The organism is Photobacterium damselae subsp. damselae, from assembly GCF_038086725.1.
Taxonomy (GTDB): Bacteria; Pseudomonadota; Gammaproteobacteria; order Enterobacterales; family Vibrionaceae; genus Photobacterium; species Photobacterium damselae.
This window is the reverse complement of record NZ_CP146971.1, coordinates 57,672-173,014: the sequence shown is the minus strand read 5'-3', so window position 1 is coordinate 173,014 and position 115,343 is coordinate 57,672. Positions and strand designations below refer to the sequence as shown.

Sequence of the window (115,343 nt, the reverse complement as noted above, 5' to 3'; positions counted from 1 at the left end):
TACCGTTCACAAGGGATCTGGACTGTAAAAATAGAACCGCCCCCCTCTCTAGATGCTACCGATATCGTTCCTTTGTGTGCTGACACGATTAATTTACAGATAGCTAATCCTAACCCTGTACCTTTCACTTTTACATGCTCTGAACGATAAAAACGCTCAAATATACGTTGAGAATCTTCAGGAGCGACTCCACAGCCCCGATCGGCGATTGAAAAAACAAAAGCACCATCTAAATAACATGTTGATATATCTATAGGACTATTATCAGAACTGTATTTTGCTGCGTTTTCAATAAGATTGGCGATAACTTGTTCAATTAACGTGTAATCTAATGAGACTAACATCGTATCGCCTACTAAGCTAATAGGATGCTGCTTTAAGAGTAATTCGACCCGTTTTATTGCACTGCCAATAACCTCTTCAGGCTCAACCCAATCACATTTTGGCACAAGAGTCTTAATGCTATAGCGACTGATATCCAGTAACTTAGTTAAGCTTCGATTTAAGCTATACCCTTCTTCAGCAATTGATTGCAATAATTCTTGTTTTGTCTGTGGTGGCAAATGGATATTGGGATCATTAAGCGTTGTAGCTGACCCGATGATTGAACCTAAAAGCGTTTTCAAATCATGAGATACTGCAGCTAATAAGGTGTTACGCATCTGCTCCATTTGGTTAGCTTCTTTAACCATCGCCAAGGCATGATTGGCTTCTGAACGAGCCAGCGACAAACTGATTAAAGTACTTAAGATAGGATTAAACGTTGTAGGTTGATAAAACTCGACAACCAGTACACCAAACACACCGTTTTGACTATATAGCGGATGTAATTCCACATGGGCTGAAACGGACTGGATATCGTCACATCCCTTTTGATAGTACGTTTCAACCTGCTCAATAAAACGGGCCGGTTCTAAATTCTCATGAGAAGCTAAGCAATATAAATTAGGTTGAAACAACCAGAGTTGAGCTTTAATTTGTCGACAGCTTGCTAAATGCAGAATTGAAGCTTCGGCAATTTCTACGCTCTCATTCAGTGAAGCAAGGACAGAAGCAAGACCATAATTGCTTTTTAGCTCAGAACGAAGCGCAATATTTTTATGCAGCTCTCTTTGTTGCGATTGGGTGATCTTAACCGCAAATACCCCACTAAAAGCCATTACTGCAAACGTAATGATGTGCTGATAATTCTGAAATTTAAATGAATTGTGTTCAGGTAGTACAAAAAAATGAAACGCTACAATACTCATTGCCGTAATGACATATGCCATGCGTTTTCTTAACCAAAAACCACTTACAATATTAAGAAGTAACAATAACATTGCCGTATCGGTTTCAATGATAACATCACGAAAACGAACTCCGACATAAGTAACCAAAGCGTATAAGGCAAACAAACAGAGTATTTTCTTTCCATCAGCCCAAGTAAATTGATTGTTCATCAAACGTTCTATTCATCTAATAATCAAAGGAAAAGGCGCAATACTACGCCTTTATATATCAACACAGTAACTGACAGAATATACCTCAATAATGCTGGTAAACCTGAGAGTATCTGCCATGTTATATCTCTAAGTGAACTCCAATTTCAATTAATCTATCCTGAGGCACACTAAGCCGTTCTGACGTTCGCAGCGCATTTCGACTCAATAAAATAAATAATCGAGCTTTTAAATCGTGCCACCAGCTGACATGTTTTACCTTCATTCGCTCTGAAGACATAAAAAATATGGTTTCTGCTGGGTGCAAAGTCAGTTCTTTAGTACAGCACCCATGATAAATCTGTTCAATATCCAATGTTTCCTGATAGCCCACATACGCAATCATCTGCCAAAACGACGGAGATAATTGACGAACTTCTAATCGCTTTAATGGATGGACCCAAGGTTGATCAACATATTTATACGTCAGCAGAACATTACGCTCATGAAGGATTTCGTTGTATTTTAAATTATTCACTAACGATGACGGTACCTGATTTTCGTTACTAGATAAATAAACCGCAGTACCTGATGCTCTAGACCATTGTTTTTGCTCAAGCTCTTTGACCATTGCATCAATGGAAAGAGATGGCTTGAACATGGTAGTAATTCTCTCTCTTTCTTGATACCAAATGATCATAAGCAGGAAGACTAGTGAACCAATCGTCAGTGGTAACCATCCCCCATCAGCAAACTTTAATGATGTTGAGATAAATAACAATAGATCATAGCTCACCATTAATACCGCGTAAGTCATCACTGTTTTTCTTGACCAATTCCACAAATATCTTGAAACCACCAAAATAAATAGTGATGAAATTAACATCGTAGCCGTCACAGCAATGCCATAAGCCGCAGCTAACCGAGTTGATGAGCCGAACGTTACGACAACGGTAATAACTAAAATGAACAGCAGAAAGTTCGCCATAGGCACGTAGATCTGCCCTTGCTCATGATGAGATGTATGGTGAATACGGACAGGGGGCAAGAACCCTAAGTTAATCGCCTGACGAGTCAGTGAAAAAATCCCGGATATAACAGCTTGAGAAGCGATCACCGTTGCAAAGGTAGCCAAAATAACAAGAGGCAGGCGTAATACATTAGGGGCTAACATAAAAAATGGATTTTCAATCGCTTTAGCATGACTTAATACCAACGCACCTTGTCCGAAATAATTCAAAACCAGGCAAGGCATTACAACAAAAAACCAAGCTAAGCGTATTGGTTTAATCCCAAAGTGACCCATATCTGCATAGAGCGCTTCAACACCTGTCACCGCAAGAACCACAACACCCAAAGTGAACAGAGTGGCAACTCCATGATGAAAAATAAACTCTACAGCATAATGTGGAGACAACGCTTTGATCACAATAGGGTTATCAATAATGGCATTGGCTCCTAATATCCCAATGCAGACAAACCAAATAAGCATGACAGGAGCAAATAATTGACCAATTTTACCCGAGCCAAACTTTTGAATAGCAAATAATGCACAAATAATCGTTATTGAAATAGGCAGAATCATAGGTTGTAAATCAGGGTTGATTACGCTGATACCTTCAACCGCAGATAAAACCGACATGGCAGGAGTTATGATTGCTTCACCAAAGAAGAAACCTGCAGCCAACATACCCAAAAATAGTATTGAGATTTTTAACTGCTTTGGCGCTACACCATGAGCTAATGAAGCAAGGGTTAAAATCCCTCCCTCACCTTTGTTTGAAGCCTGAGTGACCAGAGATAGGTACTTAATACAAACAGTAAGAATAAACGTCCAGAAAACCAGCGAAAGGATGCCAAAAACGTTCGCTTGGTTTATCGCGATTGAGTGTTCACCATCAAACATTGCTTTGAATGCGTATAAAGGGCTCGTACCAATATCGCCATACACAATCCCAATAGATAGGCATGTTAATACCAATAAAGACTGTTTTTGATTTTGCATTTTGTTGTTATGGGCCGCCTAATTGTTTAGGACACGACACAATACCTTAAGTCATTTAAGAAGCAGGAAGAGTAACAAGCGGCATGTAAAGTTGCGGTATATATTCGACAGGGAGATATAAAAAAGATATAAAGTTTGTTTAATTAACAAGCTAAATGATATGTTTATCAACACTGTTTATTTGACGTTTTTAGCATCTAGCAGATACAAAAATACCGATACCCAAAGGCATCGGCATTTTTAATAAATTGATCGGTTATAGATTTTCGATATTCTTACCCGACGTTTCAAAACGATACTTATGAGTAACCCAAGCACCCAACAAAGAAGTAACAACGAGAGTCAGTAACAGTGAAAAGACACCAATCACATGTAAGAGTATAGGGAACATAAATGCAGTAAGAATCGCCCCTAACTTAGCAATGGATGCAGCAAATCCCGCACCTTTAGCTCGGATTTTTACTGGAAATACTTCTCCTGAAATCAAATATGTTTGTGCATTTGGGCCTAAATTATTCATAAAGTTGAACAGCATGAAACCCAAAAATAGTACATAAATCTGATAATCACTATGTACTTTTACCGATACTGCCGCTAACAAAAGTCCTACTGCGCAGCCAACAAAGCCATAGATCTGCAGCTTCATACGACCAATAGATTCTGAAAAAATAATTGCACAGATAACACCAACAATTAATAGCGAATCAATTAGCGCCGTGCCTTTAGCGGAATAAATAATATTGGCAATAGTGTTATGTAACTCATCAGCCCCTGCTATGGTTTGATGCTCTAGAACCGAGGCCAAAATTACCGGGGTAAAAATACCAATACCATAAGTCCCCAGATCCTGAATAAACCAAGGAGCAGAGGCCAATATTGTTTTTGCTCGATATTTTTCTTTAAACAGCTTTTTATAACCGTGTAACCATGACTGGACTTCTACTTCATCTTGTACTGGCTCACTGCGAAGTGCCATATCACATGCTTGGTCACGGTTTAGTAAACGTTTTAGACAGCGCTCTGCATCTTGCTTTCGATTTTTAGATAGTAACCAGTGAGCACTCTCCGGTATAAAAAATCGGGCAATAGTAATCGCTAACGATGGCACTAAAGCTAAAACATACATTACTCGCCATGCATTAACATCTTCCACGTAAGAGAGCACTACAATACCAGTTAAAATGCCCATCAAGACGCCAACGGACTGGAAAGCAAACGCCCCAAGAACCAATTTACCACGATTCTTAGTTGGGATACTCTCGGAAATCATTAGGTGCGCAGTCGGATAATCACAGCCTAGTGCTAAACCAATACCAAAGTTAAATAGCAATACACACCAATAGGATTGACTAAATGCCATACCGACCAAGCACACAGATAGCAAGGCCATCTCTATAATGAACATTTTCTTACGTCCATAGAGATCAGACAGTCCACCAAGTGCGCTAGCGCCAATTAAAATACCAAATAATATAGAAGAACTAATTGTACCTTTTTGAAACTCAGTTAATTGAAATTGAAGTGTAATCAATGGCAGCGTTAGCCCCATCATAAATACGATCATACCTTCAAAAAACTTTCCAAATGTCGCCAACAACCAAATACGCCATTGCACCTTGGTCATTGACATATAAGAAATCTTTGACTCTTCATGCCAACTTGATATGTCATCAATATAGGTCTGAATTGTCTTTTGTGATTGAATCTCAATTTCTTGATTCATGTTATACGTCAACAGTGTTTATAGCCAACACGGCTAATACGAGTATTAAACATGCGGGTATTCAAACATAGATACCAATCAGAAATAAAATATATTTTATTATGCTAATTCACCAAGCTATGTACTTTGCCTTGATGAATAGTGTTATAATACTGAGTTAGCTGATGTTAAACCAAAAAAGATATTTATAAATCAATAACTTAGACATATAACATCTAAACCCCTCAATATTATTTGTTTGTATTTTGAGCAAAAATGGGTTGTATAAGATCATATTTAAAATCTTATATATTAAAATCGATATGATATGACATACTGTTTAAAACAGCGTTTTGAGCCTAATTTGAAATTTCTGTTTAAAAAATCACAACTATATGAATTCTAGAAATAAAACAACCTAAACTAACTATTTTTCATCTTTACAAAAATTTTATATCTAAGACTGAATTTTTACTGTTTTTTTACCTATTTGAAGTTGCCGCTCTATCTTTCATATTAGGAGTATTGAAAAATAAAGCGGCTTAAATATTAATTATTTACTTTACAATAAATACCATACAAATAATCGATATACTTATCGTCAGCATCACGAAAATCTAGATGCTCTGCAAAATTTATATTCGAATCGTACGGGTAAAATATTTCTGTATGATTATGATATGGCATTTCATTAATTAACTCTTCGACAGTTTCAATAAATTCATCTCTCGTTAATATCTCTCTACAACCATCAGTTACTTTATAAATGGCTCCTTCCTTATCATCAATGTGATATTGAGAAAAAACAAAAAGAAAACGACGAAGGGATTCAATTGCGCGATCACCCCAAATACGATAGCGCATATATTCAGCTTCATATCTTTTTGCTACCGCAGAAACGAATGTATCTAGTGTCATTAGAAAATGCTGAGAACCATAATTAAAATCCGTATCGTAGCAAAGGTCTGTGTTATAGATCCATTCACGGCCAAACAATAAATTTAACACCAGCTTCTTACTTACCGCCCATGAACTTCCCCTAAGCATCATGTCATTAGCGCTACAATGATAATATTGAGATATAGCAAGTTCTGTAACTTGAGAAACAATATAAGTCGATATTAATTTTTTTACTCTTTCAAGATGTGCTTCATCATAGATGGGCTGATAAGGTACAGGTATATTATCTGAATAAACGACACACCCTGAGTATAGTAAATGATTTTTATAACTCTTTTCTCCCGAATAAATAAAAGATTTGATTTCTTCTATATTCAACAATCCATGTAATTTCAAATTAATTTCATTTATCTCCGGAATAAATTCATTAACCATAATGTCTTTATAACTTTGTTGTATTTCCGTTAAATCCATAATAGCCTCTTAATATATAAATAAATTGAACAAACAATCACTGACGATTGAATGCCAAAACTTATATCTAATCTGGCAATTACTTTCATTATCGTTTTGACAGAAACTCAAGTCATTTAAATTACTCGACCTCTCAGTAAAAAGATAAAACACAAAAAATTAACGTTTTATAACCAATAAATCATAAGTTGTACTGTTTAACCATGAGTAAAATTATAGTCAAATAGTTTTACTCTATACCCCAGTAGCTTCAATGGGCGAGGTTCAGCGAGAATAATTTGGTTTATCGGCAAGGCAACAATATCGAAGCTCTCTCGCTCTAAATTAAGTTAATAAGACCCAAATCTTAGTATCATAAAGACCCTTTACAATGTAGTCTTAAAATTAAATCGATAAAAATCACTTCGACAAATGGCTGTACCATATTCTAAGACGACACCCTTTTGATCTTTACTTGATAGCTCAACCCTCATTAATGGCGATCCTTTAGGGATATCAAGCAAGAGCGCTTCATCCGCGGTTGGAACATAAATGCTCAACGAATAATCTTGTTGCTTAGGCACGATACCCATAGTTTCCCAATACTCATACAAGGATCCATCCAGTAAATCAGGACGAGGCATAAAACACTGTGGAATATAGGTCGTTTCGATTGAGACGGGTACATTATCGATCAAGCGAACTCGTTTAATATGAGAAATCACGTCACCGACAATGACGCCCAGCTTTCTAGCTAAAAAATCATCTGCACAAACAGGAGTTCGAATGATCCAACGGTTAGTGACCTTCCCTTTTGATTTCAATTGCGATGAAAAGCCACCACCAGCAAGATCATACTGGACTGGCAACTGGATCACCGTTCCTTTACCGTGTTGTTTAACTACAGTACCTTCATTTTGTAATTCAGCTAATGCTTTTACAATTGTCACTCGTGACACGGCCAATTCTTGAGCGAGCTTCCTTTCCGAGAGTAAAACGCTACCATGAACTAACATCTTGTTATGTATAGCCATTTCAATCGAATCTTTTAACTGAACATAGAGAGGCTTACTCAATTCAGCATTAAGATTATTTTTTATAAATCTGATTAAAGACAGTTCCATTGCATGAGCCTTTATAATTATTATCAATGATATGCTGGCAACTATAGTAACAAATAATGTGGCGATAATCACAATGGAATCATAAAACAATTTAACTGGACTTAAACTGGATTTATCATGCACGAAGTTTAATTCATAGGACAGACTTAGATGACTCATGCTGATATCGTCACACTTATTCATACTCAAGATCGTATTTTAGGCTGCCTGTATGGTCAGGCATTGGGTGATACCATGGGGATGCCTTCTGAACTTTGGCCAAAAAGCCGAGTTGAACAACATTTTGGATGGATTAACACTCTACTTGATGGTCCAGCAGAAAATATTGCCGCCAACGAGTTTAAAGCAGGCGAATATACCGACGATACAGCCCAATGTGTTGCTCTTATGGATGCGATTATTGAAGCTAAAGGTGATATCGAACCCTATCTTATCGCTTCACATATTATGGCTTGGGCTAAACGTATTAATGCATTTGAGAAGAACATCTTAGGTCCAACATCAAAAGCCGCTTTAAATGCTCTTGATCAAGGTATTTCTTTTGAAAAGATTGAAGCAAACGGCGTCACTAACGGCTCAGCAATGCGAGTTTCACCCATTGGTTGCCTACTGCCGACCTATGATAGAGCCACTTTTATTAATGGGGTTCGTCTTTCTTGCCTACCAACCCATAAATCCGATATTGCGATTGCTGGGGCCAGCGTTATTGCTTGGGCGATCAGTCGAGCCATTGAAGGTACAAGCTGGAACATCATAAAACAAGAAATTATCCCCCTAGCAAACGAAACTCAACAAACGTTTGAGTCTACATTCAGCCCTCTGCTTGGCGAACGTATCCAATATGCGTTAAATGTTGTCGCCTCTGAACATAATGAACAACAAGGCCTAACCAATTTATACCAAAAAGTAGGCGCGGGAATGGACATTATTGAATCAATTCCAACCGCTATTGCTTTGGTTGAACTGTCCAACACTGATCCACATTTGTGTGCTGAGCTAGCCGCTAATCTAGGCGGAGATACCGATACCATTGGCGCAATGGCAACTGCAATCTGTGGTGCTATCCATGGAATAAATCGTATTTCAAACGATACCGTGAACCAAATTAACCGAGCTAACCGCATCGATTTTACCCCTTATGCAGCGGCATTATGCCAATTCCGCGAAGCTAACTTGTCAAAATAAAGGACTACTTATATGACAATGCACAATTCAACCGATAATCAATTTGATGTCGACAGTTCTATTGATGAGTTAGGTATTGGTTTAATCCCCCCTAGCCATCAAACCAAAAAGCCAAGCGAACTGTTTTTTGTTTGGTGTGCCGCCAATATTGGTATTTTAGGTGTGGTATATGGTGCAATTATTGTTTCTTTTGGCTTATCATTTTTTCAATCAGTATTAGCCGCTATAGTAGGGGTAGCTTCATTCTCTTTAGTTGGCATCTCAAGCATTGCTGGTAAAATTGGTCGCACTACTACCCTCACGCTATCTCGCTCTAGTTTTGGTAAGAAAGGTAATATTGCTCCTACTGCGTTTTGTTGGCTCAACCTTATGGGCTGGGAAGCTGTTAACATCATCACTGGCACATTGACATTGGTTGCTCTGTTTGTTGCCGTTGGTTTTGAAGAAAATACGTTCTTAACCACATTCTCATTAATTCTATTTGGCGGCTTAACCGTTGCGGTTAGTATTCTCGGTCAAGATACCGTATTAACCATGCAAAAATGGATCACCCGAACTTTTGGTGCAATGACATTTGTTGTTGCTGTCTATCTGATGTTTACCGCTAACTGGCATACAATTTTAGCGCTGCCTTCTGGTGACTGGCTAACAGGTTTTCTTCCAGCAGTTTCAATTATTGCCGCAGGTACGGGTATAAGCTGGGCCATAGCGGGAGCTGATTACAGCCGAGATCAAAGCCCTCACTCAAGTCAAGGTTCTATTTTTCAGTCGGTTGTTGGCGGTGCTGCTCTGCCTTTAATTATGCTGATGCTAACCGGTATTCTACTGACCAGCCAAATCCCGGACTTAGCCTCAAATGAAAATCCAATTTCAGCTATTGGTAAATTGCTACCAAACTGGATGGCTATTCCATATTTAGCCGCAGCAGTTGCAGGTATTATCACTATTGCAGTACTGAGCCTTTATTCAGCAAGTTTGAACCTTCTTAGTATGGGAGTGAAATTAAAACAGCGCACGGCAATTACTCTCGATGCAATCATTGTATTAACCATTGCAGTCTATGTGTTGTTTATCTCTGGTGACTTCTTAGGGCCTTTTATCTCATTTCTGGTTTTCTGTGGTATTTTCTTAGCGTCTTGGGCTGCGATTTTCGTTACTGACTTCTATCACAACCACGTCAAACAAGGTTACACAGAACAAGAACTTTACGGTGATACTGGGGTTAATAAACCAACTCTTGCATGCTGGCTTATCGGCTCTCTATCTGGCTTAATGGTATCTAAAACAGGCTTTATTGATGGTCCATTTGCTATAGGTGTCTTCGCCGATTCGAGCTTAGGCTTATTTATCTCTTTTGCTGTCGCTATGGTTTTGTATCGTGTTGTTCTCATATCGAAAAAGGCGTGCTAATGATCGATATTTTACATTTACACCCCACTCGTCCTGTTATTGTAATTGGGGCTGCATTTGGCGATCTGATGCTAGAAGTAGATCAACTACCAACCAGCGGTGCTGATATTGAAGCCAACGAAATGGGACAACACATTGGTGGATGTGCCTTTAACGTGGCCAGAGCTCTCAGTCGCCTTTCCATTCCTGTGATAAATGGCATATCAATTGGTAACGGCAAATGGGGACAAGCTATTGAGCAGGAAATGGAAAAAGAACATCTGTCCCCTTTGCTCTTCCATCCAACAAGAGATAATGGGTGGTGTATTGCTTTAGTTGATAAGACAAAAGAACGTACATTTATTACGGTTAACGGTTGTGAGCAAGAGTGGAGCCCTGAACTATTGGCTAAAATCCCTACCCCAGATAATGCCATTATTTATGTGTCTGGGTATGAATTAGTCGGTACGCATGCACAACCACTACAGCAGTGGCTACTGTCACAAACAAATGATAAGACGTTATACCTTGATTTAGGTCCACGAATTAATGAACTCAGTAGTGAGTTTTTAATTCAGCTAATAGAAAAACAGCCTATTTTAACGTTAAATCGTGATGAATTGGCCATGTTGATGAATCGTATAGATCAACAAGAAGGCGATAATGTCGTTGCGGCTCATTTTTTTGCCAATCAACATAATTGTCAGCTTATTTGCCGTTTTGATTGTGAAGGGGCAACAGTGTGCGAACCGGATAATATTCCCATGACAGAGCCCGCATTTCAGGTTGAAGTTGCCGATACAATTGCAGCTGGTGATAGTCATTGTGCGGGGGTTATTGCAGGATTAGCATCAGGTTTATCTCTGGTTGAATCGACTCGGTTAGGTAATATGGTTGCAGCCATTGTTGTGAGCAAAGTTGGCTCAGATGGTGCACCAACACGAGATGAACTGGCTATTTTTGCACAGAATCAATGATATGATACAAATCAGCCGCAGATCTCACTCTGCGGCTGATGATTATGCTGACTGAGCTTTATTGATTTTGAGCCAGAAAGACTCCTGACAACGATTGATAAAATGCTTTTTATTCGGAGATATATTTATTGATTCTGGTGAGAATAGCACTTCATAAGAAATCCAACATTCAGGGCATATCCCCTCTTCTTGAAAATGAACCTGCTCAAATTCTTCTTCGAGTTGGACCACTACACCATCTTCAAATTTCACAGTCTTAATGAGCGTTTCAACCAATACACCATCATCATTTACTACATGTTTTTCAATTTCTGTTGATGCTATGCGTTGTTCTAAGCTATGCCCTTTGATGGCTGCAATATAGTTATAAAGTGGAATCATAGTCGCTTCTAGCAAATACTGAGTGTAATGAAAATAACCGGCCCAAACTCATAAGCTGGTTGATGGTATTATTTACAAGGTACGATGGTAAGAACCGGTCGAGGTTTATCTTTGGATGGTCTTGAATAATCGATATAACAACTAGCGCCTGGTTTTAAAACAACCAGGTTTGAGCTTAATCTTTCAACATTATTTTTAAACGTGATAGCTAAATCGTATGAAGTTTTTCCTTTTCTTACAGCAACAAAATCATCCGACGGAGCATGTTCATTAGCTGAGATTCCATTAACAAGGACAGCTAAGGTTGGACCGTAATCACTTGGGTAACCATACTCAAAAACACAGCTACTGTCTTTATTGCATCCAAATGAACTTAAATCGGCAACTATATCTTTCGGATCGAGTAATAAAGACTTCTTATTCACAACATAAGCTGCATTTTCTAAGCCTAATGTTGCAAGTTTAGCGTAAGTTACATCTAACGTTGATTCTATGCTACCTTTTAAACCTTTCAGCGAAGCATCTCTTGCGTCTTGTTGTAAATTTAAAAACTTAGGTGCTGCAACAACCGCTAAAATACCCAAAATAACAATCACAACAACCAATTCAATTAAAGTAAATCCATTCCGCTTCATTAAGAGACACCCATACGTCAATCAACTGTCAATTCATTGACCTATACTATATGTTTACATAGCATGCATTCAATAGATAAACATAGATTTATCGATAGGTTACAACACGTTTTAGGTATTCAGGGAATAATTAGCTTTAATGAAATAAATGATAGGTACAAAAAAAGCCCATACCTAAGTATGAGCTTTTCTTTAAAATTCTTGGAGCGGGCAGCGGGAATCGAACCCGCATCATCAGCTTGGAAGGCTGAGGTAATAGCCATTATACGATGCCCGCTTGGATACTTGTTGAAGTAAATCAGAAAGTTACTTCGCATCGCTTGATTTGTAATATGCTCTTTCTAATTGAGTTTGAAAACCCCATAAAACAAAAAGTGAGAACCAGATCACAATTTATCATCATCTTTGATCAATTAAAGATCAATAAGTTCAATTAGTTAGCTAACACAAAAGCCTTACCTTGAAATAACAAGAGTAAGGCTTAAATAATTAAGGTGACTTAAAACGAGATACGCAAGTTACCGTTAGATCAACTGCCAAGGACCATTAGGATTTCCTGGTTGATCGCCTTTAGTCCACCATTTCGCTTTATAGGTATTACCTTCAAATGTTGCTTGGTCGCCGCCATTGTAAACTTTATCGGCAGACCACTCTTTTAGAGAACCATCATCAAATGCTTGCCATACATCACTAGCTCCTGGCTTATCCCCTTGAGTCCACCACTTCGCAGTATAAGTTACACCATCATATATAACCGTATCACCTGTATTATAAACAGCGTTAGGATCCCAAGTGTTGCCAGATGCCGCTTCAGCTTTTACAGTAATAACGACAGATTGCGAGACTTCAGCTTGACCATCAGAAACCGTAACGACAAGGTTTACTGTCGTATCAGCATCAACGACTGGTGCTGTGAAACTGATATCGGCACCAGAAGCAGTAGATGTTACGGTTCCTTGCGATGCGGTATAAGTCAAACTATCACCTTCAGCATCGGTCGCTGATACAGAAATGACAAGAGTTTCACCACTTTTCACTTCAGCAGTCGCAGGTGCTGTTAATGTTGGTGGTGTATTTTCAACAACACCAGTTCCTTTTACATTAATGACAACATCTTTACTGACACTCTTACGACCATCAGATACCGTTACTTTGACTACTTCTTGCTTATCAATGCCGGTATTAGGGGCAATATAGGTAACCGTTGCACTACCATCGCCATTATTGACAATGTCAGCACCTGTTGCACTAAAGGTTAGCTTATCGCCATCGGCATCTGTTGCAGACACAACAAAACTGATACTTTGAGTCGCATCGACATTTTGCGCATCAGGAACTGTAAGCACCGGCGCAGCATTTGGCGTTGTATTAGCACTAAAGACCGAATCAATGGCTTCAGCTAATGGTGAGCTAAGATCGGTACACTCTTTGAGTTTTGAACCGTGATTGATGAAAGTACCTTTACACTCAATATCACCATGAACCTGCCATATGATCACGCCACCAAGTTCATTATCAACAATATACTGTGCTTTTTTCTTAATAGACGGTACATCATCATAACTTAAGAAATACTTACCCTTGATGGCATATGGAACTTGAGCGTTATCATCCCATTTATGCTCCCATCCAGCCACTTTCTTAAGGTAATTGTAGTTTGGCTGCCCTTCAAACTCTTTCCAGTTATCAAGATCGACTGACGACATTAATGGACCATCAACACTCATATTGACCATACGTTTATCGGTTGGAGCGCCTAAGTATGCTGTTGATTCCGTCGTTTGCACTCCACGGCCATAGAATGCAGCACCGAAGTTAATTTTGTCAGAAGGAATACCTTTTTCTGCCATCCAAATACGTAATGTATCAAGATCCAGACCTGCATACTCTTCTTCTGGATATGGGTACAACGGCGCATTATGACCAGTTACATTTGACCAACCACCATTAAGGTCATAGGTCATCATGTTAAAGTAGTCCATTGAAGCAACAAGACGAGGCCAATTAAATCCTTCTAATTTAGCGGTTGATGCAGCAAAGGCTGCAGTAAGCAGTTTATCTGGACCAATACGCTTACGAATATCTTCCATTAACTGTTCAAAGTTTGCAAAATCATCAGGACTACCTTGGAAGTTCATACCGCCATGGCCTGGATATTCCCAGTCGATATCAATACCATCAAATCCTAATGCCATTAATTTATCGACATCAGCTAAGAAACGAGCTTTTTTCGCTTCATCACGCGCCATCTCAGGGAAGTGTTTAGACATACTCCAACCACCTAGAGATGCCATAACTTTAACGCCTTTTTCATGCGCTAGATCGATAAGACCTGGAGCACCACCGGCTTTCTTCAAAGGGATCGGATATTGACCTGTGATGCCCGTAGGCTCATGTTTCCAACCATTACCATGTTTCACAAAACCTTGTTCTTGTACTTTTTTCAGGTTCTCAGCATCCCACGGCTCATCATTTGGATATTGGTGAATATATTCAAGCTCACCCCATAAAATATGAAAATCCCAACTTGAATACACATCTGGGTGAAGAAGTGGTCCAGGCTCTTGTACTGCTCCCGGCTGATAGATAGATTTATTACGAAGATCGCCACTGTGTAATGAGCCATCTTTCGCCACACCAAAGAAAGAGAAGTTCAAAATTGAGTAAATATCCATATCAACGTTTAGGTGAGTTGCTTCACCTTTTACGCTAAAGCCTGCATTAGTTCCTTTCCATGCTTCCCATTGAGTGATGTAACCAATAACATTTTTATCATGACTTGGCGCAGCTTGAACCGATGTAATTCCACCAGCCATCATAATACTTGCTACAACACCTGCAATTTTCGTCAGGCAATGTCCCTTTTTCATTCCTTGTACTCCACGTTTTAATTAACAAATTAACAACATTTTCCTTTTGTTATTCAGTCCTAGAACTGCAAATAACAGTTCCAGCCATGTCATTTAACGTTAACTGCTTTTGCATTGTTTTATGCTCTTTTTAGGTCACTGAATATTGCTTTTATTCTTAGCTAAGTTTTTTTATTACGCGAAAAAGTTTTGTGAAAACTGAAGCAAAGTACAAAAATCATGCAAAATAAATGCTATTGGTAAGTCAAATTAGTCAGGTTAGTTCCGTTTTTTGCTAACAAACATGTTACATAACTCAACTAGATTACTTGTTAAAAATAAGTTTTTATCTATCTAGTCGTCAAAAAATGATTCATTTTGATGATTGATATTCTCACCAATTCACGTAGCCTACCGCACAGCAATGAAACCGTTTGCTTTTTTGCAGTTAGAAACAACGATGAGGATGTTATGAAGTACCAATGGATCCTATTTGATGCTGATGAAACCCTATTTCATTTTGATGCATTCAAAGGGCTACAGCTGATGTTTTCTCGCCATGATATTGTATTCACAGAAGATGATTTTCTAGAATATCAGCAACTTAACAAACCACTATGGATTAATTATCAAGAAGGTAAAATCACAGCATCAGAGTTAAAAAACCAACGTTTTCAACTATGGTCAGCCAAGTCTGGACTTTCTACAGAGCAACTCAATCGAGATTTTCTCAATGCCATGGCTGATATTTGTACGCTACTTCCCCATGCCAAAGAGCTGATTGATAGCTTAAAAGGCCGCGCTAAATTAGGCATCATTACCAATGGCTTTACTGATTTACAACAAATTCGGTTAGAAAAAACCGGACTGGATGATGCATTCGATCTATTAGTGATCTCAGAACAAGTAGGTTATCCAAAACCAGCTAAAGAGATTTTCGATTATGCTCTAAAGCATATGGGGCAAGCAGAACCAAACCATGTCTTAATGGTAGGAGATAATATTGATACTGATATTTTAGGAGGTATCAATGCAGGAATGGAGACATGCTGGTTAAATGTAGATGGAAAAATTCAACCAAATCATATTAAGCCATCAGTATGTATTCAGAATTTATTAGAGCTTGAACAGTATCTTCTTAACTGATTTTTAAGCATTAACAGAGATAAACAAAATTAATACAAACTTTTTCTTTACAAAAGAGATGAATCCATTTAATTTCTGGTTATCCAATATCACTGAAGAGTTAGTTATATGTCTATTACGTCATACAATCTGAATTCACGTTCTGCATATGCAGCGTTAATCTCTAACTCTTCTGTCTCTGTCGTCGTCGTCAAAATCTGACGCTGACGGTATGTGTTTATTCGTCGGCTAAGCTGGCGGGTAAACAGATAAATATCAAATCTCCTTTACTATCCGCAAGTTAGCCGACATAACTTAGAAGGTATGTTGTGTGAAAAGAACGGAACTTGCAGCGATAGGATTTATGACCTTTGCCCTTTTTCTTGGGGCCGGTAACCTTATATTCCCACCATTAATGGCTCAACAAGCTGGCGAAAACTGGTTGATTGCAATCGGTGGCTTCTTACTAACTGCGGTTGGTTTACCTGCTCTAACTTTATTAGTTTTAGGCCGTTTATCTTCTGCTGATAAACTCACCGCACGTTTACCTAAATGGCTAGATCGTACCTTTTGGTTTCTTGTTTTAACCACTTTAGGGCCTGCTTTTGTATTACCTCGTGCGGTAACAGTTGCTTATGAGATGGGTATAAAGCCTTTTGTTGGCAGCAACGATGGTCTTATGATCTTCTCCATTATCTTCTGTGCTTTAACGCTACTTCTTGCGGTAAAACCAGGGAAATTAGTTGATTACATCGGAAAAGTAATGACACCAGCACTGATTTTAATGCTGGCTGTATTAGTTATTGCCGCGTTGGTTAACCCTTTAGGTGGAACTCTTCCAGCAACAGAAACCTATCAAAAGGCCCCTGTTGTGAATGGTTTAATTCAAGGGTATATGACCCTAGATGCGATTGCTGCTGTGGCCTTTGGTTGGGTAATTATTCAAACCATTCGTAGCAAAGGTGTTGAATGTAATAAAGCCCTATCCGGTTATATCTTCAAAGTCGTTGCTATCTACGCAACATTGATGTCTCTATGTTACTTAGCGATGGGTTATCTAGGCGCAACCTCTTCAACAATTGCAGCCAATGCAACCAATGGTGGTGAAATTCTAACACGTTATGCTGCGGGTGAATTTGGGGCGTTAGGCCAATTTTTACTTGCTGCGATTACCCTAATGGCGTGTTTAACCACAACTATCGGTTTAACCAATGCAAATGCCGAGTATTACCAAAATACATATGGCATCAAATTTCGTCATAGCGCAATGGTGATTACTCTACTGACCGCTCTTGTATCTAATGTCGGCCTTGAAACAATTATTGAAGTAAGCTTACCTGCGATTCTTATTTTGTGTCCGATCGCAATTGCGCTAATCATCGCAACTATTGCATTAGGCAACAACCAAGCAAAGTCTGTATCACTAGAACAAACAGCTATTGTGATCGTTGCTGCTTTGTTTGGTTCTCTTGATGCCTTAAATATTTTAGGTAAGCTTTCTGAAGAGACTAAAGAAGTGTGCCAACAATGGATCCCTCTATTTAATTCGCATGTGAGTTGGTTAGCACCTGTGTTTATTGTCATTATTGCAGTAAAAGCTGTAACGCTCGTCAAACGTCGAACAGAAGTTGCACCTGCCCAATAAGAACTAAGCGACTTATTTCCTTTTCACTTACATACGTTAACCAAAGAGTCAGAAATTTCTGGCTCTTTTTTTATATCAAAAATAGCCACATAAACTCTCATAACAAAATGCGCTAATACACTGAATATAAATAATAAAAAACAATTAATGCATAATAATCATATAAAAAATGAAAAGCATTCATTTTACTCATATTGATATTGTCCCTATAGTGAAAACAATTAAGAGTAGTTGTGACTACAACATTCAATTTTTTGATTTATCAATAAATTAGGGATCTATCGATGACAATTCCAACAACAGATATGTTAGATGCGTGGACTGGTTTTTCTGCTGGCGAATGGCAAAAAAGTGTTAATACCCGAGACTTTATTCAAACCAACTACACACCATATGAAGGCGATGAATCTTTCTTAGCAGATGTCAGTGACTCAACTACTGCTCTATGGAACCAAGTTTTAGAAGGTATAAAAGAAGAAAGTCGTACTCATGCTCCAATTGATTTCGATACCGATCTTCCATCAACCATTATTTCTCATGATGCCGGTTACATTAATAAAGATCTGGAAAAAATTGTTGGCTTACAAACAGATAAACCATTAAAACGCTCTATTATTGCCAACGGTGGTATCCGTATGGTGAAAAACTCTTGTGAGGTTTACGGTCGTCAACTAGATCCTAGCGTAGAGAAAATCTTTACCGAATATCGCAAAACACATAATAAAGCGTGTTTTGACCTTTATACCAAAGAAATTCTTGCTTGCCGTAAATCCGGTATTATTACGGGCTTACCAGATGCATATGGCCGAGGCCGAATTATTGGTGATTACCGCCGTTTAGCTTTATATGGTATTGATTATTTAAAAGCAGATAAAAAAGAACAATTTGATTCAACACAAGCTTTCTTAGAACAAGGTCAAGATCTTGAAAAAACACTGCGTCTACGTGAAGAGTTAGCAGACCAATTCCAAGCACTAGAAGATATCCGTCAAATGGGTCTTAAGTATGGTATTGATATGTCGCTACCTGCACGCACAGCTCAAGAAGCCATCCAATTTACTTACTTTGGTTATCTTGCTGCAGTTAAGTCACAAAATGGTGCGGCGATGTCTTTAGGTCGTACATCGACATTCCTTGATGTCTATATTCAGCGCGATCTGGAAAATGGATTGATCAATGAGCAACAAGCTCAAGAGATGATTGACCACTTTATAATGAAACTTCGAATGGTTCGTTTCCTTCGTACCCCTGAATACGATTCATTGTTCTCAGGTGATCCGATTTGGGCAACAGAAGCAATGGCGGGTATGGGTGTTGATGGTCGTACTCTAGTAACCAAAACAACATTCCGCTATCTGCATACATTGCACACAATGGGTCCTGCGCCAGAGCCAAACATGACAATTCTATGGTCAGAACAATTACCATTGTCGTTCAAAAAATATGCAGCAAAAGTGTCGATTGATACCTCTTCAGTTCAATATGAAAATGACGACTTAATGCGTCCTGATTTCAATAATGATGATTACGCAATTGCGTGTTGTGTAAGCCCTCAAATTGTAGGGAAACATATGCAGTTCTTTGGAGCTCGAGCTAATTTAGCAAAAGCTTTACTGTATACAATCAATGGTGGTATTGACGAGAAATCTAAAGCTCAAGTCGGCCCAAAAACAGATAAAGTCGTTGATGATATCTTAGATTTTGATGCCTTAATGCCTCGCTTTGATAGCATGTTGGATTGGCTTGCAACTCAGTATGTAACTGCATTAAATATTATTCACTACTCACACGATCGTTATAGCTACGAAGCATCATTAATGGCACTTATGGATAAAGATGTTTATCGTACAATGGCATGTGGTATTGCAGGTTTATCTGTTGTTGCCGATTCATTAGCAGCGATAAAATACGCGACAGTAAAACCGATTCGTGATGAAGATGGTGTTGCGATTGATTTTGAAATCAGCGGTGATTATCCAAAATTCGGTAATAACGATGCTCGTGTTGATGATATAGCCTGTGATCTGGTAGAACGCTTTATGAAGAAAATTCAAAAAATGCACACCTACCGAGAAGCGACACCAACTCAATCAATTTTAACCATCACATCAAATGTAGTATATGGTAAAAAAACGGGTAATACCCCAGATGGTCGTCGTGCAGGCATGCCATTTGGCCCAGGAGCTAACCCTATGCATGGCCGTGATGAAAAAGGTGCCGTAGCATCGCTAACTTCAGTATCTAAACTGCCTTTTGCTTATGCAAAAGACGGTATCTCTTACACTTTCTCTATTGTACCAAACGCATTAGGTAAAGATGAAGAAACGCAAAAGCAGAATCTGGCAGCGCTGATGGATGGCTATTTCCACCACGAAGCACACGGAAATCATGAAACGATCGAAGGTGGTCAGCACTTAAATGTTAATGTGTTAAATCGAGATATGTTACTTGATGCGGTCGAACATCCTGATAAATACCCTCAATTAACAATTCGAGTTTCAGGTTATGCAGTTCGTTTCAATTCATTGACTCGAGAGCAACAGCAAGATGTAATCAGTCGAACATTTACTGATAAATTGTAATTTCTCACTATTAATTATACCTCTAAGTAATAGATAAAAATCAGTTGGTTAGTTAATTTAAATTCGTACTAATAGTATAAGAAACTGTTGGTACGAATTTTTTTCATTATAAAATTTTGAAATTTCCCTTTACTTCACAGATTTTTATTTATATTTTAGTTCCGTTGTTTCGTTTTTATTTGGAAGTCATTAGTCATGATGTCAGCAAAGCTTGCACATTTTACCGCCAAGGTACCGACTAGCCATCGAGGTTCGATGGTGACGACTACGTTACAGATGTTGACACGAACAACACGAATTATTACCGCTATTATTCTAGTGATTATTCGCTAGGCTGGCGGTGACATACTTCCGTCAGCCGAGCTGACGGGAGATTGCATCTCATTATTTGCCTTTCTTTCTCAGCTCCTGCCGGAACAAATACTTAAGCAATCCCAATACGTATAACACTCTACTTAAAAGTGTTGGTAATGCGATAAAAAAACAGCAGGAAGTACATAGTGAAAACACAAGACTTACTCGCCATTGGCTTAATGACCTTTGCCCTCTTTCTTGGGGCTGGTAACTTAATTTTCCCGCCATCACTCGGATTGGATGCAGGTACCTCTCTTTTCACCGCAATGAGTGCATTTTTAGTCACTGCGGTTGGTCTTCCTGCTTTTACTATTATTGTACTAGGTCGAATTAGCTGTACTCAATATTTGACAAATGCATTACCAAAATGGCTCGCAACCACTTTCTGGGTACTTCTGTTCACAGCGATTGGCCCTGCATTTGGCATGCCGCGAGCAGTAACCGTTGCTTATGAAATGGGCATCAAACCATTTATGACCCAGGATCATCTAATGGTTTTCTCTATCATTTTCTCTGCCTTAACTCTTCTACTCGCATTTAAGCCAGGTAAGCTTGTCGACTATATTGGTAAGTTTATGACTCCAGCCCTGATCCTAATGCTGCTTGCACTTGGTTTATCTGCATTTATTTCACCACTTGGCGTTCCTGGCCACCCTGTAGGTGATTATCAACATAAGGCTATCACTAGCGGTTTAATCCAAGGTTATATGACAATGGATGCGATTGCTGCTGTAGGTTTTGGTTGGGTTATTATTCAAGCCATTCGAGCAAAAGGAATCACAGAGCCAAAAATGATCTCTAGTGTGACGTTTAAAGTAGCATTGATCTATGCGGTTCTAATGGGCGGTTGCTATATTGCAATGGGTTATGTAGGCGCAACAGCCTCAACCATCGCCGAACATGGCGTGAATGGTAGTGTTATTTTAACTCGCTATGTTGCGGGAGAATTTGGTCCTTATGGGCAATACTTACTGGCCGCTATAATCATCATGGCTTGTTTAACTACAACGGTTGGCCTAACTAATGCGTGTGCTGAATACTACAAAGAAACCTTTAATGCCTCTTTCGGTTTAACCGCAACCTGTGTTGTTGTTCTAACCGGAATCATTGCTAACTTTGGCCTAGAACAAATTCTAAAAGTCAGTCTGCCAGCTATTTTAGTTCTTTGCCCGGTCGCTATTGCCTTAGTTCTTGCATCATTTACTGCATCAACCGTCAGTGTTTCGGCTTATACTCATACCGCTGTTTTATTTACTGCTGCAGTGTTTGGTAGCGTCGATGCTATCAGTATTTTGGGTAAAATGCCTAAAGAACTTAATGATCTATTCCAACATGCTTTGCCGCTATATAACGCACACGCAAGTTGGTTATTACCGTGCTTGGTTATTTTAGTTTTAACATCAGCTTTAGGGACGTCAAAGTTAGGTGGTGAGCGCATTGGTCGTATTGATTATCGTCTTAAAACACAAGCCACTAACTCACTAAACTAAATAAAAACAGATCACAAAACACAACATCGAATTAAGCACACCATGGTATTTATTCCTATAGTTTAAGGAAAAATAACATGGTGTGCTTTTTTATGTCTGTATTTCAACGCGTTGCTAAGGCTTTCGAACCTTTTATGCTGCTGATGGGTATCGTGGGACCACTTGCAACCTTGCCTCAACTTTATAAGCTGTTCTTTTCTCATAGTGAACACGCTGTTGGTTTATCGCTTATTACTTGGGTACTCTATGCCCTACTGGCGCTACTTTGGGCTATCTATGGATTTGTCCATAAGAACCCACCGATCTGGGTCGGTAACAGCTTAGGTTTTCTGATGGATGCTGCTATGGTATTTGGGATCTTTATTCATACTGGTGGTACATTCTAAAAGCAATAAAAAACCGCAGCTTAACGATAAGCTGCGGTCTGTTTTATCTAAATGATTTAATACTAACTAACAGTAATCATTAATAGTACTGGAACATCTTCTGTACATCTTTGTAATCTTTGGTTTGAGTCAAAGACAACATTAGTAGAATACGAGCTTTCTGCGGGTTCAATGTACCTGATGCAACAAAACCATATTTTGCATCATCAATTTCAGCATCTAATGTCGTTGAACCAGTTGGAGTACGAGAACTACGTACGACCATGATGCCATCTTTGCTGGCTTTCTCTAGCTGATCAAATACTGTGTGATAAAGGTTACCATTACCTACACCCGCACTCACAATACCATCAAATTTTGCGTCAATGAGCGCCTTAACAGGAAGATCAGAAGCATTAGCATAGTTATAAACAATGCCAACTTTTGGTAGCGAAGTCAGTTTAGAAACATCAAAAACAGTTTCTGTTGTATGTTTGCGCTCAGGGCTACGCTGATATTTCGCATCGCTGTTGTGAATATAGCCCAAAGGACCAAAGTTTGGTGACTGGAAAGTATTTACAGAAGTGGTATTTGTTTTTGTTACATCGCGTGCATCAAAAATAGTATCATTCATTGTCACTAATACACCACGACCTTTTGAATCTTCATCCGTAGCCGCAACCACAGCATTGTAAAGATTAACTGGACCATCAGCACTCATTGCAGTTGATGGACGCATCGCACCAACCAACACAACAGGCTTTTTACTTTTTACTGTTAAATCAAGAAAATAGGCTGTTTCTTCCATGGTATCCGTACCATGAGTGATCACAATGCCATCAACATCATCTTGAGCTAATAATTCATTTACACGCTTTGCTAATTTAAGCCAAACTTCATCGTTCATGTCTTGTGAACCGATACTGACCACTTGTTCGCCTGAAATATCAGCAATTTTTGTCATATCAGGAACAGCAGCGATAAGTGCATCAACACCAACTTTACCCGCAGTATAATTAGATTCAGTCGCAGATTGACCAGCACCTGCAATTGTACCGCCAGTGGCTAGAATTTTAATATTAGGAAGATCAGTTGCAGCAAAAGAGAAAGAGCTGAAGCACAGGCCAGCAGCCAGCATACCTAGGCGAATAGGATTTTTTTTCATTGGGAATCACCAGTAATGTGAATGAAATATGAAAATATGTTTTGGGAATCGAATAAATCCTAAAACGATAGGCTGGAGATTTTTGAGGTCAAGGTCACTAATTTATAAATAAAAAATGTGATCTATCAAACAGTAAGTGAGATCTAGAGCGAGCAATTAACGGTGTTCACATATTAATTTAGCAAAATAAACTTTGTGATAAATGCATTAACATTTATTCAAATTCTATTAATATAATTTTATTATGCACTGTGATTATATTCAATAGATTGCTCTAATTGGGTCTATTTCAAAATATCGACATTTGGCAGAACTGTTCGCTGCAGGCTCAATATATTGGCGTAATGATTCTATTGAATCGACTTCCCAAATACAGCGACAATGCCCACTAATAGGATCGAGCATTTGAGCGTGTAATTGAATCCCTGAAGGTAAGTCACTAGACAAGTTATCCGCATAACTTTCAAGTGAAGTGTGCTCAGCCATTTGTAGCTCTGTTGCGATAAACATAACGATCTCCTTCAACGTCATTGATTAAGTATATACCCAGTTTCCAAAGTTGTTTTGACAGACCGGAAATCGTAATTAAAAGCATATTTTTATCATGTTTATTTATACAGTGTTCAATGACTGTGTAGTGTTTATACAGTAATGAAAGCTATGTGTAAAAATCCAGCGAGAGATTGGCTGAATCAATGATTTATAAGGGATTTGGTCACAAATTAATGTATCCTATTGCAACATATTCTAATTCCTATATTTATTGCTTAAAAAAGTAGCAAATAGAGCACGGCTCATATATCTAGATTTAATCATTATGCTTTATAACGAAAAACAACCAATGCGATACCCTAAGGGGATGTTTGCAATGTGGACGGTATACAGTTTTACTGGCGCCTCTATTCTTGCCTCAATCGTATTCTCACTATTACTTTTTTTATCCATCGACGATGACCCATTAATGAAGGTTCTATTTGGTGGACTGGCTGTTATCTTCGAACTAGGCAAATTTTTCGCTTGGTATGAAGTTGGTGAACGTCGAGCTCGAAAAAATTATGGTGGCGCACTGTCAGCCCTATTGTTTTATGCCGTCTTAGCCGCGATTTCTATTGGTGGTTCCATTGGTGGTATTAACAGTGCAACTAACCAAGCACAAAGTCATGTCAATGTACAAAAAAGCAAAATCAATGCATATAACATGCAGATTGCTGCAATTGAAAAGCAGATTGAGCTTAATAACCAAGCGGCTGAAAAATACATTCAAATGGAACGTATTGCCTCTGGTGTAAGTCGAATCCAACGTGCTAACGAAAAATTACGAGAAGATCAGCAAAAGCTTGCGATAGAGCGAGACAGTCTACCTGTTGTAAGTCAAGGTTCGGTACTTGGTCTAATTGATAGCTTAGCAAACTCTTTGAATATATCACCGCAAAAAGCTCAGCTTGGTTTAGTCGTCTTTTTATCAGTATTATTAGACTTCTTCGCGGCATTTTTTGTTGGTTTAATTGGTGAGGAAAATCGCTTCCGTCAACAATATCGTCAACTTCACGCCCTTTCTCTTGCTGGCATTAACGGCCAAGCAAAAGAGATCAAGCTACTTGAGCATTTCAATCCATCAGAAGTTGGTACCTCAGAAATATCAGATGAAGAAATTGAAGTGACTATCATTCCTGAGCCAGAGCCTGAACCCGAAGAGCCTAAAACGCCTTATGAACAGACAATTGATGCGTTAAGTACAAATAAAGTCAATTGTACTAAACGAGCGGTTAGTAACTTCTTAAAACTGCCAACAGATGAAGTGGACGCTATTTTCAAACAATTACTTGAAGAAGGCATTGTGACGAAAAAGCCCAACAACCACTACCAATGGATTGGGGTTAAAGACGCCGCATAATTCAATTATACCGCAATGACATATAAAGCCTGAACATCTGTTTCAGGCTTTTTATTCGATAAAATCATCGCTAAAAAAACAGCCTTCATCACAGTTTTACATTCCCTTACACAAACCCTAAATAAATTGCGGAAATTAAGTGCCTAACTCATTACAATGCCGCCACTTATTTGATTGTTTCTGTTATCCAATGACTCTTATATCTTTTTTTAAACGCCATGGCCTAGTTCGCGCATCTCAAATGTTAGCGGCAGGTGTTGTGGCGACATTAACAGGCTGTGCTCAAACACTACCTCAAAATGATAAAGCGACCAGTTACTCATACGTAGATAACCATGATACTGCGTTGTATCAGTATGCAAAGCCTTACACTCAAGCTCATCCTGGTAAAACAGGTTTTTATCCGTTAGCTGATGGCCGCAGTGCGTTTCTGGCTCGCCTTGCGACTATTGAAGGCGCACAAAAAAGTTTAGATGTTCAGTACTACATCTATCGTGATGATGAGACCAGTAAATTAATGACGTGGTATTTGCATCAAGCGGCAGAACGCGGTGTTCGTGTTCGTTTGCTACTTGATGATATGCAGTCTCGTGATGATGATGCTCTTGCAAGTCTTTCAGCGCATCCAAATGTCGAAGTTCGTCTATTTAATCCATTTGCAAATCGCAGTATTAAACAAGTTGGTTTCTTACATGATTTTGGTCGTCTTAACCGTCGTATGCATAATAAAGCCATTATTGCTGATGGCACATTTGCGATTACGGGAGGACGTAACATTGGTGATGAATACTTCTCTGCAAATAACAGTGTAGAGTTTGGCGACTTTGATCTGTTACTTGTTGGTAAAGTAGTACCAGAAGTTGCTAAACAATTCGATACCTATTGGAACAGTACTCCAGCCATTCCAATTGAAAGTTTAGTGGATGATATTCATCTACCAACCCAAGATCAGCTAAACCAATGGCGTACAGCTCAGATGAAATATCTACAAGAGTCTGAGTATGCTCAATCACTAAAATCGCATCCAATGGTACAAAAATTAATGGCAAATAGCTTACCATTCTATTGGGCCGATGCGACATTAAACTACGATTCGCCGTATAAAGTATTGGATAAAACCAATGACTTATTAATGCACGACCTTGCTTTAGCTATCAAAGAAGCAAAAACAGACTTTGTTCTTGTTTCACCCTATTTTGTGCCAACCAAACAAGGTGCTGAACTTCTTGCTAATAGTGCAAAGAAAGGCCTTAACGTCACCGTTGTCACAAACTCGTTAGCATCTAATGATGTCTTTGCTGTACATGGCTGGTACGCCAAATATCGTGACATTATGCTAAAAGGTGGGGTAAAGCTTTACGAAACTAAGGTTGATCCAAAACATAAAGCAAAACGTTCATTAGTCGGCAGTTCTCGCACTAGTTTGCACGCTAAATCATTTGTTATCGATAACCGTAAAGTGTTTGTTGGATCGTTTAATTTTGACCCTCGTTCAGCGTACCTAAATACAGAAATGGGTATTTTTGTTGATTCCCCTGAATTTGCTGAAGTCGTCAATAAAGATTTAAACAAGCTACTGACTAAAACAGCATATCGCCTTACTTTAGATGATGATGGTGATATTGTTTGGCATGATGATGAAACAGGAGAAACTTTCACGTCAGAGCCAGATAGCAGTGTATGGTTAAAAATGGGGGCATGGTTTGCAGGTGCCCTACCAATCGAAAGCCAACTCTAATCAATCATTGTTGATGTAAGAAAACAAAAAGCGGAGCCGTTATAAGCTCCGCTTTTTATTTGAACATAAGCTTCCTTATACCCTTATAATAAACGCGCAATCTCTGCCTCTATCGATTCAGGTGTCTTTGTCGGAGCAAATCGCTTGATCGGCTTTCCATCTCTATTTATTAAGAACTTTGTAAAATTCCACTTTATATTACGACCAAAGGTTCCTGGTAGTTGAGATATTAGATAGTTAAATAGTGGGTGAGCTTGTGCGCCTTTCACATCAATTTTACTAAAAACAGGAAAAGTGACACCGTAATTTTTCTGACAAAAGGCTCCAATAGCTTCAGCGTCTCCAGGCTCTTGTCCACCAAATTGATTGCAAGGGAACGCCAAGATGGTTAAACCTTGCTGATGATATTTATCATATAACGTTTGGAGTCCTTGATATTGGTGGGTAAATCCGCATTCACTTGCTGTATTTACAATAAGTAAAACATCCCCTGCATATTGAGACAACTCAACTTGCTCGCCTGATAATAAAGGGGCTGAAAAATCATATATTGTTGTCATCTGATATCCTTATGTTTGTACAAGACCTACCGACTGCTACCATCTTCACCTTACTTTAGTATACTGTTCAGTAATTATATTAGCTGGTTTATTTACCATGACTTTAGAGCAACACTTTCTCGCCATATACCAAGATAATTGGCCTTTTTCAGCAAAAGAACAAGAATTTATTCAAAGTTTTATCGAAAATCAGCAATCACGCTTTCAAGATATATGTCAGAGAAAAGATAAAGATAGTTTTCAGTTATTACTGGGATTAATGACCCATCTTTGGCAACAAGCACAGGATAGCTTGGAACACCATAAAGATGCTCACAACACCATGGATGAAGTGTTAACACATACAATTGGGAAGTTACATAAGCAGAAGTTTACCAATCAAGATAGGCTCCATTTTGAGCTACTTAGCCAACTGTATCTGGCTGTTCAAGGCGCAACGGGGATTGATATCAGCTATGCAAATGAACAAGCTGAAATCGCAGCAGAGACATTCAATTCAGAGCATCCACATCAGAGCCGAAGTTCATTACTAAAACATTATTATATTGGCCGAGAATTCTATCAGAGCCAAAGGCCATCTTGGTGGCAACGCTTACTTAATCGTTTAACTCATTAATATATATACCCAAGTAACCTCAAGATGCGAGGTTCAGCGAGAATAATTTAAGTATGAGGGAGGGAGTAATGCCCCCTCTACTTCCCTTTTAGGTAAAAATAGAGAGGTCATAACTTAATAATTAAAATCGTTGGAATCGGCCTTTTATCATCATTGCGCCAACTAAGGACATGATTAGACCTGTTAATAAGACGATAAAATTCTTATGACGAGCTGCGGCTAAACTCTGCTCCATACTCTTGCTAATTAATTGACTATCACTAAATTGTACAAAATGAGACATATCTGCAAACACTTGCTCTTGCCCCACCATGCCACTTAAAGAAATACAGCCCCAAATTAATGAAAGCATCCCAATTGCAATAGAAGCAAAGCCCCAACTTTTTTTTACATCCATTTAAAACAGCCTACAGCTAAAGAGTACAATACGTGCTTAATATAACGCTTTTTTCTCATTTGAAAATAAGCGATATTATAAAAACGTTGACCTATTTCACTTAATTAACATATGAATCATATAAAACACCGAACAATTACTCAAAAATCAATATTGCTTATTTCTTAACCAAAAGAATAGCCCTGCAACTATCATGATAAAAGCAGAGGTAAACAATAGACTCAACGATAAATGATTAACATAGGCGGTAATATTTAATCCTAAACCTAACATTAAATAATAAAATAAACCAAATATTGCTCCTGCACTACCAATGCTGGTTTTGTAGTTATTTAGCGCAACACTTAATATATTCGGTATTGCCAAGCCAAAACTGCAAACTATCACTAAAACCGCAGCAAGTAACCACAAAGAGTTGCTTAGCTGATAAGCGCAAAGGCCACCAAGAAAACTTATAACACCAGCAATCGCTATGACAAAATAAGAGGTGTAGCCCATTGATAACAGACGGCGATTCAGTATACCGCCACCGAAGGTTCCAAGAGCTAACACAATTCCAGAGTAACCAAATTGCTGTGATGAATAGCCTAAACTCTCAAAGAAAAAAGCGCCTTGCTGATAATAAACAAAAATAAGTAAATTAAACCCTGCTACCAAGCATGCGCTTAGCCAGATTTTAGTATCCATTACCATTTTCTTAGCAACAGAAAAAAAAGAGTCGGTTACATTTAATTCACTTTGAGTTTCATTAAGTCTTAAATAACAAATTATAAATATGAACAAAGCTAATACAGCAAGCATAATAAATACGATGCGATAGCCACCTAATATATTTAATCCTGTGCCAGCTAATAAACCAATTATAGGACTGATTGAGATGGCTAATCCCATAATATTGAAAGTCTGAGCGAGCTCTTTACCACTATAGCCATCCCGCAGGATAGTTTGTGATATAACAGACCCAACAGCCAACCCAAAGGCACTCATCGCTCGTGCTGCAAGTAAAATAGAAAAACTGTTTGTCAGTGCAGCAACAATACATGCCAAGGCATAACACAGTAATCCTAAGAGCATACTGTTCCTTCTCCCGATAATATCGGCCATGCGTCCCCAAAATACCACTCCAACAGCAAAGGCAATAAAATAAATCGACAATGTTTGCCCTGCATCCACCACGCTGACATAAAACGCTTGCGAAATACTCGGTAATATTGGGCTGTATATGGTCTCTGCTATCTGGGGTAACATCATTAAGCAAACCAATAACCAAATCGGGGGTAATTTCTTCATCCGAACCTCTCGTCTCAACACCGATTATTCAACTTAGACGGCTAGTATATAAAGCGCTATAATGTCCATATAACGACATTAAGACTAAAAACATCAAAAAGAAGACAAATGGCACTGATTGATCATCAAACCACATTTGATTTGAACTTAATTGATAATCAAATCGTGGGTATTGCTGCACAAGTAGGAAGACACGATTCAGGATTGCATAAACACGACAAAGACCAGTTGTTATATGCTCCTTTTGGTTGCATGAATATCACCTTAGACAGGCAGAAATTGCTCTTACCCCCAACAAGGGCTGCGTGGATTCCTGCTAATACGATTCACTGTGCAAAAATGACGAATGTTGTTGAGTATCGTTCAATTTATTTTGATACAGCACTCACTCAGGATTTAAAACTGTCCTTAAAAACGGTTGAAGTAAACCCACTGCTTCAGGCCCTGATTGAACGAATGGCATTTTGGTCATGGGAGAAACCTTTTGTTGAGATGACCAATACTTATAGATTGTTTTTGGATGAATTGGTCGAAGCAAAAGAGCAAACTTTAGCGCTTCCACTCCCTCAAGATCGTCGATTACAACTCTGGCTCGAAAAACTTAATCAACACGATCAACCTATTGATAACCTTGCTCAATTGAGCTTAAAAATAGGTGCCAGCAGCAAAACAATCTCTCGGATATTCAGCAATGAAACAGGAATGAGTTTTCAGGAATGGCGGCAACAATGGCGTTTAATTCAAGCTATAGAAAAGCTAACCGCAGGATATCAGGTGAATGATGTGGCCTATCAACTTGGCTTTTCTAGTGATAGTGCCTTTATTGCCTTTTTTAAACAGCAAACAGGCACTACGCCACTTAAATATCTAGATTAACTTCATCATTTATTGAGCAACAGTGTTAAGCATCAGGCCAATACCAATTAGGTGTTGAAAGCCAATCCATACCAGGAATAACCGTTTGCCCATACTCTTTTTCAAGACAGATAGTATGACAATCTGGATGTTCCTTTAACGCAGAAATAAGTCTTGGCGCATGTGATATCACCCATACTTGAGTCTGTTTAGCAGCATGTCGAATCAGCCGAGCTAAAGCAGGCAAAAGATCTGGATGTAAGCTAGTTTCAGGCTCATTAAGTACCATTAAACTTGGAGGTCGTGGCGTTAAAAGAGCTGCTACCCAAAGAAGATAACGTAAAGTACCATCAGACAGTTCAGCCCCACTGAGCGGACGTAATAACCCATATTGAGATAACTCTAATGAGAAGCGGCCATCAGCTTGGTTAATAATTTTAATACTGGCACCAGGAAATGCATAATCGATGGCTTTGTTAAGCACCTCTTCATCACCAATTTCAATAATAGTCTGTAATGCTGCGGCAAGGTCTCGGCCATCATGATGCAACACAGGCGTACGAGTACCTAACTGAGGCTGACGAGCTGGAGCATCTTTATCCGTTCTAAAATGGTCATAAAAACGCCATCCTCGAATGGTTTCTCGCAGCATAAAAGCTTCAGGAGTTGCCACAGGATCTGCAATTTGATCAAACAAACTATGATAAGTAGCAATATGTTGCGATACAATTTGCCATTGTCTACCATTTCGCGCTTTTATCACGCTGCTATTTCTATCAATCAAAGCACTTGATGGACGATATGTAGGTCCATTCCAAATACATTCACGCTTGATTTCAGGATCATAACCAAACATCGACAATGATGGCGACGGAAGTCCTAAAGAGATGGAATAACTAAATTCATCTGTCGCAAACCCCAATTTTAACCGTTTTACTTTCTGCCTTACTGTTGATTCAATTTCGTGTTCACCACGTTTCATTGTATTGGTGATAGTCTCTGGCCCAGCCCAAAATGTAGAGTCAAGTCCACCTTCTGTCGCCAGTGCAGAGACAACGCCACCTTGTGCGGTATCAGCCAGCAGACGTAATGCCTTGTAAAGATTTGATTTACCGGTTGCATTTGCACCAGTGATCACATTTAGTTTACCTAATGGCACCACTAAATTAAGAATAGAACGATAGTTATTGATAGCTAATGTCGTAATCATATTCATCCTTTATGAGGCAACGTTAGTTACTAAATCAAACCCAGAGCACTAATCAAGTACAATTAAATAGCATTAATAACGGGAATGGTTTCGCTTGAAGTCTTCAATCTGCTGTTTTGCCTTTGCGTATTCCAATTGGAGATGGTCAATATTGGATTGATTATCTTGAAACTGTTCAAGCTGTTGCAAAATAGCTTGACGCTTTCTTGGTGTCAACTCATCATAAATCAGCTTATTTTTAAGACGTTTAATCTCACTTTGCTGATAGTTATTATCAAATTCAGCTTGATCCAGCTGGTCCTTTATCTCACTAGCTTGTTGACGTAGTTGATTTAATTTGCGGCCTTGTTGGTAACCTTTTAAGAATTGATTCTCTAAATTCTTTGGGCAGATCCCACGATAGTTATATCCATTACTTGCCACATAATAACCATTAGATTCAGTACAAAATGCCACAACACCTTGCTCATAGCCTGATTTATATTGATTAAAATTCACAGCAACATTGTATTCAGCACAAGCAGAACTACGATTAGAGAGACTATTTGCCATATCACTGCCATTCATACCATCGGTATAACCTAAACTATACCAATTAGCAGTACGACACTCATTTTCATTCATCGCAGAACACCCTGATAAAATAATCACAGTGGAAAGTGAAAACATCAATAACTTAGCGCGTAAAAACACATTTAATACTCATGAAACATAAATTCTTTGAGTATTATCCATATATCACCAATCAACCTCAAGATAACAGGCTCACTACCAATATTTCAAACTGTCCATATTTATAGGTTTTTAAGCTGAAGACTCAAAGATCTGTCACTGATTAAAAAGCATATAGGGCAAATAAAGATAGCGTAAGATTTTTCTTAGCCATAAAAAGAAGGGATAAAATAAAGAATGGAAGAAGATCAAAAAAGGCGCAATATATTATACGCGCCTTATCTATCGAATCGTTTTAATAATCAAAAATGCTGAACTGTCCTTAGCTTAGCGTTGATTAATATTCATCGTAGTCAAAATTACTGAACTCTGGACTGTCATAACGCTGACGAGTAACCCGACGCTTCTTCTTGCGTGATGCATTACCAAAATCTTGGAAATCATCATCATAATCCGTTTTGAACTTAGACTTACTGCCCTTAGAAAATTTTTGGTCTAACTTAGCCATTTTTGTATCCTGAAATAGATCCAGAGAAAGTAATTAGATAGAAAACCGCATTGGCATAGTGATTTTCTAATATCAATTATAGACTAAGGTTTATGACAGTCTGATGAAAAGTCCTAGTATTCAACCAGATTAATAGTCTTAACCCGTCTTGGGCTAAGACTAATTCAGTTTCTGACTGACTGTACAACAAGATTTTTTTATGATGTTAAGCAGTTATTCTGATGTACTGATTTCGATCACAGAATTAAACGGAACCTCAACAATAGCGTCGATAAGTTCACGCTTTTCATTATCGTCACACCAAACTAAATACAAACTTTGCTCCATAACTGGGGCATCTTCGACCAAGAATAATTGTTGATTAGCCACAGCGTCAGCAACGATAAGGGAAGGTAAATACCCCACACCACCAGAGCCAATCAGGTAATCTAGCGCCATTTTACTTGAGTGAGTATGAAGCACTGGTGTTCTTTGCAATTCAGCAATACGACTGTGTTCAACTGAAAAACGTGTACCCCAATCTAGATATACTAACGGCAATTGACGAACTTGTTCTAATTCACAGTTTTCGCAACTTGAAACCAATTGCAATTGGTAGTCGCGCACTTTTGCAACCTTTAATTGTTCAATTTTAGGTGGCTCACTGGTTAAAAACACATCAATATTTCGATTAAACAGCTTTTTCGCCATCCCCTCACGAGCAACTGACTCCAACCGTAAAGCTAAACCAGGTACAGCACCGTATACGCGATTAATCCAATCTGAAATGCCATCAAATTCCCACAATAACGGCGATGCACCTATTGCGATTTGGCTATTTAAATTTTCAGATAGCGCAACATCTTGCTTGGCTCGTCCCCATGTTTGCAAAATCGCCTCAGCATAGGGACGTAATCGTTCTCCTGCCGCAGTTAAATGAACATTACCACGTTGGCGCGAGAATAATGGGTTACCCAACTGTGACTCTAACTGACGGATACGAAAGCTTACTGCCGACTGAGTCAGATACAAATTATCCGCCGCACGCCCAAAATGACGAGTTTTTGTGACTTCTAAGAAAGTTTTAAGTAATTCTGTATCCACAAAGCGATTCTCAAGGTATATAAAGACAATTGATATATTAAGCGTTTTGCCTAACTTTCTGTTAAGTGATAGTACATCCTAATCACATCGACTTTAATAAGAATTTTATATCAAAACAACAAAAATAATTTGATTTACATAGTTTCCACTCTGGATAAATATCAGCGCAAATTACATCAAGGACTTTATGAATGAGAAGTGAAGGTAAATTTTACGACGATAAAAATTTCCCACGCGGCTTTAATCGATCTGGCGTATTTACAATTAGTGAAGCCACTGTACTGGAAAATTATGGTCGCACTATGAGGGGATTGTTCGAGGGGACACTCTTGCCTGTCGATGAGTCGGAGCTTCAATTTGTTGCCGAAGTAAAAGGTCAACAAGAAGCTATCTCTGATTTTGGTAAATGTTGGCTTAAATACCTAAATCAGACTAACCATAAAGTTCGCAGCTACACTCTTTGCGTATCACAGCGCTCTAAAGGGTCGTACGGCGAAGATGACGATGACGGAAGCGATGTTGATAACGATATCGACTACTAATCGCTAAAGGGACTCAGTCCTGTCATCACAAATGAATTAAACGATAAGCCATCCACCTTTGTGCGATGGCTTGTTTCTTATTATGTGCCCGACTTTTGGGCCGATATTTTGGTATTGCTATGAAAATTTGTTTTGTTATGTATCCGTGGGACCAAGTTGAACCAGAAACTGATTCAACACTTCGTCTGATTCACGAAGCAGCAAGTCGCGGTCATACGGTTGCAATTACAACACCTAATAATTTAACAATGCGCGACAGTATGGCTATTGCATTCTGTCACGTGTTGAAAAAAGGTGATGTATCTAACAACATTCCAAGTTTTTACCGTAAAGCGGAATTTAATCAAGCTCAGCTACCTCTAGCAGGTTTTGATACTATTTTCATGCGAGCTAACCCACCGCTAGATACAATGGCGCTTAACTTCTTGGATTCAGTTCGTGACGATACTTTCATCATGAACGATATTGATGGTCTACGTGTAGCAAACAACAAGCTATATACAGCATCACTACCAGATCCAAACAATGAATTTATTCCAGTCACTCACGTATCAAAAAATCGTGATTACTTAGAGCGTGTATTGGATGAATCACCAAATGATCGCATGATCCTAAAACCTCTAAACGGTTACGGCGGCAAGGGCGTGATCTTAGTAGAGAAAAGTGCAAAATCAAGTGTGAAGTCTCTACTGGATTTCTACATTGGTGATAATAAAAACTACGTTATTCTTCAAGATTACATTGAAGGTGCCGAGCAAGGCGATGTGCGTATCATGATGCTAAATGGTGAGCCTATTGGTGCTATGCGTCGTGTTCCAGCTCAAGGCGATGTTCGTTCGAATATCCATGCTGGCGGCCGCGAAGTAAAACATACGCTAACTAAGCAAGAAATTCGTCTATGTAAGCATATCGGTCCAAAACTGGTTCGTGACGGTCTGTACTTTGTTGGTCTTGATGTGATCAACGGTAAATTGGTTGAAGTTAACGTACTAAGCCCTGGCGGTATTACACGTATCAACCGTCTAAACCGCGCTCGTCTACAAGCTGATGTTTTAGACTTTGTTGAAAGTGTTGTTCGTGCAAAAGAAGTAAGTATCGCGCGTAAGACTGCATTCCGTAAGGTAATTGAAGATGCTTCAACTTTCTGAGTCTCAAGTGCTGGAGAAGATCCAGCACCTTGTTCCTTTTGAAGCTCAACTTGATGACGGTAGTTTAACTATTCGCATTAGTGAGTATCAGCCTTATATTGCAACGGCGATTCACCACGGTCATAACCTACGTGAAGAGCTACTTGCAAAATGTGCGCTATCAGAAGAAGAACGTTATTTTGAAGAAGATCCGTTTACTGGGGACTTTATTACTTCCCTACCGATCATTCTTCAAGGCGAAGATTCGCGTTACGAGTATGACTTAAACCGTGCTCCAGATAACTGTATCTATGAAGATGCTTGGGGCAAAGAGGTTTGGACTGAAAGCTTAACTGAGCAAGAACGCCAAACAACTCTTGAAAAACACGCTCGTTACTACCGAATTCTTAAATGCTTGATTGAAACGCTAGAGAATAAGTTTGGCTTATGTTTGTTATATGACATTCACTCATATAACTACCAACGTATTGAGCGAGAAGTACCGACCTTCAATTTAGGTACGGCACAAGTTAATTGCCGACGTTGGCGCAAAGAGTTAGATGTACTGCTTGAGCACTTAAATGCAATCGAGCTCCCTAATATTGACGTAGTCGCGAATGAAAACGACGTGTTTAAAGGAATGGGTTATCAAGCAACGTTTGTAAAAGAAAACTTTAGCAATACGTTAATCATGCCTCTTGAAGTAAAAAAAGTTTTCATGAATGAGCAAGCAGGTGATGCTTACCCACTTGTGATCGATAAACTGAAAGAGTCGATGAAAACAGCCATTACTGAGCACGCTGCGTTTACGATTAATAAGCGCACCAAAGTAAAAGGGTTAACCAGTAGCGATCTTTTGGCATCTAGTCTGTCAAAAGATGCTATCAAACTGGATCGCCAACTGTATAAAATTGCTCGCGGCTTAAATACATTAAGCTATATCAACCCAACAAACTTAAAGCAGGAAAAACGTCGCTTTCTAAGTAAACCTCACACTTATGTGCCGCAGTTTACTTATCGTCAGCTAGACTTGGATCCTTATAAGTTTCGTGAGCAACTATACCGTTTGCCTGTAGAAGATATCCGTGATGCAGACGTACAAAAAATGTACCGTCGTGTTATTGATCAGCTAGCAGTTCGTATCGACCTTTTGTGCACTATTGGTACTGATGAGTTTCTTTACAACTCGCTTCGCTACTATGGCCAGCCAGATGAGCGTGATATTGCGAATGCTAAGTTTATTCTTCACGCTTGCGAATATGCACAGCAAGAAGAAGCAACGATCAATGCAGCAGGGGCGATACAAGCATTTAAGGAAGCTGCTGCAGATTATGGTCTACCTTGTAAGATCGTGATGTCTAAGCAGCTAATTGCTCGTGCGTTAGTGAGTGGTAAAACGGTTAAAGTTAATCCAAACAGTACTTTTAGCCAACCAGATTTAGAAGCTCTGATACATCACGAATTAGGGGTTCACTTGGTGACATCGGTTAATGCTGAACGTCAACCATTACGCGTACTGCAATTAGGTTTACCAGGTAACACGCACACACAAGAAGGTCTAGCAATCTTATGTGAGCATTTATCAGGTAACTTCCCATTACATCGCTTGAAAACACTAGCACTGCGTGTGGTAGCTGTTGATATGATGGTAAATGGCGAAAGCTTTAACGATACCTTTAATACGCTAAAGCACGATTATGATGTTAGTGATGATGAGGCCTTTACGGTAACAGCTCGTGCCTATCGTGGCGGTGGTTTTACTAAAGACTATTTATATCTTCGTGGTTTGAAAGACGCAATCAAAGCGTATCAAGAAGAAGATTTAACATCATTGTTTATTGGTAAAACTGGGTTTGAATTTAAACCTGTGCTTGATGAATTAATTGAGCGTGGAATTTTAAAACAACCTGAGTTTTTGCCTAAAGCATTATCAATGAATGCAGAGCTTGATCCTGTTATGGAGTTTATGCTCAGCTCTATTCGATAAAAACTCTTACAAAAGCGACTTTCGAGTCGCTTTTTGTTTGCCTGCCCTTTCGTTATACTAAGCAACTCACTTATGTTTGATTCTCCACTTATTGAGAATGAAACTTATCACCATGGACACGGTCTCAATAGACTCATCTATTATTTTTCACTAAACGGTTCTTTATGCAACGACCATTAAATAAACACAATTCCGCCTACTTCATGTTATGCATGGTGGTATTTGTCGTTGCATTCTGTTTCAGTCAACAAGCTGGTTGGCGTTTATCTTGCTCTAACTCTATATCTCAAAAAACAACCGAGCAACGAATCCAAACTAACGAGCAGTCCTCTTCGCCCATTACTGAGAAAAAATGCAGCTTAAGTGATCATCTTCTGCAATTATCTCAACATATGTTAGAAGGATTACTCTTTGTTATCAGTTTCATCTTGACCCTACAAATCATGGTGTTAGCTTGGTACTACTCAGTTCCAATTTTAACTGAGCCAATACCTCGAACTCGACGGCTTCATTTAACCTTGTGTGTATTTAGAGAATAAATAACACCGATAACAAACAACAAATCGTTATTTATTTTTTGGAGATTTAAATTGAAAACATTACGCTTTACTAAGCCCTATTTTGGTTTAGTGATTATGGCTATTTGGGCACTAATGATGTCCTTATCAGTACACGCAAGTACACTCACGACAGGATGGGTTCATAATCCTCAACACCCTCCAGTTGCCGTTCGTTTAATGCTAACTGGTGAGAAAAATGAAGCAAATAAAACCGTAGAAGGCTTACTCGAAGTTAAGCTAGATAAAGATTGGAAAACCTATTGGCGTTCTCCTGGCGAAGGCGGTACCGCGCCATCTATCAATTGGGAGCTATCGAGTAACCTCAATAGTGTGGATTGGCATTGGCCATTACCTAAACGTTATGAATTCTTAGGTGTGGAAACATTAGGCTACAAGCACGATGTAATTTTCCCAATGACATTCCATCTTGATGACATGAATAAGCCCGTATTTCTCTCTGGCAAACTAACTATGTCATCATGTACTAGCATTTGTGTTCTTACTGATTACGAGTTATCGCTTGATTTTAATCCAGAGAAACTTGTCCCATCTGTCGATGCAATGGTGCTATATAACAAAGGTAACAGCCTAGTTCCTAAGCCATCGACTGCAGTAGAACTCACACAAGTATCTTATGATGAAGCTAAAAAGATCGTATCTATTGTTGCAACCAATAAAGCAGGATGGACGAATCCCGATGTTTTTGTTGATGGACAGTCTAAACCCGTAAAACAAACATCCTTTTTAACACCAAAGATTGATGTTTCTGGCGAACAGCTTATCGCTCAAGTTCCTGTAAGCAGCTGGTTTGGTACACCAAAATTAGTTGGTGAGCCACTATCGGTCACTATCACTGATAAAGATATAGCTGTTGAATTAAGTAAAGTCGCAGACAACAAACCTGTTATTGCTTTACAAAATGATAGTTTACTTAAAGTTATCGGTTTGGCACTGCTTGGCGGACTCATTTTGAACATCATGCCTTGTGTATTGCCTGTATTAGGAATGAAACTAAGCAGTGTAATTTCAGCCAAAGGACTTGAACGTCGCCAAATACGAGCTCAGTTTATCGCTTCGGCTCTTGGTATTTTAGTTTCATTTTGGTTATTGGCAGGCTTTTTGGCTCTGCTTAAAGTATCAGGGCAAGCCCTTGGATGGGGTGTTCAATTCCAAAGCCCATGGTTTATTGGTGCCATGATGCTCATCACCGGACTATTTGCAGCCAATATGTTGGGCCTATTTGAGATTCGCCTCTCAAGCAATACCAATACCTGGTTAGCAACTCGTGGTGGTAACTCCTATGGTGGTCATTTTGTTCAAGGTATGTTTGCTACCTTGTTGGCGACGCCATGTAGTGCGCCATTTCTTGGTACTGCAGTAGCTTTTGCATTAGGAGCTAACTACCTCACCTTATTTGCTATTTTTACAGCACTTGCGGTTGGTATGGCTGCGCCTTGGTTACTCATAGCCCTATTCCCTCAGCTGGCTAATGCACTACCAAAACCAGGAATGTGGATGAACACAGTTAAAACGATTTTTGGCCTGATGATGCTGGTTACCTCTCTTTGGTTACTGAGCTTAATGGCTAACTTCTTCAGCTTAAAAATCGTTATCGTAATTGGTGTAATTGCTCTTGCCCTACTGCTATCGCAACTGTGGCGTATTAAAGGTAAAAGAGCCACTCTGCTTACGGTCGGCTTCTTAATCATTGTAACGGCGATAGGTTTGATTATTGGCAGTTTAACCGCAGACAAATGGGCCAAACCGCTACCACAGGACCATCATTGGACACCTCTAAATGTTGAGCAAATCAAACAAGATGTGGCACAAGGCAAAACGGTTTTTGTTGATGTGACAGCTGATTGGTGTATTACCTGTAAAGCCAATAAGGTTGGCGTGATCTTACAAGAGCCTGTCTATTCAGCACTTGACCAAGAAAATATTGTGCTAATGCGAGGTGATTGGACAAAACCATCCGATTACGTCACTAATTTCTTACAGTCTCATGGCCGTTTTGGCGTACCATTTAATATTGTTTATGGTCCTGCAGCACCGAACGGTATTGAATTACCTGTGATCTTAACATCTGAACAAGTATTAGATGCATTAAAACAAGCTTCATCTAAGGAGTAACTTTTGCCCAAACCGTCAACAAACAAGAATCGTTTGTGGCGCTGGGGTAAAGAACTGATATTGATGATTGTCTTACTGACGATCATCAGTATTGGCTTAGATCTTTGGCGATCACAACAAATACCAAAGGGCCAAGAGCCTATACTCAATGTAATAGACATCAATGGTGAGCAAATTAATTTAGCCAAGTTAAGTGCAGATAAGCCTATTATTGTTTATTTTTGGGCAACGTGGTGCTCTGCTTGCAAAATAACGTCACCCAGTGTGAATTGGCTAGCTCAAGATTATCCAACGATATCTATTGCCATTCGCTCAAAAGATAATGAAACACTCAAAGCATACATGAAATATCATGATTATGACTTTAAAGTTATCAATGACTTAAACGGTTCGATATCAAAGCAATGGGGAATCAGTGCGACACCAACTATTATGGTGATTAAACAAGGTAAGATAGTCTCAATAACGACTGGTGTTACCTCCCCGATAGGGATTTGGCTTCGTTATCATCTTGCTTAAAAGAGTTCTTAGCTTATAAACAACAAAGCCGCTAGATAGAAATCTCTACTAGCGGCTTTTTCATGCTTTGAAGTATACCCAAGTGACTTCAAGATGCGAGGTTACTTGGGTATATATATTATTTAGGCATACGGCGAATTTGCCAAAATGTTCTGCGCCAATACGGATTATCTAAACTAGAGATAATAACGCCTTTAGAACGTGACGCATGTAAAAACTCAGAATTACCTAAATAAATACCAACGTGTCGAGAGTTTCTTCCTGTTCGGAAAAAGACTAAGTCCCCTTCTCTTGCGTTAGCTCTTGATACTTTCTTTCCCTTTTTAACCTGTTCTGCCGTTGTTCTCGGTAACGCCAAATCGTAAACATTTGAGTATCCAACTTGAACAAAAGCAGAGCAATCAATGCCCCGACGAGTAGTACCACCATAGCGATAAGGCGTACCTTTCCAACTACGATATACACTACTAAAGCCACCCGATGCTTGAGGCTTGGTTTTATTTCCTTGATTTAAACTGGCAATCAAATCACCAATTTGATCAGGTTGGTTTTCTGTATAATTTGCAGAAGCTTGTTTATTCGACTCTGATTGAACGCCTTCTGTTGAAGAACACCCTGTTACTAACGATACTAACAAGCCCACAAAAAGAAATGTTTTATTCCTATTAGTCTTAATCACAACTAACCCTGTTTTTTCTTTTTCATTCTTTGTGACAACGTATTATGGACTAATGATAGCAAGAAATCTTGGTGACACTCCGCAAAATGGCGAGATTTTAACAAAAACCATAAAGAGTTTAATAAAGAACAGAGTTCAAAATAGAAATTAAAAAAAAGGCTTGTTGATACAAGCCCAAAGATCCACACAACAAAATGAAATTCACATCATACTTACATAAGAGCAACACCAAGAACACAATCACATCTAGCCCAATTAATGTCACTTTAGAATAAATTTATTTAGAGTCACTTCTCACTCAAATAACTGCTTTTAACAACAAAGGTCAAACTTGACCCAAAATTTCAACAATACAGACTCACATCACTAACCTTTGTGATCCATTAAATATTATTTTTAAATCGGTTATGTTAATAATAAATATATGGATATTGTTCATAAAAGGAGTTTATGTGCTTGGTTTTATCCGTCTTGTGATTGTCACAATCTATATAATCGTCATGGCTATCGTCGGCTTTATCTATTGCCTTATTAATCACCCTCGCGACCCGAAGCATGTCTATACTTTTTGTCGCTGGTTTAACCAAATACAAAAGATTATTGGGGTAGAAGTGGAACAAAGGGGGCTTGATAACGTACAAAATATAACAAATGCTGTTTATATTTCGAATCACCAAAGTGTGTATGACTTTGTCACCTCTCCAGGAATGCTTCGCCCAAGAACAGTTTCCATTGGCAAAAAAAGCCTATTATGGATTCCCTTTTTTGGCCAACTGTATTGGATAACAGGTAATATTCTGATCGATCGTGAAAATAAAACCAAAGCACGTAATACGATAAAACAAGTTGTTGAAGCAATTCACCAGCGAAATCTTTCAGTTTGGGTCTACCCAGAAGGGACTCGTAGTAAAGGACGAGGATTATTACCATTTAAGACTGGAGCATTTAGGATGGCGATGGAAGCCAATGTTCCTATTATTCCTATGTGCGTCAGTACAACCCACAATCAATTTGATCTAAATAGAAAAGATAACGGTCGTGTAATTTCTGAAATGATGGAACCGATTGATATGGCTCTATACCAAACGATGTCGGCACGAGAGTTAGCTGACTATTGTCATGGCTTAATGGAGCAAAAAATCGCACAGTTAGATGATGAGTTGAAACAAGAAACCATAGCAAGAGAAAGCGTTAACTCTTTGAACTGATTCTTTGTCTAAAAAAATCCAGAGCTACACAGGCTCTGGATTCAAATCAATATCTAAAATAATAAATTATAGGTAAAGCTTAGCAACATCAGCAGGCTCGGCTTCAACGCCTTCTAGCTGAGCATTCCAGTTTAGACCAACAAGAACACCATCTTCTGCTAGTGTAATCATCCAGTCTTCAAGGAAGATATCTAGTGGTAATTCACTTGGGAAAAACTCTGCCCACTCATCAGAACACTGTGCTTTAGCATCCGCTTCATTTGACCAGAAAGGCATCACTTCTGAATCTTCAAACTCAGAAGATTCAACAGATAGCCACTCACCTTCTTCATTACGCAGAGTCCATACTAGACGTGTTTCTTGTGACTCAGTAACAAATAGCTCTTTGTTTGCTTGGATATCTGATGTTAATTTAGACATGGTTTTAAACCTTTAGTAATCACATTCGTGCTTGTCGAATATTCTACCAGACAAACCCGATAATCCCCAATATTCTTCACTCTTACTTTTTCAAATAGCAGAGCCACAACATTCTATCTAGATCGGTATATTGAAGCTATTCGGGTATGAAAAATCGAATCTCTAGCAAATATTTCTCTTATTGATAGATAACAACAAATACACTTGGGGAAGTAATTAATTAAGGGTAGAATACGCACTTCATCAACACTGGTTTTCCCAAAGCCAATACTTTCTGTTCTGTTTTAGGTATCCAAATGCAGTCAAGTCGAGCTGGTAATGCGCTTGCGGCTTTTTCATTTATTTTATGGGGGATTCTTCCTCTATATTATCAATACTTGCCACAAGCTGATATCAATGAGCTTCTTGCACTAAGAATTATCTTCTCTGTGCCATTTATGCTTATTGCCATGTTACTACTAGGTAAAAAACTTCCTAGTTTATCTGAGCTATTGGCAGATAAAAAATCACTCATAATGTGTTGTATTGCAGGCATAGTGATGTGTGTTTCATGGTACGCTTTTACTTGGGCGATGACCCATGGACAAGTTTTAGCGGCCAGCTTAGGTTATTTTATCAACCCACTATTTGCTATCTCTCTTGGTGTGATTTTTTTAAAAGAAAAGTTGAGCCCAGCACAATTAGCCGCAGTAGTATTGGCAGCCGCAGGGATCAGTTTTCAAGTCTGGTCATACGGTACTTTACCTTGGCTGGCACTTGTCATGGGTTCTTTCTTTGCTATCTATGGCTTAACAAAAAAATACATTAAATACGATGCCCTCACATCTGTGACATTAGAAGCTGTTGTTCTTACTCCATTTGCAGTTATCTACATGATTTATGACTATATGAGTGGCAGCAGCGTAGCGTTAACCTCGGGAATGTCTACATTCTGGCTTTATGTGGGTTCTGCGCCTGTTACGCTTGCTCCATTAATCTTTTTTGCATTAGCGATCAATCGAACCAGTTTAACTATGGTTGGATTAATGCAATATATTGAGCCAACGTTACAGCTTTTACTTGCGGTATTCTTATTTGGTGAAATTTTTGATCATACCAAAGCAGTCAGTTTTGGTTTTATTTGGCTTGGATTAATTTTGTGTGGTGTTGAAGCAATGGCTCGATACTACAAAAAGAAAAAACGTCCACCAATGCAAATGTTGTAAACTCTCTCGATAGCGTTTAACTGGATAAAATGTATGTCTGAGATTCAAAAAATCCAACAACAATTGCGTGACTTTGCTAACGAACGTAACTGGGAACAATTTCATTCGCCGAAAAACCTAGTGATGGCTCTAAGTGGTGAGGTTGGTGAATTAACGGAAATTTACCAATGGCTCACAGCTGAGCAAAGTGAAAACTTATCAGCAGATAAAAAGCAACATGCTAGCGAAGAGATGGCGGATATCATGCTTTATTTGATTCGTCTTGCCGACAGAAGTGGAATCGACCTTGTTGCTGCTTGCCAAGCCAAACTAGAAAAAAACGCACAAAAATATCCGAGTGATAAATGTTATGGTTCAGCTAAAAAGTATAATGAACTATAACAATAGAAATAAAAAAATAGAGCCTTGAATTGGCTCTATTTTTTTATCATTTATGGCCTACGCCGCGATTTTCCTTTGGTAAAAAGGCTATCTTGCCAAACCCTAACTTACGGAAATGGCTATCACGAAAATCACGAACTGCTTTTGCGCTTGAGGAAACCATCTCAACTTGCAGCTCCATCTTAAGGTAACTGGTTAAATCGATACCTTCTGCTGCTGCAACTGCCTCATGAATATTGCGGAACTGATCGTAAGTAAATGAGATCTGCTTTTCTTCATTCTTATATGTATAAACAACCGTACGAGCCATAGAGCCTCCGCTAAAATTAAAGGAGGCGAATCTACCCTATTACTAAAGAAAAATAAAGTCACAAACCACTTTTAAGCTTCGATTAACTTCTGCGCGACAATCTCTTCAAGAGGCATTGGCTTGTAATAGTAAAAGCCCTGAACATAACGAACACCCAATAAAGAGATAAAGTGAAGCTCATCGTCTGTCTCAACCCCTTCTACAATAATTTTGGCATTCGCAACTTTACCCAGCTGTACAACAACACTAAAAAGCTCTTGGCCTTTTATCGAGTTAAGATTCAACACCAACGATCGATCAATTTTAATTTTATTAAATTCAAAACGAGATAAATACGCTAACGATGAATAACCAGTACCGAAATCATCAAGGGCGACTGAAACGCCAAGCAATTGTAATTCCTTAATAATCTCCGATGTTTTATTTTCATCTTGAACTAATAGCTCTTCAGTGATTTCGACCTCTAGTTGATGGAAATCTAGCGCACTTTTATTAACAATTTTCGCAAAATTAAAGACAAAATCTTTGGTTAATACGGTTGTTGGCGATACATTAATCGACAGCTTAAAATCTGGATTTTTCTCAGCAAGTGGCGTCATCATCTGAACCGAACGCTCAATAACCCAAAAATCAAGTTCAGGCATTAAACCAAGCTGAGTAAATGACGACAAAAATGTAGGTGGTCGAATATTACCATCACTGTCGCGATACCTAAGCAGTGTTTCCATTGCTACTACTTTTTTACTGTGTATATCCACTTGAGGCTGAAAATACAAAATAAACTCTCCTTCTTGCTGAAGCTTCTCAACTTCGCGTTGTGCTTGAAGGTTTTTGTGTAGTGATGGAATAAAACTGGTTAACTTACTTTTTGCCTCTATTTCATCAGACGTAAAGAATCGATTATTAAAAATAGAGGTGACATCAACACCTAGACTGCGTTTATCCATAAACTTAAAAAATGGATAATATAAACCAATTCCAATAATAATAATGATGAGCTGTAACAGAGCACCAGATATTGCCCCTGTTCCAAGATAACCACTCACTAAAGGGGGCATAATCCAACTCTGAACTGTACTTAATGGTGGAACCCATCCTATGGCAATCGCCCCATAAGCCACCATAAAGCTAACCATAGGAACCAATAAAAATGGGATGATCATAATCGGATTAAAGATCACTGGAATGCCAAAAAGTATCGGTTCATTAATATTAAATAAGCTGAGAATAAGCACCGTTTTTGCCAGTGTTCGGTAATTACGGCTACGAGCAAATAACAAGATACAAAGCACTAAACTCAATGTATTTCCACTGCCACCAATACCAGTAAAAAAATCATAAAAGTTAGTGCTAACAATATTCAGATCAACACCAAAATTCTGCCAGTCAGCAATGTTTGCGGTTGTTAAACTGTACAGTTCAGTTTTATACATATGCAGTACATTATGACCATTAATGCCAAACGACCAGAACACACCACGTAAAAACTCGTACAGTAATCCGTCAGTAAATGATAAAGGATTTAGCTCTGGCACTATTGAAAAATGAAAACCTATACTTTCAATAAGATGGCGAATACCAGTACTTACACCAACCATAACAATAATGGATACTGCGCAAATAGAGATAATATGACCAGAATTATCAATCGCACTGGTAAAAGGATCTATTCTAAAAATAGGTAAATTTTGCGCTTTAAATATCAAATGACAGCTTAAGTAGGCCGACAATAAAGCTAAAGCAAAACTATTGGGTAGAGGAACAGCAATAGCAATAAGATTCCACTGCTGGGATACTAAAAAAAACACGACTAATGAGGTAGCAATCGCAACGGACTTCGGAATTCGTTTGATTGATGCTAGATATGACGACAAATAGATATTAATCAAAATAGGGAACATTTGAGCGATCATTTGCCCAACATAGCCAGTGGTTACTGAAAGTGTGTTCCACCCCATTTTTTGCGAGAAGATTGCAGTCAAATCACAGAATGTTGAGATCAAAGAGATCGGCAACGCCATCAAAAATACATTCGATACTGCAACAAGATACTTATTTGATGATAGATTAGACAGTAATTGAGAAAGTGTCATAATCGCATTGCCTTAACGCCCATTAGCTAAATAAACCCCTATAAAACTCCAACTATACAAAATTTTTTATTGTTTTTTCACAAATAAACTTAATGGTTATGACAAATGGATTTCATAACAGGTTAATGACATAAGTTGCACTTAAATTAATGCTAAACCGATTAAAACGCATACCTTTATTTCTATACCAATTTATTTGTTATTTTCACGACTCATATCAGATTATTCACCCATTTTGAGTTGTTATTGCCTATTTTTTCCAACACCACAGCGGGAACTCAGACTTAATATCTACACTTATTTCACTTTTGTCTTACACAAATTATCGCTATTAAGCGCAAAAAATTCCTGTAGTAAATTAGCTTACAATTTCAATCTTAAATTTAAGACATTCAATAGGTTAGTAATCATTAAACTTAAATCATTCATACAAACTTAGCATTTAGATCGTCTCAAGGTGTTGTTATGTCTTACCGTTCACTACCTTATATTCTGTATACGGGGCTTGTTTTTCTTCCTCTTAGCGTCCCCTTCCCTTCTCATTCTGCCGAAGGCGTTGGATTGGTATTTCAAAGCACGCTGTTAGATATTGGAGGAAATGGTGGTAGCGAGTTTGGTGAACGCTTGTGTCCATCAGGGTTATTAATGACCGGGTTTGATTTTTATAATTCAAACACAGGAGGTAACTTAGATGGTAGAGCATTACGCGGGCAATGTTCTCAAGCAACGGTATCTGGAGGTACTGCAACATTAACAAGGGCCGGGGAAACACCATGGGGAGGTCCAGTCTCTGGTACACTTTATTCAGGCTCCTGCCCTGCAAATCAGGCGGTGGTTGGCGTAGATGCACAAACGACAACTTGGCCAGTCATGGGATGGTTCCGACTCTACTGTGCTCCTGTAGCGTTTAATGCAACAACCAATAAATTAGAAATAGGAGCCGCTCCGGGAGGCCCATCAACAGGAAGAATAGGTCCTAACTTTAGTTATGGTGGAACCTATTATAATCGAGTTGTCGCCCCAGCAGGCCAAGCGTTAGGAGGTTTTAATGGTCGCTCAGGAGCGGCTCTTGATAAAGTTCGCTTTAGAGCTTACTCATTTGTACAAGCGAGCATTACGCTAAACGCCAGTGTTATTTCAGGTTCAGCTCTTCCTACCGATTTTACGCTCATTGCAACCGATTCAAACTCGATCCCCGCGGTATTTAACCATGGTGATACTAAGGCGATGACCCCTAGTAATTATACTTTTACTTGGACCGGGCCTGCCGACTATGAATTAGTGTCTTTCTCTTGTGCAGATCCACTTAGCGTTACAAATGGCAACAGCTACAATTGCACTTATACATTTCGCTCAACCAAAGTAGATTACGGCGATGCTCCTATCAGTTATGGCGGTTTAACAACAGCAAGTCATGGCTTCGGGAATAGTGCTATTTATCTTGGTAGCGTTGAGCCCGATTTTGAAGACGATCGGTTTACCAATGGTATCGACAACTCTCTTAATGCTACCGATGATGATAGCGAAGGAACGACGCCTAACGATGAAGAAGCACTAGTCCCTGGTTTTATTGTATTAAACAGCAGTGCTAATGCTACGTTATATAGCTTAGCCATTCCTTGTAATGATTTCGATGGTTCTGATTTAGGCGCAACCGTATATGGCTGGATTGATACAGATAGAAATAACAGCTTTGACAATGATGAATTTGCTTCTGCTAGCTGTAATGATACATCAGCCACATTAAATGGTAATGCCATTCTCAGTTGGAGTAACTTAGATATTTCGACGGTGTCTGGTATGAGCTATATTCGCTTAAGAATTACTACATCGAGCTTATCCGCAAGCGATCAACTGACAAACGCAGCCGATGGTGAAATTGAAGACCATCAATTTGAATTAATTAATCAAATATCCTTACGAGGAACCGTTTTTGAAGATAACAGCGGTAACGGTTCAGGTATTGCGCACAACGGCATTATTGATGGTAACGAACAAGGTATTGGTAATGCAACGGTAGAAGTTGTACTAAATGATACAGGTGTTACTGGATACAACCTAGGAGATGTCATTACCAGCAGAAAAACATCGGGCAATGGTCGCTATACCTTTATTTTACCCGTTGAATTTTCAGGGAAAAACTTAATCATTAGAGTACGCCCTGTTGCAACATTAATTGATATTAGTGAGAGTGACTTATCAGCAATTCCTCAAGCATCGAGTACTAGCGTCATCGATTCTGAAATCAATATAAATGCACAAGCGGGCGATGATATCGATGGGTTAAACTTTGGCAAAGTCCGAGAGCCCATTATGGAACCTAACCATTATGTTGAGATTATCCCCAACCAAACCATCACCTTAAACCACCAATTTAAATCGTACACCGACGGTAACGTAACATTCAGCTTAGTGGATACCAAAATAATCCCTGCGCAACCTCAGTGGAGTGCAATTTTATATCAAGATCTCAATTGTGATCAGCTTATTAACAGTAATGAAGTGAGAATTACAGCCGCGCTCACGGTGACTGAGTCTTCACAAATTTGCTTAATCAGTAAAATATTCTCACCTGCTAATATTTTTAACCAAAGCAAGTTTAGCTATAAAATTCAAGCAGATGTAAATTTTGACGATCCAGCTACTACCAATCACAATATTTCGCGTCGCCTTTACAATACAGATACAATCAAAGCCATATATGGTGGTTCAGGACAATTAGAACTTAATAAAACGGTGCAAAACTTAACGCAAAATGGGACGATTGCAACAGCCAATACAGCAAAACCTGGTGATGTTTTGGAATATCGTATTATCTTTACCAATGTGGGTAATGCCGATATCAGCGATCCACAAATATTTGACTCGATACCCAAACATACAAGAGCTCAAACTGCCATTAGTTGTGGTGGAAATGTGCCAACAAATCTGTCGTGTAATGTTTCAACTCCAGATGGAACAAATAATGCGGGCTACCTAGGAAGTATTTATTGGAGCTTTACAGGGGCACTAGCATCGGGGGCCAGTGGAACGGTGAGTTATAGAGTGGTTATTGACTAAACTGGTTGAAATAAAAACAAGAAAACAAAGTTATCCACTGTTTCTGTGTATAACTTTGTTGAAATAACAGGTACAAAATATTCAATAGCGATCTAGTCTTCGATCTCTTTAAAATAATGAATCACTTGGTTTTCACTACCTTTCCATACAAGAGAAGGGTCATGCTTATCTTGTTCAAATTTACCATCGACTAATACATCGATCAGTGCCACAACTTCTTGCTGGGCTTGAGTCAGATTCGCTAACGTATAACCTGTCCACATCCAAATGTCTTTACCAACACATTCAGCCCGTACCCGTTTCACCAATTGTAATACGGACTCTACGTTCGCTGGATGTAATGGATCGCCTCCAGAAAGTGACAAACCTCGACGTTTAATACGCGTGTCATTAAGATCCGCAATCACACGATCTTCCATTGCTTGATCGAATGGATGACCAGAATCTAATCGCCATGTACTCTGGTTATAACACCCTCGACACTGATGCTCACAGCCCGACACAAACAAAGTTGCGCGTGTACCTGGGCCGTTAACAACATCAACTGGATAGTAATTATGGTAGTTCATGACGGTTCTTCTTTGGTTTATAAACTGTTTTTAAAAACAATAGAAGCGCCCGAGAGCGCTTCTTATTTTAAGATCAAGGCTTAAAATCTTGAATTACATATGCTTAACGCGACGCTTAACTTCTTCTTGCTTACCAAAGTTAAACGGACGTGCATCAGGGCTACCTAAGTAACCACATACACGACGAGTTACAGATACTTTTGATGGCTCATGGTTACCACATTTAGGACAAGTAAAGCCTTTACTGGTACACGAAAACTCACCTGTAAAACCACACTCGTAACACTCATCAATTGGTGTATTAGTTCCATAATATGGAACGCGAGAATAGCTGTAATCCCACACATTCTCTAATGCTTCAATATTGTGTTGAATGTTTGGATATTCACCGTAACAAATAAAGCCACCGTTCGCGATTTCTGGATAAGGCATCTCAAAATCAATCTTATCGTATGGGTTTACTTGTTTTTCAACATCTAAGTGGAAGCTGTTTGTGTAGTAACCTTTATCTGTTACACCATCAACCACACCAAATTCTTTCGTATCTAATGCACAGAAACGACTACATAAGTTTTCACTTGGTGTGCTATATAGACTAAAGCCGTAACCCGTTTCCTCTTTCCACGCATCAGTAGCATCACGTAGACGTTGAACAATAGCTACTGCTTTTTGGCGTAGTTCTTCATTATCGTATACGTGAGTTTCATTACCATATAAAGCGTTAACTGTCTCATGAATACCGATGTAACCAAGAGAGATGGATGCACGACCATTTTTGAAGATTTCAGAAACATTATCATCTTCATTCAGACGTACACCACATGCACCTTCCATATATAGAATAGGAGCAACACGAGCTTTAACACCCTCTAAACGTTCAATACGAGTATCTAGAGCGCGACGAGCCAACTGTAGACGCTCATCCAATAAAGTAAAGAAGCGAGCTTCATCGCCTTTAGCTTCAAGCGCAATACGAGGAAGGTTCAAACTAACAACACCCAGGTTATTACGACCTTCGTGTTCTAGCTCGCCTTGTTCATTTTCATAAGGACCAAGGAAACTACGACAACCCATAGGTGTTTTAAATGACCCTGTCACTTCAACTAATTTGTCATAGTTAAGAATATCTGGGTACATACGCTTAGATGCACACTCTAATGCCAGCTTCTTAATATCGTAATTAGGATCGCCTTGCTTATGGTTTAGACCGTCTTTGATAGCAAAAACAAGTTTAGGGAATACCGCTGTTTTATGATTTTTACCCAGACCTGCAATACGATTACGTAAAATAGACTGCTGGATCAGACGAGAAGCCCAAGTTGTACCAAGACCAAAGCCAAAGGTTACAAATGGCGTTTGACCGTTGGCTGTATGTAGTGTGTTTACTTCATACTCAAGAGATTGAAACGCATCATAACACTCTTTTTCTGTACGAGCTTTGGCAAACGCTTCAGGATCAGCAATACCCCACTCATTCGCAACAGCCAGATGCTTGTCGTAACTCACTTGAACATAAGGAGCCAGAACTTCATCGATACGGTTAATCGTTGTACCACCGTAAATATGACTTGCGACTTGAGCAATAATTTGAGCCGTTACCGCAGTTGCCGTAGAAATTGATTTAGGAGTATCAATCTCTGCATTACCCATTTTAAAACCGTGAGTTAGCATGCCATTTAGATCAATTAGCATACAGTTAAACATTGGGAAGAACGGTGAGTAATCGAGGTCGTGGTAGTGAATTTCACCTAACTCGTGAGATTTAACGATATCGCGCGGCAATAAATGTTGTGTCGCATAGTGTTTAGCAACGATACCTGCAAGCAAATCACGCTGAGTAGGGATTACTTTACTGTCTTTGTTTGCGTTTTCATTCAGCAAAGATGCGTTGCTTTGCTCAATCAAACCACGAATTTCATTATTTAGACGGCTTTTCTTCTCTCGAGAGATATCACGATCGTGACGATATTCAATATAAGCACGAGCAACTGCCTTATGTGGACCTGTCATTAATTGAGTTTCAACTGCATTTTGAATTGCATGAATCTCAACCTCTTCAGCGTTAACAAATTGTGCTAAAACAGCCTCTGCTACTGTCGTTGCGTAAGCCTCATCCATAATGATGTTTTCTGAATCGCTGATTGAGCGCGAGGCACCTAATACAGCCTCTTTTATGCGCAAAACATCAAAAGATACACGGCAACCATCACGCTTTATTACTACAGGTTTCACACAAGGCTCCTACTCATCCACAAAAAAAACGTAGCCCCCATAAAACACAAAATATAGTTCTATATATATGGGTGACTACAATATGTAGGATATTAGGCGTCATTTCGCAGAAAGAAACATTGATCAAGATCAATTTTAACCATCAGCAGTTTGTCTTGTGAGCGATGATTTTGAAGCACTGCAGATTTTTAAATGTAAGAGTATTTTGCATTCCAGATGTCAATGGAATTATTTGAGATTCTCCGAAAAAAAGTAAAAAAATTTGCTTGATTTTTAAGAGATCATGTAGGATTTAAATGCTAATAAAACGATAGAAGATTGTTAATATGACGACATTGCTATTACGCAATAATTTAGATAAAGCAACTTATAAAAACCTAAGGCAAGGAATACGCTGGTGCTCCGTCATATCTCTTATTGTGATGACGATGATGTTATTCACACTAAAAACCATGTCTATTGATAAAGAGTTGTTTGATTGGGAGCCATCTAGTTACCAATATAGCTTTCAGCTAGTCATTTATGTGGTAGGACTCTTTAGTTTTTCCTCAACACCTCGTCGATACTGGCGTTATGAATGCGATACATACGCAATCTTGTTTGGTCTTAGCTGGGCCATTGCCATCTACCACATTGCAATCATCTATCAATCTTTTTTAAGTGCAAGTATCTTTGCCAATCTACTCATGATGGCATCATTATTAGCCTTATATTCCCGAGCTCAGACACTTTATCTTGCCGTTACACCGATCTTTCTTATCAGTAGTTGGAGCTATTTTGTTCGTGATGATTACGCTATCTTAATCGCACTGCAAGAAACCACCGCGACTATATTAATTATCGAAACAGGCCGTAGAATTCTATCTCAATGGTTTACAAGAAGTGTTGAACGTGATGTGGAGAATAAACGCCTACTTAATGAACTTACTCAGCTCGCATCCAGAGATCAGCTGACCAATTTATATAATCGCCGTTTCTTTGAATATGAAATTGATAAGCAAACTACACAAGCAAAGCGCTACAATATTCCTTTCTCTGTTATTTTAATCGATATTGATTATTTTAAACGCTATAACGACGCTCTTGGTCATTTACAGGGTGATGAGTGTTTAAAAATCGTAGCAAAAGTACTTAATGCAAGCTTACTTCGTGGGGCTGATTCTGTTTCTCGCTATGGCGGTGAAGAATTTGTCGTGATATTGCCCAATACTGATATTGATGGTGCCATACTGGTTGCGGAGCGGATACAGTCCAATATGGCTAAAATGGTCATCTCTCACCCAGACTCAGAGATCAGTAATGTCGTTACTTTAAGCCAAGGTATTGCAACATGGAATAATCACAGGGGCCCAACTCAGCTAATAAAAGAAGCAGACAATCACTTATATCAAGCAAAAGAACTTGGTCGTGCTCAATATAAAGCCGCTTAAGCCTTTACTCGCGTTAATCATATGCACTACGACTGCTACTGCTGAAGAGTTGCGTATTATGTCTTGGAATATGCAATGGTTAAATCATCATGCTTCTTCGCCCGTTTTGCGAGATACCGATGATTTTACACAGATAAGAAGCGTAATCGAACACATTGATCCTGATATTTTAGCTTTCCAAGAGGTAGGAAGCTTAGAAGCTATCGCAATGATTTTACCAGCCACACAATACGATTTTTTACTTTCATCCCGAGTTTCTCATCCAAGGTATACATTCTCTAACACCAATCAATTTACAGGCTTTGCTATTAGAAAAAATATTCGGTATCGAGAACTCCCTGACTTTACTCAGATCAATCTGAATAAAAAAGGCTTACGATATGGTAAGAATCTCAAGATCTGGTGGCAAGATCAGCAAATACATTTACTCAATATTCATTTAAAAGCAGGATGTAAACAGAGCAAGAGATCAAAAGCATGCCGCCAACTAAAAAAACAGCTCAAGCTTCTATCTTTGTGGTTACAAACTCGAATTGAAAATAATCACTCTTATATTCTTCTCGGTGATTTTAATTATCCTCTATATACCAGTTTGAACAATAAGAAAGAAAAACAACATAACCACTGGTTTTTCAAACAACTAGGAATACCGACAACAACCTTAAAACAACATAAAACCTCTTTTTCTTGTCAAGTTAAAATCCACCATAAAAAGAGTCGGCTTATCACTTATACCCAACCAATCGACCACGTTATCTCCGATAATATAACTATTTCAAAGCTAGAAACTTATCAATACACAAACAAAGAAATGAGCAGCAACCAGTTATCTGATCACTGCCCTCTTTATTTTTCAATACCGTAATCATTAAGCTCTGATTCTATCTCCATCAGGAAGAATTTGATGTTTGCTTAATAAACGATACATAGTTGCTCGGGATATACCTAAATCTTTTGCAGCAGAAACAACTTGACCATGATGTAAATGCAAAGCGGAAAGTAAGATATCTTTTTCAGCCTCATCTTTGATGCTTTTTAAGCTTCTTTTTGCACATTTTATAGATGGTAACAAAAACGCATCAGAAGTAATCACACTGCCATTGGATGAAATTACGGCTTGTTTAACCTGATTTTCCAGTTCTATCAAATTATTTGGCCACGGATAACTCATTAACAAAGCTTCAATATCATCAGAAAAACTAACAGCCATTGTATTAATTTTGGACAAATGCAATTCTAGGAAATATTGCGCAAACATTTTAATGTCATTACTTCGGTCACGTAAACTTGGAACATCCAAATGAAATATATTTAACTTATAAAACAATTCTTTATTAAATTGATACTCATTTAGTAGTTTATCTGGATGATAGGAAGAGGAAGAAATAAACCTAATATTGTTTTGAGAGTCTAACTGTAACTTTGGCTTAGAGTTGTAATTAAAAAACTCAAGTAGTTTCAATTGTAAATCCTGAGATAAAGCATGAATGTTTTTTAAATATATCGTTTCATTTTTATATTTTTCATCAGTTTTATGTGTCAGAGAAAAATAGTGAAAAAAAACATCACGTTGCGATGAAGATGACTCTAACAAATCACAGTCCAGTGTCACAAAACGTCCATATTTTCGACAGCCCGTGTGCCATAAATGTCTGGCTAACTCTTGCTTTTTCGTCCCATCCTCACCAGTTATAAATATATTCACATCAGCGGATATTACTCGTCTTACAAGATCTTTTAGCCGTTTTACCTTTTTACTGTCTCCAGAAAGCATTAATTGGACTAAAGAGTCTTTAGGAGCTTGATTATTCGTTATTTTTATCATTCCCATTTGATGTTTTATGAAAGGAATAAATTGTCCATCAGTGATCGGAGATAAAAAGTAGTCCGAACAGAACTTACTAATAAAGCTACGTACGGCATCAACTTCAAGTTGCTCTTTATTTAAGATTGTTACCCATCTTACATGTTGGTTATTCATGGCCTTAGCTGTAATACATGCAAGACTAAAAACACTATTAGTGAGGTCTGCAATACAAATGCAATGCATTTGTTCATCTAAAATTGTATCTAGTTCGCGAATATCTTTGCATCGAATAACATCATAATTATTCCTTTCAAGCAGCAAAACCCAAGAGTCATTACTACTGCTTAAAATAACAACTTTTTTATTAATTTTCTTAACATTTGCTTGGCGATTTACAATCATAAGGAATTTCCATAAAAAATTTCATATCACATAATAAATATAGCTTAATTTTATTATTCATCTTATTTTAAAGACATAATAACAATCGATTCTAATTTTTAAGAACTGAAACAATCAATATATTTTCAAAATAAAAATTAATTATCAAAATAAAAAAAACAAAAATATTATGCAAATAAAAATGCCACACATGTGTGGCATTTTTCATACATTACGTTTATTAATTAATAAGATGACTGTCTTTCATATTTGAAACAAGAATTCCTGCTAATTCGTCACTAATATTATTAATATTCGTTGGATCTACAGATTCAGATGATGTCGACCAAATAGGCTTATGTGATGCGGTATCAAACAAGGTAAACTCAATATTTACAAACTCATAAGAAACCGTATAGCTATCATCGTAAATGTAACTGTATGATGAACTGTAATAATTAGTAAAGGTAACTGAATTTGAGAATCCATTTCCTGGATAACGAATGTTTTTATCTTCAATATTAATAAGTTGTCCAACAAAAACAGTCTGTATATTATTTTTCTTAACGTAATTACCAATGATCTCTTTTGAAGGCAGTTTATCAGGATAAACCTGAGAACTTGCTATTGCATTAACCCCTTGAGCTTTTAGCTTTTGTACCATACCATCTTCAAAAATACGTCTTACTCGAAGGTTGTCAGACATGGCAATAACCAACATACTCTTTATTGGTGTTTTCGTATATGTACGATCAACCCAGGCCGAAGTTAATGTACTTTGGGCACAGGCGACTAGAAAAACAGCAAACAAACTTGAAATAATAATACGATACATAAGGCATACCTTTTCTCTATGTTCTAAAATTAAAAATAGTACAAGGAAGCGAGAAATCAATTATGAAAAAATTATTATTGAGTAGTTTAGTCATATTATCAGGTTGCACTTTAGATTCTAATAATGAGATGCAAAATACAAAAGATAACAATATTACTAACATTCAGCAAAATATCGATAAACTCACTGAATTAGACCAAATAATTTCCATTATTGAAGAAGGAAAACCTTCAGATTTGGAATTAAAAAAACAGTTAGAAAAATTATCTTATATGGCTAATGAAAATTCAGATGCTATGCTTTATCTCGCATCTCTTTACGAAGAAGGAGATATCATTAGTAAAAACTTAGCTCTTGCAAGATCATATTACAGCAAGTCAGCTCAAAAAAATAATATACTCGCTAGATATTATTATGCTCTTATGTTGATAGATGGCAGGGGTGGAGAGCCAAATCATAACGAAGCAAAAGATCTATTACAAAAAAACATAAAAGACAATCATGAACAATCAACATACGCTCTAGCTTATTTGCACTTTATTGCTAAAGACTATCAGAAAACCATTGATATTCTCAGTACAAAGAAATCAATCGATTCTCCATCATCAAAATATTTATTAGGCATCTCTTTGTTAGAGCAAAATCAAAATATTGATAAAGCCGTTGAATTATTAACGCAATCATCGACAGAGAAAAATATTTATGCCAGTCATGCTCTCGGAAAAATCTACGCTCACGGCAAACACGGACAATTAAAAGATCCAAAAAAGAGTTTTTTTTATTTAAAGCAAGCAGTACAAGATAATGACCCAAATGCTTTGTATGATTTAGCGATGTTAACACTAGAAAACCCAGAACTTATTAATAACAATCATAATGCATCGATTGAAAAACTGATCCATGCCGATAAATATGGAAGTAAGTTTGCCAGCTTTGAAATCGCAAAATTATATGACCAAGGAAATATCGTAAAGCAAGACTATGAAAAAGCGATTTACTGGTATAAAAAATCTGCTGAAAAAGGAAATAATCGAGCCATGTATAATTTAGCCAGTATGTATGCTAATGGCGATGGTGTTTCTGTGTCGATGAGTGATGCTGAATTTTGGTTAAAGCAATCTGCTCAATATGGTAACCAGCGAGCTATTGAGTTATTAAAATAGCTATACTTTCACAGAAAAGTATCTGAAACTGACTTAGATCTCTACTCAAAAATAAAAAGACTTTTCATTCTTAATTGAAAAGCCTTTTTATTTTGTCTACAAACCAAGCAAAAAAAACTTGCTTAGCATATCAACTAAGCAAGCTGTTCCCGTCAAAGATTTAACGAAACTCTAATTATCAATGCGAATACCAAATATCAATGTCTCTGATTCACCAGGAGCTACCGTTCCTACGGTACCGATAATTGACCCTGTTGTTCCATTTACAACGGTATTAATAGTCCCCTCTGTAATACTTGGGATACCTCCTGTGACATTAAATGTTGTGTAAGCAGGAGTTGCATCTGTTAACGTCACATTATGCGCATCTTCAATCGCAATATTCTCAGTAGTCAAACGGTAGATAATGCATTCACCAGGAGCGACGGCAAAATTTGTAGTGACAAAATTACCCGTATCTGATGTACCATCACAATCTAAATCTGGCGTTTGTTCTTTTGTCACTTTCATATTGGTATTCGCAATAGTGGTAGTATCAATAATCTGTAACGTACCACAGGCAACGGTTGTTTCTACTGTTGTAATATTATCTTGACCTTGAGAAGCATTGGCCGGAGCAAGTACTTTAACAAACAGTACTTTCTGCGCACCTCCCGCTAAGGCAGTAATCGAGGTAATAGAATTATCAGCACCAGTAAGTACATCATCACCATCAGTATCTTCATAAATTACAGCCGAGAAGTCTGGATCTGAGTTAGTAACGGTTAAAGCGATATTGGCATAAGGATCATTGCTAGTGTTATTTAAGATATGTTTATAAACAATACTACCACCAGCATAGGTAACACCATTTGCATTAGGTGGACCAAATACCAAACACTGAGAACTATTGTCTATTGTCACCGCGTCACGTTTAATATCAGATGCACCTGTCGTTGGTGATACAACCTTAAAGTACACATCTTGAGTTGCCGTTGTTGCATTCTCTGGTACTGTTACATCTGCGTAGACGAGCATCGCATCATCAGGCCCAAGTACGGGTATATTCGTAATAACCTCTCCAGCTGCATTCTTAAACACAACACTCCAATCTGCGGGCATCGTATTTTCTGCAAAATTAGTACTACTATATTGCAGTTCATAACTGTCGGCGGCTCCCGATGTATTGGTGACATAAAGAGTAAAGCGTGTTGTTGTTCCAGGAGCTGTAGTATTTGTTATTACAGGCGTTGCTTCCGGTCCAGCACCAAAACCACAGTTATCATCAGCAGCATCACAGCTATCCTCAACAGTTAAGCTGGTTTCTGCTCTAAAGTTGTTCGTTAAATCAACTGTGCTAGCCGTAATTGTTCCTAATCGATCGATAACGGTGTTAGTTTTTGATGTATCATTAGATGATGTTGCCCTTTTTGTAACTTGGTATGGTCCCCCTAACGCAGAGGCGGGTAATGTGGCGACCAAAACAACTTTATAGCCACACAGATTTCCATCGGTTACTAAATAAGAAGGACATGTTTCACCAGCCGCCGGGATAACTCCGGTATCGGGATTGCTATCATTATCTGTATCAATTAAAGGTGTAACGCCATCACTCTTATATAAAAAGAAGCTAGTTCCACTTGGGAATGTCGATGACTCTATGGAAATATTAAAAATATCTTCATCATTACCCGTATTCCATATGTAGTTGGTAAAGCTAACTCGTGCCCCTTGTGAAGCAGAAGCAATATCAACTATCTCATGATTAGTATCATCAGAGCCATCACAATTATTGTCGGTACCTACATCACAACCACCGTTATTTGCAATAACCGCATAGTTAGAAGTAATCAAAAAAGGAACTCGGTTTGTATTCGTACTATCTTGTTCACCAACATCCACTGTACCACTGTTATCTTCATCAAAACCGTAAGTACCTTGGTTATATAATGTTGTTGCTGACAGTCCCGAATCAATATTTACTTCAAAGCTTATTGTTGCCGATTCGTCTGACGCCAGACCATCCATAACAAACTGAACTTCATCATTATTGGGGCATGATGCATCTGGAGCAATACAGGTTGTAAATGCTAAATCTTGATCTCCTGATGTTTCACTCCCCCCTGACGTTGTACCAGAGGCCGTAATGGTAGTACCAGATATACTCCACGAGACTGCACCATTGAAACGCATCCCCTCAGGTAGAACATCGTTTAAGATAACCCCATTCGTTTGTAACGGGTCCATATCGGTCAAACCCACATTAGTGTAGGTAAAGGTCACAGTATAAGGTCCGCTTGGCGATGCTCCTTCACTTGCACTGAGCGCTTTAGTTATCTCTACAATGGGTAAGTTTGTCGCCGTTACGGTATCAGTATTGGTTTGCGTACTCACCCCTCCGTTGGCGACCGCGACCCCATCAACTGTTACAGCCTGACTGGTTGCCGTAATCGTTAAAGAATCTGAAGAATTGATAGTGGCAGCTGGATCTATATCCGCCACAATAACAAATTCAAAGGTTTCACCTGGAGCCAATGGACCAACAACATCTCCAGAAGCAATTGGCGTTGAACCAGGATCTGCAACACCATCATTGTTTTCATCGGGATAGATAGTTGCAGAGCTGATCACTGAAGTCGGTAGCACCATATCAAGCACAAAAGAATCGGTGCTATTACCAGTATTTGTCAGTACATGATTAAATGTCACTGTTCGACCAGGAGCGCCTAATTTTGACTGATCATTGATCAGTGTTAAAGCTGCAACAGGTTGAACAAGGGTTTCAACCAAATTGGATGTTGTACTACGTAAGATATTGGCACTATCTCGGTAAGTCGCACCCGCTTGGTTTTTAATTACTGTCCCTGATTCAGTTAAAGCCATTGCAGCAAAACTGAGACTGGCAACAGCCGTTATACCCACTTTGGCGATACCCTTGAAGACATTCATATGAAGCTCCCCCTGCACTATTGTGCACTAGAATGACTAGCTACTGGACTGTATTGCATGCTTACTGGATTATAATCAGCACCTAACAAAATAAGCTGAGTACGACGATTAACTCGATTTTCGGCTTCATTTTGAGTTATCACAAATGGTTCACGAGAACCAGTACCTAATGTGACAATTCGATGTGGTAAAACACCATGCTGTTGTAGATAATCGGCTACAACATTGGCACGATCTTTAGCTAGCGCATTGTTATAACTGTCTTTGCCTGTTGAATCTGCAGAACCAATAACTGCAACGTTTAAATTAGGATTCGCTTTCAATAATTGTGCCGCTTGTTTGATAGCGTCCTGTTGTTCTGAACCTAATAGCTTTTCATCAAAATCAAAATTAACAACCGATGGCCAATAGTGTCCCTCAATCACTGTGGTAGAACCACCACAGGCAAGTTCACCATAATCAGCGTAAATCTCTTCATTTGATACACAGCCTGTTAAACCAATACTTAATAGAAATACAGATGTAGATAGAACTTTCATGATTATTTTCCTCACCACTATTCGCTTAACCAACCAAACAAGTCTTCATCAAGCTTAAACATAATGTCGAAGTAAAAGCCTTGTAAGTTATAACCTTGTGGATCGAGGTCATCATCATCAAAACCAATCACGTTATAACCAATTCCTGCACGTAAGTTTTCCATTACTAGATAGTTAACCCCGGCACCTAAAGAATAACGGCGGCTATCAAACCAATCTGTTCCTAACATGCCAGCGTGTAAATCAAGGTCCCAACGACGATTGATGTAGTAGATAACACGACCATCAATAATTGTTGCGACTGAATCATAATCTTGCTCGTATTCAGTAAAATCTTCCCATTTCAAACCAACTCGGCCTGAGATAGTCCATTTTGGAGACAATTGATAGTTTTGATGTGTTGATAAGATATGAGCAGTACGAGTTGAATCATTACGCTCTGTTTTCCACTCGTATGCACCCAACATGTGATAGCGGTTGGTTAATCTAGGGCGATATGCAAAGCCTAAACTAAAGTGATTACTCCACGTATTTTGAGCACCTTCTTTATCGATATAGCGATACTCTTCACGAACTAACCCGCTCCAATCTTGGCTTAAACGCGTAACCCAAGCGCCTAAAATGCCGTAATAATCTTCTGAATCACCATGACGGTATTCAATACGTCCTGTTGTTTTGTAATTAGGGTTGCGAATATCAGCAAGGCCAAGCGATAAAGCTAATCCAGAAGTGCCGTCACCCTCTATAACTTCAACATATTCGATAGACGGGTCAATGCTGATTCCAGGAACCATCTCGAATCGACCACGATAACCATTTGCAAGTTCTAAACTACGTCCATCAGAAGCACCACGCTGTCTAAACTCACTGAAAGTACTACCTCCATGTAGCCAGTCAACGTCAATACCCGCAGTAAACAAACTGGTTGTACCGCTACCTAAGTTAGTAATACCGCTTAATGAATCAATATACTCATACTGGGTATAGATACTGGCTTGTTTGTGAACTTTTAAATCGGCTTTAATATTGAAACGGCGCTTACTATCATGACCAAAACTTTGTTCATATTCAGTATCAAAACGGCCTGGACGACCCCATACGCTAAAGGTACGACCTACACCAACAATTGCAGTGGTGTACTCTTCAGAATCCGTTTCCGTTTCATTTTTGATATAACGAGAACCTAAACGCGTTGTCCATTGAGAACCTAAAATCTTCGTATCAACTGTCGCACCTACTGATTGCTGCTTCTCAGTGTGAACAAGAGATTCTGAATGATTGGCTTCGATATTTAAGTTCATTAAGCCCGTTAACTTCTGACGATGACGTAAACGAAACTCTTGACGAGCTGGAGTCACACCACCTGTTGTATTGGTATACCCTTCCTCAGCATAAACATACTCTAACTCTGTTACCGCTTGCGCACTCCAATCACGTTTAATTCGAAGTTTATAAGCCATACCGTCTTTAAGCTTACTATCAGTACCTGTTGAGGAAGTCAGATTATTAGCACTCTCGCTACCTTCATGAGACATATGAGCCACAGCTGCAGTTATTTGAGTTTTACTATCGAAATCATAGTTAACCCAAACACTTCCGATGTCATATCCTTCAACCTCGTTATCATTATATTCGTAGCTCGCGCCAGCAAGTAAATATGGGGTGAATAAATAAGAGAGTCTTGCCCCAGCTACGGTATAAGCATCGCCATCGCCTTCTACATCATAAGAAACGCGAACTTTGATTGGATTTAAATCGGGATCATAAGTTGGAACCACTCGATTAAAGCGCATATCTCCTGTGAAATAATCAATGGTATAGTCAATGTATCGTGTTAACGGCTGTTGTCTTAAGACCAGTCCCTGATTATCTCTGTCATAGGTGACCAAATTAACCGTATCAGAATGGCGGACAATACGTGTGTCGCCGATGCTATAGAACATAGCAGTACCATTACCACTGAACTCAACTACTTTATGTAGGTCTTCTGGGCGAGCACCATATAATTGAGCCATCACTCGACCATCGTTATACATGCTATTAAAGCCGTTTAGAACTTGGCTGGTGCGACCGATATCAGACTCATCGGCACCATCTGCGGTGTTATAATCACCCCACATTGCAAAGTGGCGCTCTTTTTCAAGTTTCACATAAAGCTTACTTGTACTGCGTGCATCATAACCTTTGATGCTGGCATCACCTGGCATTGGATAATAGCTATCTGGTGAGATTTCGCGATAGAAGTCTTCATCTGATTTATTACTGTCATAACTTAATGTTAGATGCATACCGCCTTTAATATTACCTTTCATAAAGGCTGCGGCTCTTTCGTCATGGCTGTAATTTTTATCTTCATAACCATCAGCTTGTGCTGGCGGCTCTTCACCACTAAAGCGACCATATCGACCGGTATAATTCAAAATACCCGAAACAAAGAGTGGTCTTTTAGCTGCTACTTGGTACACCTTGATACTGTCAGAAAAATCTTCAACCGAGGCTTGTACATTTATCTGCCCCGTATTTTCAGTACTACGTAGATAAACCGTTTTCTCACCATTAATCACACGAACTTGGTGGCCAGTTTCATTTTCCTGAATATCAGGGTCTAGCCATGAATCACCATGATCGGTATTCAACGTAACAAAATAAGTACCACGGGCAAGGTTATTATTTTCATCATAAAGTTTAATGATAACTGGAATGACAGAGCGTCCACCGTCTGCACGCAATACATCACCATCAGCAACCACACTGATACGTTTTGCAGACTTAGGGTGTGAGAAATTTTTACCAAGGACTAAACGTTCATTACCAAACGGGTCAACAGTCTTAATTTCAACTACATTATCGCCATCTTCAAGTGGGACACCATACCAACCAACAATTTGCGCATTTTCACGTTTATTAATAATGCGCTCACCTAACTGATCCACGCTGATCGCTTGGCCATTAACGTATAGCGTTGGTTCAACATCGCCTCGAATTACAGCAATAAAGCGTCCGTCATAGCTATACTCGTTTGTTGGCCAGTACCAAGTTCCTTTTTCTGCTTCAGCTCGTGTGATATTTTTCGCTTCCTTTTCAGGTAAAGGAATGGCTTCTTGCAGTACATTATCAATACGGAATTTAGCCTCTTGCGGGATACTACTATAAGCCGTTGGAACAATGCTGGTTTCAATTTTATAGTGTGATAACGCTGTTCTAAGATCTTTTAATTTATCTTGAGAATCGCTAAAACCAAAACGGATGGATGATAGATTCTCTGCACCTGGATAAACATAGGCCTCATCTTGAACCTCTTTCGGATAGAAAGAGATGATGCTTTCTAAATCCTTTTTACTGCCTTTACGAGATTCTAAAGCAAATCCTTTAAATACACTCAGAGCAGATGATGAACCTGATGCTTTTTCAACTTTATTGGTTGATGATTTCGATGGGCCACTAATTACACCAGATTGCAACTCTTCAGACTTGAGAGCCTTAGGCTTAGCATCATATTGAAGTCCTTTAAAGCTCTCTGCTGTTTTAAATAACCATTCACCATTAATATTGGTATTACGCTCTAAGAGTTCTTGATAAATGGCTTCTTGATTTTCTGTTGGACATGGAGCAACAAAATCTGCTCGGTGCATTTCACCACGACGCATATCTACAAACCTAGAGTCACCTTTTCCTGCATTTCGTGTATCAATAGGTTGCAGTTCAATACCAACAGGGAGCGTTTGTTTATCAACTTTAATGACATGATTACCAGGCTTAACTCCGAACATTGAATATTGGCCATTTTCATCAGTAATAACATAGTCACCGGTTTCTAAGTAAAGCTTCACTCCACCAATTGGCCACATTTGGTTTTTCATAATGTCATTACACTGAGCATCAATGAATACCTTACCGAAAATGATACCGCGGTCAGACATGACTCCTGTTTGAGTTACTTTGACCTGATATTTGTCAACATTTGAAGTAATTCGAGAGCCACTACTTCCACCAAATGTTGCAGCATCGGCATAAACAGAGTTAATACCATCAGAATCTACTGCACCAGCAGTCAGTTGAAGGACGTACGTCAACTTATAAGTGCCATTTTCTGGAGGCTGGGAGCTACCATTTAATGTGCCAATGTCGAAACGATAAGTGTAAGTGTCAATACGAATAGGATCCTGATATGGCTGGTCATTTAGACGAGTACTGCCTTCCATATACTTAAAACCATAAGGCATCGAATCGTAAACTTGTGCATTAAATAACTGGCTGTCTGGTAAGTTATTTTTGATAGTAACGGTGTACTTAACAAAACTACCAATCTCTGCACTGTCTTTATCAGCATCTTTTTGCACGGTTAAACGGCGATCTAAATTTTTGGGATCCAACGGAATGTCAAAAGTATTAACTCTATCTCTTACCGCAATAGGGAACAGACCTGAATTTTCGACATCTTGATTACCAAATGGGCCATACGATGCAGGAACAACATTATGAAGATTAAAGTTATCTAGAACCGTATAAGATGAAGGCCACACATGGGTCTCAGGTGGGACTACTGATATATAGTATTGATTACCATCAATAGGTGCCAATTTAGGGAAAAAGACTCGGCCTTCCGCATCAGAAGTAACTTCTGCAACCGGTGTTAATCCATCTACATTAGGTACTCGGATTTTAGCTGCAGGGGCTACATTGTTTTCGGTTTGATAAAATCTAACAATCGCATTCTCAATACCATTAAAGTTTGTTGCATCAAACACAACAAATTGAGGGCTAATGTAAGCTAAATCAGTCAGAATAATCTTATTGCCATTACGAGGATCAAATACCTCAATGACTAATTCATCATCTGGATTCGACTGAATTTCACAATCAAACGCCGTTGAACCATTTAAGTTAAAGCCACTAAAGTTAATAGTTTGGTCAATATTTGCTAATAACTCAGGTCGGATTGCAGAACCCGTACGCCATGGCGTAACTACATCTTCTAAACAATGATTTGTACCAGTTCGGGTATAATTATCTTTCGGCGCGACAGCATGCGCTGGAATAACACTTCGGAAAATACCTGTATTAGGGCCTGTTTCCGCAAAGACCCAGTGGAATGAATCACCATAAGTTGAACGTAATGTTACTGGATAATTTGATGAGGCCGGTCCAATAATATCAATGGTTGATGCATGTTCATTACCTTGAGGTAAAATAATTTGTGCATGAATACCATCAAATTTTTCATCAAATCCTGTTGTATCGGCATGATAATAAAAGTTAGTAGGAATAAAATGATCATGGTTACTGTATTCGATGGTAAAGTCACTATCTGGTTCAAGAACTTCATCATCGAGTAATTCAAAATCAATTAAGTTAGCTTCTTCTTCACCAATGAGAGTATTACATACCTCACCACTTCTTGAAATATTTTGATCTGTACTTGATAAATTAACTTCAGCTTCGCTGTAAATCTTAAATGGTTGTTGTCCTCTAACATTATTAACTTGCGTATAGTAAGTAAAATGCCCAGAGCTATTTGGTTTCATATAGTCTGGTTTAACTAAGAAACCAATCTTTTCAACATTTCCAGTTCCATCCCAAGAGCTATATACATACCAATCTAAATCATGATCTGCTTGTTCAAATACAAAGTTATTATTAATACCAACTAATACTACTCCACCATCAAAATTATTTTCAGGTGAAACTAGAGTAATAGGTGAATAATCTTTAGCTGGATTTCCATTAACAGTTTTATCTTGCAGTAATGTTATATTCGCAGGAAGATTAACAGAGATGAGTACACCGGTATGACTGACTTGTACTACATCGCCAGAGGTCTCTGACTTAACAAAAATATTATAAGGCTGCGATGATTCTTCTGGTTTAGTCAGTCCGATACTGGTGTAGTTTACTCTAAAATCAATCTCATTAAAGGAGGTAACCGCCTGTTGACAAACGGGTGAATTTTCAATGGAAAGATTAACAATTGGCCCATCAAATATTGTCAATCTTGTATCGCTAGTCTTCACAACTGATGGTTTAGCTTGTGATGTCACAACAGTTGTTAAATCATAAAAATCATTGTCTTGGTCTGTTGTAGGTATTTCAACTTGATAAACTAGATTAATAGACTCGCCAGGCTTTAATTGAGGAATAATATAATCCCCAGCATCATTTTTATTTAGCTCAGGCTCTCCTGGGTCATGAATACCATTACCATTGGTATCAAAATATATTTTTATTTCATTAGTATCAGGTGATGTTAAGTTTCCATTATCACCTTCTTTATTATTAACAGCAATAATATAGCTATCTTTAATATTACCTGTATTTGTTACTGTATGAGGAATACTAACTATAGAACCAGGTGCAACATTTTTTTCTGTTGTACTATCACCGGAAGTATCTGGTGTTAATTCTACGTCATAAATATTTTCAACTTTAACGTAAGAGATATTCGATAAGACTCGAATTGTTTCTCCTGAGCTAGAATCAAAATATGTCATGACTGCCTGGTTCGTTATTTTCGTTCCAGCGCTAGTTAATCCAAGTGCAGTTGAGCTCACGCTCAGTAAAATGAAAATAACTAGGTACTTCATTTTAGTTATTACATTTAAGAGGGCCATAAGCACTCTCCACAGGCTAATAATTCAAAGATATGGATATAGGCTTATTGAACTTACTTTTAAATTTGATAAGTAAAGCGAATAAATAAGTTCAATAAGCCTCCCTACTAGGTAGGGAGGACTGAGGTTTATTATTTAGTCAACTTTCACAACGAAGTGGCCAACAGCTTTGTCACCTGGAACCAGTGTCCCAACAGTGAAGGTCACAGTGTTACCACTTACCGCACCAGTAATATCAGTACCAGTTGTACCATCAGGTAGACATAGAGGACCTAAATCATCCGATTGTAGAGGGTAAGTTGCATCAGCTAGTGCAACAACAGTACCGGAGTCCGTTGTATTACGACAACTTACTAAGCTACCACCGGCTTCAAACTGAGTGTACTCGGTTAGTTGGTCAGTAATTACAGTATTTAGTGCATCTGAAGTACCTTCGTTAACCGCAATCAGTTTCCATACAATACACTGTCCAGGTTCTACAGTTGTTGTATGCTGCTTCAAGAAAGTCTTATCAGTATCAGCTGTTCCGTCACAATCTGTATCTAAATCAGCATACTTGTAAAGACGAACCTGACCTTTAATCACTTCAGAGTTATCTTGACCTTCCGCTGTTACTGTTGGGTCAGTCGTTGATACTGCTGTGATAGTCGTGATGTTGTTAGTACCTGATGTTGCATCTGTTGGTGCAAATACAGTTACTTCCATTGGGATAGTTTCACCTGGTTCTAGCGTTAATGAAGGAACCGTGTCTGAACCGTCAGTTGCATCACATGTAACTTCAATATCAGCGGTCGAACCATCTGCTTGCTGAACAGTAATTGGCGATGTTACAGGAGCATCACACAAGTTACCGACTTCAGTATCTGGTGTACCATCACCATTGGTATCAATCGAAATTGTGTTATTAAAGCCAGTAGTGTTATTACCAGAGCTTAAATCTACCGTTTCAGTTGTATTACCAGTATTACTTAGTGTGTGCTCATACATCACACTACCACCAGGTTCAATCTGATTACTTAGTGAAGTAGGAGTAATATCGATACTTGCACTTGTTGCAACATCAAATGCTTCAACCTTACGGTCAATAGCACCAGAAGCGGTTGATTGAACAGTTAGAGAGATGATGTAATCCAGATCGCCATCAGTATTTGCATCGATTGCAGATGCTTGATCACTATCAGCTAAAGCTTGAGTTGGATCAGATGGAATCGTAATTTCAGCTGTTACCCAAAGCACAGCGCCTGCAGGGATTGTTGGTGTTGATGTAATAACCGCACCTGTTGCTGCAATATCTACTGTACCATCGGCATTTGTATCAATACCATTGTGCTTAAACACAACAGTCCAACCCGCTGGTAGAGCCGTTTCCCAGCTAGCGCCGTTGTAGCTACCTTCCGCACCGAGTAAGAACGAATCTGAGCTACCACCTTCGTTAGCAATATAGATAGGAGCTGTAACTGTTGAACCTAGAGGTTCATCATTAAATACAGTTGCAACATCCGCACTTGTAAAGCCATCGCCAGTATCAACTGGATCAACATCTACAGCTGGATCAATGGTTGTAATTGGCGTATTCGCAATATCAACTGTTGGTCCAGTAATATTATCTAAGCGCTCAGTCTTAGTATCACTTTGAGTTGCATCATTGTAAGAAGTCGCCGTTGTTACTGCATCAAACGGTGTTGTTGAATTAGCAGCATCAGATGGCAACTTAGCCACAACACGGAACAAGGTTTCGTTACAGTTAACAGTGATTCCGTCAATTGTTGTTGCTGCGTCTGTACATGTAGATGGATTAACTGGTCCGGTATCCGGTGTAACATTACCGTTAGTGTCAACCAATTGTGCGCTACCATCTGCATTCCAGTACTCAAATGTTGTACCTGCAGGGAAGCTTGTATTAACTGTTGTTAAGTCGAAGCTATCAACAGTGTTACCGCTGTTGATAATCTTGTTATAGAAGAAAACATCACTACCCGCTGCTGCTGTATCAACAGTTTGGACGTTATCATCTGTGCCATCAGAGTCACCACCACCTGATGTACCAGATTCAGTACCAGTATCTGTGATACCTACACCAGTAGTCGTTGTGGTTGTAGTTGTGGTTGGGTTTGAAGGATCTGGACCTGCTGTTGTTGGATCTGGATCATTACACTCTCCAGCATCCTCATAATCGCCATCACCATTAAGATCCGAACATGAATACGCTACGTTACCGATTTCAGTATCACCTTGCATTGTTTCTGGTGAGTAAGCTACGTAGAATGTCATTGAAACGGTAGTATTAGAAGCGAGTTGATCATCTACTGCATAAACACCTGGTACTGTAGTATCAGTAGTAACGCCATTACCATTAAGGTCTAAACCACCATCGATTTGGCTTTCCGCAGTATCATTTGTACCATCCTGATCCAAATCAACACCGTGAGAAGCTTCATCAACCAAATTTGCAGCATAAGCAATTGGTGTATCACCATTTACAGTAAGTAAACCGCTGCTGGTTGCATCATATGTAGCGCCCGTACTACCCGTTACAAATACTGTTCCATCTGGAATACCATCGAAGATAACAACATCTTTTGCATCAGTATTACCCGTATTTGAAACCGTTACTGTATAACGAATTAAGCTCAATTGTCGGTCTGTACCACCGTCACCATCAAGGTCAATACCTAAAGAACTTTCCGTTCCAATATTTTCAAGATGTGTGGCTGATTTGGTCATATTAATTACAGCATCATTCGTTACAGTAATTAAATCGGCATTTGTATCAGCTGCAGAGTCATTGTTATCACCCGTATCTGTTACTGAGCCATCAATAGCAGATCCAGTACCATTGTGTGCTTCAGCTTCGAGCGTGACCCCCAAAGTATCGCCAGGTACAGCTGTTGTTGGTACGGCAGCAGCAACGATCAAATTCATCTGCTCACCACCGGCCAAGGTGACTGTATCACCAGAGCTAAACTCTGCTTCACCAGCATCTGGCTGACCATTATTGTTTTCATCATTGAAAAGCTTAATGGTTGTAGCATCAATAGTATCTGCACCTCGAGTATCGGTACCAGGTAAGTTCTGAGCAAAGGTTAATGTATAAGTATCAGAACCGTTACCAGTATTGGTGAGAACGTGTGGAAGATAGACTGTCTGACCAGGCGAGCCTGTTGTATTTAAATCCTGTTCTATCGTTGCACTATAAATTTGGGCAACAGTAACAACAGCTTCATTCGATGTTGCTTGATATGAGTTACCTGATGAATCTTCATAAGTAACTGTTGCTAAGTTTTTAATGTCTGTTCCAGCGGCAGTAGCAGCAAGGGCTTGGCTAGATAAAGTACCCGCACCTACCGTTATGAGTCCCGCTGCAACCCATTTTGATATAGGTTTTAAATGCGTATTCATAAAGTGGTTACCTTTATAAGGTTTAAGATTAATTTCATTTAGATGTCGCTAATCCCTTGCTCTGACGCATGGGTATTTCTTTCTCCTAACGTTTATTTAACTTCTATACGATAGGTGAAAATTTGTTTTTCCTTAGAATTAATTGGAACTTCAGGAATCCAACGAACAGCTGTGTATTTTTCAGGTGGAATAATAACTTCAACCTTTTTTCCATCTTTCATTACTTCTCGTTTTACCGGCTCTGGCTCAAATGTTTTTCCTCCATCAATACTTACAACAAACTTGGATTTCACTTTCGTTTTATCCGTATCACCGACATAAACTGTATTTTGTGGAATAGGACCGGTAATCACTAATCCATCAAGAGCTCCCTTACTATTATTAGTGTAAGTCAGCTTATATTCGATCTTATCTTTGGGATAAACCGTATCTGCAGGTTTTAAAACTTCATCTCCATCTTTATTTACTTCAATTAAATAAGCATCCATCTGACTAACAAGAGGCTCTTTGTCATCAGCTAATGCAGAGAAAGATGTTGTTAAACTTAGTAGGAACAAAAATAGTAAACTTTTCACATTACACCTCATCATATTTATACAAAGCACTAATCTAAATGCGATTAGCATGCCAAGACTGAACACAATTAAAAACAGTAAATTCAACATATTAAAATAATCAAAGAAGGGTAAATCCATAAACACCTCAATTTATTCAATTTGCAATTTTTTATTACCGCATTGCATATCAGTATGAGATTTATATTTTTTATATATTCATAATCTATTTAATAATATGAGAGATGGTATTATTAACCATCTTAGATTTAAGATTTCACAGGTATAAAAGAAAACATCATCTCATAGTTTATCAATGGTAAATTTCAAGAACTAAAAATAAGAATTGTTATATTATTTTAACTCGATAGATTAAAACACCAGATGTATTTGGCTCTAATAGTCCAGATAATATCCATTTTATATTACCTTGATATCCAGAATTATTAACTCCATGTTCAGTTTCTATTTTGCACAATGAAATAGAAGAAGGAATAGTTCCATTATTACAATCTATTAATGAATCTAATTCTGTATAAGCGGGAGTGTCATCTGAAATAGTAATATCTGATATATTGCCAGTTCCTACATTAGAAAAAGTGATTTCATATTCTAATATATCTCCAGGCCTTCCTTGATTACTAATACCCTTCTCGGTTCCTTGAGTTATATTTGTTACCCTCTTTTCTAACTTTAGTTGACCCGCACCTTGGAAGGAAACTTTAACTGTATCTGTATTTGATAATGTCCTTGTTACCCCATGATTTGTAATAGCGGGATCAGTAAAGGTAGCTAATGCAGATAAGTTATAATGAAAAATTGCATTCAGTGGCGCTGATGTTGGTGCGTATACCTTGGATAAAATACAAACTTCTATACTTCCTACCACCGAAATTACTGAAGTAATCGCATTATCACCGGTATCCACCCGACCATTGCAATTTGCATCTTGATAAATTTGAACACTCCATTCACTAATATCGGGATCAGCAACCATATCAGTAATAGAGAATAAAACGTCACTTGAAGTATACGTTATCAACTTGTGCGAGAAATTCACGAACTGCCCTGGCTCAATTTCAGTGAAATTATCAGCCTCTAGCCTTGGCGTACGTACTTTACCGAAATCTAACGACTCAATAGTATCTCCCGCATTGGCAGTAATGACCATCTGATTATCAGTGACATTACTGCTTTGGACTTGGCTAATCGCACTAACATCGCTTTCACTAATATCAATCCACTTAGCTTGTGGTATCACATTAAGCAATACTGGCTGGCTCGCAACTTCAACGGGGAGAAGTAATTCATAGCTGCCATCACCCCGACTTCTCGTTGTTGCCAACATATCACCTGATGTATAGCCACCTTGAGTAATACCTTGATAAATAGCTTGTACAGTAAACCCACTTAAACCCGTTTCCGCTCCTGACTGAATACCGTCATGTGCAACGCCACTACCAGCAGCATTATCTTCAAAAATAATACCTCTGATGAGAATCTGATTGATAAGCTCAAATTGATAATCTTCTATCTCACCATTTATGGCAATTTCACCTAAAGAGGCATCATCAGGTTGATTACATTCATCGGCATTAGCACATAAACGAAAGCGCATCGTTGTATTACCGTTATAACCAGATGTAAATGCGGCAGGCAATAGAAGTTGAACCGAATTGGTTCCATCGACAACATCTAATTCATTAACAATTTGCTCGCCATTATCACGATAACTGCCATTGCCATTTAAATCGGCCCACACATTGAGCTTTAAAGAACTCAAATCTTGACTAGTAACATTTACGTCAATGTTTACCAGACTATTAACAACAATAGATACTGGCATAGCTACACCATCTTCATCATCAATGTCTAATAGATCATCTCCTGTTGCATTTGGATCATCGGGCTGTGCAAGCTCCGGATCAATAAGCGATCCCAATCGATAATCAGCTTCACCGTCGCCGTTGTTATCATAAAAATAATGTCTTGCTGTTCCATCAGTTATAAGATTTGTATCACCGTGATCAACCGATTCAAAACAACCTGCAGCATCAAAACTATTGGGGTATGCATTCGCCATCGCGCCAATCGGTACAATATCTCCGCTACGTAAATTTATTCGATACATTGCAGAACCAGTGAAATCGGTACTACCATCCCGATTCAGATCATGATCTCCTGTATTACTGATTGCATACATAAAAATGCCATTGTCCATAAATACCGCACCAAACCCACCGCCATTTTGAGGTGGACTCACGCCATTCCATGCCATAGCCTGTGTAGAAATAGCCCCTGTTACTGTATCCAGTTGATAAATAAGACTATTAGTAACATCAGGATTATAGAGATAACCATCCGATGCAAATGCCATATCTCCTCCCATTCCATTAACCGGAGAGGAAAAAGAAACCACATCAAAGACTCTTTCAACAAGATGAATACGAATCATTTGGTGCCATTCTTGATGATGGATATAAAGATAAGTCCCTGTTGGGTCAACCGCACCTCTTGCCGCAGATTGAATAATCTGACCGCCAACATCTCGAGTTAAAATTTGACCTTTAGAAAAACTAACGGTGCCGACAGTATTATGGGTTAATGTTTGATTTTGCGACGATGCGACAGTTCCAAGATCAATCACCTCAGAAGCACTTTGATCGGTAGTTAATAAATGAATATCTCTTTCAGGCGAAGAGGTATCCATGGCAATACCGTAGATCAAATAAGTTTCAGGGTGAATACCCAATGCATTGAGACTATTAAAATTAGCTAGATCATTAATTGTGACGGGATTTTGTAATATATTGGTCGAGAAAGGCTGTTTTGTAGCAGGATCTAGAGCTTCTAGAGTGAAAACACCTGATGCCCCATGGGATAAAATCGCGCTGTCACAGGTTTCAGAAACTAGAGTGCTGATTGATGTCCAAACTTGATAATCCTCAACTTCCCCATCGACCGCTTGTTGGCCTTGCTCCACATCATTAGCTTGGTCGCAAAGATTCACGGCAGAACAGAATCTTACTCGAGCTATTGTGGCTCCACTATAGGATCCCATTGCAGCAGAATCTAATAAAATGGAAAGAGTTTGCGAGCCAGAAGTGACAGGGTAATTAATTAATAACTGCTCTGATGATTCAAATGCCCCACCTTTTTGATAATCAAGCCACAAATTAATCACGCCAGCTTGATTGGCAATAACAGTAATCTCATTATTACCTGGTGTCATTGCGGCCGGGAAAATCACCCCATCTTCATCAATTAACGAATGTAGATTATCATCACGGGCAGTCGCACTTTGATGAGCAATAAACTCACTATCCCACAAATTGCCCAGATAAAAATCCGTTATTCCGTTGTTATTACTATCTGTATATAAATGACTGGCGACGCCATAACTAGTTGCTGCATCACTGTAATCAGTAGCCGTTGTAATACAACCAGCAGCATCAGCATAAGTGCTTGTTATACTCGATATAGGCTCAATAAAAATCGCTTGTTTTGATTTTGTATTAATTTGATAAAGTGCTTGACCTGTACTATCTAAAGAACCATTTCCATCACTGTCATAATCACCATCAATGATTATATACAAATGACCATCTTCCCCTTTTACCATGCCATATGAACTCGCAACAGGTGGTGTAGAATCAAAATCGAGAGCCATTGCACTGATAGCACCAGTTTGCGGATTAACGGAATAAAGCGTCTGAGTAGATATTTCAGCCGAACATAATTCTTGCGATTGAGTGTCATAAACCCAATCACCATCAAATGGTAATGAGATTCCCCCACCAACAGTCATCCCAAGATCAGGTAAAAGAATATTGATGGCCTGCACCGTAAAGCTATTTAAATCTACCTGTAATATTTGACCACTATTTGGATGACCTAAATAAAGATACTGACCGTCATTACTGATTGCCCCCTGTTCACCCACAATATCGCTACTCACCACAAGAGGTGAACCCGATGTTATTGAGGTTATCGCTCCAGTCCGCACATCTGTAATATTGAAGTTCTCTGCCGCCGTAGGCATACCTAAATCAACAATATTGCCTTGCTTATCAAACAGAGCGATATGTAAGGTATTACTGCCATCAAAAAAGGCACCATAAAATGCGCCACCAGCTAAATCAAAAGCAATACCATTTAATGAATCGTAACCAGTTTGATTGGTAAATATATTTACGGGGTTAAAAGGGACAGTAGAAAGATCTATACGATCAAACTGATAATTTATCCCAGTTGTTGAGCTCGTTTGATAAATGCCATCACAAGTCGTATCTGGAAACACACCTTCAATGACTTTTGCTGTGTGATCTTCTATTTCACCGTTACTTGCAAGACCCGTTGGAGAACTACACCCCGAAGCAGCATCGTCACTGCACACTCTTAAACGAATATAGGTATCCCCAGTCACAACTGATGCTAGTCCTGTCCAATTAACGGTAACCGTTCCAACAGCTTGCGATGCTAAAATTGCACCAGACGCACGCTCAGTGGATTCAAATGTTCCACTTTGATCAAAGTCGACCCAAACATACACTGTCGCTGCTTTAGCTGAATTATTGGTAAATGGCACATCTAGGCTACCCGCTCCACCATTGATAAAGACTCGTACTTGATTACTAAAAGCATCCTCATCATCAGGCGTTGTGCCAGATAAATCATCACTATCAGCCTCTGTTGAGCCATATCCATCAACATCATTATCGGTATTTTCAGAACCTAACCAGATAGAATTACCTCGAGTAATATGATGAGGACCAACATCAGCGTAAGAGGTAATAAAACTATCGGGTGCATCACCAAAATCGAGTCCTAGAGGAGCATAACGACAACGGGCACCATCATTGGTCGACATGGTAAAACCTAAATTGGATACGATCGTTGCGGTATAGTTTGCAGATGTTCCATTGCCTATCGGAATTTGTAAAACAGGTGCGGATATATCTGGATTTGGAGGAGTATAGCGTCCATTATTCACCGCATACATATTGCCGGCTTGATCAAAATAGATGGCACCATAAGCAGAAGAAAAATGATTGTTGTTATAAGCTCTACTTGTCCCATTATGGATAACAGTTGTTACTGATTTACTGTTATCTCTTGATTGTGTTACGGGATCATAAATCGCAATTACTCCATTTTTCCTTAAACCATAAATTTTTCCATCTGTGGGATTAATAGCAAAATCAGCCGTTGAGAATGCAGAAATAGAAGGTCTACCAATTTCTTGTAGATATGTTTCACTAGCTGGATTGACATCAACCATTAAAATATAACCGGTACCACCACCTGTCATATATAAAATACCATCATCAGAAATAGTGGCGTTATTGAAGTTAATATTAATATTTGAACCAGTTAGCGTAATCGGTAATAAATGGACATTGTAATCACCATCAACTAAAGCGATCACACGCAGGTTTGTACCACTGACATCACCAATAATATGATTGGTTTGCATGGCATAACCAACTTGTAAACCATTATTGTTATAACCAGCGGTGGTGTCAGGGGCGAGTTCTTCTGTTGCACCAGAAAATAAATCCACAGCAAATAGGTCTGCTGGCGTTCTCAGTGTTAAATAGCCATCCGCATCACAAGAAGCGAACTCAGGCGCTAAGAAATCAGCAAAGTTATTATTACTGCTATCACCTGTAATAACACCTAGTGAGATAATATTGGCAGAACTAGAACCATAACCTTCGGGATCCGCAATAGTATTGTTAATCAATAAACCGTCAGTATTTACTGTACCAACTTGAGGGGGACATATTGAGGGAGCGGGTAATGTTTCATTTGCAGTTTCAAACAGTTGGTAGCTATGACCATCAAGTGCAGCCAAAGAGTAATCACCATTACTGTCTGTCAAGGTCGATTGACACGTACCAGATGTCTGATCAAATAGCGTTATGACTACCCCAGCGATTCCAACCTCACCAGTATCAAGTGAGCCATTATAAAAAGGATAAGTGGTTGAAAAACTTGTATCAGTGCCTAAATCATTGAAAACCTTACCACTGATACGGCGACCAATAATAATAGTAAAATCTTCCACTTCGCCATCGCTGGCAACTCCAGCATAATCATTGGCGGTTAAACTATCGGTTGTAATTCTTAATCGAGCAAAAGAAGTGGTTGGTGTGGCTGATACCGTAAAGCCGGAAAATGTTAATAAAGCCGAGCCATCACTATTACTATCTATATCATTACAACTGATCTGTGCAAACTCACCGCTATCAGAAAAATCGCCATCAGCATTAAAATCAACCCAACCATAAACGGTTGCCGCTAAATCTGCTGTGCCATTATGATCATTACAGATAGCATTAATTTGATAAGTAGTACTATCAAGAAACAGACCTTCCATACCTGTAACAGCATCTTCATCATTACCATTGGCAATACCTGACGTATCACTATTATCATCATCTAGCGCCGTATTGGGGAAATCTTCTATACCATCGGAAAAACCATCACTATCAGCATCTGGAGCCGTATTACCAAGATATATTGTATAACGATTCCCACCCAAACCGTGCTGAGCGCCACCACTGCTTGCTAGAGTTTGATAAGAATCAGGAGCATCGCCAAAATCACTTTCTTGACTAAATGTAATGACGTGATCTTCAATTTCACCATTTGCTACTGAACCTGTACTTCGCTCATCCCAATTTGTTGCAGTATCATCTGAAGGAAGGGCATTGTCGGTTATTCTCAAACGTAAATACGTAGTCCCCTCTTGCACATTATCAATATCAATCCAACGCAACAGAGCAGAACCAGGATTATTCGGATCGGTATCAATACATTCTCTAGAGGTAAATTCAGACTCTTCAAATCGATTATTCTGGTTAAAATCAATCCAGCCATAGACAATAGCACCAAGATCAACGCCAGTATCATTATCATTACAAGGAACCGTTAAGCTAAAAATATTTTTTGCCGAGTCAAAAACAACACTAGCAACAGCATCTTCATCATTACCTACCGATGATATTGAAGTATCTGTTGTATCATCTAAGTCTGCAGTAATGCTCTGGTTCAGACCTAAGTCACTATCAGGAGCAATAGAACCAAGATAAATGCTTGGAGTAGAAGTATTACTATGAGATGCGCCATCTGAAGATAGCAAAGTATGGAAAGTATTATCTGAACCATCATCTGGAGCATCACCAAAGTCTATTTGACGAATCTCAAATAGATAATCTTCAACTTCACCGTTACTTGCCGTGCCCGTTGGCGTTGCACAATCTCCGGTTGAACAAGTACGTAAGCGTATATACGTTTCAGTGGTTGTGGTTGGTGTCGTAAAACCACTAAAAGTTAAGTTAGCTACGCCATCATTTGATGTTCCACTTCCATCATTGACATCAAAACAGTCCGCTTGAGCATTTGTTTCAAATACCCCATCCTGATCAAAATCAATCCAACCATAAACAATAGCACCTAAATCACCGCCATTTGAGCTATCAAAATCGTTACAGATTACAGTTACATCATAATTTGTCGCACCAACAACAGTCCAAGGTGCAGAAGAAAGCCCATCTTCATCCGCAATATTATCCAGACCATCTGCGTCGGCATTTGCATTTTGCAATAAGCCAGAATCATAATCAGGTTGCTGTGATCCCAAAAAAACAATGTCTATGAAAGGATCTAAGTGTTTAGCTCCATTATCATTTTCTCGGGTATTATAATTATTAAGACTGGTTCCTGATGATAGATCAGGAGCATCACCAAAGTCAGCAAACTCAATAAAATGATCTTCAACTTCACCCCAGCTTACACTACCTGTCGGGAAAGGATTAGTAATGAAAGAGGATTGGTTGGTAATACGAAGACGAATAAAGGTATTAATCTCTGTTGCTGTAATGTTATCCCACCAAATAACGTGGACATCTCCATCAGTACCAGTAGGAACATTCGCCATCCCAGGCATAAGTTGAGATCGCTCAGACGGGTTATCAAAAACACCATTATTATTCCAATCTAACCAGCCCGCTAACATAGCTCCTGAACCAGAAACATTTCGAGCTGGCACTTCAATACAATAGGTATTTTCATCCATTGTGACGGTAGATAACGCCACTATACCTGTCGTTGTATCTTGAACTAGCCCAGAACACGTTGCTCCCGATTCCCAAGGCGTAATAACAACACCAGTCCCCTCATCATTAGTACCTGAATTATCATCACCTGTTGCGGTACTATTACTTAAATTACTGTTTTCATAATCAATATCGACATCACCGATGCGCATCGTTTTCGTTGTACTGGTATAAGTATGCCCAGCTAAACCATAACTACTTGGCGCATCTCCATGATCATCACAATAAACAGAAATCGTATTAGATGAGGTATTACCGCCGATGTTATAGGCGCTGATGGTATAATTCACAATGGTTTGAGTTGGTCCCGATAACCAGATATTCATTCCTGCATTAATATGGCCAGCTTGAATTTGTCCCCATATTCGATTACCAGACCAATTTAAAGTTTGAAATCCACAGCTACCACAAACATCACCAACAACATTTGTTAAAGATACACCTGGCGGTAAATTAAGATTAAAATCAAAGTCTTTATCAACATTTCCGTTACCATCAGACCAATCCACAACCCAAATACTTCCCGTCATCTGCTGACCACATTGATTCGCACTAATGGTCATGCCTTGTATGTTGGCTTCACCCCATACAAAGGAAGAAAACAGCAGGAAGAATAGAAAGGTGATCTTTGTCAACCGATTGATGATAACCATAAAAACCTCTCGTAGGTGAAACTTCGTCTAAGCAGTCTTTATGATTTTCTTGTCGCAAAAAAAAGACTACTTTGAAAGCAAAGCAATCTTTATTCCAACATGTTAACAAGGCCTTAATAGGCTGAATTCAAGATAAAATTACCGAGGCCTTCTCAATAAACGCAAAAAGCTACCACATATATCTTTGTGGTAGCTTTTTGTCATATCGCTAAAATGATTTTTAATATCAGTCAATCATGACTCGATAAATCACTGTACCTTGCTCTCCTGCCAATAAACTCCCCGTCATATCCCAACGCACTTCGCCTTCATAACCTACTGCATTGGTGCCATTTGCAGTCACAGGAATACAACTCAGTGAAGCAGGTACAGAGCCTGAGGTACAATCAATCGCTTGAGAAAGCTCGGTATAACTTGGTGTGCTATCAAAAATACTTACTTCGGTCAGATCACCACTGCCCACATTGGTAAAGGTAATGGTGTATTCCAACACATCACCTGGACGACCTTGGTTACTGACACCAACTGCCGTACCCTGTGTAATATTACGCACCGTTTTCTCTAATTTAAGTTCACCAGCACCATTAAAGGTTGCTCGAACCGTATCTTTATCAAGTACCAAACGAGTGACACCATGGCCTGTTGCAGCACTATCAGCAAATGTCATATCTGCAGCGATATCATAATGATACTGCGCATTTAATGGTGCATCTGCAGGAACAAATACCTTGCTAAGTAAGCACACGGCAGTGTTACCACTCACTGCAACTGGATTGACTATTTGAGCATCCGAACCATCAATTGAACCATTGCAGTCATTATCTAGATAGAGCACAGTATTCCAACCATCATTTGCAGGCGCAGCATCAGGATTAATGATAGAGAAATTCACACTACCCGCAGTCGCTGCTGTAAATTTATGAGGGAATAATATCGATTTACCCGGCTCAGCTTCACTGAAATTATCTGGCTCCATACGAGGCTCTTGCACTTTACCAAAATTCAAGCCAGAGATATCATCACCAGCACTGGCGTTAACACTCATTTGACTGTCGGTCACGCTGCTGCTAGTAACTTGCGTAATGCCCGTCACATCAGCTTCACTGATATCAATCCAATCTGCCTGTTTGATTACGTCTAACAGAAGATCTTTGCCAGAAAAATCTACCCCTATCACAAACTGGTAAGAGCCATCACCGGAGGTAAGGTCTGTAGCTATAACATCACCGGATGTAAAGCCTGTCACTCCAGTATCATTAAAGGTTACTGTTACAGTAAAGTTACCTAGACCTACCTCTGAGCCCTCTTGTAGCCCGTCATGAGCAGCAGTTGCGCCACCAACGCCATTATCTTCAAATACTACGCCACTGAGTACAATTCGATTCAGCAGTTCAAACCAATGATCTTCCACTTCACCATCACTTGCAGCACCATCAAAGGTATTACAGCTATTAGCACTAGAGCACAGACGCACTCGCATTACAGTATTGCCATTAAACCCTTCGGCACTGGCGGCATCTAATATGACCGAGATGCTGTTGTTGCCCGAAATAACCGCTTGATCGTTAATTAACTGCTCATTGCTATCGGCAAAATCACCATCATTGTTTAAATCAACCCAGATACTGACAAAACCATCACCGACAACTTGAATCGGTAGCGTGGTGTTGGTCTCAACAATAATTTGAGCTGGAATATTCAGATCTTCATCGTCTTGACCGTGGGTATCATCACCAGAAGCATCAGCACTTATCCATTGAGTAAACTCTGGATCCCAGCGAGAACCAAGAGCTAGATCTGCGATTCCATCTAACGCCGCATCCAAATAAGCGTGGCTTGCTTGGCCATAACTGGCGGCTGCATCGCCATAGTCAGTCGAATCGTAACACCCTGCTCCATCGTTACCCTGCAAACTACCTTCATCTGAAGCTGTAACGTATTCCACCTCTTGTGTCATTACATTGATTCGATACACCACCGCACGCTCATTAAGATCGATAGTTCCATCTTGGTTGGTATCATGATTACCGCCATTGGTTAAGGCGTAAAGACTCACCGCGTTATCCATCACTAACGCACCAGCTTGCAATTTACCATTAGTGTCTAACGTCGGCTCAGCACCAAAATACGTCAACGCTTGTGCTGTAACAGCACCCGTCGATAGATTCACGGTATAAAGATTATCACCGTTGAGATCAACCAAATAGCCCAATCCCGACTGACTACTGATGGCTAAATCTGCGCCCACTTCAATAGAACCACCACCATAAGATCCCCCCATGGTTGCAATATCTAAAGGTACGGTAGTGAAGGTTTGAGTATTGAGATCAATTTTAACTAGTGAGTCCCATGAAGTACGCCACACAATTAAATGGTTACCATCGGCAGTCACATCACCAGCTATAGGTGAACTTAAAACCGTTGACGTTGAGCTGTATCCGGTATGACGCAATGAATCTCCGGCTGCAAAATCAAAACTTTCTCCATCTTGCAGACGACGAATAGTGGTGGCAGATTCAGCGCGGATCTCCCCTAAATCGATGAAACTGGTCCCCGTTTTATCAGTCACAAACAGATGATGAATGCGATCGGCTTGTGACATATCGGTAAAAGTACCGTAAATCAACCCATTGATGCGGTTAAAGCCCAGTGCATTAATATTGGCGATATTACTTTGATTCGTAATGCTAATTGGGTTGACGATATCAGAGAAAGTAATCGGATCAACGGTTACATCTAATGAGTTATAGCTATAGTCTGTTGCCGCTATAGGTAAACGGGTTTGTACAATCAAATCACACTGATTATTACCGACAAGATCTGAGATAAGTACTCGATAATCTTCTACTTCGCCATCATTGGCCAACCCAATTGGGCTATTACACCCCACATCACTACACAGACGAACCCGCAAGTAGCTGTAACCTACGACAGCACCGGCTGGGATCGGGACACTGTAACTGTTATTACCAATAGCGGCAGAGGTATCTGCTACCACCTGCTCACCGGCATCATCCCAATCACCATCGAGGTTAAAATCTAACCAAGCATAGAGACGTTGTCCGGTACTTGTTCTGCCGCTGTCTTCAACCACATTGACTGTAATATCAAAGTTTTCCCCTTTGGTCGCAGACTGTACAAGTGTCACACCGTCTTCATCATCAAAATTGTTATTATCATCCGCAATGGCACCAATATCTTGCAAGTCGCCTAAATCGGCATCCCACAAATTACCTATACGTAAATCAATCAAGCCATTATCATCAGTATCGGCCTGAACGTGTTGAGCACCATCATTTTCATATGTGGTGGTGTAGTTATTAATACCAGTTCCAACAGTAGTATCAGGCGCATCACCGAGATCGGAACCTAAGACGTTCGGCGCTTTAGTAAAACACCCTTTTTGGAGGTTATAACCATCACCCGTACTACCTGTAAATCCGAATCGAACCATGTTATTACCAATATCATTACGAATATCACGAGTAAACTGACCAACCATGACTCCATCCATATAATAGGTAAACTGGTTAGTTGTAGGATCCCATTCAAATTGGGCGATATGATAACGCCCATCTTCTAACTCCCCTCCGGCAACAGAAGTGGCAGGAATCAAGGTATTGGCAACATCAGGCGTATACACATCACCGTTAAGATAAACTGCCGTATGATCTATATATTGCCCACCAACAGCATCATCAGTTGCACCAATATAAGTGTTATCAAAGGTATCGAATTCGAATACAACCGATGGTGCGACAGGTGTTGCGCCAAAAATATCACCAACACCAAGTCCTCCACCAAAGGCTCCAAAAGCATTGAGATCTCTTGGATCAGAAGACAGTACAAATGTCATTCCATCCGCACCACTTTCAATACCGTTTGGACATCCTGTATTACAGCTTCTATCTCCTAGATATACTGCAAGTTCTGCATACATAGGTCGATTGAGATCGATATAACCGTAACTCCATAAATAACCTTGTTGATTGGTTGTATTTGGCGTCACAATATATTCACCATTTGCTGCTAAGTACGCATCACCACCTTCAAAAACAACAGGAGCATCACAAACATTGGGTTGAATAATATTGGATATCACAGGAGTTACTGTGTCGGTATCATCTTCACCATTACCAAAGCCATTGTTTGGCGTAGAGTCAATATCACTGATACCCGTTTCTATAATTTCCGCATTAATCGCAGGAGCAGAAAGATCTTGTGGTGCTAAACGGATCACCGCATAATCATTAAACCCAAGTCCTATCGCCCCCAAATCCAGCTCTCCCGTGACAGGATCATAAGTCGTAATTTCAGTTACACCATCACCAGCGTACGCCTTAACAAAGCTATACCCAGTTGGAATAGGTAACGTCACTTTGGTATCGTAAGCAATGGTTGCACCTTTATTTTCAACACTCACAATCACATTAAATGGAATACCCAGTGTTACATTAACCCCAGGATCCATTGCTAAAGAAAGTTCAAGATCTCCAATTGGTTTTAGCGATATAAGGTGATCTTCTACCTCACCGTCTGCCGCACTACCTGTTGGCGAATCACAGGTTTCTGTACTTGAACAAATACGTAAGCGAACAAAACTATCTGCCAATTGAACATCCACTGGCACAATAAAATCCAATTGCTCATTACCAGAAGCGGTCACCGTTACCGTTTGTCTTTCATCTGCGTCAAAAGTACCGCTAGCATCAAAGTCAATCCAACCATAAAGATTATCATTACCTGAAGACGTTACTGGTACTGTGAGTGATACGGTATCTCCTGAGACCAAAATTCCATTTATAGTTGGTTGAATAAAGCCATCTTCATCATCTGGAGTTAATCCATTCGTATCATCACCATCCGCTATATTTGTTGGCTGACCATCACTTTCATTATCAGGATCATTGACACCCAAATATGGCAAACCAACATCTGTTTGGTGACGAGGACCATCTTCTGTTAGCTCAGTAGCGTAACCATCAGCTGTAGGTGCATCGCCCCAATCTAATGGTACTGGTGCATAACGACAACGGGCACCATCATTACCAGCAGCAGAGGCATTGGTTTGCGAGAACAGTGTCGCGGTATAGCTGCCAGCAGGTTTTGAACCATTTAACACATCGATCCGATAAATACGACCAGGAGCCGGATTTTCAGAGATATAAAAATACCCTTGATCATCAAAATACATCGCGCCAAATGGTCCAGATGGAATACCAGCAAGCGCCCCTAAAGATGTTCTGGTACCTGTAGTAGGATCAAAACGGTACAAGGTATTACTGGCTGTCGAAACAGCATATATCTGACCATCGACTGGATTAAAAGCGATATCAGCATAATTCAAGCTTATCGTTGGCAGAATTCCAACTTGGGTTAAATAGGTTTCGCTGTTTGGATTGGTATCATAAAGGTAGAAATTACCGCTATTGTGTACATACAAAATACCATCATCGTCAATATCACCATTATTTGATGCACTTGGCATAGTTGAGTTCGAGATTGGTAACGAGTACACATTATAAGCACTGTCTAAAATCGTTAAGGTATTGGTTCCTTGCACTGCAGCTAATGTATTGGAATGCATCGAATAGCCCAATGTTGACCCTTGAGTCACTGAAGGGTCAAGTAACGTAACATCTCCAGTTGCTAGATTAACCGCGTTTAATTCACCAGATTGTGCTAAATATGCAGATGTCGAGCATGTATCAAATGAATTAACGACAAAGTCACCGAAATCAACGGTCACAGCAGCGCCAGAAGAGACATTAACTTCCACCACATTTGCTGAGCTTGACAGATAAGTTGCAGGGTCCGCTATTGTTGCATTGATATAAGTACCAGTCGCAGAATCTAGTGTGCCAGCTGTTGGGGGACAAGTTGGAGAGACCAAATTTGTTTCATTTGCGGCTTCATAGACTTTATAAGTACCAACTGACGGTAAATCAATAAGATATGCGCCTGTTGTAGGATCTGATGTCGTCACATAACAAGCAGTCGTTGCCGTATTATACGCAATGATTGGAACCGCAACTCCTAACCCCGTTTCTGTCCCATCACGTATACCATTAGTAATAGTGCCGCCACCACTACCATCATCATTAAAGACAAAACCAGAGATAAATGGATTAATCGTAATTGGATGGTCTTCTACTTCACCATTCGATACCGAATCATAAGCTCGATCATCACTGCCTAAATTATCTGCATCGGTTAATGTTTGATTAGTAATTCTCAAACGAATATAGCTATCACCTGCGACTCGCTGTAAACCAGTCCAACTAAGTGATGCCGTACCGTTTGCTGCCGCTGAGGTATCATTACAAGCACTTGAAGCATATTCAGAAACTTCAAAGTCACCGTTATTGTTCGCATCGACCCATGCATGAACTGTTGCACCTAGATCTCCACTACCGCTACTGAAATCATTACAAGATACATTAAAGCTAAGATCGCTGCCTGATAAACTTAATATCCCAGTTATAGCGTCTTCATCATCCGGTGTTGCACCTTCAGAGTCATCATCACTACCATTACCATTATCATCGACCCCATCAAAGAAGCCATCTGTATCAGTATCAGGAGCATTTGAACCTAAATAAATAACACCATCAATCGTATGGGCTGGTCCGCCTGTTGCGGCACGAGTTTCATAATTCCCCATCGAGGTTCCAGCCAAGGCATCTGGAGCATCACCGTAGTCACAGTTACCACTATCTGTTACAACAAAATTAGTCCCACCAAATACATAATTCTGACTAGCAGGATCATTAAAATGAGTTGTATGAGCAAAATAAATTCCATTATTAGGATTTAATGGCAGTACGCCTGTATGCACCGGAGATGTTTCAATCACAGTTCCATCGTCTTGCATCGTAATAAGCTGAATCGTAGTAGAATTATCACTTTGTACAAACATTTTCATGCGATAACGCTTATAAGATGTCGTCATCATCCCAGCAGTATTTGTCATAGGATTCACAACAACATTGGTGAAATTGATAGTTTGATTCGTGCCATTCCATGTAGCATGGCTGCCAACATATAAAGCATTATCTCCAATTAATACGCCATTCATATTTGAGTGATCGGTGAGCCAAAACATAGGATCAGAGTCCCCTCCGTCCGTATTTCGTAACCTAAACTCAATTTCAATACCTATAGGATAAGTGAAAGACTGGCCAGGCTCTAAGATCTCAAGTTCAAAACGTTTTAGTGGATTTCCCGCTGCATTTGCAGCACTCGAATATAACTCATCCCCTACAATACTGGTGCCTGAAAAACCATCAGCAGGATTAGCATTGTAGTTAGATAATGTTGTAATCTCAGCCCCTGTTTCAGTTTGTTGGGAAGTTGCACATAACAATTGAGGTAATGATGGTTCAATTTCAACAGTTAATATTTGATCTTCTACTTCTCCTGAACCACCATTACCAAGTGAACGAGGATCCTCATCACTTCCTGTGGCACTGTCTGTTAAGATTTGATCACTAATTCGAACGCGTAAATAATATTCATCCATTGAGGATAATGCAGGTAAGGTACTCCACAACATCGAGGTTCCAACATTGGAACTTCCAGTCGGAATAACGATTGGATCACCTGTACTTACACCTCCTTCAACAAACTCATCTTTATCAAACGTACCGCTATTGTCCCAATCCACCCATGCATATAAATAGGCATCAGAGCCTGATGAATTATTCACTAACTGGTTATAAGAAAAAGTCGTACTGGTTTCATAGAGTTGAGTGACACCTAGTGCGTCTTCATCATCAGTACCATCTAAATCGTCGCCATCTGCAGTGATTGATTGTGCTCCATCCAATTCACCATCAGGTGCAGTCGTACCGATAAAAATTGCCCCTGAAACTATGCTATGGTACGGACCGTTATTGGCAGCGATAGTTCGATAATCACCTCCCCCCACGCCAACACCAACATCCGGAGCATCACCATAATCAGCTAATACTGAAGTATCCCGCCAATCTACATCCCCTCCAGAACTCACATCCCCATCAAAATCAGGAAAGTTATCAACTTGGGTATTATCAAAGCTACCATTTACATCAGTAAAATCATCGCCATTGTCATAATTATTATCGAGACCATTTGTCCCTACCGTACCCGATAAGGTTAATCCCGCTTCGGCAGTATCATTTCCACCTTGATTATCAGAGTCGAGATCCAGATAGTCAGGATTATCTGTTGTATCCGTATTTACTGGAGATAAACCATTGGTAGCAAGATACGCAGTATTTAAACCATTATTTGCAGTATAAGTTGCTGCATCATCATTATTTGGCGATATATAACCGAGTGTTGTTTGCGCTTCAATATTATCAGGAATACCATCACCATCAGAATCTAAATCCAAATGATTAGGAATGCCATCATTATCAGGATCAATGAGAGATAATGGAGTACAATATGTTTGTCCAGATGCTCCGCCTAAATTAATGGTTAAACCTTGATTACCACCAGCATATTCATTGATATAAAGACGAAGTTTATCGCCTTCATTAAACTGAATATCAGTTACACCTGGAGATGGTACTGTCCATTGAGGTTCACAAAATAGTAATGTTTCTGTACCATCAGGTTCTACTTTAATCCCCATTTTACTATCATGTGTTGTACTTGATGGTAATAAGTCATATAGACCAGCTTCACCTGCACTAAAAGTATGTTCATGGCGTACTATCCAATGCGTTCCTGTTGGGTTTGAACCAACAACGTTACCACCATTACTATTCAATGTTGTTAGTAAGGTTGATGCACCTCCATTATACCAATCAACTCTTAACTCACCTGGGAATTCATCCATAGTACCAGATGCTATCTCGACTGCAGATGCTATACCTAATTGATCACCACAACTTGGTCCGCTTCCCCCTTGATAAACTTTAATTTCCCATGCTGATTCAAATACAGGAGTATTAGAACAGGTGTAGCCTTCATCAACATCTAAAATACCATCGTTATCATCATCAATATCAATCTCATCAATAACTCCATCATTATCAGTATCTAATGGCACAACAACAGGAGGAGTCTCTTCAATTACTGTAATAATATGATCCTCTACTTCACCGCTCCCCCCAGCACCAAACGAGCGAGGATCTTCTGTACTTCCACTGAATCCACCAAGGGCTAATTCAGTATCAGAAATACGAATACGAAGATAATGTTGATCTCCAATATTTAAACCACTTAAACCAGACCAAGTTAAAGCAGTCGTTGTTGTGCTATCAGCAATATCGATTTGTCCATCCGTACCAATTCCATTTGAAACAAATTCATCAACGTCAAAAGTACCGCTATCATCCCAGTCAATCCATGCGTACAAATAGGCCGTTGAACCTGTCGTGTTTGTAACATCAATAGTCTCAGAAAATGTTGTTGCGGTATCTTCTATAGTTAAATTCGATACACTATCTTCATCATTTGTTGCATCATTATTATCGCCATCAGCAGTTGTCACTCCCGTTCCGAGAGCATCTGATTCTCCATCGGTGGCATTTGTACCGATTAACAATGAAGTTGAGATCGTGTGAGATGGGCCATTATCAGCTAATAGCGTACGGTAGTTTCCCGTTCCAATGCCAGCGCCAGAATCAGGAGCATCACCATAATCTGCAACCGTAGTAGATGTTACCGCTTGAGTTGCGGAAAATTCTGAAGTTTGACCTGCGTAAAAAGCTCCTGCGCTATTACTGTCTGATAATGCGATGGCACCAATTTGAGCCCCAGCGGAAACCCCAGATACGGTTATTGTTCCACTAAAAGTGCCGTTGGTTTGATTAGTTAAGCGACCAAGATAAGTAGTACCTTCACCATAAGTTAAACCCGTAATCTCATTACCGATACTGGGCATAAAACTCCAACCACCAACTGGCTCTGCTGTTGTCGATGCAGTACTAGTATCTCCAGTGCCCGAGGTAATGACATAAAACTGTAATTCATAACTGTTCTCTTGAATTGCAGCCCCATTACACATTGTTCCTTCAACCGTTAATGTATTACCATCAATGGTTGCTGTTGTAATAATAGGAATACTTGGCCCAGTTACTGTTGGAGAACCATGATAGGTCGCTAAGTAACACCCAGAACCATCACTTTGATGAGAGTTTGTTTCGATACCATTATTTTCACCAATATCAATAGCAATACCACCATTGCCACCAAACTGGTTTTGACTGACTTTTATCGCTCGACTTGCACCAGCCGCATAATCAATACCATTAACTCCAGTAGCGCCATTAATAACTTTATTAAATTCAGCATTAATATGAGCACCATAGCCTAACGAAATACCTGATTTAGGGTACCATTCAGAATTACGAGAATTATCGTAGTTATTATCACTTTTTATATAAAAACCACGCGTGTTAGTTACCGTATTTTGTAAAATATCTAAGTAAGAGTTTCCGGCAGCATTATCGATACCAGCAAACCCTGCATTATCAATATAATTTCCTTGTACGGTTAATGCATTCATTCCTCGGTCAAAGACCATACCTGAGCCATCAACATTAATAATATAATTATCGGTAATAACAAACTTGGTTCGAGAATCTGTCGGTCCTGTTAAATACCAAATAATAATGGCTGTATCCCAAGTATTATTAAAATAGTTATTATCTATTTGTCCCGATGCATCATAATCTTGCTCTGCCCCCCAATTAATACCATTATTAATGATGACTCCGCGATAAATTTGGTTATTAGCATCAGCTCCTGTAGGCAAAACACCAATTACGTTATTGGTAAAATCAAAATTTTGAATACCATCTGGAGCAAAAAATGCGGGACCAGCTACTGTTCCATCACTGTCATCTGCATAAATAGCAATATCACGAATTGTGACATTATGAACATTTGATGCTAATTCAATACCAGCACATCCAGTCCATGTTGAACTTTCATCTGCAGGCTCTTGATAAAAACTTCGTTCACAATTATCAGCAATATGATTGATGGCAAAATCAGGCGCATCCACTCGACTGATTGAGCGACTATTCCAATCAGCACCAACCGTAGTAGCTGTCCCAAGAAGAGTTGAATCTAAATCACGCAGTAATGTGGCATCAGAAAAATCATGTGCAGTACCATCTATGGTGATATTGCCTTCTGTAATAGTAGGGAAGACAAGCATGACGAAATCGAAGTCTTGGTTTTCAACTTCCCACCATGATGCCCGATTAGGAGGGACTACGGGTACAAAACGCATTGTATTTGCACCACTATAAGCATTAGCGTTCAACAAAAATTGCTGATAAGAACCAACACCATCAAATTCTGTGTTTACTACAATATTAAAGCTAAAACCAAAACTCAAGTTGCCAAGATCATAGTCAAGATACAGTCCAGTAATATGTTCACGAGTACCTGCATCTGTTGTAACATCTGCCCCTGTTGCTGTTTTACCTCCATAACAAACATCAAAATTATGAGTGGTATTCGTGGTTAAAACACTGCCACCAGCACCATCAGCACAATACGATTGAACAGCAAAAGGAGTGGGAATTGTGCTTAGAGCCTCCATACCAATGGTTTGTTCTGCAACCAAGCCACCACTACCATTACTTGCCGTTGTCGGAGCATCAGAAGCAACCCAATACACAGCATTGGCTAATCCGGTAAAAGAATATTCACCATTGGCATCAGTAACATCGGTTGCAACAACGGTATCTCCACTATCGGGTAAATTATCACCATCATCAAGATAGATAGTTACAGTAACACCAGGTAAACCTCGTTGATCTCCCAAATTATCATTAAAAGTAAAATCACCATCAATTAAACCATCACCAGTAATGTCCTCAAATACAGTACCTGATACCGAGGCTGCTAATGCACTATTACTAATAAAAACAAGCAATAAAATGATAATATTTATTATCTTATTTATATTAAACATTGGCACCTCAAAATAAAAATAGAAACATCACTATTAATATTTTAATGTTCACCACAGATAAAATTATCCTATTTATGAGATTTAAAATAACATGAAAATAAAAACGACAATTTAAAGATTTTTATATTTCAGATAAAATTATGGCGAGTATTACCTCGCCATAATTTATATATATTTTTTTTTTTTTATTTAATGATCACTTGATACACGACGGTTCCGCTTTCGCCAGGATTAAGTGCTCCTGTCATTTCCCAACGAACTTCGCCTTGATAACCAGCCCCATTGGTACCATGTGGTGTTTGCTCACTACAAGTTAGACTAGCTGGCAAACTACCTGACGTACAATCAATAGCTTGGTTCAACTCTGTGTATTCAGGTGTGGTATCAAATACCGTCACTTCAGTGATTGGCCCACTACCCACATTGGTAAATTCAACAGTATACTCAAGCACTTCACCTGGACGGCCTTGGTTACTGGTCGTCACTCCCGTACCTTGTGTAATATTTTCGACTGTCTTATTGAGTTTCAACTCACCCGCTCCGGCAAAGGTTGCACGAACAGTATCTGTATCTACTACCTGTCGAGTAATTCCGTGACCTGTAGCAGCACTATCATCAAACGTCATATCAGCCTGAATATCATAGTGATATAACGCATTTAATGGCGCATCTGCAGGCACAAAGACTTTGCTGATAAGACAAATACTGCTGTCACCACTTACCGCAACTGGATTAACAATCTGACTGTCAGAACCATCTATAACACCATTACAATCATTGTCTTGGTAGAGTATGGCACTCCAACCATCATTAGCAGGCTCTGCGGAAATATTCATCACAGTAAAGTTAACACTACCGGCAGTTTCAGCGGTGAATTTATGGCTAAAGAGCACCCCTTTACCAGGCTCGGTCTCAGTAAAGTTATCTGGCTCCATACGAGGCTCTTTAACCTTACCAAAGTTCAAGCCAGTCAAATAATCACCAGCAGCGGCATTAACCAACATTTGACTATCAACAACACTGCTATTGGTTATTTGAGTAAGTGCCGAAACATCTGATTCACTAATATCAATCCAGTCTGCTTGTTTAACCACTTCCAAGATAAGATCTTCATCAGCAAGTGAAACTGGGACAACAAGCAAGTAACCACCATCACCAGATGTTATTGTTGTCGCAACTACATCACCAGTAGCATACCCACCAGCACCCGTTCCATTATAGATAGCTCGAACCACCACATTACCAATACCTTCTTCACTGCCATCAAAGACACCATCATGGGCTGCTGTTGCACCTCCCACTCCATTATCTTCAAAGACAAAGCCACTTAGTACAATTTGGTTAATGAGTTCAAATTGATAATCTTCCACCTCACCATCCAGCGCTTCACCCGTTGGTGTATTACAGGTTGTTGCCGTACTACAGAGGCGGAAGCGAGCAAAGGTATCACCGTTGTAACCTGCGGTCAGGCCTGCATCTAAATTAAAATCAAGGTTGGTTGAAGTGGCACTGATCGCTTGGTCTTCAATAATCAATTCACCCACATCAGCAAAATCACCATCACCATTGAGATCAATAAAGACATTCAAGAAGCCCGTTGCTTGTGGAACCGAAACAGTAACAGGCGTTGACGTTGCAACCGTAATACTTGCAGGTAGTGTCACGCCATCTTCATCATCAGAGGCTTGAATATCATCACCTGTAGCATCGGCAGAGAACTGACTAACAAACTCACTGTCCCAGTTAGCACCTAACGTGAGGTCTTGGTCACCATCTAGGGCTGGATCTCCATCATTACCGGTATCAGAATAATTGTGGAAAGCATCACCGTAAGTGACAGGAGCATCACCATAGTCTCGGGCGTAGTAACAACCAGCGGCATCATTGCCTTGGATCGAAACATCAATACCCTCAGTTACAAACATCAACTCGCCAGTAATCACATTAAGTTGATACACTGCAGTCTTATCAATCAGATCATGAGCATTATCACCATCAGTATCGTGATCGCCACCATTCGCAAAGGCATAAAGCATAATGCCATTATCCATAACGGTGCCACCAGATCCCGCCACTCCAGTATTTCCAACAGGTAACAAGCCATTAAAGTTAACAGGATTTGTTGTTACAGCACCTGTTGTTGGGTTGATCTGGACATAGTTACCTCCAGGTAGGTCAATGCCATATAACATGCCATCATTCGAGCTGAAGGAGAAATCACCACCAATAGTTGGAGTTGAAGACAATGTAATCGTGGTAAAGGTCTGGGTATTTAAATCAATACGCACAAGTGAATCCCAATTACCATTCATCACATAGAGATATTGACCATCAGGAGAAACATCACCTCTAACAGGAAAAGCGATATTAGTGCCACTACCTGTACGAGAGAGTATTTGGTTATTATTGAAGGTTGCTGATCCATTAACAGAATGAGTCAACGTTTGTGAACCATCGGCTCTAATTGTGCCAAGAGAGACAAACTCAGTACCATCGCGATCTGTAACGAATAGCATAATGTTTTCATCAACACTATCTCTATCAATAAATACACCATAGAACAGACCATTGAGACGATTAAAACCAACTGCATTAAAGTATCCAGCGTTTGGATAACCGTTCACCGTAATCGGGCTCACTATATTATTGAGCTGAGCAGGGTTCGTGGTTGGATCAAATTCGGCAAAATCATAACCACTGACATTATCGCCTTTGGTTTCGATAACGATATCACAGGTATTATCACCATTTAGGCTCGAAACAAGCACACGATAATCTTCGATTTCCCCATCAGGAGCAGGGCCAATTGGATCTGGTGCACTATCCCCATCTGAATCAAGAGGCGTGCTGGTTCCCGTATTAAAGTCAGAGCTTAGGCGCAGACGATAACCAACCACACTATTACTAATATTTGGTCCTGTTGTTCCTACATTATTCCAAGTTAATGTCGCTGAGGTTGCACCATTTGGTACGATAACCCACGCACTTTCATCATTATCAAATGAACCACTGTTATCAAAGTCGATCCAACCAGATAAGTATGCATCACTGCCTGTAGTGTTTACCACGGGCACAGTTTGCGTCACTGTTGGGCTTGATACATCGGCCGTAATAAGAGCACTTAATACATCTTCATCATCAGGGGCTGTACCCACATTATCATCACCAGCATAATCGGCATCGGGCTGACCATCGTTTTCATTATCCGCCGCTACTGCACCTATATATAGTCCAGTTTCTTCAGTCAAATGACGAGGACCATTATTTGCCAATGTTGTTGGATAACCAGCTGTTTCTGGCGCGTCACCAAAATCTAATGGTAATGGCGCAAAGCGACAGCGAGCACCATCATTTTGACTGGTAGACGCATTCATTTGGGTGAAATTCACCGCACTATAACTACCTGATGGCAAGCTTGGATCTGAAATATCAATTCGAACTATGCGACCTGGATTTGGATTTTGAGATGCGTAGAAGAAACCTTGATCATCAAAGTATACAGCCCCCCATCCTGTTCCTGTTTCACCATTAATACCAACGTACCCTAAGTTAGTTCGAGCTCCGGTTACAGGATCAAACTTAACCAATGATCCCGTTGGCGTTAAGGTATATAGCATATTATCTATTGGGTTAATGGCCATATCAGCCATGGTTGGAGCAGAAACAGTTACTTCACCTATTTGTTGTAAATACGTACTGCTATTTGGATTAACATCAATACGATACATACTTGTACCGCCACTGTTAATTAGTAGTAGTACACCGTTATCATCAATATCACCGCTGTTATAATTATCAATTGTCATTGTACTACCTGTAATTGGCAGCACGAACGCTGAACCAGCACCATCGACCATCAAAACAGTATCTTTGTTTCGAATATTATCGCCAATCAAAGTGTTAGTAATGAAGTTATAACCTGTACCACCAAACACGCCAGTTGTACTTGGTAGGACATCATCATATAGCGGTGTCACTGTACCCATAGCAAGATTGATACTCGTAATATCAGTTGGAGAATTTCGTAATAAATACCCGTCACTACTACAGGTAGGGAATGTTGTAATAGTAAAGTCAGCAAAATTCACATCACTAACATCAGCGGTTAACGAAACAGTCTGTATATTTGGTGAACTTGAATGGACATTAGCAGGATCGCCAATCGTAGCCCCCGCATAACCGCCAGAACTTGGCTCTAATGTACCAATTGTTGGAGGGCATGTTGGGTTAACAAGATCAGTCTCGAGGGCTGCTTCATATACCTCATAACTGCCACCTGGTATTGTCATTGAATATGCACCGGTTGTTGCATCTGCGGTTGCCACAAAACACTCATTAGTCGTAGTGTTATAAGCAATCACTGGAACCGCAATACCTAATCCAGCTTCACCAACATCTTTAATTCCATTTACAGTTGGAGCGGTGCTGCTGTCATCAAAGACAAAACCAGATAGTTCGAAACTACATACTGCAGGTTCTGTTGGTAGCGTTGCAGAGTTAATCACTTGCCCATCACCACCAGCATCACCACAAAGTAACGACCCTGTACAGCTTGCATTACCCCCACTAACATTGGCTGAGGCACCTGAGCTATTAAAGATTGCAGCACCACCACCACCACCAGCAGACTGTCCATGACCGCCCGATGATGTCGCACCATTACCACCAACCGTATTCACTGTTAACGACGATAATGAAGCACCATCTTTGTTATACACCAGCACTGAACCACCGGCACCACCACCACCCGGGCTATCCCCCCCCGCATTTGGCGAAGTATTACCATTAGCGTTAATCGTACCTGTACCTGTTACTGTATTAGCCGTGATGTAAACAATACCACCACCATCAGCACCATCTTGGCCAACACCGTTATTTTCTTGGCCTGCACCACCACCTCCTCCAAGGGTTAGGCGTGTTGGATCAGCCAGCCCAATACCCGTTCCTGGCTCACCTGGATAAAAACTGGTTGAATTAGCATAGTAACCACCGCGGCCACCTGGACCAACATTGGCACCACCACCACCACCAGAGTTATAGTTACCACCACCGCCGGCATTAGCAGGAGCACCGATACCATAATCACCATCGCTATAACCAAGACCACCAAGACTAACTGGCGTTCCGGCAACACCTTCACCTTTACCACCATCAATATTGGTCGCTGACATTACATAATTAAGGCCAGTCGCTATACCATTACCTGTGTTGAGTGTACCGCCGCGGAAGCCCTTACCGTTAACATCGATCGTATTGCCATTGAGATCTAAGGTGCCATTAACATAAATCGAGACAATACCCCCACTAGAGCCGTCCCAATCTGAAGCGGTAATGGTTCCAGTTAAACGAGCATCTTCATACATAGGCACACGAACAACTTGGAAGGAACTATTACCATCAGAAGTAAAGCTATTGGTGAGATTTTCACTAAGCGTCAATGTTGGGTCAGCAAAACTAGCAACAGTGGCAAATTCGTATTGACCTGTAGTACCGTAATCAATCCAACCACTGCCATAGCCCCCCGCGACACCGCTACCATAGCTATCTGTATTGGTTGTATCGATCGAGGCATTTTGCATCTGAATGATCATCACTCGATCACCTGGATTTAAAGTCTCTGTAGTATTACCAGTCGCCGTACCTAAGGTCAGTACATTGGTACCGGCTAGAGCATTTGCCGTGGCTGGATAGTAAGTATTTACCGTTCCTGTAATATCAATTGGCGTACCCGATGTACCTTCAATGTTGCCTGTATTGAGACACTGGGCAATCACAACAGCAGGAGTAATTGGCTGAATCGGCCCTTTTAAAATAGGAATTTGATGATCTTCAACCTCTCCATTAACCGCAGTGCCGTTATAGTCACTTGCTGTTAACGTTTCAGTTGTGATTCTCAAGCGCATATAGGTTTCTGTTGCAATCGTACTGGTATTGATCAATGAGAAGCTGAGTAATGCCGAACCATCTGTTCCTGCATCAGCATCGGTACAAGACGCTTGCGCAAATTCACCGCTATCAGCAAAATCACCATCAGCATTGAAATCGACCCAAGCATATACGTTAGCCCCAAGATCTGTAGTTCCATCATGATCGTTACAAATTACATCTTGAGAGAAATCGGTTGCACCCTGAGATAAGAAGCCGGGAGCAGATATACCATCCTCATCATCACTCCCTGTTGTATCGTCATCGGTTGCATCGCCATTATCATCGGTACCATCACCGAAGCCATCCGTATCACCATCACCAATAATTGCACCTAGGCTTAAGGTCGAATTGCCTAAGCGATGACGAGCACCATTACTGGTAAATAGCGTGTTGTAACCAAGTACTTCAGGTGCATCGCCATAGTCATATGCCACATCCAAAATGATGCGGTGATCTTCGACTTCACCATCAGTTGCTACATCATGCGGGGTTGAACAGGTTGTCGCAATTGAACAGATTCGAACTCGCAAGTAGCTACCACCATCGAGAACATTATCAGGCGTGGTAAAATCAAGAGAAATATCGGTACCATTATCAGCGCTGGTAATGCTCACTGGCGTTGCAGCTTCTGTCGCCACATCAAAGACACCATCACGATTGAAGTCCAACCAACCATATACGGTGGCATCCACATCCGTATTAACGCGAACCGTTAGCGACTCAGTACTACCTGGCTCTGCCATAATAGAAGCCGGAATAGTCACGCCATCTTCATCATCGACACCGGCTAGATCGTCATCTTGCGCTAAACCATTATCATCTACCCCATCCACAAAACCATTGGCTTCAGCATCGGTTGCAACGGTACCCAAGAAGATAGTCGCACTTGGTGTGTGCATAGGTCCTACACCTTCTCCACTGGCATCAGTTCTATCTGTACCATAAGTATCAGGCGCATCACCAAGGTCAAAGGTTCCCATCACAATAAGGTGATCTTCAACCTCACCATTGTTAGCAACACCTCCAATTGAAGCGGCAGTGATCGCATCTGTTGTGATACGAATACGGGCATAAGTGACACCTGCAGTTAAACCACTTAACCCAGTCCAGTTGAAGACAAACTGCCCTTCACTGGTAGCATCAGGAACTGTCGTCACTTGTGCTTCACTGGTTTCAAATGTGCCGCTCTTATCAAAGTCAATCCACACAATTAAGTTCGCAATTGAACCCGTTGTATTTGATGCTTCCACCGTTAAGCTGTAATCGGTCGCATTAATATTAATTGGCGAAATAACGTTGACGCCATCTTCATCATCAGGCGAGGCATTTTCATCATCACCATTTGCGGTAGCACTTGGCAAGCCATCAGGTTCACCATCACTGGCTTGATCACCCACAAACAGAGTCGCATCACCATAATGGAATGGACCGCCACTACCAGCTAGGGTCAAATAGCTATCTGGCGCATCAGCAAAATCAACATTATCAGAAACCGTAATGGCATAGCCTTCAACTTCACCATTAGCCGCTTCACCAATTGGCGAGCTACAGTCAGTGACTGAATTACAGATTCTAAAGCGAACATAAATAGTATCGCCGTTAGTAATGCCTGAAGTGATTGGCCAAGTAAGAACCTTAATGGTATCCGTTTCTCCATCAGGTACCGTAACGGTTTGCATTTCAGAAGCTTCTAAATCACCATTTTGATTCCAATCAGCCCAAGCATACAAATTACCGTCAGAGCCTGTGGTATTGGTTGTGGTGACACGCATTGAGTATTGAGTTGCCGTACTCGATAGCGGTAATACTTCAACACCATCATCCGTATCACCATTAGCAGCAACAGTTGCATACGCATCGGTTTCACCATCAGGTGCTGTTCCCATATAGATAGTGGCACCCAGTTGGTGACGAGGACCATCAAACTGGAAGGCGGTAATGTAGTTACCAGCACCAATTCCTGTACCTGTATCTGGTAAATCACCAAAATCTAATTCTACATTTGAACAACTGCCGTTTACATTTGCATCATCAGCTAACCAATTGTTACGAGCTAAGAAAGCAGATTGATCTTCATAGTAGTCATAGACAAAATCCATCAGATCTTGGTAAGGCGTTAAGTTTCCTGAGATATAGTTCGGTGTGAAATAGAACTGACGTTCACCCGAACCAACCCAAGGACCGGTATGAGAACGAGGGTACTCATATCCCCCCACTGTCGTTGGCTCATATGGAATTAGCCAAGCCATAGCATCCACGTTATTACAAGAGCCCGTTACCGTTGGTAGAGTATAAATCACACTTCGATGATCGATACCTGTAATGGTCGATAATGTCCCCGTCGTAGACACTGACGCTTGAGTTGATAATGCACCCGGACCATCAGATGGGTGGAAACGCGGTAAGGTTGTTGGGCCGCTGTAACCAGCAAAACCTGTAGCAGAAGTACCAGGGAAGCCAACCTGCTGTCCCATGTAAGCATTAATGCGAGTGGTAGTTGCATCAGCAAAGGTATCACCTTCAACAAGAGAAAGTAACACACCACCTTGATTACGATAATCCAGTAAAGCATCAATTTCAGCGGTCGTATCTGGACTGATACCACCTGCTAAATCTGATTGATAAAGAATAAACTGGTAATCACGTAACGTGAAATCGGTCGTAATATTATCGGTTGGAACCAAAATATCGTAGGTTACATAACCAACACCATAATTATTCTCCATCAAGGCAACCGTATTATTAGCTACATTAGGCAGAGTATATTCAATGGCTCCAGAGTCTTGTTGGATTAACATATGGAAGGTGACTTTATGATAATGATCTTCTATCTCACCATCTGTTGCTCCACCTTGTGAACGCTCATCCACAGTAGTAGCGCCATTATCGGTTAGCGTATCGGTAGTTAGACGCATACGTACATAAGTATCACCAACATTACCGCCTTCACCGTTAGATAAATTAGTCCATTCTACCGCAATCGGTAAATCGGAAACCCCATCCGGTACAGCCACACTGGTGTACTCATCAGCTTGGAATTCACCATCTAAATCATGATCTACCCAAGCATGCAAAGTAGCCGCACTACCAGAAGTGTTGGTTACCGTTGTGGTGTATGACCAATTAATCATTGATGGCGATAAAACAGGAAATGCAGGTGTTGCTTCATCTGCCGTGCCATTATTATCATCACCGTCTGCGGCTGTATTTGGTTGTCCATCGACATCCGCATCTGGTGCTACAGCTCCGATATAGAGATCCGTCGATGGAGCATGATTTGCACCATTATTTGTACTTAGCGTAAAGTAATTATTTGGTGCATCACCCCAATCTTGGCTAGTTAATACGGCAATTCTAAAGTCTTCCACTTCACCTGTGGTTGCTGCACCACCTGGATTTGCTCCAGTTAAACCATCGGTTGTCGGCATCAAACGAGCACGACCAAAATAATATCCTGCCGTTGGAGTTAAACCACTCCAAGATGGGTTATAAACGGTATTCACCCCATTAGATGCTGCAGTAATAATTTGCGCTTCAGATGTATCAAAGGTACCGTTGCGATCCCAATCTATCCACACAATGAGATCCGCATCGGCCCCTGTATTATTGAGCACATTGGCATCTAAGGTGTAACTGGTTGCACCTAGCGCAAGTACAGGAAGAGTAATTCCATCTTCATCTGCGGTCGCTGTAATATCATCCAATTGTGCATCTAAACTACCATCAGCATCTTCGCCATCGGTAGCTGCGGTACCTAGACGCAATGTTGTGCTGATTGGATGAATTGGACCACCGTCAGCAAAGCGCACTAAATAGGAATCTGGCGCATCACCACCATCGTATCTCACACTATCACTGAGTAAGTAATGATCTTCGACTTCACCATTAGATACACCACCAAATGAACGCGGATCTTCATTCGTTCCCGTTACCGTATCAGCTAACAGTTCAGAGGTGATACGAACACGCATATATCGATTCTGGCCCGCAGATAGTCCTGTGGTTGCAAGCCAATCTAACTCAATTGGACTATTCGTTAGCCCCGTTGGAACAATAACCGCGCCTCCTGTTGCTGTACCATTACCAACGAACTCGTCGCGATCAAATCGACCATTACCATCGAAATCGACCCAAGCATAAATGTAAGCATCACTACCCGTATTGTTAGTTACCATGGCATTGGCACTGTAACTACCTTGGGTTGTTGTTAATGGTGGTAGAACTAAACCATCTTCATCGTCAGTTGCAGTGGTATCATCACCCGTTGCCTGCAATGCAATAGTTGGGGATTGAGCATCATTATCGGCATCAGGCAATGTGCCCATAAAGAGATCGGTATCAATACCATGGAATGGGCCAGAATCGGACTGCGTTGTACGATAATTATTTGCTCCCACATTAGCCGCCTCATCTGGCGCATCACCATAATCAAACTCGCCAACAAAGACCATATAGTCTTCTACTTCACCATCAAGCGCTTGTCCTGCCCAATCATTTGCCGTGAGGTCGGTGAGATAACTTAAACGAATACGCAATGCCATAGAGCCGTTAGTAAGACCTGATAAACCGTTCCAAGTTAATACTGCGGTCTTATTTCCATTAAAGTATGGAATGTTATCGACACTAAATGGTGCATCTCCTGTACTGTCATAGTTAATTGTAGATACCACTTCTGAAGCGCTAAACTGTCCGTCTTGATTAGAATCCAACCACGCAACTAAAGTGGCCGGGTTACTTGCTAACTCAGAATTACGTAGAGTCAACGTAACACTGTAAGAAGTTGCTGCTGTTGCAATATTAGCAAGTGGTTGTGGTAGACCATTTTCATCATCGCTACCGTTTAGGTCATCGCCAGAAGCATCACTGCTTGGTTGACCATCGGTATCTGCATCTATGGTTGAAGTTCCTAAATAGACGGTTGCACTATTACTACGACCATGGAATGGACCATCACTGCTACTCAAGGTTTGATAGGTATCTGGCGCATCACCCATATCTTGATCGCCAATATAAATTCGATGATCTTCAACTTCACCATCACTGGCACCAAAGAGAGAACGAGTATCTTCTGCAGCGCCAGTATTGAGATTAACCAATTCATCGGTCGTCAAACGAAAACGAGTTAACGTAAACCCTGCTGCAATACCGGTAAAGCTATCCCAAGTTAAGTCAACAGAACCATTTGTACCTGTCGGTACTACCAGCTCAGCAACCTCATCACTACCAAACTGACCATTACGATCCCAGTCAATCCAGCCGTATAACGTAGCGTCTTGTCCCGTATTGTTGGTGACATCTACCGCCACGGTATAGCTTGTCGGTACAGGTGAGTTATCAAGGGCTCGAAGTGTTACTCCATCTTCATCATCGCTACCTGTAGTATCGTCACCATCAGCGGTTGTTATTGCGCTACTTGGATTGGCATTGGCTTCACTATCTGGCACGCCCGCACCGATATATAAATTGTTATTAATCACATGATATGGACCATCATCTTCGATACGAGAACGGTAATCACCGGCTCCCGTAGCAGTACCTGCTGCTCCATCTTCGGCGTCACCAAAATCTAGATCTCCGATATAGATCACATGATCTTCTACTTCCCCATTTTCTGCCGGGCCACCCCAGTCATTAGCGGTTAACGTTGAGTTGGTTAAACGCAAACGCATATAAGTGCTGCCTGCGGTTAAGCCACTGATACCTGTCCACGTCAATTCTGTTGTTGGTGTCGTTTGCGCACTGGTATTGGTTGATGTTGCAATCGCAGTTAGCTCAGCAAACTCACCAGCATCAGCAAAATCACCATCTTGGTTAAAATCAATCCAACCATATAAATTAGCGTCACTACCCGTTAGGTTATAGAGCGGAATACCTACTGTATAAGAGGTATCAGCAACGGCTAAGATTGGGAATGGCGTTAAATCATCAGCATTTTCATCATCAACACCATCTGCATCATCGCCTGTTGCCCCATCTGTTGGTTGTCCATCATCATCATGAACATTGTCGTGGGTAGCATCACGAATATAGAGGTTGGCATTATTGTGAATATGGTAAGGACCACCACTGGTATATAAGGTGTTATAAGAGTCAGGCGCATCACCTGCATCATAGGTTTCAACCCGAATATAGTAATCTTCAACTTCACCATCACTGGCCCCACCAAATGAGCGAGGGTCTTCATTGGCCGTGCCTACTTGGGTATCTGCCAATAAATCTGAAGTGAAACGAATACGAATATAAACATCCGTTCCTGTTGCAATGCCAGGGAAAGAGTTCCAGCCTAGATTGGTTGTAGTATTAGTATTGCCTGTATTGATTTCACGAGGCTCTCCAGTATTACCACCAAAAAATTCATCGCGATCAAAACGGCCATTACGGTCAAAGTCGATCCATGCATACAAATATCCAGTACGACCACTATTGTTGCTAACGGTTACCGGGATATTGTAAGTGGTATTGGTATTATTGAGTGGCGGAATAAAGGCACCATCTTCATCATTACTGCCGGTAATATTATCGCCTTGAGCAAATGCCGTTGTTGGGTCATTGGCATCATTTTCACTATCAAGCAGTGTGCCCATCAAAATCGTATTATCAATACCATGATACGCACCATTATCACTCAGGGTTGTACGATAGTTATTGGCAGCGACACCAACACCAGTATCTCTTGCATCACCAAAGTCAAACTGCCCAACGAAAACCACGTAATCTTCTACTTCACCACCTTGAGCAATTCCCCCCCAATCGTTGGCAGTTAAGCTAGTATTGGCAACTCGGATACGCAATCCCATAGAGCCTTGAGTTAAACCAGAGATTCCATTCCATGTTAGGGTTACTTTATTGGTAAGATTATTGCTGCTAGTTGGCAAGTTATCAGAAGCAAAGGTTGAATTACTAAATGGTACGCCTGTCGCAACCACATTCAGCTCATCCACCACTTCATCAGCACTGAATGTGCCATCTTGATTAGTATCTAACCAAGCTACTAAGGTTGCATCAGCCCCTGAATAGTTATAAACCGCTAAATCAACACTGTAGCTGGTAATACTGGTTGCCACGGTCGATAATGGCTCAACTAGGCCAGTTTCATCATCAACACCTGTATTATCATCACCAAGTGCAGCGGCATCTGGAATAGCTTCATCATCGTCATCAATATTATTCGCCCCCATGTAGAGGTTACTTACATAGTAATGAGCCGGGCCACCACTTGTTGGTAAAGTGAGATAACTATCTGGTAAGTCACCAAAATCGGTATTCTCCGCCGTGACAAAGAAGTCTTCTACTTCACCATCTTGCGCTGCACCTAATGAGCGCTCATCAATGGTTGTTGTTGCATCACCATCCGTTAATAACTCAGTTGTTAGACGTAAACGTACACCGTAAGTTCTTGCATCAACCAATGCCGTATCTGTGGTAAAGGTAACAGTATAAGTCTCAGTACCCGTATTGGCTGGAATAGTAATCACGCCATTATTCACAGCCTGAGTCAGTCCACCGCTATTAATTGATGCTTGAGCTATCTCATCACTTTCAAAACTACCATCACGATCCCAATCAATCCACGCATAGAGATACGCAGTAGACGTTGAATCATTGGTTACTGTAATCTGAGTATCATAACTATCTCCCGCATCCAGATCTGGCAGCGGGATATCTGCTAATGCATTTTCATCATTAATGTCTGTTGTGTTATCACCAGTAGCATCACTGCTTTGTGGTGTAGCACCATCAATATCTGGCGCTACGGTTCCCAAATACAGATTTGGTTCTGCAGCAACATTATGATAAGGGCCACCAAAGGTTAAATTAGTTTGATAGTTGTTAGCAGCTGTGCCTGATGAAGTATCGGGTAAATCACCTAAGTCTTGACCACCGATTTGAATCATGAAATCTTCAACTTCACCATTGGATGCACCGCCACCTACATCAGTTACGGTTAATGGATCAGTTGTTAAACGGAAACGAATAAAGGTATTGCCAACCGAAAGATTCTGCATCTGATTGGAGTCAAAAGAATAAGTATAAGCGCCATTTTGACCACTAGGTATCACATCCACACGACCTTCAATCTCATCAAAGACGCCATTGCGGTTACTGTCGATCCAACCAGCAAGATACGCATCACTACCCGTAGTATTACGCACTGTGAGTTCTAAACTGTGGCTTGAACCGTTAACAGGAATGGAGGTTAATGGCTGACTGGTGCCATTTTCGTCATCGCTACCATTGTTGTCATCACCTAATGCATCACTGGACGCAAGAACAATACTGTCACCATCAATGGTTGAGGTACCTAAATAGAGGTTGGTATTGTTGGAAATAATATGGTGAGGTCCACCAAGCAGAGGATCAACCAAATAACTTGCAGGCGCATCACCTAAGTCTTGTAAGCCAAAGAAGATACTGTGATCTTCTACTTCACCACCAGCCTCACCACCAAGAGAGGAGATGTCACTGATTTGTCCAACTAAACGATTCGTTAAACGCAAACGAACAAATGAAGTCGTATTGTTAGTTACGGCAGGTACGGATGCCCACTCCAATTCAACCGGAGTATTACTAGACCCCGTTGGCACTACGGCAATTTGCCCTTCACTATCTTCAAATTGACCATTACGGTTAAAATCAATCCATGCCACTAATGTTGCTACGCTGCCTGTTGTATTGGTTACTGGCACCGTAATCTTGTAGGAACTCATACCATTAAATAGTGGCGGTAAGGTTACTGGGCCTTCATCATCTGTGGCATCTAAATCATCAGCAGTAGCGGTCGCATCTTGTAATGACCCATCATCAATATCTGGGGCCGTAGATCCAATATATAATCCACTAACAAATAAGTGATATGGACCAAAATAGTTATACAAGGTTTGATAATTATTAGCAGCAGTACCTGATGAGGTATCTGGTGCGTCACCAAAGTCTGGATCACCGACATAGATATAGTGATCTTCAACTTCACCATTTAGAGCAATACCGCCCCAGTCATTAGCCGTTAACGTATCAGAGGTTAAACGTAAACGCAGCGCCATATTACCCGTTGTTTGACCACTGAACCCACTCCAAGTTAATTCTGTAGTTGGAGCAGTTTGCGCAGAAGTATTCGTACCGTTAACAATGCCTTCTAGTAAAGCGAACTCACCTGCATCATTAAAATCACCGTCTTGGTTTAGATCCAACCAACCGTAAAGATTAGCGTTAACACCAGTACCATTATAAAGCGGTACACCAAGGGTATAAGAAGTGTCGGTTAAGGTTAGAATTGGCAACGGAACAAGTGCATCGGCATTTTCATCATCAACACCATCGTTATCATCACCATTTGCTACTGCACTCGGCTGACCATCAACATCGTGTGCATTATCATGAGTTGCATCTCGAATATACAAATTCACATTAGTATGATAATGAGCTGGACCACCATTGGCATAACTGGTTTGATAGGATTCAGGTAAATCACCACCATCGTATGTATCAACACGAAGATAGTAATCCTCTACTTCACCATCACTTACACCACCATATGAACGGGGATCTTCTACGGTTCCCGTTACGGAGTCGGTCAACAAATCTGTCGTTAAACGAATACGAACATAAACATCGGTGTTATTCGCAATACCTGGGAAGCTGTTCCAAATAATGTCAGTCGCCGCTTCTGTCGCCCCGGTTGCAATTGTTACAGGAGTTCCTGATGCACCACCTGCAAATTCATCACGGTCAAATCGACCATTGCGATCCAAATCGATCCACGCATAGAGATATGCATCACTACCTGTATTATTGGTAACTGTTGTTGGTACTGTATAGGTTGTTACTGAGTTATGTAGCGGCCCAACAAAAGCACCATCTTCATCGTCGCCACCGAGATCTTCATCATCGCCAAGGGCTAATACAGCAGGACTATTAGCATCATTTTCAGTATCTGGTGCCGATACCCCAAGGTAAAGATTTGGACTCAAGCCATGATATGCACCACCATCATTAAACGTAGTTCGGTAATTATTGGCAGACACACCATTTCCAGTATCAGGTGCATCACCAAAATCAAAACTACCAATAAATACTTGGTGATCCTCAACTTCACCATTGCGCGCAATGCCACCCCAATCACTAGCAGTCAATGTATCGTTAGTAATACGTATACGAATAAAGGTGCTACCTTGAGTTAATCCTGATATCCCAGACCATGTTAACTCCGTTGTTGGCGCAGTTTGCGATAAGGTATTAGTACCATTGACAATATTTTCAAGAGCGGCAAACTCACCGGCATCAGCAAAATCGCCATCTTGGTTAAGGTCGATCCAACCATATAAGTTAGCATCGCTACCTGTTGCGTTATAAAGCGGTACACCTATGGTATAAGTCGTATCTGAAACACCCAATAGCGGTATCTTAGTTAAAGAATCGGCATCTTCATCATCGGTACCGTCTAAATCATCCCCATCAGCATTTGTCGTTGGTTGCCCATCTGTATCATGGTTATTGTCATGAGTAGCGCTGCGAATATACAAGTTAGCTATAGCATGAAAGTGCGAAGGACCATTACTGGTATAGAGGGTGTCATAACTATCAGGCGCATCACCGCCATCATAGGTATCAACTCGTAAATAGTAATCTTCCACTTCACCATCGGTTGCAACACCATATGAACGAGGATCTTCGACTGTACCGGTAACAGAATCGGTTAACAGATCTGTGGTTAAGCGAATGCGAACGTAAACATCGGTATTAACGGCAATGCCAGGAAAACTGTCCCATGTAACGTTAAAGGTTCCATCCGTTGTTCCTGTTGGTATCGTAATTGGTGTGCCTGCACCACCACCTGCAAATTCATCTCGATCAAAACCAGTTGTACGGTCAAAATCAATCCAAGCATAGATGTAAGCATCACTACCCGTATTATTGGTAACAGTAACTGGGAGAGTATAAGAGGTTGCACTAGAGTGAAGCGGAATCAATAACACACCATCTTCATCATCGGTTCCAGCAAGATCATCGCCATCACTAGTTACGGCTGGGGTGTTAGCGTCCTGCTCAGCATCGACACCCGCGCCTAAATAAAGTTGAGGGTTAACACCGTGGCGGGCACCATCATCATTCAACAAAGTTCGCTGGTTATTTGCAGCAACACCAATGCCAGTATCGGGTGCATCACCAAAATCAAAACTACCAACCAAGACAAAGTGATCTTCCACCTCACCATCTGGAGCAGCTCCTCCCCAATCCGTACTAGCAAGGCCTGCTGTGGTATAACGTAAACGAAGCGCTGCTTGGCCGTCTGTTTGTCCTGAAATTCCAGTAAATGTTAAGGTTATTGGCGAAGTCGTGGTAGTTCCTGTTGGAACCGTAACCACAGCATATTCGGCCGCTTCAAATTGATTATTTTGGTTCCAATCGAGCCAACCATAAAGATAAGCATCCCCTCCCGTATTATTACGAACAGGAACAAAGACTGAGTAACTGGTTGCGTCTAAAGGAAGAATTGGAGTTGGGGTTGAGAATGCATTTTCATCGGCACTGCCTGTTGTATCATCGCCATCAGCGCCAGAAGTTGGCTGACCATCGCCTTCGGTATCAATTGTCGCGCTACCAATATGAATATTCGTCGCATTACTCAAACCATGATAAGGACCACCACTTGTTCCTAACGTATCAAAGGTATCGGGTAAATCACCAAAATCTTGATCTGCCACCTGCAATGCATAATCTTCTACTTCACCCCCATCAACAAAACCATAAGAGCGCGGGTCTTCAATAGCACCAACAACTGCATCGGTAAGTTGTACTGGAGATAAACGAGTACGTAGATAAACTGTTGTGTTATTGGTTGGCGGGGTAATGGTCCCCCAAATAAGAGTAGACGTAATCGCTGTTGAGCCATCTGGGATAATAATTTCTCCCCCAGCACCCGCACCATTTGAGATAAATTCATCTCGATCAAACTCACCATCACGATTCACATCGAGCCAAGCATAAAGATATGCATCCGCTCCTGAATTATTAGTAACCGTCGCTTGGGTTGTATAAGAAGTTGCTCCACTGGTTAATGGCAGAACTAACAAGCTATCTTCATCATTGACACTATCTACATTATCACCAGATGCCGTTGTATTCTGCAGTCCATCAACTTCAGTATCGGTCGCATTTGTTCCTAAGAAGAGATCGCTATCTGTCGAGTGTCTTGGGCCATCATCAGCAAGGGTTGTACGGTAGTTTCCTGTTCCTATACCTACCCCTGTATCTGGGGCATCACCAAAATCGATACTAACAATCAGTTCACCATAATCTTCAACCTCACCATCAATACTGGCACCATTAGGAGTGTTACAGTCTCCCGTTGAACAGAGACGGAATCGGGCAAATGTAGTTCCAAGTACAGCATCACTTGGAGGTGTTATTGTGTAGGTGTTAGTACCGATAGCAACTGAAGTTTCACTGACAACTTGCTCGTTAGCATCATCAAAATCACCATCTTGGTTCCAATCAATCCAACCGTATAAATGGAAACTGCTGGTGGCAAAATCAGGATCTTTACCAATGGTAATATCAATATCTCTTGGGCGATTTAAAACATAAGTGCCATTGGCTGTAACTCCATCTTCATCAGCCAGATTAACAAGATTATCTCCATCAGCCATCGTTGTTGGTTGACCATCAATATCAGTATCAACCAGTAAACCTAAGAACAGATCGGGATTATTATCAGTATCATTATCAATCACTACATGGTTAGCACCACCGTTAGCCCGATAGGTTTGATAATCACCTTGCCCGGTACCAACTGTGGTATCAGGAGCATCACCCCAGTCTTTATTATCAATATCAACCGATACGTTAGCGCTAAATTCTGAGGTATCTTGCAGTTCGCCTAATCCACCTGTTGTTGTACGTTGAGCAATAACGGTAATTTCATCACCAGTATTTAAACCTGAGACGGCTATTGAGCCATCAAATGAGGCTCCAGATAGTCCAGTCAAACTGCCTAAATAGGTCAAACCTTCACCCGCATCTAACGAATCACTGCCTGTATCTCCAGTTCCTGCGCTGGCTTTATAGATTTCAAAAGTAAAGTCACCAGTGGCACACATATCACCAATGATGCGTAAATTTGATCCTTCTAAGAATGCGTAGTTAACTTGAGGTCGAGCCAAATCATTATTAGCGCCAGTACCGGTATCGTTGTTGCATAAATCGGTATTTAACGAAACGCCACTGCCTGTTGTAGTATTGTGCAAATCAATGGCGTTATCCGTATTGGCATCGAAGCTATTTTTGGTAATTAGGTAACCTTCAATATTGGTATTACCGTCGACCGAAACCCCTGAATCACCATTATTGTGTAGGACATTACATTCAACGATGGATAACTGACCGCTCTGGAAGTGAATTGCATCGCCATCAGCATTTTGAATATCATTGCTGGTAAAGGTTTGGAATAAATCGACATTAGAGGTATTACCTTGATAAATACCATCGCCTGTCGCATCCCGCATGAGATTACCCTGTATATTTAGATACGATGGAATACCGTAACGAATATATACATTATGATAAGGCGTCGCAGTTGTTGATGTGCTTCCTAATAACTGGTTATGAATGACTTGCCAATTGATGGTATTTGTTTGGCTTCTTAGGTTATTAAGGGATATATTGTGATGCGCTGTCTTTATGGCATTGTTACGAATGATGCCGTTATCGCCTGTAAGCTGACCATTACCTGAATTGGCAATCGCAATACCCGCACAACCAGATGAAGTGCCACAAGTTTCCTGACCAATAACATCATCATTACCCGCGGGATCAATACCAATTAAGTTTTGTTCGATTAAAGTATCGGTAATGCCCGCAGAATAAATATTAATGCCAAGAGATCCCCCAGTTAAAGAGAGATTTCTTACGGTAGTATTATCAGCATTAATAATCAGCAACTCAGAGGCGTAAGGACTTGATACTGTTGGCATATCTATTTGTAATTCTGGTTTAGCAAGAGCAGCAATAGTCTCAACAGTACAACCATCAGCACTGCCAACTGTTTGCGACTCACTATAATTACCCGGGTTTGAATCAACAACAGTTACCCCATCAGTATTGCTGTATGCCGTACCATCAATGGTTGTATTTGCACCGTTTGTTCCCGTAATAGTCGTTAAAGAAGAGGTTGGAGAAATGACCCACCAATCAGCACCAGGATCCGTATCATTAGCTGGCACACTAGGGACAAAACGCATCTCATTAGCACCGCTAAGCGTATTTGCATTGGTAATAAATTGCTGAAGTGAACCTTGCGCTGAAGTATTTGTGTTAGTCACAACATTATAGGAAAAGCCAAAATCGACATTAGTTTGGTTTTCAGAATCAAAAGAGAGTTCGACTTTGGTAATATGCTCTCGTGTGGTCGAATTTGTCGTTGCATCGGCTCTATCACCATCGATACCGCCATAACAGGCACCCGATGTGGTTAGAGGCGTATCTCCTGTTGCGCCATCACCATTGCTGTCACAAAAAGCACTGTAGTAGGTATCGCTGGCAGCATAGGTTTGCTCAGAAACTGCCGAGCCCGTTGATGGCGGAGCAGTCGCAACAAAATAGGTATCAATGGGTAGTTCGGTAAAAGAGTATGCGCCAGAAGAGGTTGTCATTTGTTGTAAATAGGTATCGCCTGCACTTGGTACCCCATCGCCATCATCATCTCGATAAAGCCTTACGACCACTTCGTTTGGTGTAACACCATCGCTCGAAATATCGCTGTCACCATTTTCATCTAAATAGACCGTACCACTGATATCAAAACAACCAATACAGAAACGATAATCTTCCACTTCACCGCTATCAACGGTGGTGGAAATATTTGAAGTAGTCAGTGCGGTATTGGCTATCCTAAACCGCGAAAAGAAATACCCAGTGTTACTTCGATCGGCAGGATCAACCGTAAAAGTCACACTACAAGTAAAATTAGAGCCTGAAGTATTGGTACAGTCTGAATTGGAAGAACCCGCAGCTGGAACGCTTATCGTAATCCCTTCATCGGCTTGGAAAGAGTTATCTTGATCCCAGTCAATCCAACCAACGAACGAGCGGCTTGCTCCAGTATTATTAAACACACTGGCTGTTACCGTAACCTCTCCTGTTGCTGGATCAATTTCAGTTTGAGGGAAACCAGTAATACCGTCATCAAAGGTATCGTTATTAGCTAACGTGCTGTTTCTGTTATTCGTTTCAAAACTAACATTAGAGCCAAAACGTAAGTTTGTTCCCGTTAAATCAACGTTGTGTCGAGCAACACCATAGCTGCTTGGTGCATCGGTCGCTTCAAAGTTACAGGCATACCCCGATGTATTAACACGAATACCACCATCATCACCTGCACCACCAGAGCTTCCCCCTGTCGCCGGTGTCTGGGTACCTTCAATCTGAATACTAGTTATTGATGTCATCCATGAAGGTAGAAGAATCTGAGTGCCGTGAGGA

58 protein-coding genes and 1 tRNA gene (2 of these 59 cut by a window edge) are annotated in these 115,343 nt (G+C 40.0%); 25 read left to right on the top strand and 34 right to left on the bottom strand.

The window, feature by feature from the left end; translation table 11 throughout:
* The 5 genes from WAX86_RS15535 to WAX86_RS15515 all read right to left on the bottom strand — a co-directional run.
* Positions 1–1,442, bottom strand: partial view of an ATP-binding protein gene (locus WAX86_RS15535; RefSeq protein ID WP_341489634.1) — the 5' portion only. 25 nt of this gene lie to the left of the window's left edge; the window shows 1,442 of its 1,467 coding nt (coding positions 1–1,442); its start codon is at positions 1,440–1,442; its stop codon lies off the left edge, out of view.
* A gap of 121 nt (positions 1,443–1,563) precedes the next feature.
* Positions 1,564–3,426, bottom strand: coding sequence for a potassium transporter Kup (locus WAX86_RS15530; protein WP_065171386.1), 1,863 nt, complete (start codon positions 3,424–3,426; stop codon positions 1,564–1,566).
* A 256-nt stretch (positions 3,427–3,682) separates the two neighbouring features.
* Positions 3,683–5,149: an MFS transporter gene (locus WAX86_RS15525; protein WP_005304463.1), complete on the bottom strand. Its 1,467-nt coding sequence runs from the start codon at positions 5,147–5,149 to the stop codon at positions 3,683–3,685.
* Positions 5,150–5,677: 528 nt separating this feature from the next.
* Complete coding sequence (locus tag WAX86_RS15520) at positions 5,678–6,502, bottom strand: hypothetical protein (protein WP_341489633.1); 825 nt, start codon at positions 6,500–6,502, stop codon at positions 5,678–5,680.
* Between the two features lie 365 nt (positions 6,503–6,867).
* Positions 6,868–7,605: a GntR family transcriptional regulator gene (locus tag WAX86_RS15515; protein ID WP_341489632.1), complete on the bottom strand. Its 738-nt coding sequence runs from the start codon at positions 7,603–7,605 to the stop codon at positions 6,868–6,870.
* Between the two features lie 150 nt (positions 7,606–7,755).
* Between WAX86_RS15515 and WAX86_RS15510 the strand changes: the two genes are divergently transcribed.
* From WAX86_RS15510 to WAX86_RS15500, 3 genes are read left to right on the top strand one after another with little or no spacing between them, the layout of a single operon-like run.
* Complete coding sequence (locus WAX86_RS15510) at positions 7,756–8,790, top strand: ADP-ribosylglycohydrolase family protein (RefSeq protein WP_341489631.1); 1,035 nt, start codon at positions 7,756–7,758, stop codon at positions 8,788–8,790.
* 12 nt (positions 8,791–8,802) lie between these two features.
* Entirely contained in the window at positions 8,803–10,200 is a 1,398-nt protein-coding gene (locus WAX86_RS15505; RefSeq protein ID WP_065171382.1) for a cytosine permease, read from the top strand.
* On the top strand, positions 10,200–11,156 hold the full coding sequence (locus WAX86_RS15500; protein WP_109375474.1) for a PfkB family carbohydrate kinase: 957 nt from the start codon (positions 10,200–10,202) through the stop codon (positions 11,154–11,156). The genes WAX86_RS15505 and WAX86_RS15500 overlap by 1 nt, the downstream gene beginning before the upstream one ends.
* A gap of 42 nt (positions 11,157–11,198) precedes the next feature.
* Here the strand turns inward: WAX86_RS15500 and WAX86_RS15495 are convergent, their stop codons facing one another.
* From WAX86_RS15495 to WAX86_RS15480, 4 genes are all read right to left on the bottom strand, one after another.
* Positions 11,199–11,537, bottom strand: coding sequence for a hypothetical protein (locus WAX86_RS15495; RefSeq protein WP_284634810.1), 339 nt, complete (start codon positions 11,535–11,537; stop codon positions 11,199–11,201).
* Positions 11,538–11,605: 68 nt separating this feature from the next.
* Complete coding sequence (locus WAX86_RS15490; RefSeq protein WP_341489630.1) at positions 11,606–12,172, bottom strand: type II secretion system protein; 567 nt, start codon at positions 12,170–12,172, stop codon at positions 11,606–11,608.
* 202 nt (positions 12,173–12,374) lie between these two features.
* Positions 12,375–12,449, bottom strand: a tRNA-Gly gene (locus tag WAX86_RS15485).
* A 247-nt stretch (positions 12,450–12,696) separates the two neighbouring features.
* Entirely contained in the window at positions 12,697–15,042 is a 2,346-nt protein-coding gene (locus WAX86_RS15480) for a glycosyl hydrolase family 18 protein (protein ID WP_341489629.1), read from the bottom strand.
* 450 nt (positions 15,043–15,492) lie between these two features.
* Between WAX86_RS15480 and yjjG the strand changes: the two genes are divergently transcribed.
* The 5 genes from yjjG to WAX86_RS15455 all read left to right on the top strand — a co-directional run bounded on the left by yjjG (position 15,493) and on the right by WAX86_RS15455 (position 22,603).
* Positions 15,493–16,167, top strand: coding sequence for a pyrimidine 5'-nucleotidase (gene yjjG / locus WAX86_RS15475; RefSeq protein ID WP_341489794.1), 675 nt, complete (start codon positions 15,493–15,495; stop codon positions 16,165–16,167).
* Positions 16,168–16,477: 310 nt separating this feature from the next.
* Positions 16,478–17,791 carry a branched-chain amino acid transport system II carrier protein gene (gene brnQ, locus WAX86_RS15470; protein WP_107200353.1) on the top strand — a complete coding sequence of 438 codons (1,314 nt, stop codon included), beginning with the start codon at positions 16,478–16,480 and terminating at the stop codon, positions 17,789–17,791.
* Between the two features lie 284 nt (positions 17,792–18,075).
* Positions 18,076–20,373 (top strand): formate C-acetyltransferase, encoded by a 2,298-nt coding sequence (gene pflB, locus WAX86_RS15465; protein WP_237030438.1) that lies wholly within the window; start codon positions 18,076–18,078, stop codon positions 20,371–20,373.
* Positions 20,374–20,873: 500 nt separating this feature from the next.
* Positions 20,874–22,217, top strand: a complete 1,344-nt coding sequence (gene brnQ / locus WAX86_RS15460; RefSeq protein WP_068968687.1) for a branched-chain amino acid transport system II carrier protein — start codon at positions 20,874–20,876, stop codon at positions 22,215–22,217.
* A 92-nt stretch (positions 22,218–22,309) separates the two neighbouring features.
* Positions 22,310–22,603: a SemiSWEET transporter gene (locus WAX86_RS15455; RefSeq protein WP_065171539.1), complete on the top strand. Its 294-nt coding sequence runs from the start codon at positions 22,310–22,312 to the stop codon at positions 22,601–22,603.
* 79 nt (positions 22,604–22,682) lie between these two features.
* On the opposite strand, the gene ansB is transcribed toward WAX86_RS15455, so the two are convergent.
* A complete protein-coding gene (gene ansB, locus WAX86_RS15450; RefSeq protein ID WP_065171374.1) occupies positions 22,683–23,747 on the bottom strand; it encodes an L-asparaginase 2 in 1,065 nt (354 codons plus the stop codon).
* Positions 23,748–24,008: 261 nt separating this feature from the next.
* Positions 24,009–24,257, bottom strand: coding sequence for a hypothetical protein (locus WAX86_RS15445; protein ID WP_341489628.1), 249 nt, complete (start codon positions 24,255–24,257; stop codon positions 24,009–24,011).
* A 358-nt stretch (positions 24,258–24,615) separates the two neighbouring features.
* On the opposite strand from WAX86_RS15445, the gene WAX86_RS15440 reads away from it, so the two are divergent.
* Together WAX86_RS15440 and WAX86_RS15435 are read left to right on the top strand one after the other, a co-directional pair.
* Positions 24,616–25,641, top strand: a complete 1,026-nt coding sequence (locus tag WAX86_RS15440; protein WP_341489793.1) for a Preprotein translocase subunit SecY — start codon at positions 24,616–24,618, stop codon at positions 25,639–25,641.
* Between the two features lie 190 nt (positions 25,642–25,831).
* Positions 25,832–27,379 carry a phospholipase D family protein gene (locus WAX86_RS15435; protein ID WP_068947129.1) on the top strand — a complete coding sequence of 516 codons (1,548 nt, stop codon included), beginning with the start codon at positions 25,832–25,834 and terminating at the stop codon, positions 27,377–27,379.
* 83 nt (positions 27,380–27,462) lie between these two features.
* Here the strand turns inward: WAX86_RS15435 and WAX86_RS15430 are convergent, their stop codons facing one another.
* On the bottom strand, positions 27,463–27,939 hold the full coding sequence (locus WAX86_RS15430) for a glutathione peroxidase (RefSeq protein ID WP_237035741.1): 477 nt from the start codon (positions 27,937–27,939) through the stop codon (positions 27,463–27,465).
* Between the two features lie 97 nt (positions 27,940–28,036).
* Between WAX86_RS15430 and WAX86_RS15425 the strand changes: the two genes are divergently transcribed.
* Positions 28,037–28,555, top strand: coding sequence for a hypothetical protein (locus WAX86_RS15425; RefSeq protein WP_065171371.1), 519 nt, complete (start codon positions 28,037–28,039; stop codon positions 28,553–28,555).
* A 121-nt stretch (positions 28,556–28,676) separates the two neighbouring features.
* Here the strand turns inward: WAX86_RS15425 and WAX86_RS15420 are convergent, their stop codons facing one another.
* On the bottom strand, positions 28,677–28,952 hold the full coding sequence (locus WAX86_RS15420; RefSeq protein WP_065171370.1) for a molybdenum cofactor biosynthesis protein: 276 nt from the start codon (positions 28,950–28,952) through the stop codon (positions 28,677–28,679).
* Between the two features lie 147 nt (positions 28,953–29,099).
* Positions 29,100–30,242, bottom strand: a complete 1,143-nt coding sequence (locus tag WAX86_RS15415) for an MFS transporter (RefSeq protein WP_115060451.1) — start codon at positions 30,240–30,242, stop codon at positions 29,100–29,102.
* Between the two features lie 108 nt (positions 30,243–30,350).
* Here WAX86_RS15415 and WAX86_RS15410 point away from each other — a divergent pair, with 108 nt between their 5' ends.
* Positions 30,351–31,118 (top strand): helix-turn-helix transcriptional regulator, encoded by a 768-nt coding sequence (locus WAX86_RS15410; protein ID WP_341489627.1) that lies wholly within the window; start codon positions 30,351–30,353, stop codon positions 31,116–31,118.
* A 25-nt stretch (positions 31,119–31,143) separates the two neighbouring features.
* On the opposite strand, the gene WAX86_RS15405 is transcribed toward WAX86_RS15410, so the two are convergent.
* From WAX86_RS15405 to hdfR, 4 genes are all read right to left on the bottom strand, one after another.
* Complete coding sequence (locus tag WAX86_RS15405; RefSeq protein ID WP_341489626.1) at positions 31,144–32,307, bottom strand: AAA family ATPase; 1,164 nt, start codon at positions 32,305–32,307, stop codon at positions 31,144–31,146.
* Between the two features lie 72 nt (positions 32,308–32,379).
* Positions 32,380–32,931 (bottom strand): DUF2799 domain-containing protein, encoded by a 552-nt coding sequence (locus WAX86_RS15400; protein WP_065171367.1) that lies wholly within the window; start codon positions 32,929–32,931, stop codon positions 32,380–32,382.
* 385 nt (positions 32,932–33,316) lie between these two features.
* Positions 33,317–33,487: a hypothetical protein gene (locus WAX86_RS15395; RefSeq protein ID WP_165761801.1), complete on the bottom strand. Its 171-nt coding sequence runs from the start codon at positions 33,485–33,487 to the stop codon at positions 33,317–33,319.
* 213 nt (positions 33,488–33,700) lie between these two features.
* On the bottom strand, positions 33,701–34,570 hold the full coding sequence (gene hdfR, locus WAX86_RS15390) for an HTH-type transcriptional regulator HdfR (protein ID WP_005304412.1): 870 nt from the start codon (positions 34,568–34,570) through the stop codon (positions 33,701–33,703).
* 191 nt (positions 34,571–34,761) lie between these two features.
* Between hdfR and maoP the strand changes: the two genes are divergently transcribed.
* The 6 genes from maoP to WAX86_RS15360 all read left to right on the top strand — a co-directional run bounded on the left by maoP (position 34,762) and on the right by WAX86_RS15360 (position 41,438).
* Positions 34,762–35,112: a DUF413 domain-containing protein gene (gene maoP / locus WAX86_RS15385; RefSeq protein ID WP_036765472.1), complete on the top strand. Its 351-nt coding sequence runs from the start codon at positions 34,762–34,764 to the stop codon at positions 35,110–35,112.
* A gap of 119 nt (positions 35,113–35,231) precedes the next feature.
* The gene (gene gshB / locus WAX86_RS15380) at positions 35,232–36,260 is read left to right on the top strand and encodes a glutathione synthase (protein WP_036765470.1); all 1,029 of its coding nucleotides are present in this window, start codon (positions 35,232–35,234) and stop codon (positions 36,258–36,260) included.
* On the top strand, positions 36,244–38,226 hold the full coding sequence (locus tag WAX86_RS15375) for a flavohemoglobin expression-modulating QEGLA motif protein (RefSeq protein WP_068968693.1): 1,983 nt from the start codon (positions 36,244–36,246) through the stop codon (positions 38,224–38,226). The genes gshB and WAX86_RS15375 overlap by 17 nt, the downstream gene beginning before the upstream one ends.
* A gap of 164 nt (positions 38,227–38,390) precedes the next feature.
* A complete protein-coding gene (locus tag WAX86_RS15370) occupies positions 38,391–38,765 on the top strand; it encodes a hypothetical protein (RefSeq protein WP_065171364.1) in 375 nt (124 codons plus the stop codon).
* 96 nt (positions 38,766–38,861) lie between these two features.
* Complete coding sequence (locus WAX86_RS15365; protein ID WP_341489792.1) at positions 38,862–40,919, top strand: protein-disulfide reductase DsbD domain-containing protein; 2,058 nt, start codon at positions 38,862–38,864, stop codon at positions 40,917–40,919.
* A gap of 3 nt (positions 40,920–40,922) precedes the next feature.
* The gene (locus tag WAX86_RS15360) at positions 40,923–41,438 is read left to right on the top strand and encodes a protein disulfide oxidoreductase (protein ID WP_115060447.1); all 516 of its coding nucleotides are present in this window, start codon (positions 40,923–40,925) and stop codon (positions 41,436–41,438) included.
* A 118-nt stretch (positions 41,439–41,556) separates the two neighbouring features.
* Here the strand turns inward: WAX86_RS15360 and WAX86_RS15355 are convergent, their stop codons facing one another.
* Positions 41,557–42,117 carry an NlpC/P60 family protein gene (locus WAX86_RS15355; RefSeq protein ID WP_065171362.1) on the bottom strand — a complete coding sequence of 187 codons (561 nt, stop codon included), beginning with the start codon at positions 42,115–42,117 and terminating at the stop codon, positions 41,557–41,559.
* A 452-nt stretch (positions 42,118–42,569) separates the two neighbouring features.
* On the opposite strand from WAX86_RS15355, the gene WAX86_RS15350 reads away from it, so the two are divergent.
* Positions 42,570–43,325 carry a 1-acylglycerol-3-phosphate O-acyltransferase gene (locus WAX86_RS15350; RefSeq protein WP_341489625.1) on the top strand — a complete coding sequence of 252 codons (756 nt, stop codon included), beginning with the start codon at positions 42,570–42,572 and terminating at the stop codon, positions 43,323–43,325.
* Positions 43,326–43,391: 66 nt separating this feature from the next.
* Here the strand turns inward: WAX86_RS15350 and WAX86_RS15345 are convergent, their stop codons facing one another.
* Positions 43,392–43,745 (bottom strand): DUF2750 domain-containing protein, encoded by a 354-nt coding sequence (locus WAX86_RS15345; protein ID WP_005304393.1) that lies wholly within the window; start codon positions 43,743–43,745, stop codon positions 43,392–43,394.
* A gap of 296 nt (positions 43,746–44,041) precedes the next feature.
* Here WAX86_RS15345 and rarD point away from each other — a divergent pair, with 296 nt between their 5' ends.
* Both rarD and WAX86_RS15335 read left to right on the top strand, forming a co-directional pair.
* Complete coding sequence (gene rarD / locus WAX86_RS15340; protein ID WP_005304390.1) at positions 44,042–44,950, top strand: EamA family transporter RarD; 909 nt, start codon at positions 44,042–44,044, stop codon at positions 44,948–44,950.
* Positions 44,951–44,983: 33 nt separating this feature from the next.
* Entirely contained in the window at positions 44,984–45,331 is a 348-nt protein-coding gene (locus tag WAX86_RS15335; protein WP_044178293.1) for a nucleotide pyrophosphohydrolase, read from the top strand.
* 46 nt (positions 45,332–45,377) lie between these two features.
* On the opposite strand, the gene WAX86_RS15330 is transcribed toward WAX86_RS15335, so the two are convergent.
* On the bottom strand, positions 45,378–45,641 hold the full coding sequence (locus WAX86_RS15330) for a DUF2960 domain-containing protein (protein ID WP_005304389.1): 264 nt from the start codon (positions 45,639–45,641) through the stop codon (positions 45,378–45,380).
* Between the two features lie 71 nt (positions 45,642–45,712).
* Positions 45,713–47,734, bottom strand: coding sequence for an EAL domain-containing protein (locus WAX86_RS15325; protein ID WP_106262104.1), 2,022 nt, complete (start codon positions 47,732–47,734; stop codon positions 45,713–45,715).
* Positions 47,735–48,199: 465 nt separating this feature from the next.
* On the opposite strand from WAX86_RS15325, the gene WAX86_RS15320 reads away from it, so the two are divergent.
* Positions 48,200–50,794 (top strand): GEVED domain-containing protein, encoded by a 2,595-nt coding sequence (locus tag WAX86_RS15320; RefSeq protein WP_341489624.1) that lies wholly within the window; start codon positions 48,200–48,202, stop codon positions 50,792–50,794.
* A 92-nt stretch (positions 50,795–50,886) separates the two neighbouring features.
* On the opposite strand, the gene nrdG is transcribed toward WAX86_RS15320, so the two are convergent.
* Positions 50,887–51,363: an anaerobic ribonucleoside-triphosphate reductase-activating protein gene (gene nrdG, locus WAX86_RS15315; RefSeq protein ID WP_036765462.1), complete on the bottom strand. Its 477-nt coding sequence runs from the start codon at positions 51,361–51,363 to the stop codon at positions 50,887–50,889.
* 93 nt (positions 51,364–51,456) lie between these two features.
* On the bottom strand, positions 51,457–53,595 hold the full coding sequence (nrdD, locus tag WAX86_RS15310) for an anaerobic ribonucleoside-triphosphate reductase (protein ID WP_115060443.1): 2,139 nt from the start codon (positions 53,593–53,595) through the stop codon (positions 51,457–51,459).
* Positions 53,596–53,921: 326 nt separating this feature from the next.
* On the opposite strand from nrdD, the gene WAX86_RS15305 reads away from it, so the two are divergent.
* Both WAX86_RS15305 and WAX86_RS15300 read left to right on the top strand, forming a co-directional pair.
* Positions 53,922–55,025 carry a GGDEF domain-containing protein gene (locus tag WAX86_RS15305; protein WP_239970743.1) on the top strand — a complete coding sequence of 368 codons (1,104 nt, stop codon included), beginning with the start codon at positions 53,922–53,924 and terminating at the stop codon, positions 55,023–55,025.
* A 58-nt stretch (positions 55,026–55,083) separates the two neighbouring features.
* On the top strand, positions 55,084–55,890 hold the full coding sequence (locus WAX86_RS15300) for an endonuclease/exonuclease/phosphatase family protein (RefSeq protein WP_341489623.1): 807 nt from the start codon (positions 55,084–55,086) through the stop codon (positions 55,888–55,890).
* Between the two features lie 3 nt (positions 55,891–55,893).
* On the opposite strand, the gene WAX86_RS15295 is transcribed toward WAX86_RS15300, so the two are convergent.
* Together WAX86_RS15295 and WAX86_RS15290 are read right to left on the bottom strand one after the other, a co-directional pair.
* Positions 55,894–57,234: a VpsR-related response regulator gene (locus WAX86_RS15295; protein WP_341489622.1), complete on the bottom strand. Its 1,341-nt coding sequence runs from the start codon at positions 57,232–57,234 to the stop codon at positions 55,894–55,896.
* Positions 57,235–57,454: 220 nt separating this feature from the next.
* The gene (locus WAX86_RS15290; protein WP_237030424.1) at positions 57,455–57,919 is read right to left on the bottom strand and encodes a hypothetical protein; all 465 of its coding nucleotides are present in this window, start codon (positions 57,917–57,919) and stop codon (positions 57,455–57,457) included.
* A 191-nt stretch (positions 57,920–58,110) separates the two neighbouring features.
* On the opposite strand from WAX86_RS15290, the gene WAX86_RS15285 reads away from it, so the two are divergent.
* Positions 58,111–59,211, top strand: a complete 1,101-nt coding sequence (locus WAX86_RS15285; RefSeq protein WP_341489621.1) for an SEL1-like repeat protein — start codon at positions 58,111–58,113, stop codon at positions 59,209–59,211.
* Positions 59,212–59,382: 171 nt separating this feature from the next.
* On the opposite strand, the gene WAX86_RS15280 is transcribed toward WAX86_RS15285, so the two are convergent.
* The 8 genes from WAX86_RS15280 to WAX86_RS15245 all read right to left on the bottom strand — a co-directional run.
* The gene (locus WAX86_RS15280; protein WP_341489620.1) at positions 59,383–62,139 is read right to left on the bottom strand and encodes a hypothetical protein; all 2,757 of its coding nucleotides are present in this window, start codon (positions 62,137–62,139) and stop codon (positions 59,383–59,385) included.
* A gap of 17 nt (positions 62,140–62,156) precedes the next feature.
* Entirely contained in the window at positions 62,157–62,678 is a 522-nt protein-coding gene (locus WAX86_RS15275; RefSeq protein ID WP_115061238.1) for an OmpA family protein, read from the bottom strand.
* Between the two features lie 17 nt (positions 62,679–62,695).
* The gene (locus WAX86_RS15270; protein WP_341489619.1) at positions 62,696–69,166 is read right to left on the bottom strand and encodes a hypothetical protein; all 6,471 of its coding nucleotides are present in this window, start codon (positions 69,164–69,166) and stop codon (positions 62,696–62,698) included.
* A 255-nt stretch (positions 69,167–69,421) separates the two neighbouring features.
* The gene (locus tag WAX86_RS15265; protein ID WP_341489618.1) at positions 69,422–72,685 is read right to left on the bottom strand and encodes a hypothetical protein; all 3,264 of its coding nucleotides are present in this window, start codon (positions 72,683–72,685) and stop codon (positions 69,422–69,424) included.
* A 92-nt stretch (positions 72,686–72,777) separates the two neighbouring features.
* Complete coding sequence (locus tag WAX86_RS15260; RefSeq protein WP_237034163.1) at positions 72,778–73,380, bottom strand: hypothetical protein; 603 nt, start codon at positions 73,378–73,380, stop codon at positions 72,778–72,780.
* Between the two features lie 208 nt (positions 73,381–73,588).
* The gene (locus tag WAX86_RS15255; RefSeq protein WP_341489617.1) at positions 73,589–82,015 is read right to left on the bottom strand and encodes a GEVED domain-containing protein; all 8,427 of its coding nucleotides are present in this window, start codon (positions 82,013–82,015) and stop codon (positions 73,589–73,591) included.
* A 226-nt stretch (positions 82,016–82,241) separates the two neighbouring features.
* The gene (locus WAX86_RS15250; RefSeq protein WP_341489616.1) at positions 82,242–93,938 is read right to left on the bottom strand and encodes a GEVED domain-containing protein; all 11,697 of its coding nucleotides are present in this window, start codon (positions 93,936–93,938) and stop codon (positions 82,242–82,244) included.
* A 185-nt stretch (positions 93,939–94,123) separates the two neighbouring features.
* A protein-coding gene (locus WAX86_RS15245; protein ID WP_341489615.1) for a GEVED domain-containing protein crosses the window boundary here: on the bottom strand, positions 94,124–115,343 show its 3' portion. The gene runs 461 nt beyond the window's last position; the window shows 21,220 of its 21,681 coding nt (coding positions 462–21,681); its start codon lies off the right edge, out of view — the gene reads right to left on this strand; it ends in the stop codon at positions 94,124–94,126.

Coding starts and splice junctions, on each gene's coding strand:
- WAX86_RS15325 (WP_106262104.1), bottom strand. CDS start 47,734: ATGACACTTTCTCAATTACTGTCTAATCTATCATCAAATAAGTATCTT.
- WAX86_RS15445 (WP_341489628.1), bottom strand. CDS start 24,257: ATGTTTATCGCAACAGAGCTACAAATGGCTGAGCACACTTCACTTGAA.
- WAX86_RS15335 (WP_044178293.1), top strand. CDS start 44,984: ATGTCTGAGATTCAAAAAATCCAACAACAATTGCGTGACTTTGCTAAC.
- nrdG (WP_036765462.1), bottom strand. CDS start 51,363: ATGAACTACCATAATTACTATCCAGTTGATGTTGTTAACGGCCCAGGT.
- WAX86_RS15280 (WP_341489620.1), bottom strand. CDS start 62,139: ATGAATGTCTTCAAGGGTATCGCCAAAGTGGGTATAACGGCTGTTGCC.
- WAX86_RS15295 (WP_341489622.1), bottom strand. CDS start 57,234: ATGATTGTAAATCGCCAAGCAAATGTTAAGAAAATTAATAAAAAAGTT.
- WAX86_RS15320 (WP_341489624.1), top strand. CDS start 48,200: ATGTCTTACCGTTCACTACCTTATATTCTGTATACGGGGCTTGTTTTT.
- WAX86_RS15500 (WP_109375474.1), top strand. CDS start 10,200: ATGATCGATATTTTACATTTACACCCCACTCGTCCTGTTATTGTAATT.
- WAX86_RS15440 (WP_341489793.1), top strand. CDS start 24,616: ATGTGGACGGTATACAGTTTTACTGGCGCCTCTATTCTTGCCTCAATC.
- WAX86_RS15455 (WP_065171539.1), top strand. CDS start 22,310: ATGTCTGTATTTCAACGCGTTGCTAAGGCTTTCGAACCTTTTATGCTG.
- WAX86_RS15265 (WP_341489618.1), bottom strand. CDS start 72,685: ATGAATACGCATTTAAAACCTATATCAAAATGGGTTGCAGCGGGACTC.
- WAX86_RS15510 (WP_341489631.1), top strand. CDS start 7,756: ATGACTCATGCTGATATCGTCACACTTATTCATACTCAAGATCGTATT.
- WAX86_RS15400 (WP_065171367.1), bottom strand. CDS start 32,931: ATGAATGAAAATGAGTGTCGTACTGCTAATTGGTATAGTTTAGGTTAT.
- ansB (WP_065171374.1), bottom strand. CDS start 23,747: ATGAAAAAAAATCCTATTCGCCTAGGTATGCTGGCTGCTGGCCTGTGC.
- WAX86_RS15255 (WP_341489617.1), bottom strand. CDS start 82,015: ATGGTTATCATCAATCGGTTGACAAAGATCACCTTTCTATTCTTCCTG.
- WAX86_RS15395 (WP_165761801.1), bottom strand. CDS start 33,487: ATGGCTAAGTTAGACCAAAAATTTTCTAAGGGCAGTAAGTCTAAGTTC.
- WAX86_RS15250 (WP_341489616.1), bottom strand. CDS start 93,938: ATGTTTAATATAAATAAGATAATAAATATTATCATTTTATTGCTTGTT.
- yjjG (WP_341489794.1), top strand. CDS start 15,493: ATGAAGTACCAATGGATCCTATTTGATGCTGATGAAACCCTATTTCAT.
- WAX86_RS15330 (WP_005304389.1), bottom strand. CDS start 45,641: ATGGCTCGTACGGTTGTTTATACATATAAGAATGAAGAAAAGCAGATC.
- WAX86_RS15410 (WP_341489627.1), top strand. CDS start 30,351: ATGGCACTGATTGATCATCAAACCACATTTGATTTGAACTTAATTGAT.
- WAX86_RS15415 (WP_115060451.1), bottom strand. CDS start 30,242: ATGAAGAAATTACCCCCGATTTGGTTATTGGTTTGCTTAATGATGTTA.
- WAX86_RS15525 (WP_005304463.1), bottom strand. CDS start 5,149: ATGAATCAAGAAATTGAGATTCAATCACAAAAGACAATTCAGACCTAT.
- WAX86_RS15430 (WP_237035741.1), bottom strand. CDS start 27,939: ATGACAACAATATATGATTTTTCAGCCCCTTTATTATCAGGCGAGCAA.
- WAX86_RS15405 (WP_341489626.1), bottom strand. CDS start 32,307: ATGATTACGACATTAGCTATCAATAACTATCGTTCTATTCTTAATTTA.
- rarD (WP_005304390.1), top strand. CDS start 44,042: ATGCAGTCAAGTCGAGCTGGTAATGCGCTTGCGGCTTTTTCATTTATT.
- maoP (WP_036765472.1), top strand. CDS start 34,762: ATGAGAAGTGAAGGTAAATTTTACGACGATAAAAATTTCCCACGCGGC.
- WAX86_RS15370 (WP_065171364.1), top strand. CDS start 38,391: ATGCAACGACCATTAAATAAACACAATTCCGCCTACTTCATGTTATGC.
- WAX86_RS15305 (WP_239970743.1), top strand. CDS start 53,922: ATGACGACATTGCTATTACGCAATAATTTAGATAAAGCAACTTATAAA.
- WAX86_RS15365 (WP_341489792.1), top strand. CDS start 38,862: ATGGCTATTTGGGCACTAATGATGTCCTTATCAGTACACGCAAGTACA.
- WAX86_RS15515 (WP_341489632.1), bottom strand. CDS start 7,605: ATGGAACTGTCTTTAATCAGATTTATAAAAAATAATCTTAATGCTGAA.
- WAX86_RS15505 (WP_065171382.1), top strand. CDS start 8,803: ATGACAATGCACAATTCAACCGATAATCAATTTGATGTCGACAGTTCT.
- WAX86_RS15530 (WP_065171386.1), bottom strand. CDS start 3,426: ATGCAAAATCAAAAACAGTCTTTATTGGTATTAACATGCCTATCTATT.
- gshB (WP_036765470.1), top strand. CDS start 35,232: ATGAAAATTTGTTTTGTTATGTATCCGTGGGACCAAGTTGAACCAGAA.
- WAX86_RS15260 (WP_237034163.1), bottom strand. CDS start 73,380: ATGGATTTACCCTTCTTTGATTATTTTAATATGTTGAATTTACTGTTT.
- WAX86_RS15285 (WP_341489621.1), top strand. CDS start 58,111: ATGAAAAAATTATTATTGAGTAGTTTAGTCATATTATCAGGTTGCACT.
- WAX86_RS15520 (WP_341489633.1), bottom strand. CDS start 6,502: ATGGATTTAACGGAAATACAACAAAGTTATAAAGACATTATGGTTAAT.
- pflB (WP_237030438.1), top strand. CDS start 18,076: ATGACAATTCCAACAACAGATATGTTAGATGCGTGGACTGGTTTTTCT.
- WAX86_RS15435 (WP_068947129.1), top strand. CDS start 25,832: ATGACTCTTATATCTTTTTTTAAACGCCATGGCCTAGTTCGCGCATCT.
- WAX86_RS15425 (WP_065171371.1), top strand. CDS start 28,037: ATGACTTTAGAGCAACACTTTCTCGCCATATACCAAGATAATTGGCCT.
- WAX86_RS15345 (WP_005304393.1), bottom strand. CDS start 43,745: ATGTCTAAATTAACATCAGATATCCAAGCAAACAAAGAGCTATTTGTT.
- WAX86_RS15300 (WP_341489623.1), top strand. CDS start 55,084: ATGTCTTGGAATATGCAATGGTTAAATCATCATGCTTCTTCGCCCGTT.
- WAX86_RS15420 (WP_065171370.1), bottom strand. CDS start 28,952: ATGGATGTAAAAAAAAGTTGGGGCTTTGCTTCTATTGCAATTGGGATG.
- WAX86_RS15290 (WP_237030424.1), bottom strand. CDS start 57,919: ATGTCTGACAACCTTCGAGTAAGACGTATTTTTGAAGATGGTATGGTA.
- WAX86_RS15480 (WP_341489629.1), bottom strand. CDS start 15,042: ATGAAAAAGGGACATTGCCTGACGAAAATTGCAGGTGTTGTAGCAAGT.
- WAX86_RS15495 (WP_284634810.1), bottom strand. CDS start 11,537: ATGATTCCACTTTATAACTATATTGCAGCCATCAAAGGGCATAGCTTA.
- WAX86_RS15490 (WP_341489630.1), bottom strand. CDS start 12,172: ATGAAGCGGAATGGATTTACTTTAATTGAATTGGTTGTTGTGATTGTT.
- WAX86_RS15270 (WP_341489619.1), bottom strand. CDS start 69,166: ATGACATATTTTGATTCTAGCTCAGGAGAAACAATTCGAGTCTTATCG.
- WAX86_RS15375 (WP_068968693.1), top strand. CDS start 36,244: ATGCTTCAACTTTCTGAGTCTCAAGTGCTGGAGAAGATCCAGCACCTT.
- WAX86_RS15275 (WP_115061238.1), bottom strand. CDS start 62,678: ATGAAAGTTCTATCTACATCTGTATTTCTATTAAGTATTGGTTTAACA.